Genomic DNA, 100,811 nt, shown 5'->3' on the forward strand with positions numbered 1-100,811 from the left:
CCTCGTCGCCGAACACAGCCAGGATCACCACCGCAGCTACGTTTACGAACCCGGCACTTTCCGCCCTCTGGCCATGCTCGACGGCAAAGGCCCGCGCAAGGCCTGCCCGTTTTATTACCAACTCGATCACCTGGGTACGCCGCAGGAACTGACGGATTACAGCGGCGAAATCGTCTGGTCGGCGAAGTACAACGCCTACGGCAAAGTTACTCGCCTAGCGTTTGGTGGCGGAGAGCAACTCGAGCAACCGTTGCGGTTTCAAGGGCAATACTTCGACGCCGAGAGCGGCCTGCACTACAACCGGCATCGGTACTATGATCCGGAGGTTGGCCGGTACCTGACGCCCGATCCGATCAAGTTGGCGGGTGGGCTGAATCAGTACCAGTACACGCCGAATCCGACGGGGTGGGTTGATCCGTTGGGGTTAAGCGGGAATTGCCCGCCGCCGAATAAGCCCCGGTGTGGGGCGCCGGATGATACGACTGGCGCTAGGGTGGATGAGGGTGAGCCGGCGCTGCCGAAGCTGACAGGTGATCAGCGGAGGGCGCGGATTGATGAGTTGGCTGAGGCGAATGCGAAGCGGCGTGTTGAAGAAATGGAAGCAAAATATGATATGCACACAGTCAAAAAACACAGCTCAGAAATATCTGACCAAGCGCTCAAACAACGAGCAGTGAATGGGGCTGATCCTCATACCGGTGAGGTTCCGAAAGGTGCCAAAGGGAACTTGAGCTCTCAATTCAGAAACTGGCGTATGCATTTGGGGGCATTGAATAAAGCTATGACAAGGGAGGTATTAGGTTTGAGCCCGCATACAGGGAAGGACCACAATAAAAATCCGATCGTAAGGATGGAGCTTCCTGGGGCCGGGCGTGGTTATAAACCGAACAAGAAAGACGCTCGTAACCCAACACTAAATGAAGATCTGAATTGGTTTGAAGTTAAGTTCGATAAGGATAATGTGCTGCGGTCTTTTACTGCTTTTCCTTCGGAGAGAAAATGATGTTGCGAGATCCATTTTCAAATGAAGAATTTCAACCAGATTTGATGTGGTTTATTGGCGTCTTTGATGTTTATGATCGCGAGGAAACTCGGGGTGCGGAACTGGAAGTATTTAATCCTAATGACCCCTTTGACAGAGCGGAGCTGATCAAAAGATACAGTTTGAATCTAGGTTATCTGTCCTATCGACATAAGCTCGTGCTGCTGGATTTTCTAGCGGAAAAGCTAAGTGATGCGTCTTATGATTTTCAGAGTTTGTTTGATATAGATGAAGAAGATGCAGGGAGTTGGCCGCGCGGTGAGTGGTATGCATTGGACGATCCCCGTGGATTTCTTCAAGATGTCTATTTGTTGGCTCAGGAGACCTGGAAGGAAGATCTTCTTTTAGCGAGTCTTGAAGATCGGGCCAGCTGGTGATGGAGAAGGTGGTGCCTGTCAGTCTGGACTCCCACGCGTCGGTATTCTCAAGAGTAATAAATAAATCCGTCCCCTTTATGCTTTATATCCGATTAAGTGAGAAGAATTATGTTTATTGATACAGGTGCAGGGCAGCCATATATTCCGACTCCTTCATATTTTTTAGGTTGTTTCGATATTTATGACCAAGAAGAAACGCTTGGAGAGGAGTTAGAGCGGTTTAATCCAAATGATGCCGCGGACAGGGAAGAGTTAATTCTCAACTATTGCCTAGTCGGGAATCGTACATATCGACAACGTTTTTTACTTTATAAGTGCTTGGAGAAAGCCCTTCAGAACGAACGCTACGATTTCAAATCACTGCTGAGGTATGACCCAGAGGCTTATTCCTCGTTTCCCTGTGGGTGGGATGAGATGGAAAATACCAGGGCTTTTTTTGAAGATATTCTCCGGTTAGCAGCCGTCGAGTGGAAAGGCGACCTTCATAAAGCCAGTGTTGAAGATCAGGCTACTTGGATTACCGTTAATTAACTGTTATTGACTGTAACAAAGGGGGCGTTAACAAAGTGGACGGATTTATTTTTGTCCATTTTCTATGGTTTTTCACTGTTTGCAGGGATTCTTGAGTGATAAATAAATCTGGACCACTTTATGGGGTAAATAAGTATATTCACCCAATTTTATGAGTGATATTTAACAGGCTGCTACTTTGAAGATAGTGAAATCTACTCGCTTTGATGATGTCGACCACGATGTTGGATATAAGTACCGTGGTTATAACTACGCCATACAGAACGAAGAGGATTTGTTTCTAATCAGAACTTACGATGACGAGCCCGGACAGGCAACGGTAGTACGTCCGACTGCGATGTCTAAAAACGCTAACCTTAAAAAGCTCGTTGAGTTCTTACAATCCGAGTTAGGAGTTTCCAAGATTTGTCTCTACAAGGGCGATTTGGGGATCTACGCCGAGATCGATCTTGATAGCTTGGTGTTCTGCTCCGTCTGAATTTGACGGTAAGAGAGTGGCAGGCTTTTTACACACTCTGGGCCGAATTCTGTCGTTGCTGAGCGGCAGCTATAGGTGGTGGGTTCAACAGGTGGCGAAATCAAGTCAAACTTCAGTGATGCCTTTCGCCACGTTTGCTTTTTTGAGCGAAATTTCTGGGCAAGGTCTTCGGAAGTTTCCTTCAACTCGTATCGGTTTCCATGAACTGGTGTGAAATGTTCTCCATCGATAGTCTCTGGTGGTCACTGAAAATTCAGTGGCAGGGTGTAGGAACCCTTCAAGACTAGAGAGGATGCTTCGGCGTCGACACCTGAATTGCGGCCATCAACGTGCGTCCGTAAGATCAGTTGCGGCGGCTGTGTGCGGGCACGCTTCGGTGTGGTCGAGTTTGCTCTCTGGTCTCGATATTCCTACCCCGCGCATAGCTGCCACCCAAGCCTGTAGGAAGGCCGATGGTAGCGCCCACTTTCTACCAGAGGCTTCAAAAATGAAAAGTATTCATCCTGACCCACCTTACGAAAAACCAATCCCCCACCCCAAAAGCCGTTTCATGGCGCTCACCAGCAATTGCGACGACATGCCAACCCTGTTCGTCGACACCCAAGCGCCGCTGGATGTTTTGTATGACGCTGCCAACTACCGAATTCGCGCCGTCACCCAAGTGATGGAGAACCTGTCCATGCGCGGTTCGATCGAGTGTCAGTCCTTTATTCTTAGTGATTTTGCTTTGCTCTGTGCCATTCCGTTGCGGGATGGGTGTGATGTGCTGGATGTTCTTGGGCGGCGGTTACGGGCGCGGTCTTCGGAGTAGGTGTAAGGCTTGAGATCCATCCCCCTCACCCTAGCCCTCTCCCCGAGGGGCGAGGGGACTGACCGAGGTGTTTGGGGAGTTTGCTGCGACCTGCGACTGCAAGGTGAACTTGGCTTGGCCAAGCTTGAGTTCACTTTGATCGTTCAGGTCGATGGAGGCCGAGAGATCGCCAAAATCAGTCCCCTCGCCCTCTGGGGAGAGGGTTAAGGTGAGGGAGGCTTTGCCCGCTCAGCCGTGAGGTCCTGACGTTCGCCGCCGTACAAGGTAAACTTCCCGCCCTTCGCAGGAGCAATCATGAATTATCGTCACGCCTTCCATGCCGGCAATCACGCCGATGTGTTCAAACACCTGACTTTGACCCGCCTCATCGCCTTGATGTCGCGCAAGGAGCAGCCGTTTGCCTATCTCGACACTCACGCCGGTATTGGTCTGTATGACCTGCAAGGTGATCAGGCGAGCCGTACCGGTGAGTACCTGGAAGGTATTGCGCGTTTGTGGGATCAGCCGGATTTGCCGGCGTTGACCGCTGATTACATGAAGGTGCTGCACGACATGAACCCGGATGGCCAGTTGCGCTATTACCCGGGGTCGCCGGAGTTGGCGCGGCGTCTGACGCGGCCGCAGGATCGGGTGATGCTCAACGAGAAGCATCCGGAAGATGGTGTGTTGCTCAAGGACAACATGGCCGGCGACCGTCGGGTGAAGGTGCATCTGGGTGAAGGCTGGCATGTGCCGCGTGCGATGTTGCCGGTGCAGGAGAAGCGGGCGGTGATGTTGATTGATCCGCCGTTTGAGCAGCTGGATGAGATGCAGCGCTGTGCGGCGTCGCTGAAAGAAGCGATTGGCCGGATGCGCCAAACCGTTGCGGCGATCTGGTACCCGGTGAAGGACCAGCGCATGTTGCGTCGTTTTTATCAGGATCTGGCGGGCACGGGCGCGCCGAAGTTGTTGCGCGTCGAGTTGCTGGTGCATCCGTTGGATACGCCGAACAGTCTGAACGGCTCCGGGTTGGCGATTGCGAATCCGCCGTGGGGGCTGGAAGAGGAATTGCGTGAGTTGCTGCCGTGGTTGTCCAAGAAACTTGGGCAGACCCAGGGTGGGTGGCAGATGGATTGGTTGATCGCTGAGAGTTGATCTCTCTGATCAGATGTATTGATGGCGTCTGACAGGACGCATTCGCGGGCAAGCCCGCTCCCACAGGGACTTATGTTGATCACGATAGAGTGGTCAGACACATAACCCATGTGGGAGCGGGCTTGCCCGCGATACTTTTAGGGCCCGAGATTTAGATCGGGCAAGTCACGCCGGTACCGCCAATCCCGCAATACCCTTCAGGGTTCTTGGCCAGGTACTGCTGGTGATACGCCTCGGCGAAGTAGACCGTCGGGGCTTCGTCGATTTCAGTGGTGATCGTGCCTTTGCCAGCCTTGGTCAACTCGGCCTGGAACACTTGCTCGCTGTGCTTGGCGGCTGCCAACTGAGTCGGGTTGGTGGCGTAGATTACCGAGCGGTACTGCGTGCCGATGTCATTGCCCTGGCGCATGCCCTGAGTCGGGTTGTGCAGTTCCCAGAACATCTTCAGCAGCGCTTCGTAGCTGACTTTTGCCGGCTCGTAGACCACCAGTACCACTTCGCTGTGGCCAGTCAGGCCCGAGCAGACTTCTTCATACGTCGGGTTCGGCGTAAAGCCGCCGGCGTAACCCACCGCCGTACTGACTACGCCTTCGCGCTGCCAGAACTTGCGCTCTGCGCCCCAGAAGCAGCCGAGGCCGAAGATCGCGAAATCCACATCCATCGCAAACGGGCCCAGCAGCGGGGCGTCGTGGACGAAGTGTTTTTCCGGCACGGTCATTGGGGTTTCGCGGCCAGGCAGAGCTTGTTCTTTAGTCGGGAGCACGTTTTTGTTCACCAGAATTTCCGAGCGCAAGACCATGATCAGTCCCCTCAGTCAGGTTGAATGTAAATTGTCAGACACGCAGTTTGCCCGAGTGTTACGCCGCTGTCAGGCGATCGGGCCACGCGGATAGCGCTTGAGCTTTTCGATCAGCTCGGTGCCGGGGATCGGTCGGTCGAACAGGTAGCCCTGGCCAACATCGCAGCGGTGACGGCGCAGGAACGCCAACTGCTCGGCGGTTTCGATGCCTTCAGCCACGACCTTGAGTTTCAGGTTGTGGGCCATGGCGATCACTGCGGAAGTGATTTCCATGTCGTCCTGGTTGTCGGGGATTTCGTGGATGAAGCTTCGATCAATCTTAATGATGTCGATCGGGAATTTTTTCAAGTAACTGAGCGACGAGTAACCGGTGCCGAAGTCATCCATGGCCAGGGTCAGGCCCAGGCGCTTGAGCTGATCGAGCTGCAAGTGAGTGTCTTCGGTGGCTTCCAGCAGCAGGCCTTCGGTGAGTTCGAGTTCCAGCAGGTTTGCCGGCAGCGCTTCTTCTTTGAGGATGTTGGCGATGGACGACACCAGATCCGGATCGGAAAACTGCTTGGGCGACAGGTTGATTGCCACCTGAAGATTGCCCAGACCCGCGGCGGTCAGGTCTTTGCTCATGCGGCACGCCTGGCGGGCGATCCATTTGCCAATCGGAATGATCAGCCCGGTTTCTTCGGCGACGCTAATGAACTGATCCGGGCGGATCATGCCTTTTTCCGGATGGTTCCACCGCAGCAAGGCTTCCATCCCGAGCAGGCGACCGCTGCGCAGGCAGAGCTTGGGCTGGTAGAACACGTCCAGCTCGTTCTGGGTCAGGGCGCGGCGCAGGTTGTTTTCGACGAACAACTTGTAACTGGCTTCGGCGTTCAGCGCTTCGGTGAACACCTGGACCTGATGTTTACCGTTGGCCTTGGCCTTGTGCAGGGCGAGGCCGGCGTTGCGCATCAGGGTTTGCGGATCACGACCGTGCAACGGCGCGCAGGCCAGGCCCACGGAGCCGGTGACGCTGATCAGCTGGTTGTCGACGAACATCGGCTTGTCGAGGGTCGCCAGCAATTGATTGGCGATCTGTTGGCCCGCACGCAGGTCGGTGTCGTCCAGCAGCACGGCGAATTCGTTACTGGCGAACCGCGCCAGGCTGCCGCTCGGGCTTAGGCTGTTGCGCAGGCGTCGGGCCAGGCTGATCAACAGTTTGTCGCCGGTCTGGTGGCCGAGGCTGTCGTTGATCCGCTTGAAGTTATCGATGTCCACCAGCAACAAGCTGATCGGGGTATCGCTGTCTCGGGCGAAACGTTCATCGAGGTTGCGGATGAAGGCCGGGCGGTTGCCGAGGTTGGTCAGGTTATCGGTGTAAGCCAGACGCTCGATGCGCTGCTGAGCGAGCTTGGTCTGGGTGATGTCTTCGTAGATGCCGATGTAATGCGTCAGCTCGCGGTTGTCGCCGTAAACCTTGGAAATCGACAACTGGCCCCAGTAGGGTTCGAGGTTTTTACGGCGGCTTTTGAACTCGCCTTGCCAGCTGTTGCTCTTGGCCAGCGCCGAGGGCGCGTCGAACAGCAGCTCGCTGAGGTTTTCCAAGGCCGGCAGTTCCGACAGCCGCTGGCCGTGGACTTCTTCGGTGGTGTACTGGGTGATCGCCGTGAAGCTCGGGTTGACGTATTCCACCACGCCATCGCAATTGACCAGCAAAAAGGCGTTGGCGCTTTGCTCGACCGCACGCTGGAACAGGTGCAGGGCGCTGGTGGCGGTGCGGCGGTTGTGGTTGTTGATGACTTGGGCAAACTGATCCGCCAGTTCACCGGCGAAAGCAATTTCGTCCGATTGCCAGGCGCGGGTCGTACCGGTCTGTTCCAGGCAGAGTACGCCGACCACTTGGCCATCGACGCGGATGCTGGCGTCGAGCATGGCGTTCACATCACGCGAGCGCAGGTGTTCGGCCATTTCCCGGGTGCGCGGGTCGCGCATGGCGTTGTGAGCGTCGATGGCGCGGCCGGTGTGCAAGGCTTCCACGTAGTCGGGGAAGTGACTGACGTCGATCGGCTCCGGCAGCAGGTATTCCTGGCTGGCGCGGTGATAGGCCGAAATCGGCACGAGCAGAGAACCCTCGAGGTTCCACAGGCTGGCGCAGTCGATTTCGTAAATGTCACAGGCACTGCGAGTGATCAGTTCGGCGGCTTCTTTCAGGGAGTTGTTGCTGCTGTAGCGCTGGCGGGTCAGCAGCAGGATCAAGTCTTGCTGGGCGCGCACCCGGTCCAGGTGCAGAAGCTGTTCCTGCTGGGCGCGCTGATTGAGTTCCAGGGCGATTTGCAGGCGAGAGTTCTGGGTTTCGAGGTCCAGGGCCGGCAGCAGTTGCTCGCCCTCGAACAGGCCGTCGACCACTAGCAGGTAGCCGCGCAGCAGGTGTCGATTGTGTTGTTTGTAGGCTTCGCCCAGTTCCAGCAGGTTCAAGGAACCGGCGGCGGTGTGCAGGGTGTAGCGGATCAGGTAATGCGGGCTTTCGGTAAGTTGCTGCTGAACCGCGTCATGCAGCTGATAGCGCGCTTCGGGCTCCATCAGGCTGGCGTAGGGCGAGCCGACCAGAGCACAGAGCTCCACAGCCGGCAGGCCGAACTGTCGTTCGCAATTGGGATCGAGAAACAGCAGCGCCCAACTCGCTTCATTCAGCCGTTCGAAACGAAGCATGCCGAGCCGCGAGGGCACAGGCAACTGCGTCACTACCTCGGCCACCATACGGCTGGCGGCATCGGGTTGGCTTTTCATATGGAGGGAAACTCGCTTCGAATAGGCTGATCGCGCCGGGCTCTCGCCCTCTTTACTGTTATCTGCAGCAAGGTTGCATCATTGCGACACTGACTGACAAGAGACATGAAGGCCAAGTGCTATAAGAATATGTCGGCCGGCGGCGGGATTTCTCCAATGGATGGCTAAAAGTAATCGTTTGGAGCCCTGTGGCGAGCGAGCTTGCTCGCGCTGGGCTGCGCAGCGGCCCAAAAATCTTGTGAGCGCTGCGCACTCAAGCGGGAGCAAGCTCCCTCGCCACAGGTTTGGTTTAACGCAAAGGAATGCCTACCGATTGCAGCAGATGGCCGTCCCGGTCGTGATAGTTGACCTGAACCTTCTCCTGATCAACGACCAGATGGGCAAAATTGTCCTCGCTGACCACCTGGCTGGTCAGTGCATGCTGATAGTCGCCAGCAACTGTTCGTGCCAACGGTTGATCGAGGATGAAGGTGGATGCCTTGGCGTATGGCAGCAGTTTGCTGTTGCACAAAGGTGAGGAGACGATGGTGTGCACCTCGAAATCCGGGTCTTCGCTGTGTGTCAGACGACTCGTCAAAGAGCCGTGGACATCACCGGAAACGAAGAAGACGTTCTTGATACGGTGTGTACGAATTGTCTCCAGCAGCCGCAGACGTTGTTCGGGAAAGGCCTTCCACGCGTCATCGCCATGGGCTTTGCGGTCGGGGTAGAACATCACGCTGGTGACCACGAATTTGACCCTGGCCGGGCTGTGAATCAACCATTTGCACAAGGCCTGTTCCTGCTCTTCGTCGAGGATGCGTCGATCATTGGCCGACAGGTTGCGTCGGGTTCGACTGTCAGTGACAAACCATTCGATATCGCCCTCGGCAAATTGATACCAATAGTGTTCGAGTTTTCTATTTATTTGCCCGTCGGCAAGAAGTGCATGCGCCGGGCTATGACTGGCTTGATACAACTCATACGCCGCAATGGCATTTTTGTATAAGTAGGTGTCGGCCTTACTTTTGTTGGCGGGCCAGTTGTCTTCAATTTCATGATCGTCGAGGATCATGTAAGTCGGCACGCCGGACATTAACTTTGCGATATTGGGTTGTGAAAAAGCTGCGCGGTACTTGCTGAGTATTTCCTTGTACTCCCGGTCGGGAGCAATGACGTTCAGGTCATCGACATAGATTTGATCGCCGGTCATCAACATAGCGCTGATGGGCGGTTCAGTCTGCTGCGCCAGATTCGTGATCGAGGCAAATATCCGGTCGCCGGCCTGCGGTGCGATTGCCACTCCTGCGGTCAGGCGCAGGTAACGGCATGACCCGACGACATAAGCCCTCGGCGTTCCGGATTGGCTGGAGCGGGTTCGAAAACGATAAATATCCCGCGGCCATTGCAGCGGCAGCTCCTGAACGGTTTCCACGGTGTGCACCGGGCTCATGGGGCTGAACCACCCGGCCTGATACTCGTATTCGGTATCGGTGGCGAGGTCGTTGAGCGCAATGACATCTGACATGTCACGCAAGATCGTCAACTTTGCAAATATGCCTTGGGACCAGCGCTCTTCGCCCTGCCTGCGATAACGAACGCCTGCAAATACCGGCGCATTGTTTTGAAGTTCTCCGCGCAAGAAGATGCGTGCGTGGTTAGTTGTAGTGTGGCCAATAATAGGGCCGACAGTCGGTTTGAACATGTTCGAATCCATTCGAATTAATGCTAACTAAGCAAAATAGGCGGGTGAGGGTTTAACGATAATTAGTTGGATTGAGCTTAGTTATTGGCTTGCAAGAAATATCGAGAGGAAGTGGACTGGAGTTGTGGGCAACGTAAGCCGCGAATGTAGGAAAGGGGTGTTGGGTGACTTTCTTCAAGGCAAAAAAAGCCCCGCCAAACTGGCGGGGTTGAGGTACGAGCGTGGCGCTCGGAAAACGTGGAACGCGACGGGCCCTCCGGTGAAGGAGGGCCGATCGGTGTTACAGCAGGATGGTGCGGATGTCCGCCAGCAGGTCGCTCAGACGCTTGGTGAAGCGTGCAGCAGCGGCGCCGTTGATCACACGGTGATCGTAGGACAGCGACAGTGGCAGCATCAGTTTCGGCTGGAAGGCTTTGCCGTCCCAGACTGGCTGGATGGTTGCCTTGGAAACACCGAGGATCGCCACTTCCGGCGCGTTGACGATCGGCGTGAAGCCGGTGCCGCCAATGTGGCCGAGGCTGGAAATGGTGAAGCAGGCGCCTTGCATGTCGTCAGCGGTGAGCTTTTTGTCGCGGGCCTTGGCGGCCAGCACAGCGGCTTCGGCTGCCAGTTGCAACAGGCTCTTCTGGTCGACGTTCTTGATGACCGGTACCAGCAGGCCTTCAGGGGTGTCGACGGCGAAGCCGATGTTCACGTACTTCTTGCGGATGATCGCTTTGCCGCTTGGTGCCAGCGAACTGTTGAAGTCCGGCAGTTCCTTGAGCAGGTGCGCGCAGGATTTGAGCAGCAGCGGCAGGATGGTCAGCTTGACGCCAGCCTTCTCTGCAACGGCTTTCTGAGCGATACGGAACGCTTCCAGGTCGGTGATATCAGCCGAATCGAACTGAGTCACGTGTGGAATGTTCAGCCAGCTGCGATGCAGGCTCGACGCGCCGATTTGCATCAGGCGGGTCATCGGCACTTCTTCGGTTTCACCGAAGCGGCTGAAGTCCACGACCGGAATCGGCGGGATGCCCGCGCCACCGGTTGCGCCAGCAGCAGCGGCCGGTGCTTCCTTGGCCTTCTGCATCATGGCTTTGACGTAAACCTGCACGTCTTCTTTCAGGATGCGACCGTGCGGACCGCTGGCGCCGACGGCGCTCAGCTCAACGCCGAACTCGCGAGCCAGTTGGCGCACCGCAGGACCTGCGTGAACCTTGGCGCCCGGCTTGGCCGGTGCAGCAGCCGGTGCGGCCGGTGCCGGAGCAGCAGGCGCAGCGGCGGCTGGAGCAGGAGCGCTAGGAGCAGCAGCAGCGGCCGGAGCCGGGGCAGCAGCAGGCGCAGCGCCTTTGACTTTCAGCTTCAGGATCAGGTCGCCGGTACCGACTTCGTCATCCAGCTTGATGGAAACGCTTTCCACCACGCCAGCGGCAGGCGATGGAATTTCCATGCTCGCCTTGTCGGATTCCAGGGTGATCAGCGACTGATCGGCTTCAACGGTGTCGCCGGCCTTGACCAGGACTTCGATGATCTTGGCCTTGCCCGAAGAGCCAATGTCCGGGACATGAATGTCCTGAACGCTGTCGGCAACCGGTGCGGCCGGAGCCGCAGCGGCTGGCGCTGGAGCAGCGGCGGCAGGTGCAGCTGCCTGAGCTGGCGCGGCCGCAGCCGGTGCCGCAGCACCTGCCACTTCCAGATCCAGGATCAGGTCGCCGGTGCCGACTTCGTCGTTGAGCTTGACGCTGATGGCCTTGACCACGCCAGCGGCGGGCGAAGGGATTTCCATGCTGGCCTTGTCGGATTCCAGGGTGATCAGCGACTGATCAGCCGCGACGGTGTCGCCGACCTTGACCTGGATCTCGATGATCTGGGCCTTGCCCGACGAACCGATGTCCGGAACATGCACTTGCTGAACCGAAGCGGCAGCAGGCGCGGCAGCCGGAGCTGGGGCCGCGGCAGGAGCAGCAGCCGGTTTCGCTTCAGCTTTGGCAGCCGGGGCAGCGGCAGCGGCAGCCGCAGGGGCCGCAGCAGCGGCACCTTCGACTTCCAGCTCCAGCAGTTCGTCGCCTTCTTTCAGGCGATCGCCCAGCTTCACTTTGATGCTTTTGACGATGCCGGCCTTGGGCGCAGGAATTTCCATGCTCGCCTTGTCCGACTCAAGCGTCAGGATGCTCTGGTCGGCTTCGACACGGTCGCCGACCTTCACAAATAGTTCGATTACTTCACCTTCACCGCTGCCGATGTCAGGTACGCGAATGAGTTCGCTCACAGAGTGTCTCCTCAGCAGTCCAGTGGGTTGCGTTTTTCCGGGTTGATCCCGAACTTGGCGATGGCTTCAGCCACCACTTTAGGTTCGATGTCACCACGGTCAGCCAAGGCTTCCAGGGCTGCCAACACCACGAAATGACGGTCGACTTCGAAGAAGTGACGCAGCTTCTTACGGCTGTCACTGCGGCCGAAACCGTCGGTGCCCAGGACTTTGAATTCCTTGGACGGGACCCACTGACGAATTTGCTCAGCGAACAGCTTCATGTAGTCGGTAGACGCGATGACCGGACCTTGACGGCCGTTCAGGCACTCTTCGACATAGCTCAGCTTAGGCTTCTGGCCCGGGTGGAGACGGTTGCTGCGCTCTACGGCCAGGCCGTCGCGACGCAGTTCGTTGAAGCTGGTAACGCTCCACACGTCAGCGCCGACGTTGAACTGTTCACGCAGGATTTTCGCCGCTTCGCGAACTTCGCGCAGGATGGTGCCGGAGCCCATCAGCTGAACGTGGTGCGCCGCTTCGCGGGTGTCTTCCTCGAGCAGGTACATGCCCTTGATGATGCCTTCCTCGACACCGGCCGGCATGGCTGGCTGCTGGTAGGACTCGTTCATCACGGTGATGTAGTAGAAAACGTCCTGCTGCTCTTCGGTCATCTTCTTCATGCCGTCCTGGATGATCACCGCCAGCTCGTAGCCGTAAGTTGGATCAAAGGTGCGGCAGTTCGGGATGGTGGCAGCCAGGATGTGGCTGTGACCGTCTTCGTGTTGCAGGCCTTCGCCGTTCAGCGTGGTCCGGCCGGCGGTGCCGCCGATCAGGAAGCCACGGGTACGGCTGTCGCCGGCAGCCCAAGCCAGGTCGCCGATACGCTGGAAGCCGAACATCGAGTAGAAGATGTAGAACGGCAGCATTGGCTGGTTGTGGCTGGAGTACGAAGTACCGGCAGCGATGAAGGAGCTCATGGCGCCCGCTTCGTTGATGCCTTCTTCGAGGATCTGGCCCTTTTTGTCTTCCTTGTAGAACATCACCTGGTCTTTATCGACTGGCTCGTAGAGCTGGCCGACGGACGAGTAGATGCCCAACTGGCGGAACATGCCTTCCATACCGAAGGTACGGGCTTCGTCCGGGATGATCGGGACGATGCGTGGACCGATTTCCTTGTCCTTGACCAGTTGCGCGAGGATCCGCACGAAGGCCATGGTGGTGGAAATTTCACGGTCGCCCGAGCCGTCCAGGATGGCCTTGAGGGTATCCAGCGATGGCGTCGGGATGTCGAAGCTTTTGGCGCGGCGCTGTGGCACGAAACCGCCCAGTGCAGTGCGACGCTCGCTCAGATAGCGGGCTTCGGCGCTGTTTGGCTCTGGCTTGAAGAACGGCAGGTTTTCCAGCTCGGAGTCTTTGACCGGAATGTCGAAACGATCGCGGAACAGCTTCAGGCTTTCAACATCAACTTTCTTGGTGTTGTGCGCAGTGTTCTTCGCTTCGCCGGCACCGGTGCCATAACCTTTGATGGTCTTGGCCAGGATGACGGTCGGTTGTTCTTTGTGGTTGACCGCTTCGTGGTACGCCGCGTAGACCTTGTACGGGTCGTGACCGCCACGGTTGAGTTTCCAGATCTCGTCGTCGGACAAGTCTGCAACCATTGCCTTGAGTTCTGGCGAGTTGAAGAAGTGTTCACGTACGAACGCGCCGTCTTTGGCTTTGTAGTTCTGGTACTCGCCGTCGATGACTTCGTCCATGCGGCGTTGCAGGATACCGTCGACGTCTTTGGCCAACAGTGGGTCCCAGAAACGGCCCCAGATGACTTTGGTCACGTTCCACTGAGCACCGCGGAACACGCCTTCGAGTTCCTGGATGATCTTGCCGTTGCCGCGAACCGGGCCATCAAGGCGCTGCAGGTTGCAGTTGATAACGAAGATCAGGTTGTCGAGCTTCTCGCGGCCAGCCAGCGAGATCGCGCCCAGGGATTCCGGCTCGTCGCACTCGCCGTCGCCCAGGAAGCACCAGACTTTTTGCTTGCCTTCAGGGATGAAGCCACGGGCTTCCAGGTACTTCATGAAGCGTGCCTGGTAGATCGCCTGGATCGGGCCCAGACCCATGGATACGGTCGGGAACTGCCAGAAATCAGGCATCAGCCAAGGGTGCGGGTAGGACGACAGGCCCTGACCGTCCACTTCCTGGCGGAAGTTGTTCATCTGGTCTTCGGTGATGCGGCCTTCCATGAACGCACGGGCGTAAACGCCTGGCGAGGTGTGACCCTGGAAGTAGATCAGGTCGCCGCCGTGTTCGTCGGTCGGGGCCTGGAAGAAATAGTTGAAGCCGATGTCGTACAGGGTTGCGCTGGAGGCGAAGCTGGAGATGTGACCGCCCAGGTCAGAATCTTTCAGGTTCGTACGCATCACCATGGCCATCGCGTTCCAGCGTACCAACGAGCGAATGCGGCGTTCCATGAACAGGTCGCCAGGCATGCGTGCTTCGTGGGTAACGGGGATCGTGTTGCGGTATGGCGTGGTGATGGCGTAAGGCAATTGCGAACCGCTACGGGTTGCGAGTTCGCCCATACGGGTCATCAGATAGTGAGCGCGGTCTTCGCCTTCTTTGTCGAGAACCGATTCCAGGGCGTCCAGCCATTCCTGGGTTTCGACGGGATCGAGGTCTTGCATGGCTTGCTCCAGGGCGGAAAGGCTTCCAGAATCGGTTGCCTGAGTTTGCGACTGGCCTTGTGGGCAGACGATATAAATTCTTGGATTGCCGAGAGGTTGTTCCGGCGGCGTGTAGTTTTACTACAAATCATCGGGCATTTCAGCCTTTCGAATGTATATACGAGTAGTAAAACTACAGATGAGCGGCTTGTGGCCTCCAGCTGCGTTGTGAGAATAATCGTTAAGGTTGGTCTTTTGCCAACCAGAAAAGGTGAAAGCTTGATGCTGTCTGCCAAAAATAAAGAAATTTCAGCTATTTCTAACCTTTGTTCGACAGTCGATCAGGTAGTGCATTCTCGCGAATCACTACATGCAGCCCTCCACACGCCGATCAAGGATAGACCATGAGCCTCCCTTCGCTTGCCGAACTGCCCGGCGTTCTCCTGCCGTTTGTCACCCGTGCCGAGCAGTCGTTCCGTGCGGCCGCCGCCGGGCTGGATGACGACCATGGCCTGGTCGGCTGGACGCCTGAACGCTGGGCGCAATTCGCCCGCGTCACCGCTGCCAGCGACTTCGTGATTGAACAAAGTGTCCGTGACCCATTGATGCTGCTGGAGCTGGTGCAGTCCGGTGAGCTGGACCGAAGTTTTGCGCCCGGCGAGCTGTGCGCACAGATTGCGGCAGCGGTGAATGCCGCGGAAACCGACGATGGGCTCGGTCGCGCCCTGCGTCGTCAACGTACCCGTCATCAAGTGCGGATCATCTGGCGCGACCTGAATCGTCAGTGCGATCTGATCCAGACCTGCCGCGACCTCTCGGACATGGCCGATGCCAGCATCGATCAGGCCTATCAGTGGTTGTACTCGCGGCATTGTCAGCAGTTCGGCGTGCCGACTGGCCGGCGCAGCGGCGAGCCGCAGCAAATGGTCATTCTCGGCATGGGCAAGCTCGGCGCGGTGGAGCTCAACCTGTCCTCGGACATCGACCTGATCTTCGCCTATCCGGAAGGCGGCGAAACCGTCGGGGTCAAACGCTCGCTGGATAACCAGGAATTTTTCATCCGTCTCGGCCAGCGCCTGATCAAGGCCCTGGACCCGATGACCGTCGACGGTTTTGTATTCCGTGTCGACATGCGTCTGCGACCTTACGGTTCGGCCGGCGCATTGGTGTTGAGCTTCAACGCGCTGGAGCAGTATTACCAGGATCAGGGGCGCGACTGGGAACGCTACGCGATGATCAAGTCGCGGGTGGTGGCCGGTGATCAAGTCGCCGGTGCGCAATTGCAAGAGATGCTGCGGCCGTTCGTTTACCGGCGTTACCTCGACTTCTCGGCGATCGAAGCGTTGCGCACCATGAAGCAATTGATCCAGCAGGAAGTCCGGCGCAAGGGCATGGCCGATAACATCAAACTCGGCTCCGGCGGCATCCGCGAAGTCGAATTTATCGCCCAGGCATTCCAGCTGATCCACGGCGGCCGCGACCTGAGCTTGCAGCAACGTCCTCTATTAAAAGTACTGAGCACGCTGGAAGGTCAGGGTTACCTGCCGCCGGCGGTGATCAGCGAACTGCGCGAAGGCTACGAATTCCTGCGGTACACCGAGCACGCAATCCAGGCGATTGCCGACCGCCAGACCCAGATGTTGCCGGACGGCGCTCAGGATCAGGCGCGCATTGCCTTTATGTTGGGCTTCGCCGACTGGGAGGCTTTCCATGAACAGCTGATGTATTGGCGTGGCCGCGTGGCCTGGCACTTCGGTCAGGTGATCGCCGATCCCGACGAAGAGGAAGGCACCGAAAGCGAAGTGGTGGTCGGCGGTGAATGGCTACCGTTGTGGGAAGAGGCTCAGGATGAAGAGGCCGCTTGCCGTCAGTTGGAAGAGGGCGGCTTCGTCGATGCCTCCAAGGCTTTGAAAGCCTTGGCTGGCTTGCGCAGCAGTCCGCAATTGCGCGCGATGCAGCGCTTGGGGCGTGAACGCCTCGATGCCTTTATTCCGCGGCTGCTGGCTCAGGCCGTGGAGCACGCCAATCCGGATCTGGTGCTGGAAAGGGTATTGCCGTTGGTGGAAGCCGTGGCCCGTCGTTCCGCGTATCTGGTGTTGCTGACCGAAAACCCCGGCGCGCTGCGACGTTTGTTGACCTTGTGCGCCGCGAGCCCGTGGATCGCCGAACAGATCACCCGCTTCCCGCTGCTGCTCGACGAATTGCTCAACGAAGGTCGGCTGTTCAAACCGCCGCTGGCGCCGGAACTGGCCGCCGAGTTGCGCGAGCGTTTGACGCGGATTCCCGAAGACGACCTCGAACAGCAAATGGAAGCCCTGCGGCATTTCAAACTGGCGCACCGCTTGCGCGTCGCCGCTTCGGAAATCGCCGGCAGCCTGCCGTTGATGAAGGTCAGTGATTACCTGACCTGGCTCGCCGAAGCGATTCTCGAACAAGTGCTGGCCTTGGCCTGGCGCCAGACCGTGGCCAAATACGGCACGCCGCAACGCACCGACGGCACCTTGTGCGATCCCGGCTTCATCATTGTCGGTTACGGGAAAGTCGGCGGTCTGGAACTGGGGCATGGTTCGGACCTGGACCTGGTGTTCATCCACGATGGCGACCCGCAGGCGGAAACCGACGGGCCGAAACCTATCGATGGTGCGCAATTCTTTACTCGGCTGGGCCAGCGGATCATTCACTTGCTCACGGCCCAGACCAACTCCGGTCAGCTGTATGAAGTGGACATGCGTCTGCGGCCGTCCGGCGCGTCGGGGTTGCTGGTGAGTTCGCTCGGAGCGTTTGCCCGGTATCAGGAAAATGAAGCCTGGACCTGGGAACATCAGGCGCTGGTGCGGGCGCGGGTGCTGGTGGGCAGCCCGGACGTCGGCCAGGCGTTCGAGAAAGTCCGCGCGGCGGTATTGGGCAAGCCGCGGGACCTGGCGACCTTGCGCCAGGAGGTCAGCGAGATGCGCGCCAAAATGCGCGATAACCTTGGCAGCAAGAGTACCGCGGCGGGCACTGGGGCAAATGCCTTCGAGGCCACGGCGCCGTTCGATCTCAAGCAGGACGCCGGAGGTATCGTCGATATTGAATTTATGGTGCAATACGCGGCCCTGGCGTGGTCCGAATCGCACCCGCCATTGCTGCGCTGGACTGACAATATCCGCATTCTGGAAGAGCTGGAACACGAAGGGCTGATGCCCGTCGAAGACGCCAGCCTGTTGCGCGAGGCCTATAAAGCCTACCGCTCCGCCGCTCACCGGCAGGCCTTGCAGAAGGACCCCGGGGTGATACCGGGCGACCAGTTCGTGGACGAACGGCGGCAGGTAGTACGGATCTGGCGCGAGCTGGGGCTAAGCTGAGGCTGACTTGGAATGTGGCGGGCTTTTGTGGCGAGGGAGCTTGCTCCCGCTCGGCTGCGAAGCAGTCGTAACTCAGCTGGTGCGGTGCGCCAGGCGGAATTCGATGGCAGGTTTTGGGGCTGCTTCGCAGCCCAGCGGGAGCAAGCTCCCTCGCCACAAAGATTTGTGTTAATTGACAAAGATGTGCGTCAACAATGTGTGTGAATTGACACAGGTCCTTTTGTATAAATTGACATCGATGTGCATAAATTGATCTGACGAGCCCCAACCGGCTCGTCCAAATGACCTGACAGCCAAGGCTGCAGGTGCTGGATTCTCGAGGCGGGGAGGCGTATGCCTCCCCGGCTCGTTTATGGAAACCACATGAAAATTCTGATCGTTGGGCCCAGTTGGGTCGGTGACATGGTGATGGCGCAGACACTGTTTCAGTGTCTCAAGCAGCGCCACCCGCAATGCGAAATCGACGTGCTGGCCCCCGAGTGGAGCCGGCCGATTCTTGAGCGCATGCCCGAAGTACGCCAGGCCTTGAGCTTTCCGCTCGGTCACGGCGCTTTGGAGCTGGCGACGCGTCGGCGCATCGGCAAATCCCTGGCCGGCCAGTACGACCAGGCGATTCTGCTGCCCAATTCCCTGAAGTCGGCATTGGTGCCGTTCTTCGCCGGCATCCCGAAACGTACCGGCTGGCGTGGCGAGTTCCGCTACGGCCTGCTCAATGACGTGCGCACGCTGGATAAAGAACGTTACCCGCTGATGATCGAGCGCTTCATGGCCCTGGCTTACGAGTCCGGTGCCGAGCTGCCGACACCTTATCCACGGCCGAGCCTGCAAATTGACCCGGTCACTCGCGAAGCGGCAATGGCCAAGTTCGGTCTGGCGCTCGACCGACCGGTGTTGGCGCTGTGCCCAGGTGCCGAGTTCGGCGAGTCCAAGCGCTGGCCGTCCGAGCACTATGCCAAGGTTGCCGAAGCGAAGATCCGCGAAGGCTGGCAAGTCTGGCTGTTCGGTTCGAAAAACGATCACGCTGTCGGCGAAGACATCCGTTCGCGGCTGATTCCCGGTTTGCGTGAAGAGTCGGTGAACCTCAGCGGCGGCACCTCCCTGGCCGAAGCCATCGACCTGATGTCCTGCGCCGACGCGGTGGTGTCCAACGACTCCGGCCTGATGCACGTCGCCGCTGCGCTGAATCGCCCGTTGGTGGCGGTTTACGGCTCGACGTCGCCGGGTTTCACGCCGCCACTGGCCGAGCACGTCGAGATCGTGCGCCTGGGCATCGAATGCAGCCCCTGCTTCGATCGCACGTGCCGCTTCGGTCATTACAACTGCCTGCGCCAGCTCATGCCGCAAGCGGTGAACGAAGCCTTGCAGCGTTTGCAAGGCACTGTGGTCGAGGTCAAATAGTTTGCGGGTACTGCTGATCAAGACTTCTTCGCTGGGCGACGTGATTCACGCGTTGCCGGCGCTGACCGACGCGGCACGGGCGATCCCCGGCATCCAGTTCGATTGGGTGGTGGAAGAAGGCTTCGCCGAAATCCCGAGCTGGCACCCGGCCGTGGGCAAGGTGATTCCAGTGGCGATCCGTCGCTGGCGCAAAAACATCTGGCAGACCATCAAGAGTGGCGAGTGGAAGCGCTTCAAGCAAAGCGTTCGCGCTAACAAATATGATTTGGTGATCGATGCCCAGGGCCTGCTGAAAAGCGCGTTGCTGACTCGATACGCCAAAGCCCCGGTGGCCGGGCTGGATAAAAATTCGGCCCGCGAGCCGATTGCCGCACGCTTCTATTCCCGGCGTCTGGCCGTGGCCCGTGGGCAGCACGCGGTGGAACGGGTGCGTCAGCTGTTTGCCTTGGCCCTGGGTTACGACCTGCCAAAAGGCTTGGGCGATTACGGCCTGAACGTCGAACGACTGGTGGAGCTGCCGCGCAAGAATCCTTACGTGGTGTTCCTGCACGGCACCACGTGGGACACCAAACACTGGCCTGAAGCCTACTGGCGCGAGTTGGCCGAGCGCGTCGGCTATCTCGGTGTCGCGGTGAAGCTGCCGTGGGGTAATCCGATCGAGAAAGCCCGGGCCGAGCGCATTGCCAAAGACATGAGGCACGTCGAAGTGCTGCCCAAGCTGAACCTGGCGGGTGTCGGCAAAGTGCTGGCCGGCGCGCAAGCCTGCGTGGCGGTGGACACCGGTCTCGGTCATCTCGCCGCTGCGCTGGACGTGCCGACATTGTCGCTGTTCGGCCCGACCAACCCGGGCCTGACCGGCGCCTACGGTAAAGCGCAGATCCACATCGCCAGCGATTTCCCCTGCGCACCGTGTATGCAAAAGAAATGTACGTATCAACCGACGGCCGAAGATGCCCGTCAGTTTGACCTTAAACGCGAGTGGCCCCTGTGCTTCACGCGTCTGAATCCCGAGCGTGTCGCGACCCGACTGAGCACGTTGTTACTGGCTGAGGAGCTGCGCTGATGCAATTGGCATTCGTCTTGTACAAGTACTTTCCATTCGGGGGCTTGCAGCGCGACTTCATGCGCATTGCCCTGGAATGTCAGCAGCGCGGCCATCAGATTCGGGTCTACACGCTGATCTGGGAGGGCGACATTCCACCGGGCTTCGAAGTGTTGGTGGCGCCGGTCAAGGCGTTCTTCAACCATCGACGCAACGAGAAGCTCAGCGAATGGATGGAAGCGGATCTGGCCAAACGTCCGGTGGACCGTTTGATCGGCTTCAACAAAATGCCGGGCCTGGACGTCTACTACGCCGCTGACGGCTGCTTCGAAGACAAGGCGCAAAACCTGCGTAATTCGCTGTACCGTCGTTGGGGCCGCTACCGGCACTTCGCCGAGTACGAGCGCGCGGTGTTCGCCAAGGATGCCAAGACCGAAGTGCTGATGATTTCCGAAGTCCAGCAGCCGCTGTTCATCAAGCATTACGACACGCCGCTTGAACGCTTCCATCTGCTGCCCCCAGGTATCTCTCAGGACCGTCGTGCGCCAGCCAATGCCGCCGAGATCCGTGCCGAATTCCGTCGCGAATTCAGCCTGAAAGACGATGATCTGCTGCTGGTGCAAATCGGCTCCGGGTTCAAGACCAAAGGTGTAGATCGCAGCCTCAAGGCACTGGCCGCATTGCCCGCTGATCTGAAGAAACGCACCCGGCTATTTGTAATTGGCCAGGACGACCCCAAATTGTTCCAGATGCAGAGCGCCACATTGGGGCTCGGCGACAACGTGACGTTCCTCAAGGGCCGCAGCGACATCCCGCGTTTTCTGCTCGGCGCCGATCTGTTGATTCACCCGGCGTACAACGAAAACACCGGGACTGTGTTGCTCGAAGCCCTGGTGGCCGGGTTGCCGGTGCTGGTGAGCGCGGTGTGTGGTTACGCCCATTACATCGCCGAGGCCGACGCCGGTCTGGTGCTGGACGAACCTTTCGATCAGGCGCAGCTGACTCAGTACCTGACCGGCATGTTGAACGACGCTCAAGCACGGGCGGCCTGGAGCCGCAACGGTCTGGCCTTCGCCGAGACGGCCGACCTCTACAGCATGCCGCAGCACGCGGCCGATGTGATTCTGGCGGAGCACGCTTAATGAAGTTGATGCTGGCTGAACCGTTCAAGAGCCTCTGGGCCGGACGCGACCCGTTCGCTGAAGTCGAGGGCCTCCAGGGCGAGGTATACCGCGAACTTGAAGCGCGCCGGACCCTACGTACCGAAGTCAACGGCAATGGCTTTTTCGTGAAGATCCACCGTGGCATTGGCTGGGGCGAGATCTTCAAGAACCTGCTCACCGCCAAGTTGCCGGTGCTCGGTGCCGGCCAGGAATGGAAGGCTATTCAGCGTCTGCAAGAAGTCGGCGTGCCGACCATGACCGCCGTGGCTTATGGCGAGAAGGGCAGCAACCCGGCGGACCAGCATTCGTTCATCGTCACCGAAGAGCTGGCGCCCACGGTCAGCCTCGAAGATTTCAGCATCGACTGGGTCAAGCACCCGCCGGAGCCAAAGCTCAAGCGCGCGCTGATCGCCGAAGTCGCGCGCATGACCGGCATGATGCACCGCGCCGGCGTCAACCATCGCGACTGCTACATCTGCCACTTTCTGTTGCACACCGACAAACCGGTGACGGCCGATGATTTCAGGCTCTCGGTGATCGACCTGCATCGCGCCCAGACCCGTCCGACGATTACCCAACGCTGGCGTAACAAGGACCTGGCGGCGCTGTATTTTTCGGCCCTGGACATCGGCCTGACCCGTCGCGACAAATTGCGCTTCCTCAAGGGATATTTCCAGCAACCCCTGCGCCAGATTCTGGGCGAGGAAGCCGGGCTGCTCGCCTGGCTCGAAGGCAAGGCCAACAAACTTTACGACCGTAAACAGCGATACGGGGATGCGCTCTGATGGCGGGTTGGAAACTGGAGCCTGAGTACAGCGATCTGGCAGAAGATTTCGGCAGTCTTGAGGCTGTGTTTGCGCTTCAGGGTGAACGCCTGACGCGCGACCTGTTGTCCGAGGTCATTCGCGTCCAGCGCAATGGCGTCAACTATTACGTCAAACGCTACGTGGGTGCTGGCAAAGGTCTGCGTCGCTACCTGGGTAAACCCCGGGTGAAGGCCGAATGGCAGAACCTCAAGCGCTTCGCCAAGTGGGGCATTCCCACCGCCGAAGTGGTGGCCTGGGGCCTGGAACGTCGCGGTGCGGCGTACGATCGCGGGGCAATGATCACCCGTGAGCTGCCGCATACCGAAGACTTGTCGGCACTGGCCGAGCGGCATGATCCGAAACTGGCGGATCGCGCCTGGGTCGACAACGTCAGCCGGCAGCTGGCGGGTTATACCCGGACCATGCACGACCACCGCTTCACCCATAACGATTTGAAGTGGCGCAACCTGCTGATCGACGAAGATGCCAGGCTGTTTCTGATCGACTGTCCCAATGGCGATTTCTGGCGCGGCTTCTGGCTCAAGTACCGGATCACCAAGGACCTGGCCTGTCTGGACAAGGTCGCCAAGTATCACTTGTCGGCTACCCAGCGCCTGCGCTTTTACCTGCAATACCGCCAGTGTGATCGGCTGAATGCCGCCGACAAAAAGCGGATCCGGCACGTGGTGAGATTTTTCGAGGGACGCGAATGACTGATTTTCTGGCGGCTGAAGACCGTGCGCTGCTTGAGCGTCACGGCCTCGGCACCTTTGACGCACTCTGGGCCAAGCAGCTCGACGCTGTGGACGAGCCCAACACCGGTCGCGGTGGCTGGAGCAGCGTGTTTCGGCTGGATCTGGAAGGTCATGGCTACTACCTCAAGCGCCAGAGCAACTACCAGATGCGCACCTTGCATGCGCCCTTTGGCGAGCCGAGCTTTGCCCGTGAGTTTCGCAATATCAGTCGCTATGAAAAGCTCGGTATTCCAGCGCTGAAAGCGGCGTTTTTCGGCGAGCGCAAAGTCAACGGCGAAGTCCGGGCGATTTTGCTGACCCGTGCCCTGGATGGTTGGGATGACCTGGATTCGCTGTTGCAGCGCTGGTCGGACCTGAGTTCGGCGCAGCATTCGGCCATTCTGAAGGCTTGTGGGCTATTGGCTCGGCGCCTGCACGGCGCGCGTCAGGTTCACGGTTGCTTCTACCCCAAGCACATTTTTCTCCAGGCCACCGGCGACGGTTACCTGGCCCAGCTGATTGACCTGGAAAAGACCCGGCCGTTGCTGTTTGGTCTGCGTGACCGGGCCAAAGACCTGGAGCCGTTGGTGCGTCGGGCACCTGAGTGGAGCGAAGCGCAGTTGCGCGAGCTGCTGGCCGCCTATCTGGATCAATCGCAAGACAGTTCGCTGATCGACAGCTGGCTTGCGCGACTGTCCGCACGGCGCAGTCATAAGGAGGCGCGCTGATGCGTTTGTCCGAACTGAAAAACGCTGGCCGCAGCCCGCGCCTGCCGCTGAACATTCCACTGGCCGATGCCGCCGGCCCTGCCGAGTTGCAGTTGCTGAGTCTGTTGCGGGTGTTGCCGGGGCAGCGTTATGTCGGTGCCGGCGTCTGGCGCGGGCGACCGGTGCTGGCCAAGTTGTTGGTCGGCAGCAAAGCGGCGCGGCATTTTCAGCGTGAGCTGGACGGCGTGCGGTTGCTGGCGGCTCAGGGGTTGACCACGCCGTTGTTGCTGGCTGATGGCCTGAAGGACGGCGAAGGCGGTTGGCTGCTATTCGATTTTCTTGAAGGCGCCGAAAGCCTTGGGGATGCCTGGAAACGGGTCGAGCACTTGCCGATGCTGGCGGATGAGCAATCGGCGGTATTGGCCGATGCGCTGGGTGCGATCGGTCAATTGCACCGCAAGGGCTTGTGGCAGGAAGACCTGCACCTGGACAACCTGCTGCGCCAGGGCGGTCGGCTGTATTTGATCGACGGCGCCGGAATCCGCACGGAGACACCGGGCCAGCCGCTCTCGCGACAGAAAGTCCTGGAAAACCTCGGGGTGTTTTTTGCCCAGTTGCCCAAGACGCTGGAACCCCACACCGAAGAGTTGCTGGTGTATTACCTGCTGAGTAACGGCGAGCATGCCTTGCCGATGGAAGCGTTGCAGAAGCAGATCAACAAGGTTCGCGCCTGGCGACTGAAGGACTTCCTGATCAAGGTCGGCCGCGAATGCACGCTGTTCAGTGTCCAGCGCGGAGCGTTTGGCTTGCGGGCGATTCGCCGCGAGGAAGAAGCGGCGATGCTGCCGGTGCTGGCGCAGGCCGATGCGCTGCTCGATCAGGGCCATCTGTACAAGACCGGCGGTGCGGCGAGTGTCGGCAAGGTCGAGGTGGCTGGTCGTACGCTGGTGATCAAACGCTACAACATCAAGGGTTTTGCCCACTGGCTCAAACGCTTCTGGCGTCCGAGCCGTGCCTGGCATTCCTGGCGCGAAGGCAATCGCCTGGCGTTTCTCGGCATTGCCACGCCCAAGCCGTTGGCGTTGCTGGAGAAGCGTTTTCTCTGGTTGCGCAGTCGGGCTTATCTGGTGACCGAGTATTTGCCGGGGCCGGACATCATCGAGCGGTTTGCGCCTTATGTTGAAAGCGGTGAGGCACCGGAAGCCGAGTTGCAGGCGCTGGATCATTTGTTTGCCGAGCTGATTGGCGAGCGGATCAGTCATGGGGATTTCAAGGGGCATAACCTGTTCTGGCAGCACGATCGCTGGGCGCTGATTGATCTGGATTCGATGTGTCAGCATGCCTCGCTCAGCAGCTTCGCCCCGGCCTATGCGCGGGATCGGGCAAGGTTCATGCGGAACTGGCCTGAGAGCAGTGCGCTGTATCAGGTCATTGATCAGCGTCTTCCCAAAGATGTCGACAGCGCCGCGTAAGTCGGAGCTTGCCCACAACCCTGTAGTACCGAGCCCGCCTTGTGCGGGCTTTTCGATGTCATGGGGGACAGGTTCTTGTGAATTGTCCTACGCGAAACAGGGAGCCCGTGAACTGTGCCCTGAATAGCCGCGATGCTAGTTTGCCTGACGTTCACGGAGGGCAGATTTTGGCGATAAAAATAACGGTGTTACTGAGCACTTTTGCACTGGTTTTATCAGGCTGCGGGACCGCTGTTACGGTGCTGCAGGATGACGAGGATGCGGCTCGCAGCCTCAGAAAACAAAAGACTTACTGTCAATCCATACCGCGTATCTACAGCGGTCTGGCCTACGATTTTTGCGTATTAAACGCAGCGCCTGATCCCACGGGTATTCTTTTGCCGTTCGTATTGGTGGATTTCACCCTCTCGGGTGTTTTCGACACGTTCCTCCTGCCTTATACGGTTTACCGGCAAGCTGCAGACGGCAATATCAGCATTTATTGGCGAGCAGGCCGCGGGTAACTCTTTTGTATTCCGGCGTGTCAGTGCTACACCTAACGAACTTGGCTCGAAGAACAAAAGGTGAATAGCTCGTGTCGATCCCGGTTTTGCCCTCTCAACAGTTTTTTCTTTTTGAAAATGAAAGCGAAGCTGAAACTAATGTTGAGGCGGAAAAGCTTTTACCTCCGTCCGGGAGGTACAGCGATTTCATAATCTATGTGGATGAGAGCGGCGATCATGGGATGCAAACTTTAGATCCAAACTACCCAATGTTTGTGCTGGCATTTTGTGTGTTTCATAAAAGGCATTATTGCGAAAAGGTTATTCCTGCCCTTCAGAAGTTCAAATTTAATCATATGGGTCATGACCTGATCGGTCTGCATGAATTGGAAATTCGGAAAGAAAAGGGAGCGTTCTCTAGTCTTTTCACATCAAGGCAGCACAAACATGCCTTTCTCGATGAGTTGACGGGAATCATTGAGGCCAGCAATTTCGTCCTGATCAGCTGCGTTATCGACAAAGCTGCTCTTCGCGAAAAGCAAGGTCCTGTCCACAATCCTTATCACGTCGCGCTCGGATTCTGCCTTGAAACGCTTTATGAGTATTTGCAGGAAAAGAATCAACAGAGCGTTTTAACTCATGTGATTTTCGAGCGTCGAGGGAAGCGGGAGGATAATGAGCTTGAACTGGAGTTTCGTCGCATGTGCGATGGCGCGAACAGATTGGGCATACAACTGCCGTTCGACATCGTCTTTGCAACCAAGCAAGTGAATTCCACGGGGTTACAGCTAGCGGATCTTGTTGCAAGACCCATTGGTATGAGCGTTTTGCGGTCGGGGCAAGAAAATCGTGCCTTTGACGTGCTCAAGCGCAAGTTCTACTGCAGTGGCGGGCGTAACAATGTGGGAGAGGGTTTCGAGAATTGGGGGTTAAAAATATTCCCTCTCTCAGAAAGCGAAAAGCCCCGGTGAAACTCACCGAGGCCACAACGCCGACCGGGATCCCCCAGTCCATTTGCGCAGGAGTCTATGTCTCGGTCCGTCATCTGTCAACGCGCCAGCTTGCCACTTCCCGCTAGAGGCTTGGCGTCGCTTTTAAGCTATAATCCCGCCCTTTAGCTGCCACTCGCCCATTGCGAGGGCACATTAAATCTTTGAGGCGCCTTGCGCCTGCATGCAGACTAAAGAGGCTAGACCCCTGTGGCATTGACGATTCTTGGCCTGTCCGGCGCCCTTAGCCATGATCCTTCCGCAGCGTTGTACATCGACGGCAAGCTGGTCGCGGCGGCTGAGGAAGAGCGCTTTGTGCGCGATAAACATGCAAAGAACCGCATGCCTTACGAGTCGGCGAAGTTCTGCCTCGAGCAGGCCGGCATCAAGCCATCCGACGTTGATGTGGTAGCGATTCCGTTCGCGCCGATCAGCCTGTTCGGCAAGGCTCGCTGGCATTACGCCAAGCGTTACTGGTACGCCCCGGACCGCGCGCTCGACGCGATCCTGATGGGTAACCGTCGCTACAAGCGCTATCGCAACAAGATTGTCTGGTGCCTCGAGCAATTGGGCTTCGATCCGAAGAAAATCAAGATCGAACCGGTCGAGCATCACCTGGCTCACGCCTCCAGCGCTTATCACTGCTCCGGTTTCAAAGAGAAAACCGCGATCCTCGGGATCGACGGCAAGGGTGAGTACGCCACGACCTTTTTCGGTTACGGCGAAAACGGCAAGATCCACAAGATCAAGGAATTCTTCGATCCGGACTCCCTCGGCGGCCTGTACGGCGCGATCACCGAGTTCCTCGGTTTCGAGATGCTCGACGGTGAGTTCAAGGTCATGGGCATGGCGCCGTATGGCGATGCCAGCAAATACGATTTCTCGCGCCTGGCTTCGTTCGAGAACGGCGAGCTGGTGATCAACACCGACTACGCCAACGTCATCGGCCTGCGTCGTTATAAAGAGAAGGGCAAAGGTTTCTACTTCTCGCCGAAGCTGATCGAGTGGCTGGGTCCCAAGCGCGAAGGCGACATCGCCGACGAGCCGTACATCCACTACGCCGCAAGCATGCAAGCGCTGTTCGAAAAGATCTCGCTGCAGATGATCGACCATTACCTGGGCGACGTGCTCAAGGAAACCGGCAAGCTGGCCTTCGCCGGTGGCTGTGCGTTGAACGTCAAGCTGAACCAGAAAATCATCGCCCGCGATGACGTCAAAGAACTGTTCGTGCAGCCGGCGTCCGGCGATGCCGGCACCGCGGTCGGCGCGGCGGCCTATGTGTCCCACGCCCGTGGTGTGCCGGTCGAGAAGATGGAACACGTCTACCTCGGCCCGTCGTACACCAACGAAGACGTCCTCGCTGCATGCGCCCGTCACCCGAGCAAGCCGGTATGGCGCAAGCTTGAGAACATGCCGGAAAACATCGCCAAAATCATGGTCGACGGCAACCCGGTGGCCTGGTTCCAGGGCCGCATGGAGTTCGGTCCGCGCGCCTTGGGCGGTCGTTCAATCATCGGTTGCCCGAGTGCAACTGGCGTGGCTGACCGCATCAACCACCAGATCAAGTTCCGCGAGCGCTGGAGGCCTTTCTGCCCGTCGATGCTCGACACTGTTGCACCGCAGATGATCAAGATCGATCACCCGGCGCCGTTCATGACCTTCACCTTTGAAGTGGCGGAAGAGTGGAAGACCCGCGTGCCGGAAGTCGTCCATGAAGACGGCACCTCGCGGGCCCAGGTGCTCAAGCGCGAATACAACCCGCGCTACTACGACATGATGAAGGCGCTGGAAGTGCTGACCGGTAACGGCGTGTCGCTGAACACCTCGCTCAACCGTCGTGGCGAACCGATGATCTGCTCGCCGACGGACGCCCTGAACATGTTCTTCGGTTCCGATCTACAGTATCTGATCATGGAAGACATCCTGGTGGTCAAAGAGGGCGCGGACGCATATGACACGCTCGGCTGAACGCCATGTGCTGCAGTTCTGTCACGGCTATGACGGGCCGTTTCTGGACTGTGCCCGGCAGTACGCCAGCCTGTTCGCGGGGACCGGTTATCGAGTGACCACGGTGTTTTTGACCGGGTCTGCCGATGCCGAAGTCGCCGCGGGCTGTGCTTCCGATGAAGTGCTGTTCATGGAATACAGCTCCAAGGCCATTCGTGGCCTGAAGCTGGGCGCCATCAGCGATCTGCGCAAGATCGCCGCCTCGCGCAATTTCAGTTTTTGCATCGCTCACCGTTTCAAACCTATTTATATCGCCTTGCTCGGCACGTCGTTGCCGGTGATTGGCGTGCATCACGCGTTTGACGATTACAAACGCGGCACACGTAAACTCTTCGCGAATATTTTCCGCAAGCGCCTGAGCCTGCTCGGGGTTTCCGATGCCGTGCGCGACGACATGCGCCATTGCCTGCCAAAGTGGCCGGCGGCGCGGATTCAGACGCTCTATAACCGTATCGATGTGCAGACCTTGCAGGACAGTCAGGTGTCGGTTCGCGAGGCCCGGGAAACCCTCGGTCTGGCGCCGGACGCCTGGGTTGTCGGCAATGTCGGACGGCTGCATCCGGACAAGGATCAGACCACGCTGCTGCACGGTTTTGCCGCGGCGTTGCCGGGTTTGCCGGCCAGCAGCCAGTTGGTGATTCTCGGTGCCGGTCGACTGGAACAGGACCTCAAGGCCCTGGCCCGTGAGTTGGGTATCGGCGACCGCGTGCTGTTTCTCGGTCAGGTGCCTGAGGCTCGGCGTTATTTCCGTGCCTTCGATGTGTTTGCCCTGAGTTCCGATCACGAACCGTTCGGCATGGTGCTGCTGGAGGCCATGGCCGCCGGTGTGCCCTTGCTCGCCACGGCGTGTGGCGGGGCGAAAGAAGTGGTCGAGGGCGTTGGTATTCTGTTCCCGCTGGGCGATGCCGAACACTTGGCTCAAGGGCTGCAACATCTGGCCGCGATGGACGAGCAGCAACGTCACCAGTGCGCCGAGCTGATGCTCGATCGCTTGCGTGAGCGCTTCTCCGACCGCGCGGTGCGCGATGCTTTCTGGCGTTTGCCGCACGTTACCGAACTGGCGCCGAGGGGCTGATGCTCAACCGATTTCAAGGCTGGCGCGAACGTGGCTGGGCGGTAGTCGACGCCTCGACATATGCTCAAGCCTGGCAACGATATGGCGGCAGCGTCGCCACTCATCCCATGGTGGTCGAGCGGCTTGCGCAGTTGGCCGACATTCCTGTGCGCTACCTGGCCTGGGAGCAAAACGGTGAAGTCAAAGCCGCGATCCCGACTTGGGGTCGCGACCTCGCCTTGTCCAAGGACGTGCTCAAGCGCTGCGGTAAAAAAGGTCTGTTCGACCTCGGCAATGCCGAGTTCATCCTGCCGGCCGCTGCCGATGCACAAGCGCCGCTGCGTCATCGTGGACGCTACCTGTCGGCACTGAATGAAGGCCGCTTCACCGGCATCAAGTTGCAGGCTGAACAGTTGGCGATGGCCCGCACTCCCGAAGAACTGTCGAAGAAGTTTCGCTACAACCAGCGCCGTGAATTGCGATTGCTGGAGGAAGCGGGCGGAGTGGTTCGGCCTGTCGCCGAGTTTTCCAGCAGTGAACTGGCGGCGATCTATTGCGATCTGTTCCAGCGTCGCTGGGGCTTCCCGGCGACGGGGGCCGAGCGCATGGCTGAGGTCATCGAGTTGCTGCGTGATTTGCTGATCGGCTCGGTGATTTTCCTCAACGATGCGCCAATAGCGATTCAACTGGTCTACCGTGTCGAGACACCGCAGTGGATCAGCGTCGAGTACATCAACGGCGGCGTCGATCCCGAAACCCGCGAATTCAGTCCGGGCAGCGTGCTGAGTTTTCTCAATACGCAAAGCGCCTGGGAGCATGCCCGGGCGTTGGACAAACCGCTGCGCTTTTCTTTCGGTCGCGCCGACCGTGAATACAAGGATCGCTGGTGCAATCCTGTGCCGGTGTTCACCGTATGAGTCAGCCCATGAACCGCAAACAGCAATTGCTCAAGCGCCATCGGCGCAACAAACGCGTCGGTCTGCTCATCGCGCTGGTGCTGTTGATTGCCACGGGTGTGCTGGTGACCTGGTGGCTGCCGCTGGTGCTCGCGGTTCTAGGCTGGATTGCCCACGAGGCCTGGTTCGCCGACCACCTGTTTTATTCGCCCAAAGACGATTACCAGTACAGCTTTCCACCGTACACCCAGCAGCCCAAGGTTCACCTTGACGGTGAGCGTTTGCGTCTGGACGACGGCGTCATGCTGGTCGACGACGCCACGCTGGTTTTGGCGCTGCGGATAAAAAGCACCTGGCTGGGACGCTTTATCGATCCCGTGGTCGAGTTGTCAGGGGGAGATAACCCAGACCGACAAACCTTCGAACGTGGTGTGAACGGCCTGCGTTACCTCAACCTCAGTGGTCAGGCGCAGGTTCTGTCGCAAGGTGAACTACGCCTGCGCGGGCGTTTCTGCCGACTGCTGGGTGAGCCGGTACTCAGGGCATTCGAGTATCCGGATTACAGTCGTCAGCGAGTGATGGTGATCGCGCCCCACGCCGACGATGCCGAGTTGGCTGCATTCGGTTTGTACAGCAGCGCCAGCCAAAGCTGGATCGTGACCTTGACCGCCGGTGAAATCGAGGCCGGGCACTATCAGCAGATGGGGCTCAATGGCGTCGAAGCGTCCCGGTTGAAAGGCTCGCTTCGCGCCTGGGATAGCATCAGCGTGCCGCTGTGGGGCGGCGTTCCTCAGGAACGCTGTATTCAGTTGGGGTATTTCTGCCTGCAATTGCCCGCCATGCAAAGCGCGCCGGCCGAGGCCGTGGTGTCTCGTGAGGCACAGCTTGGCGATACCCGATATTTTCGACGGTTCAATCCGTTTGCCCTGGGCAGTGACGTCGATGGCATACCGTCCTGGAACAATCTGCTGGCCGACCTGAGTGAGTTGATCGAGCGTATCCAGCCCCAGGTCATCGTTTTGCCACATCCGCGTTTCGACCCGCACCCAGACCATCTATGCTCACAGCAAGCGGTGATGCAGGCACTGAACGGAACCGCCTGGCAGCCCGAAACCTTGTTGCATTACGCCAATCATCTACACGACAACGATCGCTGGCCAATGGGTGATGCCAGCACCGGCGTGACACTGCCACCACAGATCAATAATCACGAACCGTTGCGGCCCTGGGCGCTGTGTCTGTCGACCGAAAAGCAGTGGCACAAGGCTATGTCGTTGGGCATGATGCACGACCTTCAGCCCCGACTTCCCCTCAAGCGTCTGCTTCGCCGGGCGATCCAACGTTGTCTGGCGGCCCGACACTGGCCGGCTTTCGGCGAAAACGAGTTCTTCCGAAAAGCGGTGCGACGCCACGAATTATTCTGGGTCCAAGAGCTGTCTGGAAAGAGAGAGACCAATTGAAAGTTCTGTTTCTGGTGCAGAAAGAGCAGCGAGCGATCCTCGATCGACTGTATGACGGTATCGCCGAGCACTGCGACTGCGACAAGCGCGAGCTGACCAGCGAGGAGCAGGACGACTTGCGTGGATACTTTCGCAAGCATGTCGATGTGACCCGCTACGACCGGATTGTTTTTTTTCTGCGCTTCAAAAAAGAAATCAGACAGGTGAGGTTCATCCAGACCCTGCCCAATCTGGTTATTCTGGAACACGATGCGTACCAGAATTACATCCCGTGCAAGTACACCGGCAAGTTCAGCGCGCATTACCGCAAGCTACCCTGGGCGCGGGTGATCAGCTCGGGTTTCATGGTCAGCCAGCGTTTGCGTGATGAAGGGTTTGACGCGCATTTCGTGCCCAAGGGCTACGATCAGGCGCTGTTGCAAAACTGCCAGCGTGAACGGGATATCGAGCTGGGTTTCGTCGGCAGTCTCAACAGCGTGGCGTATGCCGGGCGCAAGGCCATGCTTGAGTCCGTGGCCGAAGTGGAGAACCTGCTGATCACCCGCACCAAGTCGGGTGAGGAATACTGCGAGACGTTGAGCCGGATCCGTTACTTCGTGAGTGCCGACGTCGGCATGGGCGAATACATGATCAAGAATTTCGAGGCCATGGCCTGTGGTTGTGTGCTGTTTGCTTACGATCAAGGGGAAGCAGAGAATCGCGCGCTGGGGTTCGTCGATATGCACAACATCGTGCTCTATCGAACCCGCGACGAACTCAGGGAAAAACTGGCGGTGTTGCGCGAGTCCCCACAGCTGACCGAGACCATTTCATTGGCCGGACAGGCTTTGGTAGAACAGCGTTACACGTTCCGGGCTGTAGGGCATGCGATTGTCGACGCCCTGCGTGCGCCGCTGCGCGAGCACGTCCCGCTGGGCTGGAAAGAAAAATTACGCTTGTCGCTGGGGCTGTGAAGCCGGGCGATTAAACAACCTATGGTGCGGTGCAAATAAATGCTGTTCAGCGAGACTAGCGACATTTCGGTTGTAATCACTAGTTGCGGTCGCTTCGATTTGTTGAAGCGTACCCTCGAAACGTTTGACCGGTTCAATACGGCTCCCATCCGTAAAGTGTTCATTACAGAGGACTCCGGCGACAGCGCCGTAGAGGCGTGTATTCCGGAGCACTGGAGGGCGCATACCCAGTTCTTCATCAACAAGCCACGCCTGGGTCAGTTGCGATCTATCGACGCCGCTTACGCTCAGGTGCAGACATCGTGGATTTTCCACTGTGAAGACGACTGGGATTTCTACCGCGAAGGGTTCATCGAAGAGTCCCAATGCCTGCTGGAGGAAGATCCGCAGGCACTGCAGGTGTGGTTACGCAGCTTCAATCATGACCTGATGGTTCACAGTCCTTACGTGTTCCTGAACGAGCGCAAAGTCAGCCATGGCATTCCTTTCTACGTACTGGGCTCGCAAAAAGCCGAGTGGCAAGGTTTTTCCTTTAATCCAGGACTGCGCCGTCGTGCGGATTACTTGACGCATGCACCGTATTCCGCATTTTCCGGGGAAAAGGACTTGTCGCGTCGGTATGCTGGCGAAAACCGCTATGCGTTGATTCTGGAAAACGACGCGGTATTGCACACCGGTTTCGGTGAGCATGTGGTGGTTCCCAAGGAACGGGAGAACAAATTACGGCGTAAACGTCTCGATCGGCTGAAGCTGATCGCGGCTCTTATTTTGGGTCTGGCAATAGGTTGGGTACTCCATGGAATTTAGCGGCATGAAGCCAGGAAAGAACACCGTGGCGTATTTCGGAACGGTGCTCTGTCTGTTTCTTTTGAGCTTTGTGGTGGGCTGGTCGTCGAAGTGGACCAATAACCTGTTCTACGTCCTGATGGCATTGCCGGGCCTGGTCTTCCTGATCAAGGAACGCGGTGCCGGCTTGCTCAAGGAGCCGCTGGCATGGGGCTGGCTGGCGTTCATTCTATGGTTTCTGGTGCCTGCGACGATTGCAGGGCAGATGCAGTTCTACAAACATGTCTTCTATGTACTGATGTTCGTCATGGTGGCCGGCGCCTTCACCGATCCGCAGTTCTTCCGCAGTGCGGCGTTTGTTCGCGCTCAGTTCTGGATCCTGACGTTGTACATTTTCAGCAGCTCGCTCTACGGTTGGGTAACTGGTGAATTCGCCGTCGGCGGCCGGGTGGCGCTGCTTCCGGCACGCCTGGAGAACGTCATCTACGCCAGTATTTGGCTGTTCTGTTCGTTGGCGCTGGCGCTGCCTATCTGGCTCAGGGAGCGAAAGTACATCGAAGCTGGCGTGGCCATCGTTTTGTCGGTGTTCGCGGTAGCCTTTGTCTTGCAGACGCGTACTGCGTTTGTGGGGGCTGTGTTCCTGTTTGGTATGTGGGTGCTTTACGGTATTTACCACAGGCCGCGGTTGGTAGGCGGTGCGGTGGCCATTTGCGCAATTGTTTTAGGCCTGCTGTTCCTGGTTGTGCACAACGAAGCCTGGTACCAGTCCCTCTGGAACCGAGGCGATTCGTACCGTATCGAAATCTTTCATATCATGGTCGGCGAGTGGCGCCACTGCGGCTGGGCACTGGGCTGCGGCATCAACTTTCACACCGCCCAGGTGCTCGATGGCTGGATGCCGATTCAGCATCCGCACAACATTTTCGTAGCACTGGGGCTGTACAGCGGCGGGGTCGCGCTGGCGTTGTTCGTAGCGCTGATGGCCGCAAGCCTTTGGCAGGCCTGGCGTCTGCGCGACGCGTGGGGTATGTACCTGGCGTGTGCGCTGGTGATGCTGAACTTCGATGGCAGTTTGCTGATCGGTAACCCTGACGAGTTGTGGCCACTGGTGCTGCTGCCCGCCGCGATGATCCTCTCTCGCGTGCTGAAGGCGCGGCAGCCCGCGCTGGCGTAATGCCTGGCCTTCGCCTCCTCCCCGGAGGCGAAGGCGGTCAGATCATTTTTGCAGGGCGACGCTCAGCTCCTCCGGGGAGCAGATGCTCTGGGTCTGGCCATAATGGTGCATGAAGACTTCGCCGTGATCGTCGAGCAGCCATTGCCGATCTTGCGGGTAACGCACCATATGCTTGAAGTTGCGCAGCCGCAGGGTCTTGCGCAACGGACGGCGATACACCCGCATGTCGGCGATGTCGATCAGGCCCAACTGATGTTCGGGTGTGAGCACAATATTGCCCAGGTGCGCCGAGCGAAAATAAATCCCCCGCTCATGCAAGGTGGCCATGAAGACCCCCAATTGACCGCGCAACGGATCGGCATCGCCCTGGACGTCCAGCAGCTGACGCAGTGTCTGGCCCGGCAGTGGATCGTAGTGCACGGCATCACGTTCGATACTCGCAATACGGTAAACCTGACGAATCGACGGGCAGGGGATGTGCCGTTCACGCAACGCATCGCAGTTGTCGGCAAAGCGTTTGGCGTACGGGTACCACGCGGCCGACGTCAGCAGGCGTTTGCGGCGAAACAGTTTGAGTATTGAACCGTCCGTCAACCGCAGAACCTTGTCCCCCGAACCATCCGCTTCAAGGACTTGTGCTCCCTCGCGCAGGGCGAGATATCGGGTGTGATCAAGCGCTTGCATCAATACTCCGGGTAGGGCGCCGTGAGGCATGGATAGCCGGCCATGTTACCGCAGCTCAGCGACTAAAATGGGGCCTGTGTTACACTCGCGGGCTCTTTTCTCATACAACGGGTTCTCATGACCAGCCCTGATTCGCCTGCGCCGTCGAGCTTGAAGATTTACCTGCGCCTGCTGTCGTATGTGCGCCCGTACTGGGGCATGTTTGCCATCAGTATTGTTGGCTTTGTGATTTTTGCCTCGACGCAGCCCATGCTCGCAGGGATTCTCAAATATTTCGTCGATGGCCTGAGCAACCCCGAAGCGGTGCTCTTCCCGACTGTTCCCTATCTGCAAGACTTGCAGTTGCTGATGGCCGTGCCGCTGCTGATCATCCTGATCGCCGCCTGGCAAGGCCTGGGGTCTTTCCTGGGTAACTACTACCTGGCCAAAGTCTCCCTTGGGCTGGTCCACGACTTGCGTGTCGAGCTGTTCAACAAGTTGCTGGTATTGCCCAACCGTTATTTCGACACCCATAACTCCGGGCACCTGATTTCGCGCATCACCTTCAACGTGACCATGGTCACCGGTGCTGCCACGGACGCCATCAAAGTGGTCATTCGTGAAGGCCTGACCGTGGTGTTCCTGTTTGCTTACCTGCTGTGGATGAACTGGAAGCTGACCCTGGTGATGCTGGCGATCCTGCCCATCATCGCGATCATGGTGAGCAGCACCAGCAAAAAATTCCGCAAGCAGAGCAAAAAAATCCAGGTGGCGATGGGCGACGTAACTCACGTGGCCTCCGAGACCATCCAGGGCTATCGCGTGGTGCGCAGCTTTGGTGGCGAGAGCTATGAAGAGCGTCGTTTCGCCGAAGCCAGCCAGGGTAACACCGACAAGCAACTGCGCATGACCAAGACCGGTGCGGTCTACACGCCCATGCTGCAATTGGTGATCTACACCGCCATGGCGGTGCTGATGTTCCTGGTGCTGTTCCTGCGCGGCGACGCCACCGCCGGTGACCTGGTGGCCTATATCACCGCGGCGGGCCTGTTGCCCAAGCCGATTCGGCAGTTGTCGGAAGTCAGCTCGACAATCCAGAAAGGCGTTGCCGGTGCCGAGAGCATTTTCGAGCAACTGGACGTCGAACCAGAGATTGACCAGGGTACCGTGGAGCGCGATCGCGTCAGCGGCCACCTGGAAGTGCGCAACCTGAGCTTCACCTATCCAGGGACCGAGCGTGAAGTGCTGAAGAACATCAGCTTCACGGCGGCACCGGGGCAAATGGTCGCCCTGGTTGGTCGTTCGGGTAGCGGCAAGTCGACCCTGGCCAGCCTGATTCCGCGTTTCTATCACCACGAAACCGGCGAAATCATGCTCGATGACGTGGAAATCGAAGACTATCGTCTGCGCAATCTGCGTCGACACGTGGCGCAGGTGACGCAGCATGTGACCTTGTTCAACGACACCATCGCCAACAACATCGCTTACGGTGACCTGGCCGGTGCACCGCGTGCCGACATTGAAAAGGCGGCGACAGATGCTTACGCGATGGACTTCATCTCGGAGATGCCGCAAGGCCTGGACACTCAGGTCGGCGAAAACGGCGTGTTGCTGTCCGGTGGCCAGCGCCAGCGCCTGGCGATTGCCCGGGCCTTGTTGAAGAACGCACCGTTGCTGATTCTCGACGAGGCAACGTCGGCACTCGATACCGAGTCCGAGCGGCACATTCAGGCAGCACTGGACCAGGTCATGAAAGGTCGCACCACACTGGTGATTGCTCACCGGTTGTCGACCATCGAGAAAGCCGACCTGATCCTGGTCATGGACCATGGCGAAATCGTCGAGCGCGGCACCCACGCTCAACTGCTGGCGCAAAACGGCTACTACTCGCGCCTGCATGCGATGGGCCTCGACGCCCCGGTTGGCGACATCGCCTGACCCCACAAAAGGGGTGGGCCTGGCTCACCCCTTTTGCACATCCGGCGTGCAATGCGCCCGGTGATTGCTATCCAGACCTTTACCATTTTTTGACCAATCCTGAATAAATCTGCGCACCGCGGTCGGATTTTCTGATCAATAAATGATCAGAAAGCGCCGCCGAATCATCCCGTTGCAGCCGTCACACAAGCCCACGCCAACCCTGTGTTAATATCGCGCCCCTGTTCATTTTGTATGTGGGTTGCTCCATGAAGTTGTCCATGCCGCGATTCGATCAAGCCCCTGTCTTGGTGGTCGGCGATGTCATGCTCGACCGTTACTGGCATGGTGGTACCTCACGGATTTCCCCTGAGGCGCCGGTACCGGTAGTCAAGGTCGAGCAAATAGAGGACCGCCCGGGCGGTGCCGCCAACGTTGCGTTGAACATTGCCGCCCTCGGTGCTCCGGCCTCGCTGGTCGGCGTGACCGGCGACGATGAAGCCGCCGACAGCCTGGCCAATAGCCTCAAGGGCGCTGGCGTACGGGCGTTGTTCCAGCGCATCGCGCACCAGCCGACCATCGTCAAGCTGCGGGTCATGAGCCGTCACCAGCAACTGCTGCGTATCGACTTCGAAGAACCTTTCGCCACCGACGCGTTGGCGTTGGGCGAGCAAGTCGACGAATTGCTCGAAGGCATCAAGGTGCTGGTGCTGTCCGATTACGGCAAAGGCGCGCTGAAAAACCATCAGGTGCTGATCCAGGCGGCCCGTGCCCGTGGCATTCCGGTGCTGGCCGACCCCAAGGGCAAGGATTTCTCGATCTACCGTGGTGCGAGCCTGATCACCCCGAACCTCAGCGAGTTCGAAACCATCGTCGGCGGTTGCGCCGATGAGCACGAGCTGGTGAGCAAGGGCGCGCAGCTGATGCACGACCTCGACCTCGGCGCGTTGCTGGTGACCCGTGGCGAACACGGCATGACCCTGCTGCGTCCGGATCATCCGGCGCTGCACCTGCCAGCCCGTGCCCGTGAAGTGTTCGATGTGACCGGTGCCGGCGACACGGTGATTTCCACCCTGGCGGCCGCCATTGCCGCTGGCGAAGAACTGCCTCACGCGGTGGCGTTGGCCAACCTGGCGGCAGGCATCGTGGTCGGCAAACTGGGTACGGCAGCCATCAGCGCGCCGGAACTGCGTCGCGCCATCCAGCGTGAAGAAGGTTCGGAGCGCGGTGTACTCGGCCTTGAGCAGCTGTTGCTGGCGGTCGATGATGCGCGTGCGCATAAAGAGAAGATTGTCTTCACCAACGGCTGCTTCGACATTTTGCACGCCGGCCACGTGACCTACCTCGAACAGGCGCGGGCCCAGGGTGATCGCTTGATCGTTGCGGTCAATGACGATGCGTCGGTCAGCCGCCTGAAAGGGCCGGGGCGTCCGATCAACAGCGTCGACCGTCGCATGGCCGTACTGGCAGGTCTGGGCGCCGTGGATTGGGTGATCAGCTTCGCTGAAGGCACCCCGGAAAACCTGCTGCGCGAGGTCAAGCCGGATGTGCTGGTCAAGGGCGGGGACTACGGGATCGAGCAGGTTGTCGGCGCGGACATCGTGACCGCTTACGGCGGAACGGTGAAAGTGCTGGGGCTGGTGGAAAACAGCTCGACTACCGCGATTGTCGAGAAAATCCGCAAGTCCGAGTGATGCCAGAAAAGCTCGCAGCCTCGTTTCACTCGACAGCTCCTACAGGGAATCGCATTTCAATGTAGGCGCTGTCGAGTGAAACGAGGCTGCGATCTTTTGATCTTTGCTTTTAAGAGCTGACTTTCTTTCGCGGTACGATTCTCTTCAGCAATTGCTTCGCCTTCCCACGCAACCGCGCCAAACCGGAATCCTTCCCCGGCGGGCTCAAGCCCTGTTGTCGCACCCAATCCTTCCAGCGAATCCGCTCATCCCTCACCAGCCAGCCTTCCTGCTGGGCAAAACTCTCTGCCAGGTACAACCCGCGAGTACTCGCCGGGTACAGCTGATCCTTTTTCAAGGTATAGAGCTCGGCCATCGGCTGGCCGTCCTGCAGCGGCATCAAGTACAAATCGGGACGTTTGCGATCGAGACGGGCCACCAGTTGATCGCCTTCCAGTCGTTCGTCGACATGGAACAGGCTCAGGGATTTGGCTTCCTTGGGCACGTCCAGGCGCAAGTCATAGATCAATTGCAGCGAGGCCGTCGGTAAATGCACGTAAGCCCGTGGGCGTTCGATCAACTGCATCTTGGCGCAACGCACCGGCCGCGCCGAACCGGACAACGGCGTCAGGCGAAACGGCAGGGCTTCGCGATAATGCAGCGCGGACGAGTAGGGCGCCGGCAGCCAGGTGTCGTTGAAACGCCCGCCGAGCCAGCCTTCCGGGGTCTCCAGCAAGCACTCTTCGGCAATTTCCTGAATCGCGGTGTGCAGTGGCAGGTTCAGCTCATGGGCTGGCACGTAACCGGAGATTAGCTTGAGCACCACGTCGCCGCGGTCTTGCCGACGCTGACGCACCAACACCCAGTAATCGCGGTTCTGCCAATGCAGGGTCAGGCGCACTGAAACCCCGAGGTTGGCCAGCTCAAGCGAAAACCGCTGAGTGTCGGCTACCGTCACCGGGCGGCGACGTTGCAGCGTCTGGGAGAAATTGAGCGGCATCCCGACGCTTTGATAACTCAGGCCTTCGGGAGTCGCTTCGACGAATAACGGCAGGGTCTTGAAGTTGCTCGGGTTCTTTCTTATGAGCGTACGCGGCATGTCGGCTCCTGCTTAAGGCCGCGTGGGCGGCATCAGTTTCTACGTAGGACCTGGGCAACGGTCGCGACGTTATGGGCGAGGTGCAGCGGATTAATGGTCCCGACAATAGCACTGGCAACACCCGGATGTTCAAACAACAACTCGAAGCTGGCGCGCACCGGGTCGACGCCCGGGCTCAGGCATACATGACCGCTGGCCAGGGCTTTCTTGACCAGAATGGCTTTGCCGTGAGCAGCAGCATAGTCAATGACCGGCTTCTCGTTCTGTTCGTTCAGATTGTAGGTGACCATCGCGCAATCACCTTGTTCCAGAGCCTTCAAACCACCTTCGACGGTTTTGCCGGAAAAACCGAAGCCGCGAATCTTGCCTTCACTCTTCAACGCCGCGAGGGTCGCATAGACTTCGCTGTCGTTGAGGATCGCCAGGTCGTTGCCGTCGGAGTGCACCAGCACCAGATCGATGAAGTCCGTTTCCAGCCGTTGCAGACTACGTTCCACCGACAGTCGGGTATGAGCGGCGCTGAAGTCATGATGGGACTGACCGTCGGCAAACTCTTCGCCGACCTTGCTGACGATCACCCAATCCTGGCGCTGCCCACGCAGCAACGGACCGAGGCGTTCTTCGCTGCGGCCATAGGCCGGGGCAGTGTCGATCAGGTTGATGCCCATGTCGCGCGCGAGTTTAAGCAGCATGCGCGCTTCGTCATCATCGGGAATCTGGAAACCGTTGGGGTATTTCACGCCTTGGTCGCGGCCGAGTTTTACCGTGCCCAGGCCCAGTGGCGAAACCAACAGGCCGGTGCTACCCAGCGGGCGATGCAGATCGTGCAAGGTCGGTTGGCTCATGGCAGCAGTTGCTCCCAGGCAGGGACGCCCATCGGCGGTTTTGGCAGGTCGGGAAGCGGGGCAGAATGGCTTGGCTGGATGCCGTCGCGCTGCAAGGACGCGATGACGCGATCAGCGAAGTCCGGAGCGAGCGCCAGTTTGGTTGGCCAACCGACCAGCAGCCGGCCTTCTTCGGCAAGGAATGCATTATCAGGACGGGTCAGTCCCGATTGCAGTGGCTCGGCGCGATCCACTCGAAGAGTGGCCCATTGCGCTGTGCTCAGGTCGATCCATGGCAGCAACTGACCGAGTTCTTTCTGCGCGGTGGCGATTTGCTCGGAGGGTTCGCGGGCGACACCTTCGGTTTCAGCGATATCGCCGCCCAGATACCAGACCCACTGACCATCGGCGGCCGGATGGGTGGTCACGGTAATGCGCGGCTTGGTGCCGCCGCCCAGGCAGTGGGCATACAGTGGCTTGAGGCCCGGACCTTTGGCGATGATCATGTGCAACGGCCGGCGTTGCATGGCGGGCTGGCTCAGCCCCAGCGCTTCGAGCAGCGCTGCCGTACCGGCACCGGCGCTCAAGACGATGCGCTGGGCGCGGATTTCGCGCTCGTCGACTTTGAGTCCGACCAAAACGCCACCTTCCAGCAACGGTTCGATGTTCTGGCCGGCGAGCAAACCATCACCCGCCAGATCGGCCAGGCGCTGAATCAGGCTCGGCACGTCGATCACCAGTTCCGCCAGGCGATAGACCTTGCCCTTGAAGCGCTTGTCTTGCAGGGCGGGCGGCAGTTGCTCGCCCTTGACCTGATCGACACGGCCGCGCACGGCCTTGCTGGCGAAGAAACTGGTGAGGTTGCCGGCGATCGTGCCGGGGGACCAGAGGTAATGAGCTTCGGACAGCAGGCGCACGCCGGTCAGGTCCAGTTCGCCGTCGCCGGCAAGGGCTTCACGCCAGCGCCGAGGCATGTCGGCGATGGCTTCCGAGGCGCCGGTCAGGGCGCCATGCAGCGCGTACTTGGCGCCGCCATGGATGATGCCTTGGGATTTCACGCTTTGCCCGCCACCGAGGCTGGCGCTTTCCACCAGCACGGTCGAAAAACCCTGACGGCGCAGGCGCGCATTCAGCCAGAGGCCGGCGACACCAGCGCCGACAATCAGAACGTCGGTGGAAATAACGGATGGCATGCAGCGACCTCAGTGTTCAAGACGAGGGCGCAGTATACAGACTCGACGAAGAGGGGATTTGTAGGCGCATACAAAACCTGTAGGAGCGAGCCTGCTCGCGATGGCGATGTGTCAGGCACCTTTTCAGTCGACTGGCACACCGCTTTCGCGAGCAGGCTCGCTCCTACAGGGGATTGGTGGTGTCAGTTAGTGGCCGGCGGTTTTGGAAAATAGTTGGATCACGACGACACCGAGCACGATTAACGCCATCCCCATCATCGCCGGCACATCCAGTTTCTGCCCGTAGATAAACAGCGCCGCGACGCTGACCATCACGATCCCCATGCCGGCCCACACTGCGTAAGCGACGCCCACCGGAACGCTGCGCACCACCAGCGTCAGCATCCAGAAGGCGATGCCATAACCGACAATAACCAGAATCAGCGGCAGCGGGGTGCTGATGCCTTTGACCGCTTTCATCGAAACGGTGGCGATCACTTCGGCGCAGATGGCAATGGCCAGGTAGTAGTAAGCGGTCATGGGTGCATCCTCGTGTGAAGTGTTGCTTTCTGAGGTCGGCATTCTAGAGATTCTCCAGATGCGGTAAAGTCATTACCTATCTGTTCTGAAGATGGGTTGAGCCATGAACACGCAATGGAATCTGGAGCAGCTGCGGCTGTTCGTCAGCGTAGCGGAGCAGCGTTCGTTTTCTGCGGTAGCGCGGGATCAGCGCAAGGCGCAGTCGGCGGTCAGCAGTTCGATTGCGCTGCTGGAAGAGGATCTGGGCGTCATCCTGTTCGACCGCAGCAGCGGCCGCCAGCCGAAACTCACCGAGGCCGGCAATGCCTTGCTGGAGGAGGCGCGGGAAGTGCTGCGCCAATGCGAACGCCTTAACGGTCGGGCGCTGGCGATGATGCGCGGCCAGGAGGCTCGTTTGCGTGTGGCCCAGGATGAGGCGATGCCCTATCAACCGATCATCGAAAGCTTCGAAGCCCTGGCCCAACAATTTCCCAGCCTTGAAGTGCAACTGACCAGCGCCGCCCAAGGCGATGTAGCGCGCAAACTGGTGGAGCGTCGGGCCGATCTGGGGTTGCTGTTTTATCACGACCAGATTCCCGAAGCGCTCGAGCGGCGGGTGTTGGGCAGCGTTGAGATGGTGACGGTATGCGGTGTCGGACATCCATTGGCGCAGCAGAAGCAGATTGATTGCCAGCAAATGGCGCAGCATCGGCAGTTGCTGATGTCCACACAGTCGAGTGTCTACCCCGGTAGCGAGCCGGCCAGTCCGCAAGTCTGGCGGGCCGACAGTTTCTACGTGATGGCTGAATGGCTGGTGCGTGGGCTCGGCTGGGCCTGGCTGCCGCGACACGTGGTGCAGTACCCGGCGTATCAGGACCTGATGGTCGAACTGGTCAGCGAATGGACCCCGCCAGCGCTGGTGGTTGAGCTGGTCTGGCGCCGCGACGAACCTCTCGGCCCGGCGGCGCGTTGGCTGGCGGAACGTTTTGCCGTGCACTTGCAGGCGATCGGTCAAAAAAGCCGATAAACTCCGCCGCCATGAATAGAACTCTCTACACCGCGCTGTTTTACCTGGGGCTGCCATTGGTAGCGATTCGGCTGTGGCTGCGTTCGCGCAAGGCGCCCGCGTACGCCAAGCGCATTGGCGAACGTTTCTCCCTCGGGTTACCGGCGATGAAAACGGGCGGCATCTGGGTGCATGCGGTGTCGGTGGGCGAAAGCATTGCCGCGGCGCCGATGATTCGTGCCTTGCTGCAACGTTATCCACAGTTGCCCATTACCGTGACCTGCATGACCCCGACCGGGTCCGAGCGCATTCACGCGCTGTTCGCCAATGAGCCGCGCATCCAGCACTGCTATTTGCCTTACGACTTGCCTTGCGCAGCGAAGCGATTCCTTGATCGGGTCCAGCCGAAACTGGCGGTGATCATGGAAACCGAACTGTGGCCCAACCACATTCACCAATGTGCGAAGCGCGGCATTCCGGTGGCGTTGGCCAATGCGCGACTGTCCGAACGTTCGGCCAGGGGCTATGGCCGTTTCAGGAAACTGACCCAACCGATGCTTGCCGAGATGAGCCTGTTCGCGGTGCAGACCGAGGCCGAGGCCCAGCGCTTCCGCGATTTGGGTGCGCGTTCGCAAACCGTGGAAGTGACCGGCTCGATCAAGTTCGACCTGACCATCGCCCCGGAACTGCTTCAGCGCGCCGCCGAGTTGCGTGCGCAATGGCAGGCGCAGGAGCGTCCGGTGTGGATCGCCGCGAGTACTCACGAAGGTGAAGACGAAGTGGTGCTGGCGGCTCATCGGCAGTTGCTGGCCAATCATCCTGATGCATTGCTGATTCTGGTGCCGCGCCATCCGGAGCGATTCAACCCGGTGTTTGAGTTGTGTCGGCAGCAGGGTTTCGCCACGGTCCGTCGTTCCACTGGCGAACCCGTCACCGCCGGTACGTCGGTGCTGCTGGGCGACACCATGGGTGAATTGCTGTTCCTGTATGCCTTGGCTGACAGCGCTTTTGTTGGCGGCAGTCTGGTGCCGAACGGCGGGCATAACCTGCTGGAACCGGCGGCTTTGGCCAAACCGGTGTTGAGTGGGCCGCACCTGTTTAACTTCCTCGAAATCGCCGCGCAACTGCGCAGTGCCGGGGCGTTGCAGGAAGTGGAGGATGCTGAAGGTCTGGCGCTGGCGGTGCAGCGGCTGTTCGAGTTGCCGCGCGATGCGCAGCGGATGGCGGAGGCGGGGTTGAAAGTGATGCGCACCAATCAGGGCGCGTTGCAGCGGTTGCTGGATGGGTTGGGGCGGTTGATCGACCGATAGACCAAAAAGATCGCAGCCTCGTTTCACTCGACAGCTCCTACAGGATGAATACAAATCCCATGTAGGAGCTGTCGAGTGAAACGAGGCTGCGATCTTTTGCTTTTTATTGCGTTGGTTTAGCCCTCATCTGCTCGGCCGCAGCCTTGGCCAGGTCCGGCGGCAGGAAGTCTTTATCCGGGTTGTAATCGGGCTTGAGATAACGCGCCAGGTCCTGCAAATCCCCCGGATTCAACGTGCCCGCAGCCTGCTTCAAACGCAGGTTGTCGAGGATGTAGTCGTAACGCGTGTTGTTGTAGTCGCGCACCGAGGTGTACAGCTGACGCTGGGCATCCAGTACGTCGACGATGTTTCGCGTACCCACCTGATAACCGATTTCGGTGGCTTCCACCGCGCTCTGGTTGGAGATGATCGACTGCTTGCGTGCTTGCACTTGCTCGACGTCGGTGTTCACTGCGCGATGCAGGTTGCGGGTGCTTTCGACGATTTGCCGACGCAGGGATTCACGTTGTTGCTCGGACTGGTCCAGCTGCGCATACGACTGGCGCACCTGAGAGTTGATCAGACCGCCGCTGTAGATCGGGATGTTCAGTTGCAGGCCCACAGTGGTCTGGTCCACGTTGCCCTTATACGGCTGGCCTATGAAGTTGGGGTTGCTGAAGCCGAGAGCATCGTTATCACCTTTCTCGTACTTCGCCACGGCATCCAGGGTCGGCGCGTGGCCGGCCTTACGCTGCTTGAGGGTTTCTTCAGCGGCGCTGACGGCGTAGTTGCTTGCCAGCAAATTCAGGTTCTGCCTGGCGGCGGTGTCGACCCAGGCCTTGGCATCATTAGGTGCTGGCGGCAGGATCGGCAGGGTGTGGACGATGCCCTGAATCGAGTTGTAGTGACGGTTGGTCAGGGTGATCAACGCTTCGAACGCATCATCAACCTGGCGTTGCGCAACAATGCGGTTGGCCCGTGCGGTGTCGTAACTGGCTTGCGATTGCAGCACGTCGGTCTTGTCCGACAGGCCGACATCAAAGCGCTCGTTGGATTGATCGAGCTGGCGTTTGAATGCGGCTTCTTCGGCCTTGGTCGAGGCCAGGTTGTCCTGGGTGCGCAATACGTTGAAGTAGCTTTCGGCGGTCTGCAGGATCAGGTTTTGCTGGGTCGCCGAGAGTTGCAACGCAGCTTGTTCATTAACGTCCTTGGCGGCCTGAAACTGGAACCAGCGATCGGCTCGAAACAGCGGTTGCGCCAGAGTGGCCTGATACGAATGAGCATTGCGGCTGAAGGTGGATGAAGGCTGATCGATCGACGTGCGCACGTTGGCCATTTCGGCACCGCCAGAGAGGTTCGGCAGCAACCCGGCGCGGGCCTGGGGCACGACTTCTTTCTGGGCGCCATATTGAGCAATGGCTGCAGCCAGGTCGGCGTTGTTGTCCACCGCTTCCTGGTAGACGCTGACCAGATCCGTCTTGGTCGATAAGGGCGCTTCTGCTGCCCAGGCCATTCCGTTGGACGCACAAGACACGGCAAGGGCCAGTGAAAGTTTGCGCAGCATGAGGCGATCCCTAAAAAATTACGCTGATAATTTGAGCGCCAAAGGTACGGCGCAGCCCGCACAGCGTCAAGGCGGGGAATGGGGTGCGAGTGTAGTTGGGCATCGGCATGGCAACAATCCTGTAATTACGCCATTCATCATGGTGTTTACCGCGGTGTTGGCGTTCTTTGCCAGTTGTGTCTAGACTGGCCGGGTTCTTGTCGGGGTGCCTTGCTATGAGGCTGAGATCGAATAATTTCGGATCCCGTTGAACCTGATCAGGTTAGCGCCTGCGTAGGGAACAAGATTTCTCGTCACCCGGCGAGTCCTCTTGTGCTTCGTCCGGGATGTTGTTCGACAATCGAACACCCCTCGAGCACTGAGCACAGCACAGCTGGTTTTCCCAGCGCCCGTGCGTCCATTCGATTACAGGTTCGCTCCGACAAAAATCCACTGCCTGGATGTGTCTGGAGAGCCCGTGATGACGATAAAACTAAAAAACACTACGAACCTGAGTGATTCGGCCCAAGTCGATCAGCAATCGGTTCAGCCGTTTACCCGCTCGCAAAAAATCTATGTTCAGGGCTCTCGCCCGGACATCCTCGTACCGATGCGCGAAATCAGCCTTGATGTGACCCCGACCGACTTCGGCGGTGAGATCAACGCGCCTGTCGTTGTGTACGACACCTCGGGCCCGTACACCGACCCCAACGTCATCATCGACGTGCGCAAAGGCCTGGCCGATGTGCGTTCGCCGTGGATCGAGTCCCGTGGCGACACCGAGCGCCTGCCGGGTCTGAGTTCCAACTTCGGCCAGGAACGCCTCGCCGATGCGGAGCTGACCAAGCTGCGTTTCGCTCACGTGAACAACCCGCGCCGGGCCAAGGCCGGTGCCAACGTCAGCCAGATGCACTACGCCCGCAAAGGCATCATCACCGCCGAGATGGAATACGTCGCCATCCGCGAAAACATGAAGCTCGAAGTGGCCCGTGCCGCCGGGCTGCTGGACCAGCAACACGCCGGTCACAGCTTCGGCGCCAGCGTGCCTAAAATCATCACCCCCGAATTCGTCCGTGAAGAGATCGCCCGTGGTCGCGCGATCATTCCGGCCAACATCAACCACACCGAACTGGAACCGATGATCATCGGCCGTAACTTCCTGGTGAAGATCAACGGCAACATCGGCAACAGCGCCTTGGGTTCGTCCATCGAAGAAGAAGTGGCGAAACTGACCTGGGGCATTCGCTGGGGTTCGGACACGGTCATGGACCTGTCCACGGGCAAACACATTCACGAAACCCGCGAGTGGATCATCCGCAACTCGCCGGTTCCGATTGGTACAGTGCCGATTTACCAGGCCCTGGAAAAAGTCGGCGGCGCTGCCGAAGACCTGACCTGGGAGCTGTTCCGCGACACGCTGATCGAACAGGCCGAGCAGGGCGTCGACTACTTCACCATCCACGCCGGCGTGTTGCTGCGCTACGTGCCGCTGACCGCCAAGCGCGTCACCGGTATCGTTTCCCGTGGTGGTTCGATCATGGCCAAGTGGTGCCTGGCGCACCACAAAGAGAACTTCCTCTACACCCATTTCGAAGACATCTGCGAAATCATGAAGGCCTACGACGTCAGCTTCTCGCTGGGCGATGGCCTGCGTCCGGGCTCGATTGCCGACGCCAACGACGCTGCGCAATTCGGTGAGCTGGAAACCCTCGGCGAGCTGACCAAGATCGCGTGGAAACACGACGTGCAGTGCATGATCGAAGGCCCGGGCCACGTGCCGATGCAGTTGATCAAAGAGAACATGGACAAGCAGCTGGAATGCTGTGACGAGGCGCCGTTCTACACCCTCGGCCCGCTGACCACTGACATCGCGCCAGGCTACGACCACATCACCTCAGGTATTGGTGCGGCGATGATCGGCTGGTTCGGTTGCGCCATGCTGTGCTACGTGACGCCGAAGGAACACTTGGGTCTGCCGAACAAGGATGACGTGAAGACCGGGATCATCACCTACAAGATCGCCGCGCATGCCGCCGATCTGGCAAAAGGGCATCCGGGCGCGCAGATCCGCGACAATGCCTTGAGCAAGGCGCGTTTCGAATTCCGTTGGGAAGACCAGTTCAACCTGGGCCTTGATCCGGACACGGCTCGTTCGTATCACGATGAGACCCTGCCGAAGGATTCGGCCAAGGTCGCGCACTTCTGCTCCATGTGCGGACCGAAATTCTGTTCGATGAAGATCACTCAGGAAGTCCGCGAATACGCGGCCAACCAGCGTATCGAAACCGTCGACGCCGAAGTCGCCCAGGGATTGGCGGACCAGGCCGAGCGGTTCAAACAGGAAGGCAGTCAGCTGTACAAGAAGGTTTGATCTGACCGGCAACGCCTGTCTCTCAAGGCTGGCGTAGTCCCTGTAGGAGCGAGGCTTGCCCGCGAAGGCGTTTTTTCTGACACACCGCTTTCGCGGGCAAGCCTCGCTCCTACAAGGGGTGGTCAACACAACAACAAATGTCCCTCTGAGATAACACCCTTGAGCATTCAACCCAGCACGTATTCCCCTGATATCGCGGTGCCCAAAGACAAACGAGTCTTCGGCGGCCGCGATCTGTTTTCCCTGTGGTTCTCCCTCGGCATCGGCCTGATGGTCCTGCAGACCGGTGCATTGCTCGCACCAGGTCTGGGCCTGTCCGGCTCGTTGATGGCCATCTTCCTTGGCACCCTGGTTGGCGTTCTATTGCTGGCCGCGGTCGGCGTGATCGGCAGCGACACCGGCCTGTCATCGATGACCGCGCTCAAACTCAGCCTCGGTGCAAAAGGCGCGAGCCTGCCGGCCGTGCTGAACTTGCTGCAACTGATCGGTTGGGGCTCGTTCGAAATCATCGTCATGCGCGACGCCGCCAGCCTGCTCGGCGCGCGGGCGTTCAGCGAAGGCAGTCTGCTGTCGAATCCGCTGCTTTGGACCGTGTTCTTTGGTGGTTTGGCAACCTTGCTGGCCGTCAGTGGTCCGCTGACATTCGTCCGTCAGATCCTGCGCAAGTGGGGCATCTGGTTGCTGCTGGCCGCGTGCATCTGGCTGACCTGGAACCTGTTCGCCAAGGCTGATCTGGCGACGTTGTGGGCGCAGGCCGGTGACGGTTCGATGTCGTTCGCCGTGGGCTTCGACATTGCCATCGCCATGCCGCTGTCCTGGCTGCCACTGATTGCCGACTACTCGCGTTTCGGCAAGCGTGCGAAAAACGTGTTCGGCGGCACGGCGCTGGGCTTCTTTATCGGTAACTTCTGGCTGATGAGCCTGGGCGTGGCCTACACCCTGGCGTTCGCGCCGAGCGGTGAAGTGAATGCCTTGCTGTTGGCATTGGCTGGCGCAGGTCTGGGGATTCCGCTGCTGCTGATTCTGCTGGATGAGTCGGAAAACGCTTTTGCCGATATTCACTCGGCAGCGGTTTCGAGCGGGATTTTGTTGCGCTTGAAAGTCGAGCACCTGGCCTTGGCCATCGGCGTGATCTGCACACTGATCGCGTGCCTGGCGCCATTGGCCCAGTATCAAAACTTCCTGCTGTTGATCGGTTCGGTGTTTGCGCCGCTGTTCGGCGTGGTGCTGGTGGATCACTTCATCCTGCGCAAACGCAGTGCTCGCGTGGCGTCAGCCGCATTGCGCTGGCCGGCGTTGCTCGCCTGGTTGGGCGGCGTGAGCACCTATCATTTGCTGGCTAATCTGTATCCGGACATCGGCGCAACCCTGCCGTCACTGATTCTGGCAGGGCTGCTGCAACTCGTGCTGGGTCGGGCCTTCAGTTACGGCCAGGAAACAGCTCGGGTTTGATAATGCCGTTCAGGCGGGGGTAAGGGATCTTCAGTTCGACGTGACCCAGCGCGTAAGGCGCGATGGTGCTCACTTCGTACTTGAGGATCACCCCGCCGTACGTCAGCGCCACGTTCTGGGTTTTCTGAAACGGCCACTGCTTCACGAACTCCGGCTCCTGATCGAGCTTGGTGCTGATCAGCCAGCTGTTGTGCGCCACTTGCGCGGCTTTCCAGAACGCCTCTTCCTGCCCCGGCACCAACATGTCCGACAGCGTCAGCACTTTGTGTTGCTGACGCGAATAGTTGATGAAGCTGCGGCCCGGGGTGCCATGGGCGCCGCCGGTGTCCAGGTAGCTGGAAAATTCAATGATCACCAAGCCGTCATGCTGCTCACGTACCTTGGCTTGCAGATAGCTGCTGTAGCGCGGGCCGGCACTGCTCAAAAACTGCTCGCGATACGCTGCCAGCGTCGGCGCCACCGGGGCGTCGGGCGAGGTGCGGGTCATTTGCAGCAGGCGTTTTTCAATGATGCCGTCCAGTTGCGGTTCGGCCGGGAAGCGCAACGTATCGATGTTCACCAGCGGGCAGTCAGGTGTTGTGCAACCCGGTTTCAGCTGTTCGGATGCATCGCGGGTGGTTTCCAGCGGCGTCCGGTAGTTGGGTTGGAACAAACTCTGGCAGGCGCCCAGGGTCAGGGCGATTACAGCCACGGAGGCGATTTTAAAAAGCGACATGGGCGTCCTTCATAAAACAGGGAAAGGCAAAAAGTTATCCGCTTCGACTCTCAACGAAGCAGTCAGTTCGCCACTAAGCTAATTAGAGTTGGTTTCGCCCTCACCGTCTATCCCGCTGACTGTAAAGGGGCTGCATCAAAGGTCGCGGGCGCGTTAGGATGGCGCGAAGTCGAGGTTGCAAGTCACAAAAAGGAGCCTCATAACGGATTTGCAGTAAAGAGGATAGTCATGACTGATTTTGCCAACGCCATTCCGACCGCCGTTGATATCGTTCGGCGCGAAAGATGCTACGAGGGCTTCTACAAGCTCGATCGTGTGCACTTGCGCCACGAATTGTTTGCCGGCGGCATGAGCCGCGAGATCAATCGTGAAGTGTTCGTTCGCCACGATGCGGTGTGCGTGCTGCCCTACGATCCGCAGCGCGACGAAGTGGTGTTGATCGAGCAGTTTCGCGTCGGCGCCATGGGTAAAACCGACAATCCATGGCTGATCGAACTGGTCGCCGGTCTGATCGACAAGGAAGAAGTGCCGGAAGAAGTTGCTCACCGCGAAGGGCAGGAGGAAGCTGGGCTTGTGTTCGGGGCGCTCTGGCCGATGACCAAATATTTTCCATCGCCGGGCGGCAGCAATGAATTCGTGCATTTGTACCTGGGGCGTTGCGATAGCACCGGCGTCGGCGGCCTGCATGGGCTGGAGGAAGAAGCAGAAGATATCCGCGTCACGGTCTGGGCGTTCGAAGATGCCCTGCAGGCCGTACGCGACGGACGAATTGCCAACGCGGCCAGCATCATTGCCTTGCAATGGCTAGCTTTGAACCGCGCTGAAGTGAGGGGGTTATGGTCGTAAACAAACTGCGCGATCGCTATCGGGTTGACCTTGTGGGGCTGCAAGCCTCCTGCGAGGCCAACTACGCGCGCCTGATGCGACTGTTGCCGGACATGCGCAACGAGCCGGAGGCGCGGCGCATTGCCGTGACCCACGGCGACCAGATGCTCGGCGTGCTGGCCCTGGAAGTGCTGCAGGTCTGTCCGTACACCACAACCCTGCAAGTGCGCCAGGAACACAGCCTGCCGTGGCTGCCGGTGCCGCAACTGGAAGTTCAGGTCTATCACGACGCGTGCATGGCCGAAGTCGTCAGCGCCGAACATGCGCGACGCTTTCGCGGCATCTATCCTTACCCGAATGCCTCAATGCATCAGCCGGACGAAAAGGCCCAGCTGAATATGTTTCTGGGCGAATGGCTGAGCCATTGCCTGGCCTGCGGACACGAGTACGCCGTCGTTCGATAGATGTGAACTGCGTCAGGTTCACAGGTTTCCCCTTTTGATCGTCCCCCAGCATAATTGCGGCACTCATCCATCCCGTGATTCAGCCCTGGGAGAACGCCTTGCCGAGCGTATCCATTTTGACCACCGCCGATTCGGCGTTGCTGGTGCAACTTTCCGACAGTCATCTGTTTGCCGAGACGGACGGGACGTTGTTGGGCATGAATACCCGGGACAGCCTGCAAAAGGTCATCGAGTTGGTGCGGCTTCGGCAGCCGCAGATCGACTTGATTATTGCCAGTGGCGATCTTTCTCAGGACGGGACGCTGGAGTCCTATCAGCAGTTTCGCGACCTGACGCGGCAGCTTGATGCGCCGGCGCGCTGGATTCCCGGTAATCATGATGAGCCGCTGATCATGGCGGAGGCTGCCGTGCAGAGTGCGTTGCTGGAGCCGGTGGTGGATGTCGGTAACTGGCGCGTCACGTTGCTCGATTCGGCCGTACCGGGGTCGGTGCCGGGGTTCTTACAGGATGCGCAGTTGCAGTTGCTGGTGCGTTCGTTGAGTGAGGCGCCGGAGCGGCATCATCTGGTGTGTTTCCATCATCATCCGGTGTCCATTGGCTGTGCCTGGATGGAGCCGATTGGATTGCGCAATCCAGATGCTTTGTTTGCCGTGCTGGATCGGTTTCCGCAGGTGCGCGCTGTTTTATGGGGGCATGTGCATCAGGAGATTGATCAGGATCGCAAGGGGGTGCGGCTGATTGCGTCACCTTCGACATGTATTCAGTTCGAACCGGGTAGTGATGATTTCAAGGTCAGTGATCAGGCGCCGGGGTATCGCTGGTTGCGGCTTTTGCCTGATGGCCGGCTGGAAACTGGCGTGGAACGCGTAAGCGGGTTCGACTTCCAGGTTGATTACGGATCCGACGGTTATTAGGGGAGAGGGGGAAAGGGAGCCGATATTCATGTCCTTGAAGCCCTGAGTTCGACTCGATATCTCAGGTCGATGTAGCTCCAAGAACACCTCGGTCAGTCCCCTCTACCTCTGGGAGAGGGTTAGGGTGAGGGGTGGCCCTGCTTGTCACCAAATTCTCGATCCAGCCCCAATCCCCGCATTTCTCCCTGTAAACTGCGCCTCTTTACCCGACGCACAGGGAGCTCAAATGTCTGGTTCGATCCTTTATATCCACGGTTTCAACAGCGCGCCTTCGTCTAAAAAGGCCACGCAGTTGGTGCAAGTGATGGAGCGTCTGGGTTTGAGCGATCAGTTGCGCGTTCCGGCCTTGCATCACCATCCGCGTGAGGCCATCGGTCAGCTAAACAAGGCGATTGAGGAGCTTGGGCGGCCACTGCTGGTCGGCAGCTCACTCGGCGGCTACTATGCGACTCACTTGGCCGAGCGCCATGGCCTTAAGGCCCTGTTGATCAACCCTGCCGTCAGTCCGCACCGGATGTTCGACGGGTATCTGGGGACGCAGAAAAACCTGTATACCGATGAGGCTTGGGAGTTGACCCACGACCATGTGACGGCCCTGGCCGAGCTGGAAGTGCCGGCGCCCCAGGACCCGCAGCGGTATCAGGTGTGGTTGCAGACCGGCGATGAAACGCTGGACTATCGCCTCGCCCAGCAGTACTACCGGGCCTGTGCCTTGCGTATCCAGGCCGGTGGCGACCACAGTTTCCAGGGTTTTGCCGAGCAATTGCCGGCAATGCTGAGTTTTGCCGGCATCGGCGCAGATTTGTATCAGGCGATCGATTTCACAGCACTGTGAAATACCGCCTCTTTTTCACAGAACATTTGACGACGAGACCCCATGGCCACTCCCAGCGCTAGCTCTTATAACGCAGACGCCATCGAAGTCCTCTCGGGCCTCGACCCGGTGCGCAAACGCCCCGGCATGTACACCGACACCAGTCGGCCGAACCACCTCGCCCAGGAAGTCATCGACAACAGCGTCGACGAAGCCTTGGCCGGGCACGCGACCTCGGTGCAGGTCATCCTGCACGCGGATCACTCCCTGGAAGTCAGCGATGACGGCCGTGGCATGCCGGTGGATATCCACGCTGAAGAAGGCGTGTCGGGCGTCGAGCTGATCCTCACCAAGCTCCACGCGGGCGGCAAGTTTTCCAACAAGAACTACCAGTTCTCCGGCGGTCTGCACGGGGTGGGTATTTCCGTGGTCAACGCCTTGTCGAACGAAGTTCGGGTGCGCGTAAAGCGTGATGGCAACGAATACCAGATGACCTTCGCCGACGGTTACAAGAAAACCGAGCTGGAAATCATTGGTACCGTCGGCAAGCGCAACACAGGTACCAGCGTGTTCTTCGCGCCGGACCCGAAATACTTCGATTCGCCGAAATTCTCCATCAGCCGCCTCAAGCACGTGCTCAAGGCTAAGGCCGTTCTGTGCCCGGGGTTGCTGGTCAGTTTTGAAGACAAGGCCACCGGCGAGAAAGTCGAATGGCATTACGAAGACGGCCTGCGCTCCTACCTGGTCGACGCGGTCAACGGATTCGAACGCCTGCCGGACGAGCCGTTCTGCGGCAGCCTGGCCGGTAACAAAGAAGCGGTCGATTGGGCTCTGCTGTGGTTGCCGGAAGGTGGCGACAGCGTTCAGGAAAGCTACGTCAACCTGATCCCGACGGCGCAGGGCGGTACCCACGTCAACGGTTTGCGTCAGGGCTTGCTCGATGCGATGCGCGAGTTCTGCGAATTCCGCAGCCTGCTGCCTCGTGGCGTGAAACTGGCGCCGGAAGACGTCTGGGAACGCATCGCTTTCGTTCTGTCGATGAAGATGCAAGAGCCGCAATTCTCCGGCCAGACCAAAGAGCGCCTGTCGTCCCGTGAAGCGGCCGCGTTCGTTTCCGGTGTGGTCAAGGACGCGTTCAGCCTGTGGCTCAACGCCAACCCGGAAACCGGCCTGTTGCTGGCGGAACTGGCGATCAACAATGCCGGCCGTCGTCTCAAGGCCAGCAAGAAGGTCGAGCGCAAGCGCATCACCGCGGGGCCGGCACTGCCGGGCAAACTCGCTGACTGTGCCGGGCAGGATCCGATGCGTTCCGAGCTGTTTCTGGTGGAAGGTGATTCCGCCGGCGGTTCGGCCAAGCAGGCGCGGGATAAAGAGTTTCAAGCGATCCTGCCGTTGCGCGGCAAGATTCTGAATACCTGGGAAGTCGACGGCAGCGAAGTGCTGGCCAGCCAGGAAGTGCACAACATCGCCGTGGCCATCGGTGTCGATCCAGGCTCGGCGGACATCGCCCAGCTGCGTTACGGCAAGATCTGCATCCTCGCTGACGCCGACTCTGACGGTCTGCACATCGCCACCTTGCTGTGCGCGTTGTTCGTCCAGCATTTCCGCCCGTTGGTGGATGCCGGACACGTCTACGTCGCGATGCCGCCGTTGTACCGTATCGACTTGGGCAAAGAGATTTATTACGCCCTGGACGAAGCCGAGCGCGATGGCATCCTCGATCGTCTGGTGGCCGAGAAGAAACGCGGCAAGCCGCAGGTCACACGATTCAAAGGTCTGGGTGAAATGAACCCGCCGCAGCTGCGCGAAACCACCATGGACCCGAACACTCGGCGTCTGGTGCAGCTGACGCTGGACGATTTCGAAGCGACCTCGGAAATGATGGACATGCTGCTGGCGAAGAAACGCGCCGGTGACCGCAAATCCTGGCTGGAATCCAAAGGCAACCTGGCCGAGGTTCTTGGCTGATGCGGGTTGGCTTGGCCCTGGCGTGTGCGTTACTTCTGACCTCGGTTTCGGTGTTTGCCGAACCGGTGCCGGAACTGCGCCTGTTGTCCGAGCATCCCGTTGAGGGTATGCGCGGCGGCAACCTGTCCGGGCTGGCCCAGTGTGGCAAGGATATGTGGGCGGTGTCGGATCGCGACGACGATCAGATTTACCGGCGCGATACCCGCGACAGGGTATGGCAAGCCGAAACCGTGGGCATCGGCGTGCCGCCGGTGCCAGACAGCGGTTTGCCCTGGGGTTTGCGTTCGCGATCCTGGGCGGCGTCGTTTGTCCGTGGCGGGGATCTGGATTTTGAAGGCATCACCTGCGACAGCGCCGGTAATCGCTACATCGTCAGCGAATCCCACGCCGCGATTCTGCAAGTGCCACCCGTTGGGCCATCGTCCTGGCTGAAGATCTCGCCGATTCTGATTCGCGAAGCCCGGGCCAGTGGCATGCTGCTGCACTTCAATGCGTTGTTTGAAGGCCTGGCGATCAATCCGGCGGGTGATCAATTGTGGCTCGCCGCCGAGCGTCAAAGCCGTGGCTTGTTGCTGATCAAGCGCAAACAAACGGTATGGGATTGCGATGGTGGCTGTGTGTTGCTGAGCGAAGCCGGGAAAGAAATGCAGCCGGCGCAGTTTCCCCGAGCCAAAGCAGTGTCCCGAGACTTTGCCGATCTGTCGCTGTTCAACGGCAAGCTGTTTACCCTTGAGCGCAACGCTTACCAGATCTGCCGCCGTGATGCGGTTACGGCCAAGGTGGAACGTTGCTGGTCGTTTGCCGATGAAGCCTTGCAGGCGCATCGCCGCTATTCAAACCCTTACGGCCTGACCGAAGCGTTGATTGTTGACGCCGAGGGCGCGTGGATTGGCACCGACAACAACAACGATGCCCGCGCCGATGGCGAGGAGCGTCCGATCGTCTGGCGCTTTGCCGCGCCTGAAGGTGGCTGGAGTGCCAAGTCATGAGTCAGCAGCCGCCAGGCAAACGCGCCGGTCGAGTGTTGATGGTGCTGGCCTGGTGCGCGGCGCTGTTTCTGGCGACGCGGTTTTTCGGCCAGTGGGAGGCGCGTCAGCAGAACCCCAACACCGTCGTCAGCTCTGAGCAGGGCGAAGGGTTTATCGAAGTGAAACTGGCCAGCAACACGCAGGGTCACTTCGTCGCCAGCGGCCAGATCAACGGTCAGCCGGTGGATTTCATGCTCGATACCGGGGCGACCGATGTGTCGATCCCGGCGGAAATGGCCGAACGGCTGAAACTGGAAAAAGGCTTCGGGGTGACCCTGAGCACAGCCAACGGTCGCACCCAGGGTTACCGAACCCGTATCGACCGGCTGCAACTGGGCGACATTGTGCTGCGTGATGTGCGCGCCCTCGTCGTGCCAGGCCTGGATGGCAAGCAAGTGCTGCTCGGAATGAGCGCGCTGAACAAACTTGAATTTACCCAGCGCGGTGGCACCATGCTGCTGCGCCAGACAACGAACCGATGAGGCCCGCATGAGCGACTCCCTTGATCTCAGCCTGGACGGTGTAGAACGCCGGTCACTGGCTGACTTCACCGAAAATGCCTACCTCAACTACTCCATGTACGTGATCATGGACCGTGCCTTGCCGCATATCGGCGACGGCCTGAAACCGGTACAGCGGCGCATCATCTACGCGATGAGCGAGTTGGGGCTGGACGCCGATTCCAAGCACAAGAAGTCGGCGCGTACCGTTGGTGACGTGCTCGGCAAGTTCCACCCGCACGGCGACTCGGCCTGCTACGAAGCCATGGTCCTGATGGCCCAGCCGTTCAGCTACCGTTACACGCTGGTCGACGGCCAGGGTAACTGGGGTGCGCCGGATGATCCCAAGTCCTTTGCCGCCATGCGTTACACCGAAGCGCGGCTGTCGCGTTATTCCGAAGTGCTGCTCAGCGAACTGGGCCAGGGCACCGCGGACTGGGGCCCGAACTTCGACGGTACGCTCGACGAGCCGCTGGTGTTGCCGGCACGTTTGCCGAACATCCTGCTCAACGGCACCACCGGCATCGCCGTGGGCATGGCCACCGACGTACCGCCGCACAACCTGCGCGAAGTCGCCACGGCGTGCGTGCGTTTGCTCGATGAGCCCAAAGCCACGGTCGAACAGCTCTGCGAGCACATCCAGGGCCCGGATTACCCGACCGAAGCGGAAATCATCACGCCGCGCGCCGACTTGCTGAAAATGTACGAAACCGGCAAGGGCTCGGTGCGTATGCGCGCCGTGTACCACATCGAAGACGGCGACATCATCGTCACCGCGCTGCCGCATCAGGTGTCTGGCGCCAAGGTGCTGGAACAGATCGCGGCCATGATGCAGGCCAAACCGTCCAAAGCCCCGCAGATCGCTGACCTGCGAGACGAGTCCGATCACGAAAACCCGTGCCGCATCGTAATCATTCCTGGCGCGCGCAAAAACTTCGATCACGACGCACTGATGACGCACCTGTTCGCCAGCACCGAGCTGGAGTCGAGCTACCGGGTCAACATCAACATCATCGGCCTGGACGGCAAGCCGCAGCTGAAAAACCTGCGGGCATTGCTGGTCGAGTGGCTGGAATTCCGGGTCCAGACTGTGCGTCGTCGCCTGCAATTCCGCCTCGACAAGGTCGAGCGTCGCCTGCACCTGTTGGACGGTTTGTTGATCGCTTACCTCAACCTGGATGAAGTGATTCACATCATCCGCACCGAGGAGCACCCGAAAGCCGCGCTGATCGAGCGTTTCGCCCTGAGCGAAATCCAGGCCGACTACATTCTCGACACCCGTTTGCGTCAGTTGGCGCGACTGGAAGAAATGAAGCTGCGTGCCGAGCAGGATGAGCTGCTTAAGGAACAAGCCAAGCTGCAAGCCCTGCTGAGCAGCGAAGCCAAGCTGAAAAAACTGGTCCGCACCGAACTGATCAAGGACGCCGAAACTTACGGCGACGACCGCCGCTCGCCAATCGTCGAGCGCGCCGAAGCCAAGGCCCTGACCGAGCACGATCTGCTGCCGAACGAGAAAGTAACCGTCGTTCTGTCGGAAAAAGGCTGGGTTCGTTCTGCCAAGGGGCACGAAATCGACGCCACCGGGCTTTCCTACAAGGCCGGGGATGGTTTCAAGGCCTTGGCGCCCGGCCGCTCCAACCAGTTTGCGGTGTTTATCGATTCCACCGGTCGCAGCTATTCGGTGGCCGCGCACACGCTGCCATCGGCCCGTGGCCAGGGCGAACCACTGACCGGCCGTCTGACGCCACCACCAGGGGCGAGCTTTGAATGCGTGCTAATGCCGGAAGACGATTCGCTGTACGTGATTGCGTCCGACGCCGGTTACGGTTTCGTGGTAAAAGGTGAAGACCTCCAAGCCAAGAACAAGGCGGGCAAGGCGCTGTTGAGCCTGCCGAACAACGCCAAGGTGATTCTGCCGCGTCCGGTGGCTGATCGTGAGCAAAACTGGCTGGCGTCGGTGACCACCGAAGGTCGCCTGTTGATCTTCAAAATCAGTGATCTGCCACAATTAGGTAAGGGCAAAGGCAACAAGATCATCGGGATTTCCGGTGAGCGTGTTGCCAGTCGCGAAGAATATGTCACGGACATCGCGGTACTGCCGGATGGCGCCACGTTGGTGCTGCAGGCCGGAAAACGTACTTTGTCCCTTAAAGCGGACGACCTCGAACACTACAAAGGTGAGCGTGGACGTCGTGGTAACAAACTGCCACGTGGCTTTCAGAGGGTAGATGCGCTGCTCGTCGAAAACCTCAATTAAGCGTCCTAGAGCGCTCGATCTACGATTTAACGCGTAGATCGACGCTTTGCCGCTGGAGTCGGAACGCATATTCACGGATGATATGGCCTTTCAAGCGCCGGCGTGGCCGAGCGTTCTTCACATTTATTGAGTATTTTCACTGTGGTTAGCCTTGTGGCGACCACCTGGATGGGACGATGACTGCTCTGCGCCTTCCTTTTATTTTGATGCTCGCTGGCGTTCTTGGCCTGGCGGGTTGCAGCGTTCACCAACCGGTGTCGCTGTATCAGCTGGACAGCGGAAGTCCGGCTCAGCCTGCGCAAAGCGCGGGCATGGCTGTTTTGCTGGGTCCGGTAACGGTCGCTGATTACCTGCAACGCGAAACATTGTTGCAGCGACAGCCGGATGGCAGCCTGCAAGCTTCGGCTGATGGTCGTTGGGCAGGTAGCCTGTCTTCGGACATCGATCAGCTGCTGCTGCGTCAGGTCGCCGGTCGTCTGGACAGCCAGCGCGTGGTGCTGGCGCCAGCGACAGTGGGCTTCACGCCGGATGTGCAGGTTCTTCTGACGATTACTCGCCTGGACTCGGGTGAGGCGCAACCGGCGATCCTTGATGCGCAATGGCGTCTGATCGACCGTCGTGGCCAGGTTCGTGATAACCGCATCATTCATCTGCAGGAACAGCATGCCGGTGGTACGGCGGCTCAGGTTCAGGCTCAGGGTGTATTGCTGCAGCGTCTGGCCGAGCAACTGTCGACGGCGCTCAAGCCGCTGGCTAATCAGCCGCCAATTGCCGAAGCACCAAGAAAACAGGCTGCCAAGCCTGTGGCGCCGGCGGCAGAACAGGATAAGCAACCAAAGATCCCGATGGCTTCGCCGATCCGGACCGATATGGAAGTATTCAGGTTCTAAGTCTGGATTGATCCAAAGCAAAGCCCGCCATGTGCGGGCTTTGTTGTTTCCGTAGCAGCTGTCGAGCCTGCGAGGCTGCGTTCGAGCCGGGGTCGCGCTGGACCGAAGCCCTCGCAAATCCTGTTCAAACGATTGCATGACCCATCGCGCTGACTGATTTACGACTGCTGCGCAGCCGAACGCAGCCTCGCAGGCTCGGCAGCTGCTACAAGAATCAGGTAGCAACAAAAAGCCCGCAGACGATTACTCGTCTGCGGGCTTTTTCGTAGCGGGGCTATTTACGCCCGGCGTTCATGCATCCGCGCCAGTTGCCGCTCGAGCATCGACGGATAAGGCTCCATCAGTCGCTCTACGCAACAAGCGCCTTCCGGGCTTGCGATTGGGCGGATGCGTGCGCGCTGGCGGATCAGCGCGTCGTCACCGATCTTGCGCTCCACCAGCAACAGGTTGCGGCTGTGTTGCGACAGGGCCAGCGCATCCTGAGCGGTTTCGGTCAGCAGCAGATCTATCTGGCTCAGGCCGAACAGCTCGTCACCCAGGGTCAGGCCCAGTTGCAATTGCAGGGTGATGCCGCTGTCGGCAACTTCGATCTGCAACTGATGGCCCAGAGCCCGCAACAACTCACCGCAGCAGATAGCGTTGGTCAGGTAGTCGTCGCCGCTGTCTTCGGTGTGGAACAGCATCAGGGTGCTGCCATCGTTCAGGGTGTGCAGCTCGCTCTGGTAGAGCGAGGCGGCCTGATCGAGGCAGTCGCGATAGCGTTTGAGCAGTTCTTCCAGTCGTGTGCGGGGCAGACGGCGCAGTTGATCCTGAGCGCCCAGTTGCACGGCCAGCACCGCGCTGTGCTGCGGCACGTTCGATGGTTGCGGTTTGACTACCGGTTTCGGCGCCGTCGACACTGATTCATCAATCAGGTCGGCAAATGCATCGTCGTCATCATCGTCTTCAACGGTGCTGACACTGCGCCGTGGCGCAGGTTTGAGGCCAGCCACAGGCTTGGATTCATCGAAACTCGGGTCACGCAAATTGCGCACTTCGAAGGTTGGCTCGTTATCGTCCGCGTCTTCGTAGTCGCTTTCGTCGTATTCAGGCTCGGGAGCGGGTTCCGGCTCGGCGGGCTCTGGCGCGAAGTCGGCGTGCAGCTGGCGAGCCAGGTCGCCGATCTCATCCTGACGCTCGGTGCCCGGGGTGTGTTCGTCGATATGGCGCAGCCACACCCGCAATTGCAGCAACGGTGTGGAGATGTGCCGACCCAGTCGCAGGCTCAAGGCCAGGGACAGCGCCAGCAGGATCGCGCTCAAAATGCCCATGCTTTGCAGGCTGATGGTCATCGGCTGCTGGAACTGATCCATGTCCAGGCTGATGCGCAGTTGCCCGGCGGTCACATCCTGGAAAGTGATCTTGCTCTGGTACATGCCTTCGGCTTCGCCCAGCAGGCTGTGCTTGGGGCGCTGACCGGCTTCGGCGAGGATGCGGTTATCCACGCTGTAGATGGCAGCGTGAGCCACCAGCTTGTTTTTGGTCAGGTTGTTGAGCAGCACGTTGAGGCTGAGGATGTCGTTGGACACCAACAGCTCCGTGGCGGACGTGGCAGTCTGGGTGGTCAGGCTTTCGCCCAGGGCATCCGCCTGCTCGTGCATGGCCTGCTTGAACTGCAAACCCATCACACAGGCATAGATCACCAGGGCCAGAGCGACCAGGATCACGTTATGGCTGGCGATGCGCAATGCAATCGGTACACGGCGGTGGCGCAGTGCACGGAAGATCAGCAGAAAGAAGTTATCGGTTTTTACTGGCGTGGGCCGGTTCACTTGAGCTCGGCTCTTTTGTCCGTGAAGTTGACGCGCAGTATAGCGACAGGCCCTAGACCGTCAAAGCGCTCACGGTGCCCGATGGTCACTGAAAGTGGGTAGAATGCGGTTTTTTTCCACCTGCGGGGGTGCGCCTTGCGCGAAATCGTCCTGATAAACATCACGGGAGTCGACCGTCCGGGTCTGACTGCGGCCATTACCGGCGTTCTGGCCCAGGGTGGTGTGAACATTCTCGACATTGGTCAGGCGGTGATCCACGACACGTTGTCGTTCGGCATCCTGGTTGAAATTCCTGACACCGAGCAAGGCAAGTCGGTGCTCAAGGACATCCTGTTCACGGCGTACAAGCTCGATCAGCAGGTGCGTTTCACGCCGGTGTCCGAAGAGGATTACCAGCAGTGGGTCGGCAATCAGGGCAAGAAACGCCACATCGTGACCCTGCTGACCCGCAAAGTGACCGCCGGGCAATTGCAGGCTGTGAGTTCGATCACCGCCAAATATGGCTTGAACATCGACCACATCGATCGTCTGTCCGGGCGCATGCCGCTGGACACCCCGGCCGATCAGGGTAAAGGCTGCATCGAGTTTTCCGTTCGTGGTGAAGCGGCTGATCCGCAAGCGCTGCGGGCCGAATTCCTCAGCGTCGCGCAGGAATTGAACGTCGACATCGCCTTCCAGGAAGATTCACTGTTCCGCCGTAACCGCCGTCTGGCGGTGTTCGACATGGACTCGACGCTGATCGAAGCCGAAGTGATCGACGAACTGGCCAAGGCTGCCGGCGTGGGCGATCAGGTGTCCGCGATCACCGAGCGGGCGATGGCCGGCGAGTTGGACTTCCGCGCCAGCTTCAAGGAGCGCCTGGCCTTGTTGAAAGGGCTGGATGTCAGCGTACTGGATTCCATCGGCGCCTCCCTGCGCCTGACCGAAGGTGCCGAAACCCTGTTCGCCGAACTCAAGCGTCTGGGCTACAAAACCGCGATCCTGTCGGGCGGCTTTACCTACTTCGCCAAGCAATTGCAGGCCAAGTTGGGTATCGACTATGTGTTCGCCAACGAACTGGAAGTGGTCGACGGCAAGGTCACCGGCGTGGCGGTCGAGCCGATTGTTGATGCACAGCGCAAGGCGGATCTGCTGAAGGAACTGGCGCACAAGGAAGGTTTGCGTCTGGAGCAGACCATTGCGGTCGGCGACGGTGCCAACGATTTGCCAATGCTGGCGATTGCCGGGTTGGGTGTGGCGTTCCGCGCCAAGCCGCTGGTGAAGCAGTCGGCGAAGCAGGCGATTTCCACCCTTGGGCTGGATGGCGTGCTGTATTTGCTGGGCTTCCGGGATCGCGACGGGCAGCTCTGATTGTTTCAGGGCTGAAAGAGCCTTGTGGCGAAGGAGCTTGCTCCCGTTGGGCTGCGAATCGGCCCCAAAAAAGGACTGCTACGCAGTCCAGACGGGAGCAAGCTCCCTCGCCACAGTTACCGGCATCACCCTCAAAGCGTTTTCCACAACAAATCAAAATCCTCCTCAACGCCGCTCACTGCGGCGTTGTCGTTTCTGGCGGTCTCCAGTGGGCGGTAGGCGAACTGATTAAAGCTGTTGCTGCTTGCCACCCGTCGCTCCAGCCCGACCCGGCGTTCCTCGCCGTGGGTATTGATCATGACTTTGTTGCCTTCCTGAAAGGGCAGGCGCGGCGCGAGCAGGGTGGCCGGCACGTCGATAGCGCTGATTTGCGGCAGCAACAGACCGCGAAGGTATTGGCTGTGGTCATCACGGGTGCGCACCAGTTGCAGGCCGCAAGGCTCGGCGAAGGGTGCGACCTGTTCGATGCCCATCTGCGTACCACCGCCGCGCACCTGACGGATCCAGCGCACCACCGCGATGCTCCAGCCCTGACCGGCAAAATCCTCGATACCGACCATCTCACCCGCCTGTAATTCGGCAGGGACTGCGCCAGGCCAGGCCAGGCAGTAACCGCCGGGGCTGTGATTGACCACTGACAGGACATGGGTCGGGAAGTGCTGATTGCGGTCGGATGCTTCGTGGCTGTCGTCATTCTGAAGCTGCGGGTATTCGATCTCTTCGTAGGGCAATAGAGTGTCCGAATTGCCTTGGGGCGCGGCGTCGAAGGCCTCGTGCCATTGGTCCTTTTCCCGGCCGGTCACTGACGTTACCGAAAATTGTGCAGGCCGGGCACCGTGGTTCTTCAGGATGTCGCTGAATGAGCGTTGCCCGCCCAGATAAAAGTGCAGCGCGCTCATGCCTATGCACAGGGTCAACGTGCCTTGGCCGACGGTGCGCTGGAAACTGCGCTCGGCAGCCTGGCCCCAGGCGGCATGAAGGTGTTGCAACGTATCCAGGCTTAACCCTGGCGGCACGGGCAGCGGCGATGAGCTGTCGGTTTTTTGCAAATGAGCTTCTATTGCCGCGACCAACCCCTGCGGATCGATCCCCAATAAGCGCTCTTGCTGCTCGGCCCGGAACTTGGTGCGATAACGCGGTCCGGTGTCGAGGTCTGGCGAGACGGCAAACAGCCCGGTGGCTGGTTTGTCGGGTTGCAGCTTGATCCATTGGCTCCAGGGCTCCAGCACCTCGGCCACCCGGGCAATCTGGTTCTGGCGCAGTTGGTTGCAGCGTGAGGCGCCCAACAGCAGGGCGACCACGTAAGTCTGTTCGATGCTCAGGTTTTGCCTCTGGCTGGCCAGCTCATCGCGCAGGCTGGTGTGCTGGAGCCGGTGCGCGCAGGCGATCCGGTAGAGCTGATGCAGCTCCAGCCACAGGCCTTCCGGCACCGGGCAATACAGTTCAGTAGAACGAGTCAGCGGCCCGTTCAGGCAATGGATCGCTCGTTGCAGAGCCTGGGTCAGCAGTGGCGCACGGTCTTTGCTGAAGCGTGGCGTGATGCGCACGACAATCTGTTTATAGCCAATCGCCAAATGACTCTGCAGCGCCTGACAGAGGTTGGCGATCTTGCGCGAACGCTCGTCGAGGACAATCGACTGATGAAGGAAATGCCGCTCAAGGTGTTTGCAGACGTAATACACCTCGGGGCGCAACAGTTCGAGCAATTGCAGGCGATTGTCGCTGGGCGTGACCAGCTGGTTGAGTTCGCTCAAGCCTTGATACAGCTGGCGAGCGGTTTCGCCGATATTGGCTTTGGGCAGATTGGCGATCCAACGCTTGAGATCACGCGGGGTGGCTTCACAGAACGACAGGCGCAACTGCGTCGGGATCGGGGCGCGTAGCAACAGATGGGGGCTGGTCTCATTCATGCCGTGGAAAACTCCAACCGGGAAATGGGCAGTGAATGACCTGACTGTAGCAGTTATGGACTTCTACCGTTTGTCTGTCAGTCGAGTGCCCTGCAGGCGTACTACTAATCTGACAGTCGTGCGACTGGATACGCACAGTCGTGCGGCCTGCTGCCTACGCAGGGCAGGTCTCTTTGTAACTTCAAGGAGATGAAGTTTATGTCTAGATATGTAGTGGCAAATCAATGGGGCGGTAGTTCGGCACCCTGGCATCCGGGCGGAGACTGGACGCTAGGCGCGCGGGACAACCAGAACGTTGTCGCGATCGATATCAAATCGGGCGATGGCGGGAAGAGTTTCACCGGCACCATGACGTATGCGGGTGAAGGTCCCATTGGCTTCAAGGCTCAGCGCACGGGCCAGAACCAGTACAACGTTGAAAATCAGTGGGGCGGCAACGATGCCCCGTGGCATCCGGGTGGCAAATGGGTCATCGGAGGTCGGGATAATCAGAACGTTGTGGCGTTGAGCGTGACCTCCGGCGATGGAGGGAAAAACCTCAGTGGCACCAATACCTACGCCAACGAAGGGCCGATCGGCTTCCGTGGACAGATAGAGTAACGGCACCACCGAAATGTCCGACCCCGCGAAGACGTTCGCGGGGTCGGATCAGGGATCAGGCTTTTGCCAGGCCCATGCCCATGCCCTGGCCCATCTGCACCGGCGAACCGGCCGCCAGTTCTTCAGCCCACTTCACTTGATCAGGCCCGAACAGCACGACAGCGGTCGAACCCAGCTTGAAGCGACCCAGTTCTGCACCTTTTTCCAAATGGATCGGCGCACGGGCAGCTTCGTCGTAGCGGAAGGTTTTCAGCTCGCGTTTCGGCGGCGTGACCAACCCGGCCCAAACGGTTTCGATCGACGCAACGATCATCGCACCCACCAACACCACGGCCATCGGCCCGCGCTCGGTGTCGAAAATGCACGCCACACGCTCGTTGCGGGCGAACAATTCCGGAACGTTTTCGGCGGTGGTCTGGTTGACCGAGAAGATCCGGCCCGGGATGTAGACCATCTCGCGCAGGGTGCCGGCCAACGGCATGTGCACGCGGTGGTAGTCTTTCGGCGACAGATAAATCGTCGCGAAATCACCGCCCATGAACGGCGCTGCGTTGGCCGCGTCGCCACCCAGCAATTCCAGCACGCTGAAGCTATGACCCTTGGCCTGGAACACTCGACCGTGTTCGATCGGACCGAGTTGGCTGACCGCGCCGTCGGCCGGGCTGAGGATCGCGCCTGGCGTCTGGTCTAGCGGGCGAGCACCATCCTTCAAAGCGCGAGTGAAGAACGCATTGAAGTGCTCGTAAGCCGTCAGGTCTTCGACCAGCGCCTGCGACATATCCACCTGATAGCGCTTGGCGAACCAGGCGGTAAAGGCATTTTTGAACCAGCGCACGCGGCATTCGGCAATGCAGCCGGCCAGTCGCGACAGCAGGTGATGGGGCAGCAGGTATTGGCTGAGGATAAACAAACGCTTATTCATTAACTGTCCTTAAAAACCTTAAATCTCTACGGGCGTATCGGGGTGGTTGCCCCATTCGCCCCAGGAACCGGCGTAGCCTTTGACCCGCGGATAACCGAGGGATTTGGCCACCAGATAGGTGAAGCCAGAACGGTGGTGAGTCTGGCAGTGGGTAATCACTTCTTTGTCTTTGCTGATCCCGAGTTTTTCCAGGATCTGCGGCATATCGGTGCGGATGCGCAGGTTGCGCGCCTGATCCATGCCCGCGGTCCATTCGAAATTGACCGCGCCGGGAATGTGCCCGGCCTTGGCCGCCAGGACTTTCTCGCCGGAGTACTCCAGCGGCCCGCGTGCGTCCCAGATCGCCAGGTCGGCGGCACCGAGGCGGCTTTGCAGGTACTCGCGGGTGGCGGTAGGTTCGTCGTGCAAGGTCAACGCAACCGGGCCGCCGACCGCTGCCGGGATCTGGATCGACATGGGCAAGCCTTCTGCCAGCCAGGCTTTCAGGCCGCCGTCGACATAGTGGTACTTGCTGTGGCCGATGACATCCAGCAGCCAGATAAAGCGCCCGGCCCAACCGCCGCCTTCGTCGTCATAGACCACGTAGACCGCATCGGGGTTGTGTCCCAGCTCACCGAACAACGCTTCGAGCGCCGCTTGCGGCGGCATCAGTCCCGGCGCAGGCGCGTGACCGAGTTGAGTGCGTTTCGGATCGACAAAACGCGCACCGGGGATATGCCCTTCGGCATAACGGGCGCTGCTGGTCAGGTCCACCAGAATCAGATCGCGGGCGTCGAGACGAGGGAGCAAGTCGCTCGGCTCGATCACCAGCGGCAAGCCAGAGAAGTCAGACATGTGAGGTCTCCAGAATACAAAGGGGAGGATTGTAGCGCAGCGTCATTGGCCGCGGTGGCTAAAGCTGTGCAGTGCCTTTTCGATGCACTGCGCGGTTTTGCCGAAGGCTTGCACGGTGATTTCAGAGAACGGCCCGCCGCCCTGATCCGCCACCACAATCATGATCACCCGACCATTATTGACCAGTGAACGCAGCAGCAAGTGTTCGCCGCCGAACTGTGAGCGCAGGCTGGCCGGTAACAGGGCGGAAAATTGTGCGTTGTTGGCCGGCGTCAGGCGTACCTGGGCCTGTTGCGAGAGCAGGCGTTGCAGTACGGTGCTCTGGCTGACGACGAAGTTCAGGCCGGCCACTTCTTTTGGCAGCCCGGCCGTCTGATGCACCCGCAGATTGGCGTGAGTGCGGTCGGCCATCAGGATCATCACCCGACGCATGCCGCACGCGACCAACGCGTCCCGGGCAGAGGTGGTCAAGTGCATGGCATTGGTGAAGCGACTGGGCTCGACCAGCAACTCGGCACACTGTCTGCGCCATTTCGCCAGGTCTTCGGCCGTCGGTGCCGGGGCTGGCAGCAATCCAGCATGAACGCGGTTCATACCCCACGGCCAGATCAATGAAACGGCCGGGTGCCAGAGGTCCGGCATGGCGTGATGGCGGGCGCTGTTGGCGGCCTGTTGGTGCAACTGCTGCTGCACTTCGTCCATCGGCATTTGCAGGTAAAGGCTGGTCAGGTACTGCCAGCGTTCACTGTGCGGACTGTCCCAGGCCTGTTGCGCCGACAGCGCCAGACCGTTGGCCAGCAACACCGTATTGGCCGGTTGATTGAGCCAGCGGCGCAGGGTCGGATCGTCGTCGAGGCGGTTCTGCTGGCGCAATGGATGATCGCTGTCGCGCGCGATGCGCAGCACTTTCACCAGCTCACGTTGCTCGTTGAGCAGCAGCCGATAACCCTGCTGCACCCAGATCGGCAGACGCCAGATGTCCACAAGCGCCAGGCAGATTTCCAGCAGGCGCGCGCCGAACAATTGCTTTTCGACTTTGCGCGCCGACTCGCCTTTGTGGATGACCCGCAACTCCCACTCTTCGAGCAACTGCGGATGGGTCAACGCCATCGGCCAGAGCGGCGAGAGAAACAGCAGGCTGCCCCAGTGGATGTCCTGCCACAGCCGCGCCAGGCGACTGGCGAAAAAACCGTTGGCCTGTTGGGTCGCGTGCTGGCTGATCAGTTGCAGCTGACGCAGGCCCACCGGGATTTCGGATTGAGGCTGGGCAGGCAGGCGGGCGAGCAGTTCTTCGGTGCGCTTCAAACCGAGGCGATTGATCGCAACCTCAAGGTTTTCCGCAGGCTCGGTCATGCTGCCATGGGTGTGGCGATTGGCTTCGCGAATCACGCTCAGCGCCAGCGCGGGGCTGTCCTGTATCAGTTCGGCGATATCGCGCAGGGAACTGCGACTGTTGGCGATGGCCTTGCAGACGCGGTCATGACTGGCTTGCGGAACGGGCAGGCGCACGCCATCGAGAAGCTTGACCCAGCCTTCGAGAGTGGTCGGTTTTGGCGTTGGAACGTTCGTTTCGTTAGCCATGGTTGGACGTGATCATCGTCTGCATTACCTATGCCCGGAGCGGGCCAAATTGGCTTTTCGCCTGAACTGGCTATAGTCTGGCGCAGTTTTGCCGATAAGTAGAAGAAGAGATTTTTTAACTTCCGAATATGACCTTGAACCCGACTCAGTAAGTACTCTCCTACCTATGGCTAAATTAATCGGCATCATCGTCGTATTCGCGAGCGTGCTCGGCGGATACGTGCTCTCCCATGGCAAAATTGCCGCCCTGATTCAGCCCTTCGAGGTCATGATTATCGGTGGTGCGGCACTCGGTGCATTTTTGCAGGCCAACCCCGGTTACATGACCATGCACGTGCTCAAGAAATCCTTGGGCATGTTCAGTTCGCGTTTCAACCACACGTTCTATCTGGAAGTGCTGGGCCTGATCTACGAGATCCTCAACAAGAGCCGCCGAGAAGGCATGATGGCCATCGAAGGCGACATCGAAGACGCCGCTGCGAGCCCGATCTTCGCCAAATACCCTACTGTATTGAAAGACGAACGCATGACCGCGTTCATCTGCGATTACCTGCGCATCATGTCCTCCGGCAACATGGCTCCCCATGAGCTTGAAGGCCTGTTCGACATGGAGCTTTACAGCCTCAAGGAAGACCTCGAGCATCCATCCCACGCGGTGAACGGTATTGCCGACGCCATGCCCGGTTTCGGTATCGTCGCGGCGGTACTCGGTATCGTGGTGACCATGGCTTCCCTGGGTGAGGGCGATCAGAAGTCCATCGGCCTGCACGTCGGTGCGGCTCTCGTCGGTACCTTCTTCGGTATTCTCGCGGCGTACGGTTTCTTCGGTCCGCTGGCCCATTCCCTGGCCCACGATGCCAAGGAAGAACTCAACGTCTACGAAGCCATCAAGGCCTCGCTGGTCGCGTCAGCCTCCGGCATGCCTCCATCGCTGGCGGTCGAGTTCGGTCGTAAAGTTCTGTACCCGGCGCACCGTCCTAGCTTCGCTGAGCTGGAACAAGCGGTTCGCGGTCGTTAAGTCATGGAAAATAACCAGCCGATAATCATCAAGCGCGTCAAGCGCATCGCCGGCGGGCATCACGGGGGCGCCTGGAAAATCGCCTTCGCGGACTTCGCGACGGCGATGATGGCGTTCTTCCTGGTGCTGTGGCTGCTGTCCACCGCAACGCCTGAACAGAAGATCGCCATCGCCGGTTACTTCAAGGACCCGGTCGGCTTTTCCGAAAGTGGCACGCCGTACATCATCGACCTGGGCGGCTCGCCGACCCTGGCGCCGGAGAACACCCTCAACCCCGAAGTGAAATCTCAGCCGCAGCCGGACAAAGTGACCGTCGACGCCGAGCAGGTTGAAGGCATGGCCGAACAGGTCGAGAAGGAACGTCTCGAACTGTTGCTGCAAGAACTGCAGACCAAGGTCGAAGAGAACCCGCAGCTGAAGAAATTCAAAGACCAGATCAGTTTCGAAATCACGCCGGACGGTTTGCGCATCCAGATTGTGGACGCCGAAAACCGGCCGATGTTCGACTCTGGCAGTGCCCGTCTGAAGCCGTACTTCGAAGACATCCTGCTGGCCATGGCCGACACCATTAAAGCGGTGCCGAACAAGATCAGCATCAGCGGCCACACCGATGCCAAGCCGTACACGGGCACGGGTGACTTCGGTAACTGGGAACTCTCGGCCAACCGTGCCAACGCTGCACGTCGTGCGCTGGTCGCCGGCAGCTATCCGGATGCACAGGTGGCGCGCGTCGTCGGTTATGCCTCGTCGGCGTTGTTCGATCGCGAGCACCCGTTCAATCCGATCAATCGCCGTATCGACATCGTGGTGCTGACCAAGAAAGCCCAGCGTGCCATCGAAGGTTCGCAAGGTGCGGAGCCGGCTCCAGAACCGACGCAAGGGCAGGGCGGCCCGGGCGAAGTGCCTGCCGATCCGAATGCGTTGCCGGCGGATAAAGAGCCGTTGCCGGCGCATGAGCTTCGGGAGCGCTTGAACCTGTTCGACAACCCGGCGCCGAAACCGGGTGAGCCACCGAAGCAGTGACCCACGAAAAAGCCGACAGTGATGTCGGCTTTTTTGTGTCTGTCAGAAGCCGCGTCGGATGCGGTTCTTGAGCTGGTCGTGGAACAGCTCGGCATTACGTTTGTAGGTGCCGTAAAGAGATTCGTTGATCGAATCCAGCGTCATTGAGCGCTTGGTCGCCACCTCTTCACGGTAGGCATCAATGAAAAAATCCAGATCCTTGTCGGTGCTGAGCTTTGGCCATTTATCGAGGTAAAGCGGCAGTTCGGCCGGTTCTGTCTTGAATGAGCATATCCGTCGGTTACTGATGGTCGCTTCACCGATTTCGAACGGCACCCACCATGAGAGCGCGGTCTTGTCAGAGACCACCGCCATCAGATGCGTGCACGCCGTGATGTTGCGGGTGATGACCCCGGTGATGTCGTCGGTGGTCTGTGATTCCGGGTCCAGCACGTCGAAGTAGGTCTTGATGTTGGCCCGTATCAGACGGCTGTTGATGGCGATCGCGTACGGGCGATCCACGTGACGGTAGCTGATGAATACGGGCATCAGAAATGTCCTTTGAGGGCGAGTTCGCGGTAATAGGCGCCGAGGGCGGTAAGGCGGCAACCGGTTGAGTTCAGGGCCGCGTAATACATGTGCTCGGCGTCCACCGGTTCGATCAGGCTGTGGCGGTTGCATTTTTGCAATTGGGCGAAGACTTCGCCGTGGTCCGGGTCGAACGTTGTTTCGGTGGGTTCGTAGCTGGGGTCGAGCGCAAAGACATGGCTGGGCTCCGGGAACCAGTCCTTGAGTTTGCGCAGGGTTTCTTCGGCGATCAGTGGCGTGACCTCGCGCAAGGGGACAAATTGCGAGACGTTCGTCTTGAACACTGGCCGTTGTTCCCATGCGCCCAACGCATTGTCGACGAATGAGTACACGCTGCCGGGAGTGACCTTGCCCAATACGTTGGCGGCCCCACCGTGCAGCGCTTGCAGCAACAGGTCGGTAAACACGCCATGGCCGCGTCCTTCGAGTGCAACCTGATCTTTTTTGCAGGCGGTGAGAATGGTCATGCCTTCGCCGATGACGCTGCTACCACCGCGTAACCCGCGCATTGCGGCGGCTGCGCCAGCCTGGCAGCAATCGAGGATGATGATTTTGTTCTTGATGTGGGGGGCGTTGTCCGCCCAACTCAATATGTCGCTGATGCGAATACCATCGCCACCCGGTGCAAAGTCCTGAGGAATCAGCAGCCCCTCGTCGATGCTGGTATCGAATTGGCCATGGCCGGCGAAATACAGCAGCGCCACATCACAATCACCGGAAAACAGGCTTTGGATGTGCTGCTTCATGGCCGTCAGCGAAAGGTCATCTTCGGCTGAGGTCAGCACCTTGCTGCTGAAGTTCGGCCGCCCGTTGGCGTGACGCTCCAGCACCGAGGCCATGGCCATCGCATCGTTATTGCATCCGCTCAATGGAGAGACGTGGGCGTAATGGTTGATCCCGATGAACAATCCCTTGCGCATGGTTCAACCCGCCGCGTGAGTTCGAATGGCACTGATGATGCTGTTGGTGTTCCACGCACACTCCGCGTGCGCCGCCTGGCGTACCACTGTGGAAATCCGCTCCGCACCAAACGGCTTGACCGCAATGATCACCTTGTTCATGCGTTTGGCGATCTCGATTTCCTTATTGATCCACTTGCTGTAGGTCGAATACATCCCCGCCATGATCAGCACTGCCGAGCAGGGCCGGATTTTGTTTTCGATGGCTTCTTCCAGCTGTTTGTCGGTTTTCGCGCCGATGATCGGGTTGTCTGGCGGTACCGAAAAATTTTTGAACGTGAAGCCGGGTTTAGCGTTGAGCAGCCGTACGAGGTTGTCGTGGGCGTGGGGGTAGTTCCACGAGTGGCTGATGAACAAATGATAGGTTTGCATGGCTGTCCCTCGGTATCGCCAGAAATGCGATGAGGGCTCGAATGTATGCACTTGAGTGGGCGTAACAAGGCCTGCGCTGATAAAGAGAATTTCCCTACACGCAGGCGTGCAAGCGCCTTACAGAAGTTTCTGACGTTTAAATGGTGAGGATATTTGTAGGATGCTACAAGCGGCGCGCCGCCCCGTCAGTGTCGAGGCAGCGGGCGCGTCTGTTTAATAGCTGTTTTCAGGCAAGCTGGCGATGATCGAGCGGTAGCTGTTCATCCGTTGCTGCTGCACGCGGCCTTCTTCCAGGGCCTTGAGCAGGGCGCAACCCGGCTCGCGGTCGTGCTTGCAGTCGCGGAAGCGGCAGGTGCCGATCAAGTCGTTGAACTCGATGAAGCCGGCTTCGACATCGGCACGGCTGACGTGGCCCAGGCCGAATTCGCGGATACCCGGGGAGTCGATCAACTCACCGCCACCGGGGAAGTGGAACAACCGCGCGGTGGTGGTGGTGTGAGTGCCCTGGCCGGACAACTCGGACAGCGGGCCGACACGGGCTTCGACTTCAGGCAACAGGCTGTTGACCAACGAGGATTTGCCGACGCCGGACTGGCCGACGAACACGCTGATGCGTCCGTCCAGTTGTTTTTGAAGTTGCTCCATGCCATTGCCGTGGTGCGCCGAGACTTCCAGCACCGGGTAACCCAGTGTGCGGTAAACCGCCAGCAAGGCATTCAGCGCCGGGGCGTTCTGCTCGTCGATCAGGTCGAACTTGTTGAGCAACAGCAACGGACGAATCCCTGCGTGCTCAGCGGCGACCAGGTAGCGGTCGATCAAGTTGGCGTGAGGCTCGGGCAGTGGCGCGAAGACAATCACGATCATGTCGACGTTGGCCGCGACAGGCTTGAGCTGACCTCGGCTGTCCGGGCGGCAGAGTTCGGTTTTGCGCGGCAGTTGCGCCACGATCACGCCGATGCCCTGGTTGCCGGCACGCCAGACCACCTGATCGCCGGTCACCAGCGCCGGCAGGTTGGCGCGCAAGTGACAGCGGAACACTTGGCCAGCCAGCTCGCCATCAAGGGCTTCGACTTCGACCTGCACACCGAAGTGCGCGATCACCAGGCCGGTCTGTTCCGGGCCCAGATCGCCACCCTCAAGTGCCTCGACAGCCGAGGACTCGCGTTTGGCGGCGCGGGCAGCGCGTTCGCCCTGAATCTTTTCGATGCGCCAGTTTTGACGACGATTGAGTTGGCGTTTGGCCATGGGTGTTCCGTATGAAGAATGCAGCGATTAGGTAAAACGGCCGCGAGTTTAGCACGCCCGGCCAGTTGCCTAGGCTAAACTGCGCAGCATTGCCTAGGAGCCGACACATGCAAAACCCGCAGAATCTGATCTGGATCGACCTGGAAATGACCGGTCTGAACCCTGATACCGACGTCATCATCGAAATGGCCACTATCGTCACCGACAGTGACCTGAACACCTTGGCCGAAGGTCCGGTGATCGCCATCCATCACAGCGACGAAATTCTCGCCGGCATGGACGAGTGGAACACCCGTCAGCACGGCGGCTCGGGCCTGACCCAGCGGGTGCGCGACAGCCGCATCAGCATGGCCGAAGCCGAAGCCCAGACCATCGCCTTCCTGGAACAATGGGTGCCGAAGGGCAAGTCGCCGATCTGTGGCAATAGCATTTGCCAGGACCGTCGCTTCCTTTATACCCACATGAAATCCCTGGAAAGCTTCTTCCACTACCGCAACCTCGACGTCTCGACCCTGAAAGAGTTGGCCGCACGCTGGGCGCCGGACGTGCGCGACAGCTTCAAAAAGGGCAGCACTCACCTGGCCCTGGATGACATCCGCGAATCGATCGCCGAGCTGCAGCACTACCGCAAGCACTTCATCAAGTTCTGATCTGGCAGCTGGCGTAACGGCTGCCCTCTTTTGGGGCTTCGGTGAAGTGAGTAGACTGCGCGCCTTCCTGCAAGGACCGCCGCCATGTTGCTGATGCTTTACCTGATCGCCATTACCGCCGAAGCCATGACCGGTGCCCTTTCTGCCGGTCGTCGCGGGATGGACTGGTTTGGCGTGGTGCTGATTGCCTGCGTCACGGCTTTGGGTGGGGGTTCGGTGCGTGACGTGCTGCTCGGTCACTACCCGTTGACGTGGGTCAAGCACCCGGAATATCTGGTGCTAACCTCGGTGGCGGCGATGTTCACGGTGTTCGCTGCACGCTGGATGCGTCACCTGCGCTCGCTGTTTCTGGTGCTCGACGCCGTGGGTTTGGTGGCGTTCACCCTGATCGGCTGCATGACCGCGCTGGAAATGGGCCACGGCATGCTCGTAGCGTCCGTCAGCGGTGTGATCACCGGAGTTTTCGGCGGTATTCTGCGCGACATCTTCTGCAACGACATCCCGCTGATCTTCCGCCGCGAACTCTACGCCAGCGTCTCGTTCGCTGCAGCGTGGTGCTACATGCTCTGCATCTACCTGCAATTACCCGGTGAACAGGCGATTTTGATCACCCTGTTCGGCGGTTTCCTGCTGCGATTACTGGCAATCCGTTTTCACTGGGAAATGCCGAAGTTCGTTTATAACGACGAAGCCTGACTCCAGCGGAGTGCATGGTCGAAAAATGTGTGCGTCGAAATATCCTGTCGAGGAACTCGCCTAGGTCACACAGTAAAAATAGGGTAAAAAGTTAATAAATAGGGTAATTCGCTGTCGAGTTACCCTGTTTAGTTCTGGGTTACCCTATTTGGCAGGAAAAACATCTATGCGGTCACTTACACCTGAATTTCTCTCAACGCTTCGCTACAACGGATTGCAGGTCGCGACGTTGCGGGCTCTCGGTGAGTACCGGGGCAAGCAACAATTGTTCGTTTCCCAGTCCCCAGAAATTCTCCAGGACCTGAAGCAGCTTGCAGTCATTGAGTCCACAGAGTCATCGAACCGATTGGAGGGAGTGGTTGTTTCACCAAGTCGGTTGAAGTCGTTGATTATCAAAAATGCGGACCCGAAAAGTCGCTCCGAGCAAGAAGTTGCGGGTTACCGCGATGCGCTTTCTCTTATCCATGAGGCGGCAGAAGGGATGCCATTCTCCGAGGGCGTCATTCGGCAGTTGCATGGCATGCTTTATCGCTATCTACCGCAGGATGGCGGGGAGTGGAAAGCAACGAACAATGACATCATCGAGCGCCATCCGGACGGCAGTTCGCGTATCCGCTTTCAGCCGGTCGCTGCACATCTGACACCCATTGCAATGGTCGATATGGTTATGCAGTACCGCAGAGCACTGGATCAAAATCTGGCAGACCCGCTCGTATTGGTCCCGCTGAGTATTCTCGACTTTCTCTGCATACACCCTTTCTCAGATGGCAACGGGCGTGTAGCTCGACTGCTTACCTTGTTATTGCTTTACCAGTTTGATTATCGCGTAGGTCGTTTTATCAGCCTTGAGCGGATCTTCGAGGACTCAAAGGAAAGCTACTACGAAACACTTGAGGTCAGCTCTCAAGGTTGGCATGAAGGCAGGCACGATGTTCAGCCATGGCTCAACTATTTCTGGGGGGCGCTTCTTCGCGCTTACAAGGAGTTTGAGGAGCGTGTCGGTAAGATCGATAAGCGCCATGGAGGTAAAAGCGATCGAGTTCGAGTTGAAGCGTTGAAGCGCGCCCTACCGTTTTCGATTACTGAGCTTGAAGAGGCTTGTCCTGGCATAAGTCGTGACACCGTGCGTATGGTTTTGCGTTCATTGAAAGCTGAAGGGCTAATCGAGTCGACTGGGAAGGGGCGTAGCGCCAAGTGGATAAACTTGCACCGCTAAGGGCGAGTTCCAAGGGTGCCAGTGCGCTGCTCATGTTGCTTCAATGCCCACTCGACATGCTCACGCACCAGTTCTGAAGGGTGTTCGCGCCGCGCCTTTAGTGCTTCCAGCACCGGAATGCTCGACGGCGCGTTCCCCAGGCCCACCGCCAGGTTTCGCAGCCAGCGCTCGTAACCCGCTCGGCGTAACGGCGAACCTTCGGTGCTGCTGAGAAACTTCTCCTCATCCCACATGAACAGTTCGGCCAACTCCGCGTTATCCAGATTGTGCCGTGGCTTGAAGTCGCTTTCGCCGGACGGACGGGCGAAGCGGTTCCACGGGCAGACGATCTGGCAATCATCGCAACCGAACACCCGATTGCCGATCAGTGGCCGCAAATCTTCCGGGATCGCGCTTTTCAGTTCGATGGTCAGGTAGGAAATGCAGCGTCGGGCGTCGAGTACATAAGGGCCGACGAAGGCGTTGGTCGGGCAGATGTCGAGGCATGCGGTGCAACGGCCGCAATGTTCGGTGCTGTGTGGCGGGTCAACCGGCAGCGGCAGGTCGACAAACAGTTCGCTGAGAAAGAAGTAACTGCCGGCCTTGCGATTCAAGACCAGGGTGTTTTTGCCGATCCATCCAAGACCGGCCTGTTCCGCGATGGCTTTTTCCAGCACCGGCGCGCTGTCTACGAAGGCGCGAAAACCAAACGGGCCGATTTCGGCCTGAATTTTATCGGCCAGTTGTTGCACGCGTTTGCGGATCAATTTGTGGTAATCGCGGCCCAAGGCATAACGCGAGACGTAGGCTTTTTCCGGTTGGGCCAGACGTTTGGCCATTTCGGTGTCGCCCGGCAGGTAGTCCATGCGTAGGGAAATGACTCGAAGCGTGCCGGGCACCAGCTCTTCCGGGTGTGAGCGTTTACTGCCGTGGGCGCCCATGTACTCCATTTCGCCGTGGTAGCCGGCCGCGAGCCAGCGCTCCAGGTGCTGCTCATGCTCGGCCAGGTCGAGGCCGCTGATGCCGACTTGCTGAAAGCCCAACTCGCGGCCCCAATCCTTGATGGATTGGGCGAGGGCGGGCAGGTCTGTGGTAATTGCGGGCATGAGGCGAGAGAAACCGGAGCTGAGGTGCGTATAATTCTGCCAGACATCGGAGCCCGAAGACGCATGCCGCACACTAAAGATGATTTACCCGACGCGCTGTATAGCGCCGCGCAGGTGCGAGCACTCGATGCGAGCCTGATTGCGGCCGGCACACCGGGCTTCGAATTGATGCAGCGCGCGGCGCGTGCGACCTGGCGCGCGTTGGTCCGTCATTGGCCGACGGCGCACGAATTGAGTGTTGTGGCCGGCCACGGCAATAACGCAGGCGACGGTTATCTGGTGGCTGTGCTGGCCCGACGTGCGGGCTGGCATGTACGGGTGCTGGCGGCCGGTGATCCCCAGCGTTTACAGGGTGACGCGGCATTGGCCCATGCCGAGGCCGTGTCCGAAGGTGTCGCGGTTCAAGCCTGGAGCGCACAGTCAGAGTTGCGCGGTATCGTGCTGGATGCCTTGCTCGGCACCGGTCTGACGGGAGAGGTACGAGAGCCCTACGCGGGCGTCATCGCAGCGATCAATGCCAGCGGGCTGCCGGTTGCGGCGGTGGATATCCCTTCGGGGCTGTGCGCTGATACCGGCCGAATACTCGGCGCTGCGGTGCGGGCTGACCTGACGGTGACGTTCATCGGCCTGAAACTGGGTCTGTTCGCCGGCGATGCTGCTGACGTGGTCGGCGAGTTGGTGTTCAACGATCTGCAAGCCTCCCCCGAGTCGTTTAACGGAGTCGCCATCAGTGCACGTCGCCTGACGGCCAGTTCCTTGCCACGTCTGGCGAGCCGGGCTCCAACGTCCCATAAGGGCAAATTCGGCCATGTATTGCTGATCGGCGGTGATCGCGGCTTTGGTGGCGCCATCCTGCTGAGCGCGCAAAGTGCCTTGCGCAGCGGTACAGGCATGGTGTCCGTGGCGACGCGCAGTGAACATGTTCCGGCCGCGCTGGCGAGAATTCCGGAAGCCATGGTGTTGGGCACTTCGTCGGCCAATCAACTGATGGGACTGCTGCAAAAGGTTTCCGTGCTGGTTGTCGGCCCCGGCTTGGGTCAGGCTTCCTGGGGGCGCAGCCTTTTGTCGGCGGCCGCCAACGCGCCTCTGCCGCAAGTCTGGGACGCCGACGCATTGAATCTGCTGGCCACAGAGCACGTGAGCTTGCCCAAAGATTGTGTGATCACGCCGCATCCGGGCGAAGCGGCGCGCTTGTTGGGGATGAGCACTGCCGAAGTCCAGGCCGATCGTCCTGCGGCGGCTCATGCATTGAGCAAAAAATATACAGCTGTCGTGGTGCTCAAAGGCGCCGGCAGCCTGATCGCCAGCCCCGATGGGCGCCTGGCGTTGTGTCATCAGGGCCATCCGGCCATGGCCACCGCCGGTTTGGGTGATGTGCTGGCCGGTCTGGTCGGCGCGTTGCTGGCTCAAGGCATGGAGGCGTTCGACGCCGCCTGCCTCGCCGTCTGGCTACACGCCAATGCTGGCGCGCAAGAAGGTAAATCGGGCCGTGGGCTGGCGGCCAGTGATCTGATTCCAGCCATTCGTCAGTTGTTGGAGGAGCAAGCACCGTGTCTGAAGTAACCCTGTACCTGGCTGATGAAGAGGCGATGACTGCATTTGGCGCACGTATCGCACAAACCACTGAAGGGCACGGTCTGATTTTTCTCGAGGGAGATCTGGGCGCGGGGAAAACCACGCTGTCCCGGGGCATCATCCGTGGCTTGGGGCATGTGGGCGCGGTAAAAAGTCCGACCTTTACCCTGGTTGAACCCTACGAGATTGGCGACATCCGGGCCTTCCATTTCGACCTCTATCGCTTGGTCGACCCTGAAGAGCTGGAGTACCTCGGCATCCGCGACTACTTCGAAGACGACGCGTTGTGCCTGATCGAGTGGCCCGAAAAGGGTGCAGGCTTTTTGCCAAAGCCCGACCTGACCATTACCATTAGCCCGCAAGACAGCGGGCGTTCGCTGAAAATTTTGTCCCAGGGCTCGCGTGGCGAGTCGTGGTGTGCCGCTTTGGCATTGGAAACCAATTAAATGATGGGGTTAGGTATGCGCTTTCGCGCGATGGTAGCTGCCGTAGGATTGTTGTTTTTGGCGGTGACCGTCGACGCTGTGGCCGAGACAAAGGTCAACAGCGTTCGCCTGTGGCGGGCTCCGGACAACACACGACTGGTGTTCGACCTGAGCGGTCCCGTCCAGCACAGCGTTTTTACCCTGACCGCCCCGGATCGGCTGGTCATCGACATCAATGGCGCGACACTGGGGGCGCCGCTGAACGTCAACAGTTCGAACACTCCAATCACCGCCATGCGCTCGGCTCAACGTACGCCGACTGACCTGCGGGTGGTCATCGACCTGAAAAAAGCCGTGACGCCGAAAAGTTTTACCCTGGCGCCAAACGCCCAGTACGGCAATCGCCTGGTGGTCGACTTGTTCGATAACGCCGCCGACGCCGCGCCAATTCCGGCGCCGACCAACGTTGCGACAGTGGCCCCGGTACCGGTCACGCCGGTGGAGCCTGCGGTGAAGCTGCCGCCAGCCCCGGCCGGCAAGCGCGACATCGTTGTGGTCATCGATGCTGGTCACGGTGGCGAAGACCCGGGTGCCTCCGGCTCTCGCGGTCAGCGTGAAAAAGACGTGGTACTGGCCATCGCCCGCGAATTGCAGCGTCAGGTCAACGGCATGAAAGGCTTCCGCGCCGAACTGACCCGCACCGGCGACTACTTCATTCCATTGCGCGGTCGTACTGAAATCGCCCGCAAGAAGGGTGCCGACCTGTTCGTTTCGATTCACGCTGACGCCGCACCTTCGGCCGCAGCCTTCGGTGCCTCGGTGTTTGCCCTGTCTGATCGTGGCGCTACCTCGGAAACGGCCCGTTGGCTGGCCGACAGTGAAAACCGTTCCGACTTGATCGGTGGTGCTGGCAGCGTCAGCCTCGACGACAAGGACCGCATGCTGGCCGGTGTGCTGCTCGACCTGTCGATGACCGCTTCCTTGACTTCGAGCCTGGACGTTGGCCAAAAGGTCTTGAGCAACATCAGCCGAGTCACGCCGTTGCACAAACAACGGGTGGAGCAGGCCGGGTTCATGGTGCTGAAATCGCCGGACATTCCGTCGATCCTGGTGGAAACCGGGTTCATCTCCAACGCCAACGAAGCCTCCAAGCTTGCCGCAGCGAACCACCAGCAGGCGCTGGCACGCTCGATCAGCGCCGGTGTTCGCCAGTTCTTCCAGCAGAATCCGCCACCGGGCACCTACATCGCCTGGCTGCGTGATTCCGGCAAAATCGCTCAAGGTCCACGTGACCATCGGGTGAGCCCGGGCGAGACGCTGGCAATGATTGCCGTGCGTTATCAGGTGTCGCCGGCCACGCTACGCAGTGCCAACAATCTGCAGAGTGACGAGCTGAAAATCGGTCAGAACCTGACCATTCCCGGCACTGAACTGGCGGCCAAAGAATGAACCAGGTGCTGACCAATACGGCTCGCATCGAGCTGCTCAGCCCGCGACTGGCGAACCAGATTGCCGCTGGTGAGGTGGTTGAGCGCCCGGCTTCGGTGATCAAGGAGCTGTTGGAAAACAGTCTCGACTCCGGTGCCAAGCGTATTGATGTCGATGTAGAGCAGGGCGGCGTCAAGCTGCTGCGGGTGCGCGACGATGGCAGCGGCATTTCTGCCGATGACTTGCCGCTGGCCCTGGCGCGTCACGCCACCAGCAAAATCCGCAATCTTGAGGACCTCGAGCAGGTCATGAGTCTCGGGTTTCGTGGTGAAGCACTCGCGTCGATCAGCTCCGTGGCACGCCTGACCCTGACGTCTCGCACCCGTGATGCCGATCAGGCCTGGCAGGTTGAAACCGAAGGCCGGGACATGGCGCCTCGCGTGCAGCCGGCGGCCCATCCGGTGGGCACATCGGTGGAAGTGCGCGACCTGTTCTTCAATACCCCGGCGCGACGCAAGTTTCTCAAAACCGAAAAAACCGAATTCGATCACCTGCAAGAAGTGATCAAGCGCTTGGCGTTGGCGCGCTTCGACGTGGCGTTCCATCTGCGCCACAACGGCAAGACCATACTCAGCCTGCATGAAGCCCATGACGACGCGGCCCGTGCCCGGCGTGTGGCAGCAATTTGCGGTTCGGGTTTCCTCGAGCAGGCGCTGCCGATCGAGATCGAGCGCAATGGCCTGCATTTGTGGGGCTGGGTCGGCTTGCCGACGTTCAACCGTAGCCAGGCAGACTTGCAGTATTTCTTTGTGAACGGCCGTGCGGTACGCGACAAACTGGTGGCCCACGCGGTGCGCCAGGCCTATCGCGACGTGCTGTTCAACGGCCGGCACCCGACGTTCGTGCTGTTTTTCGAAGTCGATCCGGCAGGCGTCGACGTCAACGTGCACCCGACCAAGCACGAAGTGCGCTTCCGTGACGGGCGCATGGTTCACGATTTCCTCTATGGCACCCTGCACCGCGCTTTGGGCGATGTGCGCCCGGATGATCATCTGGCCGCGCCGGTGGCGACAGCCATCGTTCGACCGACCGGTATTGATGCTGGCGAGTTCGGGCCGCAAGGCGAAATGCGTCTGGCGGCCAATACCTTGCTGGAACAGCCTCAGGCTCAGCCATCGTTCAATACGCCGGCAGGCTCGGGCGCTGGTGCCGGTTATCAATATCAGTACTCGCCACGGCCTCAGTCCGGCGTGCCGGTGGCTGAAGCTCAGGCCGCCTACCGTGAGTTTTTTGCGCCGTTGCCAGAAGCCAATGCGGTAGCGCTGCCGGCCGGGCAGGATGATATTCCGCCGCTGGGTTATGCATTGGCGCAGCTCAAAGGTATCTACATTCTTTCGGAAAACGCCCAAGGGCTGGTGCTGGTGGACATGCATGCCGCTCATGAGCGGATCATGTACGAACGGCTGAAAATCGCCATGGCCAGCGAAGGCCTGAGCGGTCAGCCGCTGCTGGTGCCGGAATCTTTGGCTGTGAGCGAGCGCGAAGGCGATTGCGCCGAAGAAAACGTTGCGTGGTTCCAGCGTCTGGGCTTTGAACTGCAGCGTCTTGGTCCTGAAACACTGGCCATTCGGCAAATTCCAGCCTTGCTCAAGCAAGCTGAAGCCAATCGATTGGTCAGTGACGTACTGGCGGACCTGATGGAATATGGCACCAGCGACCGGATTCAGGCGCACCTGAACGAATTGCTCGGCACCATGGCCTGCCATGGCGCGATTCGGGCGAATCGGCGTCTGGCCCTGCCGGAAATGAACGGTCTGCTGCGGGACATGGAAAACACCGAACGCAGCGGTCAATGCAACCATGGCCGACCGACCTGGACCCAACTGGGCCTGGACGATCTGGACAAACTGTTCTTGCGCGGTCGTTGATGAACCAGCTCCCTCCTGCGATTTTCCTGATGGGGCCGACCGCCGCCGGCAAGACCGACCTGGCCATCGAACTCACCAAAGTCTTGCCTTGCGAGCTGATCAGTGTCGATTCGGCGCTGGTCTACCGTGGCATGGACATCGGCACTGCCAAGCCTTCAAAAGAGCTTCTGGCTGAATTTCCACACCGGTTGATCGATATTCTCGACCCGGCAGAGAGCTATTCGGCCGCCGATTTCCGTCGTGATGCCCTCCAGGCCATGGCCGAGATCACCGCACGGGGCAAAATTCCGCTGCTGGTGGGCGGCACAATGCTCTATTACAAGGCTTTGGTTGAAGGTCTGGCAGACATGCCAGCGGCAGATCCGGATGTCCGCGCACAGATCGAAGAAGAAGCTGCACGCCTTGGCTGGCAAGCCCTGCACGATCAACTGGCGGTCATTGATCCGGAATCCGCCGCGCGCATTCATCCGAACGATCCACAGCGACTCAGTCGAGCGCTGGAAGTTTATCGCGTCAGTGGTCAGAGCATGACTGCACTAAGGCTGCAACAATCTGCGCAAAGTACTGAAGCAGCCGCCTCGGGACTGCAACAATTGCCCTATACTGTCGCGAACTTGGCAATTGCTCCGGCAAATCGTCAGGTATTGCACGAGCGAATTAAACAAAGATTCACGAATATGTTGGAACAGGGATTCATTGACGAGGTCGTAGCCCTGCGTAAACGGAGTGACCTGCATGCCGGGTTGCCGTCTATACGTGCAGTAGGCTACCGACAAGTCTGGGATTACCTGGATGGCAAGCTGACGCAAGCCGAGATGCAGGAGCGTGGAATCATTGCCACGCGCCAATTGGCAAAGCGCCAGTTCACCTGGCTGCGCAGTTGGGCTGATTTACACTGGTTGGACAGCCTCGATTGCGACAATCTGCCGCGCGCCTTGAAATACCTTGGGACCATCTCCATATTGAGCTGAGTCCTTGCATTTGCCGTCTATCCTTGGGGGTGTGACGGCCACAAGCCATTTGTTTACCTATTTTTTATATTGAATCCTTAAAGGAGTGCGGCACATGTCAAAAGGGCATTCGCTACAAGACCCTTACTTGAATACTTTACGTAAAGAGAAAGTGGGGGTTTCCATCTACCTGGTCAACGGTATCAAGCTGCAAGGCACGATCGAGTCTTTCGACCAGTTCGTTATCCTGCTGAAAAACACCGTCAGCCAGATGGTTTACAAACACGCTATCTCTACAGTGGTGCCGGTTCGTCCAATTCGTCTGCCTAGCGCAACCGAATCCGAAGCAGGTGACGCTGAGCCAGGTAACGCCTGATAGGAGTCTCCTTTGTTCTTTGAGCGCCACGGTGGTGGTGAGCGAGTGATCCTCGTTCACTTGGATGGACAGGACCCTGAGGCGCGCGAAGATCCGCAGGAGTTTCAGGAATTGGCTAATTCGGCTGGCGCCGAGACCGTTGCGTTTTTTAACGTGCCGCGTCATCGGCCAACCGCCAAATTCCTGATCGGTAGCGGCAAGGTCGAGGAACTACGCGACCTGGTCCATGCCGAAAAGGCAGATCTGGTGATCTTCAATCACATCCTCACGCCCAGTCAGGAACGTAACCTCGAACGTGTTTTCGAGTGTCGCGTGATCGATCGCACCGGTCTGATTCTCGATATTTTCGCCCAGCGCGCCCGTACCCATGAAGGCAAGCTCCAGGTAGAACTGGCCCAGCTTGACCACATGAGCACCCGGCTGGTTCGTGGCTGGACTCACCTTGAGCGTCAAGGTGGCGGTATCGGCATGCGTGGCCCGGGTGAAACCCAGCTGGAAACCGACCGCCGCTTGCTGCGGGTTCGCCTGCGACAGATCAAAGGCCGGCTGGAAAAAGTGCGCAGCCAGCGCGAACAGTCGCGACGTGGCCGTATGCGTGCGGATATCCCTACCGTGTCTTTGGTGGGGTATACCAACGCCGGTAAATCCACGCTCTTCAATAACGTGACGAAATCCGACGTGTACGCGGCTGACCAGTTGTTTGCCACGCTGGACCCGACCTTGCGCCGTCTGGAACTGGACGACCTGGGGCCGATTGTCCTGGCTGACACTGTGGGTTTCATTCGCCACTTGCCCCACAAGCTGGTCGAAGCATTTCGGTCTACCCTCGAAGAGTCGAGCAACTCCGACCTGCTGTTGCACGTGATCGATGCGGCCGAACCGGATCGCATGTTGCAGATCGAGCAGGTGATGGTGGTGTTGGGCGAGATCGGTGCCCAGGACTTGCCGATCCTCGAGGTCTATAACAAACTCGATTTGCTTGAAGGCGTTGAGCCACAAATCCAGCGCGACGAAAACGGCAAGCCTCAACGGGTCTGGCTATCGGCGCGTGATGGCAGTGGTCTGGAATTGCTTGAGCAAGCCATTGCCGAGTTGCTGGGCAGTGAGTTGTTTATCGGTACCTTGCGCTTGCCGCAACGATTCGCTCGACTGCGTGCGCAGTTCTTCGAACTTGGAGCGGTGCAGAAAGAAGAACACGACGAAGAAGGTGTCAGCTTGCTGGCCGTTCGATTGCCCCGTTCGGAGCTCAATCGGCTGGTTAGCCGTGAAGGCGTTGTGCCGACAGAGTTCATCGAGCAACACACTTTGCAATAAAAGCCTGGAAAAGCGGTTGTGCCGCGGTGACGGGCATTCTGTAGCATTGGTCGGCGCGCCGTGGGTGCGTCTTTGCTTTATCAGATGGAGAGCGCTATGGCTTGGAATGAGCCGGGTGGCAACTCGAATAATCAGGATCCTTGGGGTGGCAAGCGCCGCAATAACGGCGACCGCAAGGGACCACCGGATCTCGACGAGGCCTTCCGAAAGCTGCAGGAAAGCCTGAACGGGTTGTTCGGTGGTGGTAAGAAACGCGGTGATGACGGTGGCGGTTCGGGCAGGAGTAGCGGCTTCGGCGGTCTGCTCGGCATCGGCCTGGTCGTGTTGGCGGCCGTGTGGCTGTACAGCGCGGTCTATGTGGTCGACGAGCAGGAGCAAGCCGTAGTGCTGCGCTTCGGCAAGTACTACGAAACCGTTGGCCCGGGCCTGAACATCTATTTCCCGCCGATCGATCGCAAGTACCTGGAAAACGTCACGCGTGAGCGTGCCTATACCAAGCAGGGTCAAATGCTGACTGAAGACGAAAACATCGTCGAAGTGCCGCTGACCGTGCAGTACAAGATCAGCAACCTGCAGGACTTCGTGCTGAGCGTTGATCAGCCGGAAATCAGCCTGCAGCACGCGACCGAAAGTGCCTTGCGCCACGTGGTGGGTTCCACCGCTATGGATCAGGTGCTGACCGAAGGTCGTGAATTGATGGCCAGCGAAATCAAGGAGCGTCTGCAACGCTTCATGGATACCTATCGCACCGGCATCACCGTTACTCAGGTCAACGTACAGAGCGCAGCCGCACCGCGTGAAGTGCAGGAAGCCTTCGATGACGTGATCCGCGCCCGTGAAGACGAGCAGCGTTCGCGTAACCAGGCTGAAACCTACGCCAACGGCGTCGTGCCGGAAGCCCGTGGTCAGGCCCAGCGCATCATCGAAGATGCCAATGGTTACCGTGACGAAACCGTCTCGCGCGCCAAAGGTGAGGCTGATCGCTTCACCAAACTGGTGAGCGAGTATCGCAAGGCACCTGAAGTGACCCGTCAGCGTCTGTACCTGGACACCATGCAGGAAGTCTTCAGCAATACCAGCAAGGTTCTCGTGACCGGCAACAAGAATGGCCAGAGCAATCTGCTGTACTTGCCGCTGGACAAGATGGTCGAAGGCGGTCGCAACACCAGCACTCCGGTGACCGGCGCGGCAGCCACCAGCAATGAAGCGAATGTGCGTGCAGCCGATCTGCAGCAACAGCAAGCACGTACCAGGGAGAGTCGCTGATGAGCAATAAATCGCTGATCGCCCTTATTGTCGGCGTCGTCGTGGCGATCGCTGCCTGGAACTGTTTCTACATCGTGGCTCAGACCGAGCGTGCGGTGCTGCTGCAGTTCGGTCGTGTGGTCCAGACAGATGTTCAGCCGGGCCTGCATGTGAAAGTGCCTTACGTTAACCAGGTGCGTAAATTTGACGCACGTCTGATGACGTTGGATGCACCGACACAACGCTTCCTGACGCTGGAAAAGAAAGCCGTCATGGTTGATGCCTACGCCAAGTGGCGCGTGAAAGATGCCGAGCGCTTCTACACCGCGACTTCCGGCCTCAAGCAGATTGCTGACGAGCGTCTTTCCCGTCGTCTGGAGTCGGGCCTGCGTGACCAGTTCGGTAAGCGCACGCTGCACGAAGTGGTGTCCGGTGAGCGCGATGCGCTGATGACCGATATCACCGCTTCGCTGAACAAGATGGCGGAAAAAGAGCTGGGCATCGAAGTTGTCGATGTTCGGGTCAAGGCCATCGATCTGCCGAAAGAAGTGAACCGCAGTGTGTTCGAGCGCATGAGTTCCGAGCGTGAGCGTGAAGCTCGCGAGCACCGCGCCAAGGGTAACGAGCTGTCGGAGGGCATTCGTGCCGACGCTGATCGTCAACGCCGCGTGTTGCTGGCTGAAGCCTATCGTGAATCTGAAGAGGTTCGCGGTGACGGTGATGCCCAGGCCGCTGCAATCTACTCCAAGGCCTACGGCCAGGATCAGGAGTTCTACGGTTTCTACCGTAGCCTGCGTGCCTACCGTGAAAGCTTCGCGAACAAATCCGACGTCATGGTCCTGGACCCAAGCAGCGACTTCTTCCGTTACCTGGAAAAAGCCAAGCCTTGATACGACGTTGACCTGAATCATCCCCCGCCTGACGGCTAACACCTCGGGCGGGGTGATCCTTTGGGAAAACGTGTGTATGATGCGGCAGCCGGGAAATTCCCGGCTTTTTTGCGTCTGCACGTTTGATTGCTGTTTTTTATGCAGGCGTCCGAGTTGAATGACTCGACAGGTTTTTCGAGGAAAGTGGTTGGCGAAGCCGGTTTCAGGCTTTTCGCCGCGTTGTTCATGCGCGTGGTTTGTGCGCATGAGCCGATCATTTTCTGCTTCACTCAAGGCTCGCCCAAAGGCTTGCCGCCCGGATCATAGGGGAATGGCGTAATGGCAACGGTAGACCGCTGGCTGCTGCCAGATGGCATCGAAGAAGTACTGCCACCAGAAGCGGCGCGCATTGAAGTCGCGCGTCGTCAGGTGTTGGATCTGTTCCAGAGCTGGGGTTACGAGTTTGTCGTGACTCCCCATATCGAGTACCTGGAATCCCTGCTGACCGGCGCGGGCCAGGACCTCGATCTGCGTACCTTCAAGGTCATCGACCCGCAATCGGGCCGGCAGATGGGTTTCCGTGCCGACATCACGCCGCAAGTGGCGCGTATCGATGCGCATACCTTGCGACGCGAAGGCCCGAGCCGTCTGTGCTATGCCGGTAGCGTGCTGCACGCTCAGCCGCGCGCCTTGTCGTCCTCGCGCAGCCCGATCCAGCTGGGTGCCGAGTTGTACGGCGATGCCAGCCCGAGCAGCGACGTGGAAGTCATCAGCCTGATGTTGGCTATGCTGCAACTGGCCGATGTGCCGGATGTGCACATGGACCTCGGTCATGTCGGTATCTACCGCGGCCTGGCTCGCGCCGCCGGTTTGTCCGGTGAAGTTGAACAACAGTTGTTCGATGCATTGCAACGTAAGGCCATCGACGAGGTCATTACCTTGACCGAAGGCTTGCCTGCCGATCTGTCGGGCATGTTGCGGGCGCTGGTCGACCTGTGTGGCGGCCGTGAAGTATTGAGCGCTGCGCGCGAGCGTCTGGCGAATGCGCCGGCGCCAGTACTGGCCGCTCTGGACGACTTGCTGGCGATTGCCGAGCGTCTGTCCACGCGTTTCCCTGAGTTGCCGTTGTATTTTGACCTGGGTGAGTTGCGCGGCTACCACTACCACACCGGTGTGGTGTTTGCGGTGTTTGTGCCGGGTGTTGGCCAGTCCATTGCTCAGGGCGGTCGTTACGACGACATCGGTGCCGACTTCGGTCGCGCCCGTCCGGCAACCGGCTTCTCTACTGATTTGAAAACCCTGGTGACCCTGGGGCGTGCTGAGATCGAGTTACCGTCTGGCGGTATCTGGATGCCTGACAGTACGGATGCGGCACTCTGGCAGCAGGTTTGCCAGTTGCGCAGTGAGGGTCAGCGTGTCGTTCAGGCTTTGCCTGGGCAACCTTTGGCCGCCGCCCGTGAAGCGGACTGCGACCGGCAATTGATTCAGCAGAACGGGCTTTGGCAAGTATCGCCACTGGCTTCTTGAGTTTTCCTGCCGGCCGCGGCCGGCACCAAGTTTGCGCGAATGAGGACAAGTGTTATGGGTAAGAATGTCGTAGTCCTGGGCACCCAATGGGGTGATGAGGGCAAAGGCAAGATCGTTGATCTGCTGACCGAACATGCTGCCGCCGTAGTGCGCTACCAGGGTGGCCACAACGCTGGTCACACCCTGGTGATCGATGGCGAAAAAACCGTCTTGCACCTGATTCCGTCGGGCGTGCTGCGCGAAGGCGTGCAGTGTCTGATCGGCAACGGCGTGGTGGTTGCACCTGACGCCCTGCTGCGGGAAATCGTCAAGCTGGAAGAGAAAGGCGTACCGGTGCGCGAGCGCCTGCGTATCAGCCCGTCCTGCCCGCTGATCCTGTCCTTCCACGTTGCGCTGGACCAGGCCCGTGAAAAGGCCCGTGGCGAGCTGAAGATCGGTACAACCGGTCGCGGCATCGGCCCGGCCTACGAAGACAAGGTTGCGCGCCGTGGTCTGCGTGTTGGCGACCTGCTCAACATGCCGCGCTTTGAAGACAAGTTGCGTGAACTGGTGGACTACCACAACTTCATGCTGGTGGGTTACTACAAAGAGCCGGCCATCGAGTTTGAAAAGACCCTGGCTGAGTGCAAAGAATACGCTGAGCTGCTCAAGCCGCTGATGCTGGACGTGACGGCCGAGCTGCACGACCTGCGTCGCGCGGGCAAAGACATCATGTTTGAAGGCGCCCAAGGTTCGTTGCTGGACATCGACCACGGTACTTACCCGTACGTGACCAGCTCCAACACCACCGCTGGCGGCGTGGCTACCGGTTCGGGTGTTGGCCCGATGTTCCTGGACTACATCCTGGGCATCACCAAGGCTTACACCACGCGTGTAGGTTCGGGTCCATTCCCGACTGAATTGTTCGACGAAGTCGGTGCGCACTTGGCCAAACAAGGTCACGAGTTCGGCGCGACTACCGGCCGTGCCCGTCGTTGTGGCTGGTTTGACGCTGTTATCCTGCGTCGCGCTATTGATGTGAACAGCATCTCGGGCATCTGCCTGACCAAGCTGGACGTACTCGACGGTCTGGAAACCATCAACATCTGCATCGGCTACAAAGATGCCGCAGGTAACGATGTTGCCCCGACTGACGCTGACAGCTACGTGGGTCTGAAGCCGGTGTACGAAGAAGTGCCGGGCTGGACCGAGTCGACCGTGGGTGCCAAGACACTGGAAGAGCTGCCAGTCAATGCTCGTGCCTACATCAAGCGCGTCGAAGAGCTGATCGGCGCACCGATCGACATTATTTCGACGGGCCCGGACCGCAACGAAACCATCGTTCTGCGTCACCCGTTCGCTTAATAAGTCGTTGATGTAAAACACAAAGGCCCCTTAATTGGGGCCTTTGTCGTTTCTGTCTGTCGGACGGCACGACCCTTGCTGTGAACTTCATTAAGCGCATCGCTTCTAGCGTGCCATCAATTTAATGGCGTTAAAGCAGAGGGATTCTAAGTGTCGGCCGTTCTCTCACTGTTACAAAGCCGTCTATTACGGCCTGTGTTCGTTACCCTTGGTATCGCCCTTTTGGTGCAGGTGCTGGTGGCTGTTGCTTTGACTCGGAGCACGGTGACTGCACTGGAAGCCGATCTGGGTGTGCGCCTGGGTGCCGACAGTCAAAAACTTTCCGGTGAGTTGGAGCAAGCAGGGCGTGAGGTCACGTCGAGCCTCGACAGCCTCTCCACCAGCACGCGCCAGCGCCTTACGGCGGGCTTGTCCTCGCGATTGAAGGACGAGCAGGCACAGCTGCGTGCGACGCTGGAGAAGGATCTGAAGGACTCCGCCAATGATATGGCGCAGCTTCTGGCTTCGGTCGCGCCCCGCGCCATGTGGGACAGCGACGTTCCAACCCTGTCCGAATTCGCCCGCCGGGCTCAGCGCAATCCCAACGTGTTGTTCGTGATCTATGACGACGCCACCGGCCAGCACCTGACCCGCTATTTGAATCGCGAGAACCCGATCAACAAAGCGCTGCTGGAGAAGGGCCAAGGCGAGCGTGCGTTGGACAAAGTGCTGGATGCGGCGAAGAACGATCCATCGGTCTACTACCTCGAGGCCTCGATCAGCCCCAATGGCGTGGAAATCGGCAAGGTTTTGATGGGCGTCTCTACCGCTTCGGTGGAAGTCGATCTGGCAGCCCTGGACAAGCGCTTCACCGCGCTGATCGCCAGCAGTGATCAACTGGTCGGCGACAGCCTCAAAGGCGCGGCGGCTGATAGCGCAGCGGCAATGGGCGCGCGTCTGAAGTCGGCGCAATCCACGGCTTCTGAAATGCAAGCCAACACCACCAGCACTGTTCAGGAGGCGGCGGGCACATTGCGCTGGCGCATCGGCATGGGTCTCGCGCTGGTCGGTTGCGGTGTGCTGCTGTTGCTCGCGGTGGTGCTGGGTCGTCGAGTGGTCAATCGCCTGAAATTACTGATTGCGGCCATGGATGATTTGGCGGCGGGCGAGGGTGATCTGACCAAGCGTGTGCAAATCAACAGCAAGGACGAGATCGGCGATATGGCCTCGGCGGTCAATCGCTTTGTGGATAAGTTGCAGCCGATCGTGCGCGAAGCGGGCGATGTGGCTCAGCGCACTGGCGTGGAAATCGGCGCCATGACCTTACGCAATGCCGGGGCCGATAAAGCAGCGGGCATGCAGCGTGATGAAGTGGCGGAGAGCCTGCGTGCGTTGTCGCAGATGGCGGATGACGCTCAGTCTGAAAGTCACGCCATGCAGGCGGCCTTGCAGCAAGTGGTGGATATTCGTTCGGCCACGGATGAAAACACGCGGACCTCGGCGAAAGTCGGCAGTCTGATCGAGGCGTTGGCCGGGCAGGTCGATACCGGGGCGAAAGTCATCGAGCGGCTGGCGCAGCAGAGTGAGCAGATTGAAGTGGTGCTGACGGTGATTCACGGGATCGCCGAGCAAACCAACCTGCTGGCGCTGAACGCAGCGATCGAAGCGGCGCGTGCGGGCGAGACCGGTCGCGGGTTTGCCGTGGTGGCCGATGAAGTGCGGGCGCTGGCGAGCAAGACGCAGAGTTCCACTGGCGACATTCAGGCGCACATCGTTGCCTTGCAACAAGGCGCGCGTGAGGCGGTGGCCGCGATCGGTCAGGCCGGGCGTCAGGCCAGCGAAGGTTTGCTGGTGTTGCGTGACAGTGCGCGGTTGCAGCAGTCGGTGCAGACGTCGGTCGAACAAGTGCATGCGGCGATAGGTCTGGCAACGCAGGCAGCGGCGCATCAGGCGCAAGGCGCGCAAGCGGTGCGTGGTCGCGTTGAGACCATTCATGCACAGGCTGAGAAAGCGGCTCAAGCGGTGGTGGAAACCACGGCCAGCGGCAAGGTGCTGGATGGATTGGCGGCGCAGTTGAAGGCGAGTCTGGGGCAGTTCAGGGCTTAGGATTTTCTTTGCCCGGACTGACCTCTTCGCGAGCAAGCCCGCTCCCACAGTGATTGTGGGTGGACACAAAATTTGTGAACACCTCAAATCCCCTGTGGGAGCGGGCTTGCTCGCGAAGGCGGTCTTAACGGCTCAAATACATCCGCGTCGTTAATAGATAAACCGGCAACCCCGACACCAAAATCAACAACGCCGCATAAGGCGCCGCCGCCGCAAACTCCACATTTGCGGTATGCGCCCACACTTCGGTGGCCAGCGTATTAAGCCCGGTCGGACTCAGCAGTAAGGTCGCCGTCAGTTCCTTCATCGCATCCAGAAACACCAGCGCAAACGCTGCGCCCAGCGCCGGGAAAATGATCGGCAGCGTCACCCGGCAAAACGCACTGAAAGACGATGCTCCCAGCGTGCGTGCAGCCTCCTCCAGTTGCGGCGCAGCCTTGTTCAGCGCCGTACGAATCGGTGCCTGCGCCAGCGGCAGAAACAACAGCGCATAAGCAATCAGCAGCAGCGCAGAAGTCTGGTACAGCACCGGCACATAGTGCAGGGCGAAATACACCAGCGTCAGAGCGATCACCAGTCCTGGCAGTGCATGCAGCAGATACGGCAAGCGTTCGGCCCAGATCGCCAATTGGCCCTTGTGGCGCACCACCAGCAATCCCACCGGCACTGCCAGCACCAGGCACAGCGCGGCGCCGCCCAGCGACAGCGCCAGGGAGGAGAGCAGCGCCTCGCTGATTGCCGCCACCGGGAAGGCTGCCGACGAACCCACTGCTAGCCAGTACGCCAGCATTCCGAGCGGAATACCGCTGCCGATGATCGCCAGCGCCAGGCAATAAAGTTGTCCGGCGGCAGCCCAAGGCCCCAGCCGAACCTGTTCCGCATGTCGGGCCGCGCCCTGACCGGTACGCACGTGTCGGCCCTTGCCGCGTACGCGCAGTTCCAGCCACAGCAGTATCAGACACAGCGCCAACAACACCGCGGAAAGCATCGCAGCATTCGCGTTACTGAATTCCAGTTCGAACTGTTGATAGATCGCGGTGGTAAAGGTTTGCAGTCCAATGATCGACAGCGCACCGAATTCCACCAGCATGTGCAGCGCGATCAGCAGCGAACCGGCGAGCAGTGACGGCCAGAGCAGTGGCAGAGTGATTCTGAAAAATACGCCCCAGCGATTCTGCCCCAGTGTGCGGGCGGATTCTTCGAGGGAGGGGTCGAGATTGCGCAGGGTCGCCGCGACCGGCAGAAAGATCAGCGGATACTTGGACAGGGTCATCACCAGGATCGCCCCGCCCAAGCCTTCGAAATGAGCGCTCAGCGAGACCCAGGTAAAGCTGCTGACAAATGCCGGTACCGCGAACGGCAGGCACAGAATCACGCCCCACAAGCGCCGCCCCGGCAAGTTGCTGCGCTCAAGCAGCCAAGCCAGCGACAGGCCGATCACGCCACAGGCGAGCGTCACACCGACCATCAGCGCCAACGTGTTGCGCAGCAGGCCAAACACATAAGGGCGCCACAACAAATGCAACGCCTCAGCCCAGCCGGCCTGCCAGGTCTTGAGTCCGACATACGCCAGCGGCAACAGGCTGAGCACCACCAACAGAAAAACCGGCAACAACAACCAGATCGATGGCCGCTTGCGCCGTGGCACGTAACCCCCGCTCGAGGCGGGGGCGGATAGCGATACGCTCATCAGTTCAAGCCAACGTCACGTTCCAGGTCCAGGGCTTCCTCGGCATTGCCGAGATCGGCGGGCGTGACCTTCGGTGCCTCAAGTTCGCTGAACGGCTTGAGCCCGCGATCCGATTCCATGCCTTTGTGCAGAGGGTACTCGGCGGTGGTCTGGGTGATCACGCGCTGACCTTCTTCACTGGCCATGTAGGCAAGGAATTGCTGGGCTTCTTTTGGGTGTTTGCTGGACTTCAGTACGGCCGCACTGGAAACAGTGATCAGTCCGCCGACGTCGCCTCCGGTGAAATAATGCAGTTTCGAATCGAGCTGGCCTTTTTCACGCTGTAAGGCGAACCAGTAATAGTTGTTCACGAGCACGGTAGCGACTTCGCCGTTTTCCACCGCCTTCAGCGCAACCATGTTGTTGCTGTAGGTCTTGCCGAAAGCGCGCAAGCCGGTCAGCCATTCTTCGGCCGCGTCCATGCCATGCACTTTGATGATTGCCACGGCCTGTTCCTGGAAGGCGCCACTGGTAGGTACGAAGCCGACCTTGCCTTGCCATTTCGGATCGGAGAACTCCATGACCGACTTGGGCAGGTCTTTTTCATCAATCAGTTTCGGGTTGAAGGCGACCACGCGGACCCGGGCGGTGACACCGATCCAGGTGCCATTGCCGGCGACGTAGTCTTTGGGCAGAACGGCGAGGGTGGCGGCATCGGTCTGTGCAAGCAGGCCTTGTTCGCCGAGTTTGTTCAAAGGTGGCGATTCTTCGGTGTAGATCACGTCGGCGGGGGAGCGATCTCCTTCTTCGACGACCTGGCTGGCGAGCTGGTTGCTGCTGCCTTTGCGCACATTGACGTGAATTCCGGTCTTGGCTTCGAAGGCTTTGGCGATGGCGTCGCCGACTTCTTTGTGTTGACCGTTATAGAGTGTCAGGGAAACCGGTTCGGCGGCATGGGTGAGGGGAGTGGCGAGTGCCAGGCCGAGCAGGGTGATGGTCAGGCCGCGGCGCAGGGTATTTCGAAATATCATTCGCAAGGTTCCTCACTGTCGCATTGCAAAAACTTGAAACAATGATAAACGATATTGTTTCTCAAGTGCGCCTTGCAGGAGGTGCGAGATTTTGTCTGAGGTGGCTAGTGCGAGCCTTTGTGGCGAGGGAGCTTGCTCCCGCTCGGCTGCGAAGCAGTCTCCCTCGCCACAAAAGGCAGCATTGATATATTTTCAAATGCCAGAAACGCAAAAACCCGCTTTCGCGGGTTTTTGTGAAATTTCAGATCGACTCTGAAATTTGAATTGGTGCCCAGAAGAAGACTCGAACTTCCACGACCTTGCGGTCACCAGCACCTGAAGCTGGCGTGTCTACCAATTTCACCATCTGGGCATAATCTTCAGCGTTGCCGCTGTTGATGTGGCGCACTATACGGAGAGCTTTTTGATCTGTAAACCCCTGATTTAGTTTTAATAAATCAGAGGCTTAGAATACAAAAAACCCGCTTTCGCGGGTTTTTGTGTGAGCCTTGAAATTGAACTAATCTCAAGCTCGAAATTGGTGCCCAGAAGAAGACTCGAACTTCCACGACCTTGCGGTCACCAGCACCTGAAGCTGGCGTGTCTACCAATTTCACCATCTGGGCATTATCGGCAATGCGTCTGCGTCGTCGATGGCGCGCACTATACGGAGCGTCTTTTTAACTGTAAACCCCCGACATCAAAAAAACCTGGAATATTTTACCAGCGGCATTTAATTCAGCGTTGCGGTGTCGATAAAGGGCTTTAGATGGGCTGTCACAGCCTGAAATTTCCCGTTTCATTACGCCTATGCCAAACTAACCCGCATATAGACAAGGTGAAAACTCTCTAATGGCCGATTGGCAGTCCCTCGATCCCGAGGCCGCTCGTGAAGCGGAAAAATATGACAACCCTATTCCTAGCCGCGAACTGATCCTTCAGCACCTTGCTGATCGGGGTTCGCCTGCTAACCGCGAGCAGTTGGTCGAAGAGTTTGGTCTGACGACAGAAGACCAGATCGAAGCCCTGCGCCGCCGCCTGCGCGCCATGGAGCGCGACGCTCAACTCATCTATACCCGTCGCGGCACCTATGCGCCGGTGGACAAGCTCGACCTGATCCTGGGCCGCATCAGCGGTCACCGTGACGGCTTCGGCTTCCTGGTCCCGGACGACGGCAGTGACGACCTGTTCATGAGCCCGGCGCAAATGCGTCTGGTGTTCGATGGCGATCGTGCCTTGGCCCGTGTTTCCGGCCTTGACCGTCGCGGTCGCCGCGAAGGCATGATCGTCGAAGTGGTGTCCCGTGCCCACGAGACCATCGTTGGTCGCTACTTCGAAGAGGGCGGTATTGGTTTTGTCGTTGCGGACAATCCGAAGATCCAGCAAGAAGTGCTGGTCACGCCGGGTCGTAATGCCAACGCGCAGATCGGTCAGTTCGTCGAAGTGAAGATCACTCACTGGCCGACACCACGCTTCCAGCCGCAAGGCGACGTGGTCGAAGTCGTGGGTAACTACATGGCGCCGGGCATGGAAATCGACGTTGCCCTGCGCACCTACGATATTCCTCACGTCTGGCCTGAGGCTGTGCTGAAAGAAGCCGCCAAGCTCAAGCCGGAAGTCGAAGAGAAAGACAAAGAGAAGCGCATCGACCTGCGTCATCTGCCGTTCGTCACCATCGACGGCGAAGATGCGCGCGACTTCGATGATGCGGTCTACTGCGAAGCCAAGCCGGGCAAGCTGCGCCTGTTCTCCGGGGGCTGGAAGTTGTACGTGGCGATTGCCGACGTTTCCAGCTACGTGAAAATCGGCTCTGCGCTGGACAACGAATCCCAGGTTCGCGGTAACTCGGTGTACTTCCCTGAGCGCGTGGTGCCGATGCTGCCTGAGCAGCTGTCCAACGGCCTGTGCTCGCTGAACCCGCACGTCGATCGCCTGGCCATGGTTTGCGAGATGACCATCTCCAAATCCGGCGAGATGACCGACTACTGCTTCTACGAAGCGGTGATTCACTCCCACGCTCGCCTGACCTACAACAAAGTCAGCGCGATGCTGGAAACGCCGAAACTCACCGAGGCGCGTCAGCTCCGTGGCGAGTACAACGACGTTCTGCCGCACCTCAAGCAGCTCTATGCGCTCTACAAGGTGCTGTTGGCCGCTCGTCACGTGCGTGGCGCGATCGATTTCGAAACGCAGGAAACCCGGATCATCTTCGGGACCGAGCGCAAGATTGCCGAAATCCGTCCAACCGTTCGCAACGACGCCCACAAGCTGATCGAGGAATGCATGCTGGCGGCCAACGTGGCCACCGCCGAATTCCTGAAAAAGCACGAAATCCCTGCGCTGTACCGCGTCCACGATGGCCCGCCACCGGAGCGTCTGGAAAAACTGCGCGCCTTCCTCGGCGAGCTCGGTCTGTCCCTGCACAAAGGCAAGGACGGCCCGTCGCCGAAGGATTACCAGGCATTGCTGGCGAGCATCAAGGACCGTCCGGATTTCCATCTGATCCAGACCGTCATGCTGCGTTCGTTGAGTCAGGCGGTGTATAGCGCTGATAACCAGGGTCACTTCGGCCTGAATTACGAAGCCTATACCCACTTCACCTCGCCGATCCGTCGCTACCCGGACTTGCTCACGCACCGGGCGATTCGCAGCGTCATCCATTCGAAAATGGACACCCCGCACGTTCGCCGTGCTGGCGCGATGACCATTCCGAAAGCGCGCATCTATCCGTACGACGAAGCGATCCTGGAGCAGCTCGGCGAGCAGTGCTCGATGAGCGAGCGCCGTGCCGACGAAGCGACCCGCGACGTTGTGAACTGGCTCAAGTGCGAGTTCATGAAAGACCGTGTGGGCGAGTCGTTCCCGGGTGTGATCACTGCCGTGACCGGTTTTGGTCTGTTCGTCGAGCTGACCGATATCTACGTCGAAGGCCTGGTGCACGTCACCGCGCTGCCGGGCGATTACTACCACTTCGATCCTGTGCACCACCGCCTGGCCGGTGAGCGCACCGGTCGCAGCTTCCGTCTTGGCGATACCGTTGAAGTGCGCGTCATGCGCGTCGACCTCGACGAACGCAAGATCGACTTCGAGATGGCTGAAAAAACCATCAGCGCGCCGATTGGCCGCAAAAAGCGCGGAACAGAAACCGCTGCACCTGCTGCCAAAACAGCTGCTGAACCGGCCCCGGCGAAAACAGGTCGTCGTCCTGCCAAGGAAAAAGCTGTCGAAGCCTATCGCCCGAGCGACGCCGCGGCGAAAAATGCCGAATTGCGCAAAAGCCGCGAAATGAAGCAGGCGTTGTTGTCTGAAGCGAAAAGCGGCGGTAAAGCGGCGTCTGGGGGAAAGACCGGACGGTCGGCGCCTGACAAGGCTCCCGGCGGCAAGCCAGCCAAACCGAGCAAACACCGTAAAGGCCCGCCAAAAGCGGGTTCTGCTCCAGCCGCCAAAAGCGGCGGGGCGCGTAAGCCGAAGGCCAAGTCATGAGTAATTTGGAAAAGATCTACGGCGTGCATGCTGTAGAAGCGTTGCTGCGTCACCACCCAAAACGCGTCAAGCAGATCTGGCTGGCCGAAGGCCGCAGTGATCCGCGGGTTCAGACGCTGATCGTGCTGGCTAACGAAAATCGCGTGGCCGTCGGCAACGCCGAGCGTCGCGAACTGGATGCCTGGGTTGAAGGCGTGCACCAAGGCGTGGTGGCGGACGTGAGTCCTAGCCAGGTCTGGGGTGAGGCGATGCTCGACGAATTGCTCGATCGCACCGAAGGCGCACCGCTATTGCTGGTGCTCGACGGCGTGACCGATCCGCACAACCTCGGCGCCTGCCTGCGTTCGGCCGATGCGGCCGGCGCATTGGCGGTGATCGTGCCGAAGGACAAGTCAGCCACGCTGACCCCGACGGTACGAAAAGTCGCTTGTGGCGCAGCGGAAGTGATTCCGCTGGTCGCCGTCACCAACCTTGCGCGCACCCTGGAAAAACTCAAGCAACGTGGCTTGTGGGTTGTCGGTACGGCGGGCGAGGCTGAGCAGAGTCTGTATCAGCAAGACATGACTGGCCCGACCATCCTGATCATGGGGGCTGAAGGCAGCGGCATGCGTCGCCTGACTCGCGATCTTTGCGATTATCTGGTGCACCTGCCGATGACCGGTAGCGTCAGCAGCCTCAACGTATCCGTGGCGACTGGCGTTTGCCTGTTCGAGGCTCAGCGCCAGCGTAGCGTCAAAGCCGCCGGAACCGCCAAAAAGTCTTAAACCAGTTGTGATCCCTGTGGGAGATTCTATGTTGCCCCGCAACCCTGAATTCTCAGGCTGACAAGTATTCGCTCTGATTTTTCATCAGGGCGAATGCCACCCGACAG

At 59.3% G+C, this 100,811-nt stretch carries 82 protein-coding genes, 2 tRNA genes and 1 riboswitch; of the genes, 58 read left to right on the forward strand and 26 right to left on the reverse strand.

Going from position 1 to position 100,811, the window contains the following annotated elements; all coding sequences use genetic code 11:
- From QF010_RS29390 to QF010_RS29410, 5 genes are all read left to right on the forward strand, one after another.
- The coding region (locus QF010_RS29390) for an RHS repeat domain-containing protein (RefSeq protein ID WP_429534488.1) at nt 1–1,003 on the forward strand (1,003 nt) is incomplete at its 5' end.
- A complete protein-coding gene (locus tag QF010_RS29395; protein WP_429534489.1) occupies nt 1,000–1,419 on the forward strand; it encodes a hypothetical protein in 420 nt (139 codons plus the stop codon). The genes QF010_RS29390 and QF010_RS29395, both read left to right, overlap by 4 nt.
- Nucleotides 1,420–1,527: 108 nt before the next feature.
- Nucleotides 1,528–1,950: a hypothetical protein gene (locus QF010_RS29400; protein ID WP_429534490.1), complete on the forward strand. Its 423-nt coding sequence runs from the start codon at nt 1,528–1,530 to the stop codon at nt 1,948–1,950.
- A 965-nt stretch (nt 1,951–2,915) separates the two neighbouring features.
- A complete protein-coding gene (locus QF010_RS29405) occupies nt 2,916–3,239 on the forward strand; it encodes a hypothetical protein (protein WP_429534491.1) in 324 nt (107 codons plus the stop codon).
- Between the two features lie 294 nt (nt 3,240–3,533).
- A complete protein-coding gene (locus QF010_RS29410; RefSeq protein WP_109627648.1) occupies nt 3,534–4,373 on the forward strand; it encodes a 23S rRNA (adenine(2030)-N(6))-methyltransferase RlmJ in 840 nt (279 codons plus the stop codon).
- Between the two features lie 151 nt (nt 4,374–4,524).
- On the opposite strand, the gene msrA is transcribed toward QF010_RS29410, so the two are convergent.
- The 5 genes from msrA to aceE form a co-directional block, all read right to left on the reverse strand.
- On the reverse strand, nt 4,525–5,172 hold the full coding sequence (msrA, locus tag QF010_RS29415; protein WP_150656684.1) for a peptide-methionine (S)-S-oxide reductase MsrA: 648 nt from the start codon (nt 5,170–5,172) through the stop codon (nt 4,525–4,527).
- Between the two features lie 69 nt (nt 5,173–5,241).
- On the reverse strand, nt 5,242–7,935 hold the full coding sequence (locus QF010_RS29420) for a putative bifunctional diguanylate cyclase/phosphodiesterase (RefSeq protein ID WP_429534492.1): 2,694 nt from the start codon (nt 7,933–7,935) through the stop codon (nt 5,242–5,244).
- A gap of 289 nt (nt 7,936–8,224) precedes the next feature.
- A complete protein-coding gene (locus QF010_RS29425; RefSeq protein ID WP_429534493.1) occupies nt 8,225–9,619 on the reverse strand; it encodes an alkaline phosphatase D family protein in 1,395 nt (464 codons plus the stop codon).
- 280 nt (nt 9,620–9,899) lie between these two features.
- On the reverse strand, nt 9,900–11,867 hold the full coding sequence (gene aceF / locus QF010_RS29430) for a dihydrolipoyllysine-residue acetyltransferase (RefSeq protein WP_429534494.1): 1,968 nt from the start codon (nt 11,865–11,867) through the stop codon (nt 9,900–9,902).
- 11 nt (nt 11,868–11,878) lie between these two features.
- Nucleotides 11,879–14,524, reverse strand: coding sequence for a pyruvate dehydrogenase (acetyl-transferring), homodimeric type (gene aceE / locus QF010_RS29435; protein ID WP_033055454.1), 2,646 nt, complete (start codon nt 14,522–14,524; stop codon nt 11,879–11,881).
- 383 nt (nt 14,525–14,907) lie between these two features.
- Between aceE and glnE the strand changes: the two genes are divergently transcribed.
- The 17 genes from glnE to QF010_RS29520 all read left to right on the forward strand — a co-directional run bounded on the left by glnE (nt 14,908) and on the right by QF010_RS29520 (nt 34,970).
- On the forward strand, nt 14,908–17,847 hold the full coding sequence (gene glnE, locus QF010_RS29440; protein ID WP_033055455.1) for a bifunctional [glutamate--ammonia ligase]-adenylyl-L-tyrosine phosphorylase/[glutamate--ammonia-ligase] adenylyltransferase: 2,940 nt from the start codon (nt 14,908–14,910) through the stop codon (nt 17,845–17,847).
- Between the two features lie 363 nt (nt 17,848–18,210).
- On the forward strand, nt 18,211–19,245 hold the full coding sequence (gene waaF / locus QF010_RS29445) for a lipopolysaccharide heptosyltransferase II (RefSeq protein WP_033055457.1): 1,035 nt from the start codon (nt 18,211–18,213) through the stop codon (nt 19,243–19,245).
- Nucleotide 19,246: 1 nt separating this feature from the next.
- Nucleotides 19,247–20,308 carry a lipopolysaccharide heptosyltransferase RfaC gene (rfaC, locus tag QF010_RS29450; protein ID WP_033055458.1) on the forward strand — a complete coding sequence of 354 codons (1,062 nt, stop codon included), beginning with the start codon at nt 19,247–19,249 and terminating at the stop codon, nt 20,306–20,308.
- The gene (locus QF010_RS29455) at nt 20,308–21,429 is read left to right on the forward strand and encodes a glycosyltransferase family 4 protein (protein WP_033055459.1); all 1,122 of its coding nucleotides are present in this window, start codon (nt 20,308–20,310) and stop codon (nt 21,427–21,429) included. Before rfaC ends, QF010_RS29455 begins: the two co-directional genes overlap by 1 nt.
- Nucleotides 21,429–22,235, forward strand: a complete 807-nt coding sequence (rfaP, locus tag QF010_RS29460; protein WP_429534495.1) for a lipopolysaccharide core heptose(I) kinase RfaP — start codon at nt 21,429–21,431, stop codon at nt 22,233–22,235. Before QF010_RS29455 ends, rfaP begins: the two co-directional genes overlap by 1 nt.
- Entirely contained in the window at nt 22,235–22,969 is a 735-nt protein-coding gene (locus QF010_RS29465) for a lipopolysaccharide kinase InaA family protein (RefSeq protein ID WP_033055461.1), read from the forward strand. The genes rfaP and QF010_RS29465 overlap by 1 nt, the downstream gene beginning before the upstream one ends.
- Nucleotides 22,966–23,718: a lipopolysaccharide kinase InaA family protein gene (locus QF010_RS29470; RefSeq protein WP_033055462.1), complete on the forward strand. Its 753-nt coding sequence runs from the start codon at nt 22,966–22,968 to the stop codon at nt 23,716–23,718. The genes QF010_RS29465 and QF010_RS29470 overlap by 4 nt, the downstream gene beginning before the upstream one ends.
- The gene (locus QF010_RS29475; protein WP_033055463.1) at nt 23,718–25,169 is read left to right on the forward strand and encodes a lipopolysaccharide kinase InaA family protein; all 1,452 of its coding nucleotides are present in this window, start codon (nt 23,718–23,720) and stop codon (nt 25,167–25,169) included. The genes QF010_RS29470 and QF010_RS29475 overlap by 1 nt, the downstream gene beginning before the upstream one ends.
- Nucleotides 25,170–25,336: 167 nt before the next feature.
- Nucleotides 25,337–25,672: a YceK/YidQ family lipoprotein gene (locus QF010_RS29480; RefSeq protein WP_033055466.1), complete on the forward strand. Its 336-nt coding sequence runs from the start codon at nt 25,337–25,339 to the stop codon at nt 25,670–25,672.
- A gap of 71 nt (nt 25,673–25,743) precedes the next feature.
- Nucleotides 25,744–26,622 carry a DUF3800 domain-containing protein gene (locus QF010_RS29485; RefSeq protein ID WP_033055467.1) on the forward strand — a complete coding sequence of 293 codons (879 nt, stop codon included), beginning with the start codon at nt 25,744–25,746 and terminating at the stop codon, nt 26,620–26,622.
- Between the two features lie 228 nt (nt 26,623–26,850).
- A complete protein-coding gene (locus tag QF010_RS29490; protein WP_008146248.1) occupies nt 26,851–28,608 on the forward strand; it encodes a carbamoyltransferase family protein in 1,758 nt (585 codons plus the stop codon).
- Nucleotides 28,592–29,722, forward strand: a complete 1,131-nt coding sequence (locus tag QF010_RS29495; protein WP_033055468.1) for a glycosyltransferase — start codon at nt 28,592–28,594, stop codon at nt 29,720–29,722. The genes QF010_RS29490 and QF010_RS29495 overlap by 17 nt, the downstream gene beginning before the upstream one ends.
- A complete protein-coding gene (locus tag QF010_RS29500; protein WP_429511285.1) occupies nt 29,722–30,618 on the forward strand; it encodes an antimicrobial resistance protein Mig-14 in 897 nt (298 codons plus the stop codon). Before QF010_RS29495 ends, QF010_RS29500 begins: the two co-directional genes overlap by 1 nt.
- An 8-nt stretch (nt 30,619–30,626) precedes the next feature.
- A complete protein-coding gene (locus QF010_RS29505; protein ID WP_429511284.1) occupies nt 30,627–32,057 on the forward strand; it encodes a PIG-L deacetylase family protein in 1,431 nt (476 codons plus the stop codon).
- Entirely contained in the window at nt 32,054–33,010 is a 957-nt protein-coding gene (locus QF010_RS29510) for a glycosyltransferase family protein (protein WP_429534496.1), read from the forward strand. The genes QF010_RS29505 and QF010_RS29510 overlap by 4 nt, the downstream gene beginning before the upstream one ends.
- 39 nt (nt 33,011–33,049) lie before the next feature.
- The gene (locus QF010_RS29515; protein ID WP_429534497.1) at nt 33,050–33,817 is read left to right on the forward strand and encodes a glycosyltransferase family 2 protein; all 768 of its coding nucleotides are present in this window, start codon (nt 33,050–33,052) and stop codon (nt 33,815–33,817) included.
- A gap of 4 nt (nt 33,818–33,821) precedes the next feature.
- Entirely contained in the window at nt 33,822–34,970 is a 1,149-nt protein-coding gene (locus QF010_RS29520; protein ID WP_429534498.1) for an O-antigen ligase domain-containing protein, read from the forward strand.
- A gap of 42 nt (nt 34,971–35,012) precedes the next feature.
- Here the strand turns inward: QF010_RS29520 and QF010_RS29525 are convergent, their stop codons facing one another.
- On the reverse strand, nt 35,013–35,654 hold the full coding sequence (locus QF010_RS29525; RefSeq protein WP_429534499.1) for a BUD32 family EKC/KEOPS complex subunit: 642 nt from the start codon (nt 35,652–35,654) through the stop codon (nt 35,013–35,015).
- Between the two features lie 117 nt (nt 35,655–35,771).
- Here QF010_RS29525 and msbA point away from each other — a divergent pair, with 117 nt between their 5' ends.
- Complete coding sequence (gene msbA / locus QF010_RS29530; RefSeq protein WP_033055482.1) at nt 35,772–37,571, forward strand: lipid A export permease/ATP-binding protein MsbA; 1,800 nt, start codon at nt 35,772–35,774, stop codon at nt 37,569–37,571.
- 248 nt (nt 37,572–37,819) lie between these two features.
- Nucleotides 37,820–39,244 carry a bifunctional D-glycero-beta-D-manno-heptose-7-phosphate kinase/D-glycero-beta-D-manno-heptose 1-phosphate adenylyltransferase HldE gene (gene hldE / locus QF010_RS29535; RefSeq protein ID WP_033055483.1) on the forward strand — a complete coding sequence of 475 codons (1,425 nt, stop codon included), beginning with the start codon at nt 37,820–37,822 and terminating at the stop codon, nt 39,242–39,244.
- Between the two features lie 109 nt (nt 39,245–39,353).
- Here hldE and QF010_RS29540 read toward each other — a convergent pair whose 3' ends face one another.
- The 4 genes from QF010_RS29540 to QF010_RS29555 all read right to left on the reverse strand — a co-directional run bounded on the left by QF010_RS29540 (nt 39,354) and on the right by QF010_RS29555 (nt 42,858).
- Nucleotides 39,354–40,322, reverse strand: a complete 969-nt coding sequence (locus QF010_RS29540; RefSeq protein ID WP_008146227.1) for a hypothetical protein — start codon at nt 40,320–40,322, stop codon at nt 39,354–39,356.
- Nucleotides 40,323–40,354: 32 nt separating this feature from the next.
- Nucleotides 40,355–41,167 (reverse strand): aldo/keto reductase, encoded by an 813-nt coding sequence (locus QF010_RS29545; RefSeq protein WP_033055484.1) that lies wholly within the window; start codon nt 41,165–41,167, stop codon nt 40,355–40,357.
- Complete coding sequence (locus QF010_RS29550) at nt 41,164–42,339, reverse strand: NAD(P)/FAD-dependent oxidoreductase (RefSeq protein WP_033055486.1); 1,176 nt, start codon at nt 42,337–42,339, stop codon at nt 41,164–41,166. The genes QF010_RS29545 and QF010_RS29550 overlap by 4 nt, the downstream gene beginning before the upstream one ends.
- Before the next feature lie 186 nt (nt 42,340–42,525).
- Nucleotides 42,526–42,858: a DMT family transporter gene (locus QF010_RS29555; protein ID WP_033055625.1), complete on the reverse strand. Its 333-nt coding sequence runs from the start codon at nt 42,856–42,858 to the stop codon at nt 42,526–42,528.
- Between the two features lie 103 nt (nt 42,859–42,961).
- On the opposite strand from QF010_RS29555, the gene QF010_RS29560 reads away from it, so the two are divergent.
- Nucleotides 42,962–43,864: a LysR family transcriptional regulator gene (locus tag QF010_RS29560; RefSeq protein WP_429534500.1), complete on the forward strand. Its 903-nt coding sequence runs from the start codon at nt 42,962–42,964 to the stop codon at nt 43,862–43,864.
- A gap of 11 nt (nt 43,865–43,875) precedes the next feature.
- Complete coding sequence (gene waaA, locus QF010_RS29565; RefSeq protein ID WP_429534501.1) at nt 43,876–45,153, forward strand: lipid IV(A) 3-deoxy-D-manno-octulosonic acid transferase; 1,278 nt, start codon at nt 43,876–43,878, stop codon at nt 45,151–45,153.
- Nucleotides 45,154–45,256: 103 nt separating this feature from the next.
- Here the strand turns inward: waaA and QF010_RS29570 are convergent, their stop codons facing one another.
- Nucleotides 45,257–46,696, reverse strand: coding sequence for a TolC family outer membrane protein (locus QF010_RS29570; protein ID WP_429534502.1), 1,440 nt, complete (start codon nt 46,694–46,696; stop codon nt 45,257–45,259).
- A 191-nt stretch (nt 46,697–46,887) separates the two neighbouring features.
- A riboswitch (TPP riboswitch) is annotated at nt 46,888–46,993 on the forward strand.
- Nucleotides 46,994–47,156: 163 nt separating this feature from the next.
- On the opposite strand from QF010_RS29570, the gene thiC reads away from it, so the two are divergent.
- Together thiC and cytX are read left to right on the forward strand one after the other, a co-directional pair.
- Nucleotides 47,157–49,046 carry a phosphomethylpyrimidine synthase ThiC gene (thiC, locus tag QF010_RS29575; RefSeq protein WP_046056450.1) on the forward strand — a complete coding sequence of 630 codons (1,890 nt, stop codon included), beginning with the start codon at nt 47,157–47,159 and terminating at the stop codon, nt 49,044–49,046.
- Between the two features lie 159 nt (nt 49,047–49,205).
- Entirely contained in the window at nt 49,206–50,498 is a 1,293-nt protein-coding gene (gene cytX / locus QF010_RS29580) for a putative hydroxymethylpyrimidine transporter CytX (RefSeq protein WP_429534503.1), read from the forward strand.
- Here cytX and QF010_RS29585 read toward each other — a convergent pair.
- Nucleotides 50,467–51,213: an RsiV family protein gene (locus tag QF010_RS29585; protein WP_429534504.1), complete on the reverse strand. Its 747-nt coding sequence runs from the start codon at nt 51,211–51,213 to the stop codon at nt 50,467–50,469. The two genes, cytX and QF010_RS29585, sit on opposite strands and share 32 nt — an antisense overlap.
- A gap of 228 nt (nt 51,214–51,441) precedes the next feature.
- On the opposite strand from QF010_RS29585, the gene QF010_RS29590 reads away from it, so the two are divergent.
- The 9 genes from QF010_RS29590 to QF010_RS29630 all read left to right on the forward strand — a co-directional run bounded on the left by QF010_RS29590 (nt 51,442) and on the right by QF010_RS29630 (nt 60,873).
- Nucleotides 51,442–52,059, forward strand: a complete 618-nt coding sequence (locus QF010_RS29590; protein ID WP_033055495.1) for an NUDIX domain-containing protein — start codon at nt 51,442–51,444, stop codon at nt 52,057–52,059.
- Complete coding sequence (locus tag QF010_RS29595) at nt 52,050–52,502, forward strand: DUF1249 domain-containing protein (protein WP_008153350.1); 453 nt, start codon at nt 52,050–52,052, stop codon at nt 52,500–52,502. The genes QF010_RS29590 and QF010_RS29595 overlap by 10 nt, the downstream gene beginning before the upstream one ends.
- A 98-nt stretch (nt 52,503–52,600) precedes the next feature.
- Complete coding sequence (cpdA, locus tag QF010_RS29600) at nt 52,601–53,416, forward strand: 3',5'-cyclic-AMP phosphodiesterase (RefSeq protein WP_429534505.1); 816 nt, start codon at nt 52,601–52,603, stop codon at nt 53,414–53,416.
- A 226-nt stretch (nt 53,417–53,642) separates the two neighbouring features.
- Nucleotides 53,643–54,251: a YqiA/YcfP family alpha/beta fold hydrolase gene (locus QF010_RS29605; protein WP_008153348.1), complete on the forward strand. Its 609-nt coding sequence runs from the start codon at nt 53,643–53,645 to the stop codon at nt 54,249–54,251.
- Between the two features lie 42 nt (nt 54,252–54,293).
- Nucleotides 54,294–56,198, forward strand: coding sequence for a DNA topoisomerase IV subunit B (gene parE / locus QF010_RS29610; RefSeq protein WP_429534506.1), 1,905 nt, complete (start codon nt 54,294–54,296; stop codon nt 56,196–56,198).
- Nucleotides 56,198–57,187, forward strand: a complete 990-nt coding sequence (locus QF010_RS29615) for an esterase-like activity of phytase family protein (protein ID WP_429534507.1) — start codon at nt 56,198–56,200, stop codon at nt 57,185–57,187. Before parE ends, QF010_RS29615 begins: the two co-directional genes overlap by 1 nt.
- On the forward strand, nt 57,184–57,708 hold the full coding sequence (locus tag QF010_RS29620) for a retropepsin-like aspartic protease family protein (RefSeq protein WP_033055504.1): 525 nt from the start codon (nt 57,184–57,186) through the stop codon (nt 57,706–57,708). Before QF010_RS29615 ends, QF010_RS29620 begins: the two co-directional genes overlap by 4 nt.
- Before the next feature lie 7 nt (nt 57,709–57,715).
- On the forward strand, nt 57,716–59,983 hold the full coding sequence (gene parC, locus QF010_RS29625; protein ID WP_033055505.1) for a DNA topoisomerase IV subunit A: 2,268 nt from the start codon (nt 57,716–57,718) through the stop codon (nt 59,981–59,983).
- A 176-nt stretch (nt 59,984–60,159) separates the two neighbouring features.
- Nucleotides 60,160–60,873 carry a PqiC family protein gene (locus tag QF010_RS29630; RefSeq protein WP_033055506.1) on the forward strand — a complete coding sequence of 238 codons (714 nt, stop codon included), beginning with the start codon at nt 60,160–60,162 and terminating at the stop codon, nt 60,871–60,873.
- Nucleotides 60,874–61,151: 278 nt separating this feature from the next.
- On the opposite strand, the gene QF010_RS29635 is transcribed toward QF010_RS29630, so the two are convergent.
- Nucleotides 61,152–62,684 carry an AhpA/YtjB family protein gene (locus tag QF010_RS29635; RefSeq protein ID WP_033055507.1) on the reverse strand — a complete coding sequence of 511 codons (1,533 nt, stop codon included), beginning with the start codon at nt 62,682–62,684 and terminating at the stop codon, nt 61,152–61,154.
- Between the two features lie 135 nt (nt 62,685–62,819).
- Between QF010_RS29635 and serB the strand changes: the two genes are divergently transcribed.
- Nucleotides 62,820–64,034 carry a phosphoserine phosphatase SerB gene (serB, locus tag QF010_RS29640; protein ID WP_008153333.1) on the forward strand — a complete coding sequence of 405 codons (1,215 nt, stop codon included), beginning with the start codon at nt 62,820–62,822 and terminating at the stop codon, nt 64,032–64,034.
- A gap of 131 nt (nt 64,035–64,165) precedes the next feature.
- Here serB and QF010_RS29645 read toward each other — a convergent pair whose 3' ends face one another.
- Nucleotides 64,166–65,944, reverse strand: a complete 1,779-nt coding sequence (locus QF010_RS29645; RefSeq protein WP_429534508.1) for a molecular chaperone — start codon at nt 65,942–65,944, stop codon at nt 64,166–64,168.
- A gap of 198 nt (nt 65,945–66,142) precedes the next feature.
- On the opposite strand from QF010_RS29645, the gene QF010_RS29650 reads away from it, so the two are divergent.
- Nucleotides 66,143–66,544 carry a lectin OAA family protein gene (locus QF010_RS29650; protein WP_033055626.1) on the forward strand — a complete coding sequence of 134 codons (402 nt, stop codon included), beginning with the start codon at nt 66,143–66,145 and terminating at the stop codon, nt 66,542–66,544.
- Between the two features lie 55 nt (nt 66,545–66,599).
- On the opposite strand, the gene asd is transcribed toward QF010_RS29650, so the two are convergent.
- From asd to QF010_RS29665, 3 genes are read right to left on the reverse strand one after another with little or no spacing between them, the layout of a single operon-like run.
- On the reverse strand, nt 66,600–67,466 hold the full coding sequence (asd, locus tag QF010_RS29655) for an archaetidylserine decarboxylase (RefSeq protein WP_429511270.1): 867 nt from the start codon (nt 67,464–67,466) through the stop codon (nt 66,600–66,602).
- Between the two features lie 18 nt (nt 67,467–67,484).
- Nucleotides 67,485–68,300: a rhodanese-like domain-containing protein gene (locus tag QF010_RS29660; protein WP_134419803.1), complete on the reverse strand. Its 816-nt coding sequence runs from the start codon at nt 68,298–68,300 to the stop codon at nt 67,485–67,487.
- A gap of 42 nt (nt 68,301–68,342) precedes the next feature.
- Nucleotides 68,343–69,881, reverse strand: a complete 1,539-nt coding sequence (locus tag QF010_RS29665; protein WP_429534509.1) for an HDOD domain-containing protein — start codon at nt 69,879–69,881, stop codon at nt 68,343–68,345.
- Between the two features lie 166 nt (nt 69,882–70,047).
- Here QF010_RS29665 and motA point away from each other — a divergent pair, with 166 nt between their 5' ends.
- Entirely contained in the window at nt 70,048–70,899 is an 852-nt protein-coding gene (motA, locus tag QF010_RS29670) for a flagellar motor stator protein MotA (RefSeq protein ID WP_033055517.1), read from the forward strand.
- 3 nt (nt 70,900–70,902) lie between these two features.
- Nucleotides 70,903–71,922 (forward strand): flagellar motor protein MotB, encoded by a 1,020-nt coding sequence (motB, locus tag QF010_RS29675; RefSeq protein WP_429534510.1) that lies wholly within the window; start codon nt 70,903–70,905, stop codon nt 71,920–71,922.
- 42 nt (nt 71,923–71,964) lie between these two features.
- Here the strand turns inward: motB and QF010_RS29680 are convergent, their stop codons facing one another.
- From QF010_RS29680 to rsgA, 4 genes are all read right to left on the reverse strand, one after another.
- Nucleotides 71,965–72,450, reverse strand: a complete 486-nt coding sequence (locus QF010_RS29680) for a toll/interleukin-1 receptor domain-containing protein (protein WP_033055520.1) — start codon at nt 72,448–72,450, stop codon at nt 71,965–71,967.
- On the reverse strand, nt 72,450–73,409 hold the full coding sequence (locus tag QF010_RS29685) for a caspase family protein (protein WP_033055523.1): 960 nt from the start codon (nt 73,407–73,409) through the stop codon (nt 72,450–72,452). The genes QF010_RS29680 and QF010_RS29685 overlap by 1 nt, the downstream gene beginning before the upstream one ends.
- 3 nt (nt 73,410–73,412) lie before the next feature.
- The gene (locus QF010_RS29690) at nt 73,413–73,820 is read right to left on the reverse strand and encodes a TIR domain-containing protein (protein ID WP_033055525.1); all 408 of its coding nucleotides are present in this window, start codon (nt 73,818–73,820) and stop codon (nt 73,413–73,415) included.
- Between the two features lie 213 nt (nt 73,821–74,033).
- Nucleotides 74,034–75,065: a small ribosomal subunit biogenesis GTPase RsgA gene (rsgA, locus tag QF010_RS29695; protein ID WP_033055527.1), complete on the reverse strand. Its 1,032-nt coding sequence runs from the start codon at nt 75,063–75,065 to the stop codon at nt 74,034–74,036.
- A 107-nt stretch (nt 75,066–75,172) separates the two neighbouring features.
- Between rsgA and orn the strand changes: the two genes are divergently transcribed.
- From orn to QF010_RS29710, 3 genes are all read left to right on the forward strand, one after another.
- Nucleotides 75,173–75,715: an oligoribonuclease gene (gene orn, locus QF010_RS29700; RefSeq protein ID WP_046056848.1), complete on the forward strand. Its 543-nt coding sequence runs from the start codon at nt 75,173–75,175 to the stop codon at nt 75,713–75,715.
- Nucleotides 75,716–75,799: 84 nt separating this feature from the next.
- Nucleotides 75,800–76,411, forward strand: coding sequence for a trimeric intracellular cation channel family protein (locus QF010_RS29705; RefSeq protein WP_008153267.1), 612 nt, complete (start codon nt 75,800–75,802; stop codon nt 76,409–76,411).
- A 166-nt stretch (nt 76,412–76,577) separates the two neighbouring features.
- A complete protein-coding gene (locus QF010_RS29710) occupies nt 76,578–77,627 on the forward strand; it encodes a Fic family protein (RefSeq protein ID WP_033055530.1) in 1,050 nt (349 codons plus the stop codon).
- Here the strand turns inward: QF010_RS29710 and queG are convergent.
- Nucleotides 77,624–78,712 (reverse strand): tRNA epoxyqueuosine(34) reductase QueG, encoded by a 1,089-nt coding sequence (gene queG / locus QF010_RS29715; RefSeq protein WP_429511268.1) that lies wholly within the window; start codon nt 78,710–78,712, stop codon nt 77,624–77,626. The two genes, QF010_RS29710 and queG, sit on opposite strands and share 4 nt — an antisense overlap.
- A 63-nt stretch (nt 78,713–78,775) precedes the next feature.
- On the opposite strand from queG, the gene QF010_RS29720 reads away from it, so the two are divergent.
- The 12 genes from QF010_RS29720 (at nt 78,776) to QF010_RS29775 (ending at nt 93,778) form a co-directional block, all read left to right on the forward strand.
- A complete protein-coding gene (locus QF010_RS29720) occupies nt 78,776–80,275 on the forward strand; it encodes an NAD(P)H-hydrate dehydratase (RefSeq protein ID WP_429534511.1) in 1,500 nt (499 codons plus the stop codon).
- Nucleotides 80,263–80,733 carry a tRNA (adenosine(37)-N6)-threonylcarbamoyltransferase complex ATPase subunit type 1 TsaE gene (gene tsaE, locus QF010_RS29725; protein WP_033055537.1) on the forward strand — a complete coding sequence of 157 codons (471 nt, stop codon included), beginning with the start codon at nt 80,263–80,265 and terminating at the stop codon, nt 80,731–80,733. The genes QF010_RS29720 and tsaE overlap by 13 nt, the downstream gene beginning before the upstream one ends.
- On the forward strand, nt 80,734–82,161 hold the full coding sequence (locus tag QF010_RS29730; protein ID WP_429534512.1) for an N-acetylmuramoyl-L-alanine amidase: 1,428 nt from the start codon (nt 80,734–80,736) through the stop codon (nt 82,159–82,161).
- Nucleotides 82,158–84,068 (forward strand): DNA mismatch repair endonuclease MutL, encoded by a 1,911-nt coding sequence (gene mutL, locus QF010_RS29735; protein WP_033055541.1) that lies wholly within the window; start codon nt 82,158–82,160, stop codon nt 84,066–84,068. Before QF010_RS29730 ends, mutL begins: the two co-directional genes overlap by 4 nt.
- Complete coding sequence (miaA, locus tag QF010_RS29740; protein ID WP_046056853.1) at nt 84,068–85,039, forward strand: tRNA (adenosine(37)-N6)-dimethylallyltransferase MiaA; 972 nt, start codon at nt 84,068–84,070, stop codon at nt 85,037–85,039. Before mutL ends, miaA begins: the two co-directional genes overlap by 1 nt.
- Before the next feature lie 94 nt (nt 85,040–85,133).
- A complete protein-coding gene (hfq, locus tag QF010_RS29745) occupies nt 85,134–85,394 on the forward strand; it encodes an RNA chaperone Hfq (RefSeq protein WP_007902656.1) in 261 nt (86 codons plus the stop codon).
- Between the two features lie 12 nt (nt 85,395–85,406).
- Nucleotides 85,407–86,708 (forward strand): ribosome rescue GTPase HflX, encoded by a 1,302-nt coding sequence (gene hflX / locus QF010_RS29750; RefSeq protein WP_033055543.1) that lies wholly within the window; start codon nt 85,407–85,409, stop codon nt 86,706–86,708.
- A gap of 96 nt (nt 86,709–86,804) precedes the next feature.
- Nucleotides 86,805–87,974: an FtsH protease activity modulator HflK gene (hflK, locus tag QF010_RS29755; RefSeq protein WP_033055544.1), complete on the forward strand. Its 1,170-nt coding sequence runs from the start codon at nt 86,805–86,807 to the stop codon at nt 87,972–87,974.
- Entirely contained in the window at nt 87,974–88,843 is an 870-nt protein-coding gene (gene hflC / locus QF010_RS29760; protein WP_008156983.1) for a protease modulator HflC, read from the forward strand. Before hflK ends, hflC begins: the two co-directional genes overlap by 1 nt.
- A 318-nt stretch (nt 88,844–89,161) precedes the next feature.
- On the forward strand, nt 89,162–90,349 hold the full coding sequence (locus tag QF010_RS29765) for an ATP phosphoribosyltransferase regulatory subunit (RefSeq protein WP_007939588.1): 1,188 nt from the start codon (nt 89,162–89,164) through the stop codon (nt 90,347–90,349).
- Between the two features lie 54 nt (nt 90,350–90,403).
- On the forward strand, nt 90,404–91,693 hold the full coding sequence (locus QF010_RS29770; RefSeq protein WP_033055545.1) for an adenylosuccinate synthase: 1,290 nt from the start codon (nt 90,404–90,406) through the stop codon (nt 91,691–91,693).
- A gap of 150 nt (nt 91,694–91,843) precedes the next feature.
- On the forward strand, nt 91,844–93,778 hold the full coding sequence (locus QF010_RS29775) for a methyl-accepting chemotaxis protein (protein WP_033055546.1): 1,935 nt from the start codon (nt 91,844–91,846) through the stop codon (nt 93,776–93,778).
- A 124-nt stretch (nt 93,779–93,902) separates the two neighbouring features.
- Here the strand turns inward: QF010_RS29775 and QF010_RS29780 are convergent, their stop codons facing one another.
- From QF010_RS29780 to QF010_RS29795, 4 genes are all read right to left on the reverse strand, one after another.
- Nucleotides 93,903–95,468, reverse strand: coding sequence for an ABC transporter permease (locus QF010_RS29780; protein ID WP_429534513.1), 1,566 nt, complete (start codon nt 95,466–95,468; stop codon nt 93,903–93,905).
- Nucleotides 95,468–96,478 (reverse strand): extracellular solute-binding protein, encoded by a 1,011-nt coding sequence (locus tag QF010_RS29785; RefSeq protein WP_429511261.1) that lies wholly within the window; start codon nt 96,476–96,478, stop codon nt 95,468–95,470. Before QF010_RS29785 ends, QF010_RS29780 begins: the two co-directional genes overlap by 1 nt.
- Nucleotides 96,479–96,743: 265 nt before the next feature.
- Nucleotides 96,744–96,830, reverse strand: a tRNA-Leu gene (locus QF010_RS29790).
- A gap of 166 nt (nt 96,831–96,996) precedes the next feature.
- Nucleotides 96,997–97,083 (reverse strand) — tRNA-Leu (locus QF010_RS29795).
- A 226-nt stretch (nt 97,084–97,309) separates the two neighbouring features.
- Here QF010_RS29795 and rnr point away from each other — a divergent pair.
- Entirely contained in the window at nt 97,310–99,940 is a 2,631-nt protein-coding gene (rnr, locus tag QF010_RS29800) for a ribonuclease R (protein ID WP_429534514.1), read from the forward strand.
- Nucleotides 99,937–100,704: a 23S rRNA (guanosine(2251)-2'-O)-methyltransferase RlmB gene (rlmB, locus tag QF010_RS29805; RefSeq protein ID WP_429534515.1), complete on the forward strand. Its 768-nt coding sequence runs from the start codon at nt 99,937–99,939 to the stop codon at nt 100,702–100,704. The genes rnr and rlmB overlap by 4 nt, the downstream gene beginning before the upstream one ends.
- Nucleotides 100,705–100,811: the final 107 nt, after the last annotated feature.

The organism is Pseudomonas silensiensis, from assembly GCF_050434865.1.
Lineage (GTDB): Bacteria > Pseudomonadota > Gammaproteobacteria > Pseudomonadales > Pseudomonadaceae > Aquipseudomonas > Aquipseudomonas fluorescens_W.

Excerpts from the sequence above, each read along its gene's own strand:
- QF010_RS29595 (WP_008153350.1), top strand. The coding sequence starts at position 52,050 with ATGGTCGTAAACAAACTGCGCGATCGCTATCGGGTTGACCTTGTGGGG.
- QF010_RS29515 (WP_429534497.1), top strand. The coding sequence starts at position 33,050 with ATGCTGTTCAGCGAGACTAGCGACATTTCGGTTGTAATCACTAGTTGC.
- QF010_RS29765 (WP_007939588.1), top strand. The coding sequence starts at position 89,162 with ATGGCAACGGTAGACCGCTGGCTGCTGCCAGATGGCATCGAAGAAGTA.
- parC (WP_033055505.1), top strand. The coding sequence starts at position 57,716 with ATGAGCGACTCCCTTGATCTCAGCCTGGACGGTGTAGAACGCCGGTCA.
- hflK (WP_033055544.1), top strand. The coding sequence starts at position 86,805 with ATGGCTTGGAATGAGCCGGGTGGCAACTCGAATAATCAGGATCCTTGG.
- QF010_RS29555 (WP_033055625.1), bottom strand. The coding sequence starts at position 42,858 with ATGACCGCTTACTACTACCTGGCCATTGCCATCTGCGCCGAAGTGATC.
- motB (WP_429534510.1), top strand. The coding sequence starts at position 70,903 with ATGGAAAATAACCAGCCGATAATCATCAAGCGCGTCAAGCGCATCGCC.
- QF010_RS29785 (WP_429511261.1), bottom strand. The coding sequence starts at position 96,478 with ATGATATTTCGAAATACCCTGCGCCGCGGCCTGACCATCACCCTGCTC.
- QF010_RS29705 (WP_008153267.1), top strand. The coding sequence starts at position 75,800 with ATGTTGCTGATGCTTTACCTGATCGCCATTACCGCCGAAGCCATGACC.
- QF010_RS29615 (WP_429534507.1), top strand. The coding sequence starts at position 56,198 with ATGCGGGTTGGCTTGGCCCTGGCGTGTGCGTTACTTCTGACCTCGGTT.
- QF010_RS29520 (WP_429534498.1), top strand. The coding sequence starts at position 33,822 with ATGAAGCCAGGAAAGAACACCGTGGCGTATTTCGGAACGGTGCTCTGT.
- QF010_RS29780 (WP_429534513.1), bottom strand. The coding sequence starts at position 95,468 with ATGAGCGTATCGCTATCCGCCCCCGCCTCGAGCGGGGGTTACGTGCCA.
- QF010_RS29500 (WP_429511285.1), top strand. The coding sequence starts at position 29,722 with ATGCTCAACCGATTTCAAGGCTGGCGCGAACGTGGCTGGGCGGTAGTC.
- QF010_RS29425 (WP_429534493.1), bottom strand. The coding sequence starts at position 9,619 with ATGTTCAAACCGACTGTCGGCCCTATTATTGGCCACACTACAACTAAC.
- QF010_RS29395 (WP_429534489.1), top strand. The coding sequence starts at position 1,000 with ATGATGTTGCGAGATCCATTTTCAAATGAAGAATTTCAACCAGATTTG.
- QF010_RS29660 (WP_134419803.1), bottom strand. The coding sequence starts at position 68,300 with ATGTCTGACTTCTCTGGCTTGCCGCTGGTGATCGAGCCGAGCGACTTG.
- QF010_RS29770 (WP_033055545.1), top strand. The coding sequence starts at position 90,404 with ATGGGTAAGAATGTCGTAGTCCTGGGCACCCAATGGGGTGATGAGGGC.
- QF010_RS29545 (WP_033055484.1), bottom strand. The coding sequence starts at position 41,167 with ATGAGCCAACCGACCTTGCACGATCTGCATCGCCCGCTGGGTAGCACC.
- rsgA (WP_033055527.1), bottom strand. The coding sequence starts at position 75,065 with ATGGCCAAACGCCAACTCAATCGTCGTCAAAACTGGCGCATCGAAAAG.
- QF010_RS29645 (WP_429534508.1), bottom strand. The coding sequence starts at position 65,944 with ATGAATGAGACCAGCCCCCATCTGTTGCTACGCGCCCCGATCCCGACG.
- QF010_RS29570 (WP_429534502.1), bottom strand. The coding sequence starts at position 46,696 with ATGCTGCGCAAACTTTCACTGGCCCTTGCCGTGTCTTGTGCGTCCAAC.
- QF010_RS29685 (WP_033055523.1), bottom strand. The coding sequence starts at position 73,409 with ATGCGCAAGGGATTGTTCATCGGGATCAACCATTACGCCCACGTCTCT.
- miaA (WP_046056853.1), top strand. The coding sequence starts at position 84,068 with ATGAACCAGCTCCCTCCTGCGATTTTCCTGATGGGGCCGACCGCCGCC.
- hldE (WP_033055483.1), top strand. The coding sequence starts at position 37,820 with ATGAAGTTGTCCATGCCGCGATTCGATCAAGCCCCTGTCTTGGTGGTC.
- QF010_RS29465 (WP_033055461.1), top strand. The coding sequence starts at position 22,235 with ATGGCGGGTTGGAAACTGGAGCCTGAGTACAGCGATCTGGCAGAAGAT.
- QF010_RS29410 (WP_109627648.1), top strand. The coding sequence starts at position 3,534 with ATGAATTATCGTCACGCCTTCCATGCCGGCAATCACGCCGATGTGTTC.
- orn (WP_046056848.1), top strand. The coding sequence starts at position 75,173 with ATGCAAAACCCGCAGAATCTGATCTGGATCGACCTGGAAATGACCGGT.
- aceE (WP_033055454.1), bottom strand. The coding sequence starts at position 14,524 with ATGCAAGACCTCGATCCCGTCGAAACCCAGGAATGGCTGGACGCCCTG.
- rfaP (WP_429534495.1), top strand. The coding sequence starts at position 21,429 with ATGAAGTTGATGCTGGCTGAACCGTTCAAGAGCCTCTGGGCCGGACGC.
- parE (WP_429534506.1), top strand. The coding sequence starts at position 54,294 with ATGGCCACTCCCAGCGCTAGCTCTTATAACGCAGACGCCATCGAAGTC.
- QF010_RS29525 (WP_429534499.1), bottom strand. The coding sequence starts at position 35,654 with ATGCAAGCGCTTGATCACACCCGATATCTCGCCCTGCGCGAGGGAGCA.
- hfq (WP_007902656.1), top strand. The coding sequence starts at position 85,134 with ATGTCAAAAGGGCATTCGCTACAAGACCCTTACTTGAATACTTTACGT.
- QF010_RS29420 (WP_429534492.1), bottom strand. The coding sequence starts at position 7,935 with ATGAAAAGCCAACCCGATGCCGCCAGCCGTATGGTGGCCGAGGTAGTG.
- QF010_RS29620 (WP_033055504.1), top strand. The coding sequence starts at position 57,184 with ATGAGTCAGCAGCCGCCAGGCAAACGCGCCGGTCGAGTGTTGATGGTG.
- queG (WP_429511268.1), bottom strand. The coding sequence starts at position 78,712 with ATGCCCGCAATTACCACAGACCTGCCCGCCCTCGCCCAATCCATCAAG.
- QF010_RS29585 (WP_429534504.1), bottom strand. The coding sequence starts at position 51,213 with ATGTCGCTTTTTAAAATCGCCTCCGTGGCTGTAATCGCCCTGACCCTG.
- QF010_RS29690 (WP_033055525.1), bottom strand. The coding sequence starts at position 73,820 with ATGCAAACCTATCATTTGTTCATCAGCCACTCGTGGAACTACCCCCAC.
- QF010_RS29730 (WP_429534512.1), top strand. The coding sequence starts at position 80,734 with ATGATGGGGTTAGGTATGCGCTTTCGCGCGATGGTAGCTGCCGTAGGA.
- rnr (WP_429534514.1), top strand. The coding sequence starts at position 97,310 with ATGGCCGATTGGCAGTCCCTCGATCCCGAGGCCGCTCGTGAAGCGGAA.
- asd (WP_429511270.1), bottom strand. The coding sequence starts at position 67,466 with ATGAATAAGCGTTTGTTTATCCTCAGCCAATACCTGCTGCCCCATCAC.
- glnE (WP_033055455.1), top strand. The coding sequence starts at position 14,908 with ATGAGCCTCCCTTCGCTTGCCGAACTGCCCGGCGTTCTCCTGCCGTTT.
- msbA (WP_033055482.1), top strand. The coding sequence starts at position 35,772 with ATGACCAGCCCTGATTCGCCTGCGCCGTCGAGCTTGAAGATTTACCTG.
- QF010_RS29630 (WP_033055506.1), top strand. The coding sequence starts at position 60,160 with ATGACTGCTCTGCGCCTTCCTTTTATTTTGATGCTCGCTGGCGTTCTT.
- waaF (WP_033055457.1), top strand. The coding sequence starts at position 18,211 with ATGAAAATTCTGATCGTTGGGCCCAGTTGGGTCGGTGACATGGTGATG.
- QF010_RS29540 (WP_008146227.1), bottom strand. The coding sequence starts at position 40,322 with ATGCCGCGTACGCTCATAAGAAAGAACCCGAGCAACTTCAAGACCCTG.
- QF010_RS29495 (WP_033055468.1), top strand. The coding sequence starts at position 28,592 with ATGACACGCTCGGCTGAACGCCATGTGCTGCAGTTCTGTCACGGCTAT.
- thiC (WP_046056450.1), top strand. The coding sequence starts at position 47,157 with ATGACGATAAAACTAAAAAACACTACGAACCTGAGTGATTCGGCCCAA.
- QF010_RS29405 (WP_429534491.1), top strand. The coding sequence starts at position 2,916 with ATGAAAAGTATTCATCCTGACCCACCTTACGAAAAACCAATCCCCCAC.
- QF010_RS29400 (WP_429534490.1), top strand. The coding sequence starts at position 1,528 with ATGTTTATTGATACAGGTGCAGGGCAGCCATATATTCCGACTCCTTCA.
- QF010_RS29680 (WP_033055520.1), bottom strand. The coding sequence starts at position 72,450 with ATGCCCGTATTCATCAGCTACCGTCACGTGGATCGCCCGTACGCGATC.
- QF010_RS29590 (WP_033055495.1), top strand. The coding sequence starts at position 51,442 with ATGACTGATTTTGCCAACGCCATTCCGACCGCCGTTGATATCGTTCGG.
- QF010_RS29710 (WP_033055530.1), top strand. The coding sequence starts at position 76,578 with ATGCGGTCACTTACACCTGAATTTCTCTCAACGCTTCGCTACAACGGA.
- QF010_RS29720 (WP_429534511.1), top strand. The coding sequence starts at position 78,776 with ATGCCGCACACTAAAGATGATTTACCCGACGCGCTGTATAGCGCCGCG.
- QF010_RS29550 (WP_033055486.1), bottom strand. The coding sequence starts at position 42,339 with ATGCCATCCGTTATTTCCACCGACGTTCTGATTGTCGGCGCTGGTGTC.
- rlmB (WP_429534515.1), top strand. The coding sequence starts at position 99,937 with ATGAGTAATTTGGAAAAGATCTACGGCGTGCATGCTGTAGAAGCGTTG.
- mutL (WP_033055541.1), top strand. The coding sequence starts at position 82,158 with ATGAACCAGGTGCTGACCAATACGGCTCGCATCGAGCTGCTCAGCCCG.
- QF010_RS29470 (WP_033055462.1), top strand. The coding sequence starts at position 22,966 with ATGACTGATTTTCTGGCGGCTGAAGACCGTGCGCTGCTTGAGCGTCAC.
- motA (WP_033055517.1), top strand. The coding sequence starts at position 70,048 with ATGGCTAAATTAATCGGCATCATCGTCGTATTCGCGAGCGTGCTCGGC.
- waaA (WP_429534501.1), top strand. The coding sequence starts at position 43,876 with ATGAATAGAACTCTCTACACCGCGCTGTTTTACCTGGGGCTGCCATTG.
- QF010_RS29475 (WP_033055463.1), top strand. The coding sequence starts at position 23,718 with ATGCGTTTGTCCGAACTGAAAAACGCTGGCCGCAGCCCGCGCCTGCCG.
- QF010_RS29455 (WP_033055459.1), top strand. The coding sequence starts at position 20,308 with ATGCAATTGGCATTCGTCTTGTACAAGTACTTTCCATTCGGGGGCTTG.
- QF010_RS29650 (WP_033055626.1), top strand. The coding sequence starts at position 66,143 with ATGTCTAGATATGTAGTGGCAAATCAATGGGGCGGTAGTTCGGCACCC.
- QF010_RS29505 (WP_429511284.1), top strand. The coding sequence starts at position 30,627 with ATGAACCGCAAACAGCAATTGCTCAAGCGCCATCGGCGCAACAAACGC.
- msrA (WP_150656684.1), bottom strand. The coding sequence starts at position 5,172 with ATGGTCTTGCGCTCGGAAATTCTGGTGAACAAAAACGTGCTCCCGACT.
- QF010_RS29665 (WP_429534509.1), bottom strand. The coding sequence starts at position 69,881 with ATGGCTAACGAAACGAACGTTCCAACGCCAAAACCGACCACTCTCGAA.
- QF010_RS29560 (WP_429534500.1), top strand. The coding sequence starts at position 42,962 with ATGAACACGCAATGGAATCTGGAGCAGCTGCGGCTGTTCGTCAGCGTA.
- hflC (WP_008156983.1), top strand. The coding sequence starts at position 87,974 with ATGAGCAATAAATCGCTGATCGCCCTTATTGTCGGCGTCGTCGTGGCG.
- QF010_RS29605 (WP_008153348.1), top strand. The coding sequence starts at position 53,643 with ATGTCTGGTTCGATCCTTTATATCCACGGTTTCAACAGCGCGCCTTCG.